General features: G+C 60.3%; 86 protein-coding genes and 3 pseudogenes (1 of these 89 only partly in view). 57 read left to right on the forward strand and 32 right to left on the reverse strand.

All coding sequences use genetic code 11. The features are described 5' to 3' along the window. The 7 genes from AC1DKH_RS22470 to AC1DKH_RS22500 all read right to left on the reverse strand — a co-directional run. On the reverse strand, nt 1-1,238 hold the 5' portion of the coding sequence (locus AC1DKH_RS22470) for a GumC family protein (protein WP_477799344.1). It extends 355 nt beyond the left edge of the window; the window shows 1,238 of its 1,593 coding nt (coding positions 1-1,238); the start codon lies at nt 1,236-1,238; the stop codon falls past the left edge of the window. Between the two features lie 15 nt (nt 1,239-1,253). Beyond that, nucleotides 1,254-2,285, reverse strand: coding sequence for a polysaccharide biosynthesis/export family protein (locus tag AC1DKH_RS22475; RefSeq protein ID WP_477799345.1), 1,032 nt, complete (start codon nt 2,283-2,285; stop codon nt 1,254-1,256). 22 nt (nt 2,286-2,307) lie between these two features. Next, the gene (locus AC1DKH_RS22480; protein ID WP_477799346.1) at nt 2,308-2,955 is read right to left on the reverse strand and encodes a CpsD/CapB family tyrosine-protein kinase; all 648 of its coding nucleotides are present in this window, start codon (nt 2,953-2,955) and stop codon (nt 2,308-2,310) included. After that, on the reverse strand, nt 2,956-3,702 hold the full coding sequence (locus AC1DKH_RS22485; RefSeq protein ID WP_477799347.1) for a sugar transferase: 747 nt from the start codon (nt 3,700-3,702) through the stop codon (nt 2,956-2,958). A gap of 131 nt (nt 3,703-3,833) precedes the next feature. Further along, nucleotides 3,834-5,186: a UDP-glucose dehydrogenase family protein gene (locus AC1DKH_RS22490; RefSeq protein WP_477799348.1), complete on the reverse strand. Its 1,353-nt coding sequence runs from the start codon at nt 5,184-5,186 to the stop codon at nt 3,834-3,836. A gap of 396 nt (nt 5,187-5,582) precedes the next feature. Then, complete coding sequence (locus AC1DKH_RS22495) at nt 5,583-6,623, reverse strand: AraC family transcriptional regulator (RefSeq protein ID WP_477799349.1); 1,041 nt, start codon at nt 6,621-6,623, stop codon at nt 5,583-5,585. Nucleotides 6,624-6,783: 160 nt separating this feature from the next. Then, entirely contained in the window at nt 6,784-7,722 is a 939-nt protein-coding gene (locus tag AC1DKH_RS22500; RefSeq protein ID WP_477799350.1) for a LysR family transcriptional regulator, read from the reverse strand. 97 nt (nt 7,723-7,819) lie between these two features. Here AC1DKH_RS22500 and AC1DKH_RS22505 point away from each other — a divergent pair, with 97 nt between their 5' ends. Further along, nucleotides 7,820-8,785, forward strand: coding sequence for an AraC family transcriptional regulator (locus AC1DKH_RS22505; RefSeq protein WP_477799351.1), 966 nt, complete (start codon nt 7,820-7,822; stop codon nt 8,783-8,785). Here the strand turns inward: AC1DKH_RS22505 and AC1DKH_RS22510 are convergent. Further along, nucleotides 8,766-9,785 carry an alpha/beta hydrolase gene (locus AC1DKH_RS22510; RefSeq protein WP_477799352.1) on the reverse strand — a complete coding sequence of 340 codons (1,020 nt, stop codon included), beginning with the start codon at nt 9,783-9,785 and terminating at the stop codon, nt 8,766-8,768. The two genes, AC1DKH_RS22505 and AC1DKH_RS22510, sit on opposite strands and share 20 nt — an antisense overlap. 142 nt (nt 9,786-9,927) lie before the next feature. Here AC1DKH_RS22510 and AC1DKH_RS22515 point away from each other — a divergent pair, with 142 nt between their 5' ends. After that, on the forward strand, nt 9,928-10,824 hold the full coding sequence (locus AC1DKH_RS22515; protein ID WP_477754192.1) for a LysR family transcriptional regulator: 897 nt from the start codon (nt 9,928-9,930) through the stop codon (nt 10,822-10,824). Nucleotides 10,825-10,987: 163 nt separating this feature from the next. Here the strand turns inward: AC1DKH_RS22515 and AC1DKH_RS22520 are convergent, their stop codons facing one another. The 3 genes from AC1DKH_RS22520 to gspG form a co-directional block, all read right to left on the reverse strand. Then, a complete protein-coding gene (locus tag AC1DKH_RS22520; protein ID WP_477799353.1) occupies nt 10,988-11,506 on the reverse strand; it encodes a hypothetical protein in 519 nt (172 codons plus the stop codon). Nucleotides 11,507-11,661: 155 nt separating this feature from the next. Then, nucleotides 11,662-12,849: a type II secretion system F family protein gene (locus AC1DKH_RS22525; RefSeq protein ID WP_477754194.1), complete on the reverse strand. Its 1,188-nt coding sequence runs from the start codon at nt 12,847-12,849 to the stop codon at nt 11,662-11,664. A 14-nt stretch (nt 12,850-12,863) separates the two neighbouring features. Next, the gene (gene gspG, locus AC1DKH_RS22530; RefSeq protein ID WP_477754195.1) at nt 12,864-13,298 is read right to left on the reverse strand and encodes a type II secretion system major pseudopilin GspG; all 435 of its coding nucleotides are present in this window, start codon (nt 13,296-13,298) and stop codon (nt 12,864-12,866) included. Between the two features lie 195 nt (nt 13,299-13,493). Here gspG and AC1DKH_RS22535 point away from each other — a divergent pair, with 195 nt between their 5' ends. From AC1DKH_RS22535 to AC1DKH_RS22605, 15 genes and pseudogenes are all read left to right on the forward strand, one after another. Beyond that, on the forward strand, nt 13,494-14,102 hold the full coding sequence (locus AC1DKH_RS22535) for a lytic transglycosylase domain-containing protein (protein WP_477754196.1): 609 nt from the start codon (nt 13,494-13,496) through the stop codon (nt 14,100-14,102). A gap of 345 nt (nt 14,103-14,447) precedes the next feature. After that, nucleotides 14,448-14,726: pseudogene (locus AC1DKH_RS22540) on the forward strand (hypothetical protein); the annotation flags it as partial. A 42-nt stretch (nt 14,727-14,768) separates the two neighbouring features. After that, nucleotides 14,769-15,425, forward strand: a complete 657-nt coding sequence (locus AC1DKH_RS22545; protein WP_477764881.1) for an SCO family protein — start codon at nt 14,769-14,771, stop codon at nt 15,423-15,425. Further along, nucleotides 15,422-15,829, forward strand: coding sequence for an SCO family protein (locus tag AC1DKH_RS22550; protein ID WP_477799354.1), 408 nt, complete (start codon nt 15,422-15,424; stop codon nt 15,827-15,829). Before AC1DKH_RS22545 ends, AC1DKH_RS22550 begins: the two co-directional genes overlap by 4 nt. A 9-nt stretch (nt 15,830-15,838) precedes the next feature. After that, nucleotides 15,839-17,125 (forward strand): ABC transporter substrate-binding protein, encoded by a 1,287-nt coding sequence (locus AC1DKH_RS22555; RefSeq protein ID WP_477788091.1) that lies wholly within the window; start codon nt 15,839-15,841, stop codon nt 17,123-17,125. Between the two features lie 391 nt (nt 17,126-17,516). Beyond that, on the forward strand, nt 17,517-18,050 hold the full coding sequence (locus AC1DKH_RS22560) for a response regulator (protein ID WP_477754201.1): 534 nt from the start codon (nt 17,517-17,519) through the stop codon (nt 18,048-18,050). 84 nt (nt 18,051-18,134) lie between these two features. Continuing rightward, nucleotides 18,135-19,841: a GspE/PulE family protein gene (locus tag AC1DKH_RS22565; RefSeq protein WP_477764876.1), complete on the forward strand. Its 1,707-nt coding sequence runs from the start codon at nt 18,135-18,137 to the stop codon at nt 19,839-19,841. Further along, the gene (locus AC1DKH_RS22570) at nt 19,822-20,625 is read left to right on the forward strand and encodes a hypothetical protein (protein WP_477799355.1); all 804 of its coding nucleotides are present in this window, start codon (nt 19,822-19,824) and stop codon (nt 20,623-20,625) included. The genes AC1DKH_RS22565 and AC1DKH_RS22570 overlap by 20 nt, the downstream gene beginning before the upstream one ends. Before the next feature lies 1 nt (nt 20,626). Then, nucleotides 20,627-21,172, forward strand: coding sequence for a PilN domain-containing protein (locus AC1DKH_RS22575; RefSeq protein WP_477760737.1), 546 nt, complete (start codon nt 20,627-20,629; stop codon nt 21,170-21,172). Next, nucleotides 21,159-21,707: a pilus assembly protein PilO gene (locus AC1DKH_RS22580; protein ID WP_477754205.1), complete on the forward strand. Its 549-nt coding sequence runs from the start codon at nt 21,159-21,161 to the stop codon at nt 21,705-21,707. Before AC1DKH_RS22575 ends, AC1DKH_RS22580 begins: the two co-directional genes overlap by 14 nt. After that, on the forward strand, nt 21,707-22,225 hold the full coding sequence (locus AC1DKH_RS22585) for a hypothetical protein (RefSeq protein ID WP_477799356.1): 519 nt from the start codon (nt 21,707-21,709) through the stop codon (nt 22,223-22,225). Before AC1DKH_RS22580 ends, AC1DKH_RS22585 begins: the two co-directional genes overlap by 1 nt. Then, nucleotides 22,222-24,048 carry a secretin N-terminal domain-containing protein gene (locus tag AC1DKH_RS22590; RefSeq protein ID WP_477754207.1) on the forward strand — a complete coding sequence of 609 codons (1,827 nt, stop codon included), beginning with the start codon at nt 22,222-22,224 and terminating at the stop codon, nt 24,046-24,048. The genes AC1DKH_RS22585 and AC1DKH_RS22590 overlap by 4 nt, the downstream gene beginning before the upstream one ends. Before the next feature lie 2 nt (nt 24,049-24,050). Continuing rightward, nucleotides 24,051-24,524: a type II secretion system protein gene (locus AC1DKH_RS22595; RefSeq protein ID WP_477754208.1), complete on the forward strand. Its 474-nt coding sequence runs from the start codon at nt 24,051-24,053 to the stop codon at nt 24,522-24,524. 4 nt (nt 24,525-24,528) lie between these two features. Continuing rightward, a complete protein-coding gene (locus tag AC1DKH_RS22600) occupies nt 24,529-24,903 on the forward strand; it encodes a type II secretion system protein (protein ID WP_477754209.1) in 375 nt (124 codons plus the stop codon). Continuing rightward, nucleotides 24,878-25,417: a type II secretion system protein gene (locus tag AC1DKH_RS22605; RefSeq protein WP_477799357.1), complete on the forward strand. Its 540-nt coding sequence runs from the start codon at nt 24,878-24,880 to the stop codon at nt 25,415-25,417. Before AC1DKH_RS22600 ends, AC1DKH_RS22605 begins: the two co-directional genes overlap by 26 nt. An 875-nt stretch (nt 25,418-26,292) precedes the next feature. Here the strand turns inward: AC1DKH_RS22605 and ppnN are convergent. Further along, entirely contained in the window at nt 26,293-27,666 is a 1,374-nt protein-coding gene (gene ppnN / locus AC1DKH_RS22610) for a nucleotide 5'-monophosphate nucleosidase PpnN (protein WP_477799358.1), read from the reverse strand. A 242-nt stretch (nt 27,667-27,908) separates the two neighbouring features. Here ppnN and AC1DKH_RS22615 point away from each other — a divergent pair, with 242 nt between their 5' ends. Both AC1DKH_RS22615 and AC1DKH_RS22620 read left to right on the forward strand, forming a co-directional pair. Beyond that, on the forward strand, nt 27,909-28,436 hold the full coding sequence (locus tag AC1DKH_RS22615) for a DUF3087 domain-containing protein (RefSeq protein WP_477764867.1): 528 nt from the start codon (nt 27,909-27,911) through the stop codon (nt 28,434-28,436). An 84-nt stretch (nt 28,437-28,520) separates the two neighbouring features. Continuing rightward, nucleotides 28,521-30,065 carry a sensor domain-containing diguanylate cyclase gene (locus AC1DKH_RS22620; protein WP_477799359.1) on the forward strand — a complete coding sequence of 515 codons (1,545 nt, stop codon included), beginning with the start codon at nt 28,521-28,523 and terminating at the stop codon, nt 30,063-30,065. A 79-nt stretch (nt 30,066-30,144) separates the two neighbouring features. Here AC1DKH_RS22620 and AC1DKH_RS22625 read toward each other — a convergent pair whose 3' ends face one another. From AC1DKH_RS22625 to AC1DKH_RS22635, 3 genes are all read right to left on the reverse strand, one after another. Continuing rightward, complete coding sequence (locus AC1DKH_RS22625; protein ID WP_477753878.1) at nt 30,145-30,507, reverse strand: DUF2784 domain-containing protein; 363 nt, start codon at nt 30,505-30,507, stop codon at nt 30,145-30,147. A gap of 60 nt (nt 30,508-30,567) precedes the next feature. Beyond that, the gene (gene dapA / locus AC1DKH_RS22630) at nt 30,568-31,443 is read right to left on the reverse strand and encodes a 4-hydroxy-tetrahydrodipicolinate synthase (RefSeq protein ID WP_477799360.1); all 876 of its coding nucleotides are present in this window, start codon (nt 31,441-31,443) and stop codon (nt 30,568-30,570) included. 285 nt (nt 31,444-31,728) lie between these two features. Continuing rightward, on the reverse strand, nt 31,729-32,664 hold the full coding sequence (locus tag AC1DKH_RS22635; protein ID WP_477799361.1) for a sensor domain-containing diguanylate cyclase: 936 nt from the start codon (nt 32,662-32,664) through the stop codon (nt 31,729-31,731). A 168-nt stretch (nt 32,665-32,832) separates the two neighbouring features. On the opposite strand from AC1DKH_RS22635, the gene AC1DKH_RS22640 reads away from it, so the two are divergent. The 3 genes from AC1DKH_RS22640 to AC1DKH_RS22650 all read left to right on the forward strand — a co-directional run bounded on the left by AC1DKH_RS22640 (nt 32,833) and on the right by AC1DKH_RS22650 (nt 34,054). Further along, a complete protein-coding gene (locus AC1DKH_RS22640; RefSeq protein ID WP_253427212.1) occupies nt 32,833-33,531 on the forward strand; it encodes an AzlC family ABC transporter permease in 699 nt (232 codons plus the stop codon). Then, complete coding sequence (locus AC1DKH_RS22645) at nt 33,531-33,842, forward strand: AzlD domain-containing protein (protein WP_015095729.1); 312 nt, start codon at nt 33,531-33,533, stop codon at nt 33,840-33,842. Before AC1DKH_RS22640 ends, AC1DKH_RS22645 begins: the two co-directional genes overlap by 1 nt. 65 nt (nt 33,843-33,907) lie before the next feature. After that, nucleotides 33,908-34,054 (forward strand): hypothetical protein, encoded by a 147-nt coding sequence (locus AC1DKH_RS22650; protein ID WP_477788083.1) that lies wholly within the window; start codon nt 33,908-33,910, stop codon nt 34,052-34,054. A gap of 167 nt (nt 34,055-34,221) precedes the next feature. Here the strand turns inward: AC1DKH_RS22650 and AC1DKH_RS22655 are convergent, their stop codons facing one another. Next, nucleotides 34,222-34,902: an SOS response-associated peptidase family protein gene (locus tag AC1DKH_RS22655; RefSeq protein WP_477799362.1), complete on the reverse strand. Its 681-nt coding sequence runs from the start codon at nt 34,900-34,902 to the stop codon at nt 34,222-34,224. A gap of 198 nt (nt 34,903-35,100) precedes the next feature. On the opposite strand from AC1DKH_RS22655, the gene AC1DKH_RS22660 reads away from it, so the two are divergent. Further along, on the forward strand, nt 35,101-36,000 hold the full coding sequence (locus AC1DKH_RS22660; protein ID WP_477799363.1) for a polysaccharide deacetylase family protein: 900 nt from the start codon (nt 35,101-35,103) through the stop codon (nt 35,998-36,000). Between the two features lie 84 nt (nt 36,001-36,084). On the opposite strand, the gene AC1DKH_RS22665 is transcribed toward AC1DKH_RS22660, so the two are convergent. Continuing rightward, nucleotides 36,085-36,972, reverse strand: a complete 888-nt coding sequence (locus AC1DKH_RS22665) for a LysR family transcriptional regulator (protein ID WP_477753873.1) — start codon at nt 36,970-36,972, stop codon at nt 36,085-36,087. A 124-nt stretch (nt 36,973-37,096) separates the two neighbouring features. Here AC1DKH_RS22665 and AC1DKH_RS22670 point away from each other — a divergent pair, with 124 nt between their 5' ends. From AC1DKH_RS22670 to AC1DKH_RS22715, 10 genes are all read left to right on the forward strand, one after another. Beyond that, entirely contained in the window at nt 37,097-38,236 is a 1,140-nt protein-coding gene (locus AC1DKH_RS22670) for a muconate cycloisomerase family protein (protein WP_477799364.1), read from the forward strand. 10 nt (nt 38,237-38,246) lie between these two features. Then, nucleotides 38,247-38,537 (forward strand): muconolactone Delta-isomerase, encoded by a 291-nt coding sequence (gene catC / locus AC1DKH_RS22675; protein WP_218432980.1) that lies wholly within the window; start codon nt 38,247-38,249, stop codon nt 38,535-38,537. 52 nt (nt 38,538-38,589) lie between these two features. Further along, the gene (gene catA / locus AC1DKH_RS22680; RefSeq protein ID WP_477799365.1) at nt 38,590-39,519 is read left to right on the forward strand and encodes a catechol 1,2-dioxygenase; all 930 of its coding nucleotides are present in this window, start codon (nt 38,590-38,592) and stop codon (nt 39,517-39,519) included. 184 nt (nt 39,520-39,703) lie between these two features. After that, entirely contained in the window at nt 39,704-40,663 is a 960-nt protein-coding gene (locus AC1DKH_RS22685; RefSeq protein ID WP_477753869.1) for an AraC family transcriptional regulator, read from the forward strand. 259 nt (nt 40,664-40,922) lie between these two features. After that, a complete protein-coding gene (gene benA / locus AC1DKH_RS22690; RefSeq protein ID WP_477799366.1) occupies nt 40,923-42,287 on the forward strand; it encodes a benzoate 1,2-dioxygenase large subunit in 1,365 nt (454 codons plus the stop codon). Beyond that, nucleotides 42,284-42,772 carry a benzoate 1,2-dioxygenase small subunit gene (gene benB / locus AC1DKH_RS22695; protein WP_477760486.1) on the forward strand — a complete coding sequence of 163 codons (489 nt, stop codon included), beginning with the start codon at nt 42,284-42,286 and terminating at the stop codon, nt 42,770-42,772. The genes benA and benB overlap by 4 nt, the downstream gene beginning before the upstream one ends. A gap of 10 nt (nt 42,773-42,782) precedes the next feature. After that, on the forward strand, nt 42,783-43,796 hold the full coding sequence (gene benC / locus AC1DKH_RS22700; RefSeq protein ID WP_477753866.1) for a benzoate 1,2-dioxygenase electron transfer component BenC: 1,014 nt from the start codon (nt 42,783-42,785) through the stop codon (nt 43,794-43,796). A gap of 187 nt (nt 43,797-43,983) precedes the next feature. Then, the gene (locus tag AC1DKH_RS22705) at nt 43,984-44,757 is read left to right on the forward strand and encodes a 1,6-dihydroxycyclohexa-2,4-diene-1-carboxylate dehydrogenase (RefSeq protein WP_477799367.1); all 774 of its coding nucleotides are present in this window, start codon (nt 43,984-43,986) and stop codon (nt 44,755-44,757) included. Nucleotides 44,758-44,802: 45 nt separating this feature from the next. Continuing rightward, nucleotides 44,803-45,501 carry an alpha/beta hydrolase gene (locus tag AC1DKH_RS22710; protein ID WP_477799368.1) on the forward strand — a complete coding sequence of 233 codons (699 nt, stop codon included), beginning with the start codon at nt 44,803-44,805 and terminating at the stop codon, nt 45,499-45,501. Nucleotides 45,502-45,618: 117 nt separating this feature from the next. After that, on the forward strand, nt 45,619-45,819 hold the full coding sequence (locus AC1DKH_RS22715) for a DUF2188 domain-containing protein (protein ID WP_477799369.1): 201 nt from the start codon (nt 45,619-45,621) through the stop codon (nt 45,817-45,819). A 151-nt stretch (nt 45,820-45,970) separates the two neighbouring features. Here AC1DKH_RS22715 and osmE read toward each other — a convergent pair whose 3' ends face one another. Beyond that, the gene (gene osmE / locus AC1DKH_RS22720) at nt 45,971-46,321 is read right to left on the reverse strand and encodes an osmotically-inducible lipoprotein OsmE (protein WP_477753862.1); all 351 of its coding nucleotides are present in this window, start codon (nt 46,319-46,321) and stop codon (nt 45,971-45,973) included. Nucleotides 46,322-46,334: 13 nt separating this feature from the next. Beyond that, entirely contained in the window at nt 46,335-46,574 is a 240-nt protein-coding gene (locus AC1DKH_RS22725; RefSeq protein ID WP_046043505.1) for a hypothetical protein, read from the reverse strand. A gap of 268 nt (nt 46,575-46,842) precedes the next feature. Here AC1DKH_RS22725 and AC1DKH_RS22730 point away from each other — a divergent pair, with 268 nt between their 5' ends. The 4 genes from AC1DKH_RS22730 (at nt 46,843) to AC1DKH_RS22745 (ending at nt 50,576) form a co-directional block, all read left to right on the forward strand. After that, nucleotides 46,843-47,178 carry a hypothetical protein gene (locus AC1DKH_RS22730; RefSeq protein ID WP_477760487.1) on the forward strand — a complete coding sequence of 112 codons (336 nt, stop codon included), beginning with the start codon at nt 46,843-46,845 and terminating at the stop codon, nt 47,176-47,178. A 161-nt stretch (nt 47,179-47,339) separates the two neighbouring features. Next, nucleotides 47,340-48,629, forward strand: a complete 1,290-nt coding sequence (locus AC1DKH_RS22735; RefSeq protein WP_477799370.1) for an NAD(P)/FAD-dependent oxidoreductase — start codon at nt 47,340-47,342, stop codon at nt 48,627-48,629. Nucleotides 48,630-48,654: 25 nt separating this feature from the next. Further along, nucleotides 48,655-49,209 (forward strand): helix-turn-helix domain-containing protein, encoded by a 555-nt coding sequence (locus tag AC1DKH_RS22740; RefSeq protein ID WP_150754571.1) that lies wholly within the window; start codon nt 48,655-48,657, stop codon nt 49,207-49,209. A gap of 20 nt (nt 49,210-49,229) precedes the next feature. Beyond that, on the forward strand, nt 49,230-50,576 hold the full coding sequence (locus AC1DKH_RS22745) for a glutamine synthetase family protein (RefSeq protein WP_477799371.1): 1,347 nt from the start codon (nt 49,230-49,232) through the stop codon (nt 50,574-50,576). 184 nt (nt 50,577-50,760) lie between these two features. Here the strand turns inward: AC1DKH_RS22745 and AC1DKH_RS22750 are convergent, their stop codons facing one another. The 5 genes from AC1DKH_RS22750 to AC1DKH_RS22770 form a co-directional block, all read right to left on the reverse strand. Further along, a complete protein-coding gene (locus AC1DKH_RS22750) occupies nt 50,761-52,125 on the reverse strand; it encodes a purine-cytosine permease family protein (protein WP_477799372.1) in 1,365 nt (454 codons plus the stop codon). A gap of 5 nt (nt 52,126-52,130) precedes the next feature. Further along, the gene (locus AC1DKH_RS22755) at nt 52,131-52,808 is read right to left on the reverse strand and encodes a cysteine hydrolase family protein (protein WP_477799373.1); all 678 of its coding nucleotides are present in this window, start codon (nt 52,806-52,808) and stop codon (nt 52,131-52,133) included. Nucleotides 52,809-52,899: 91 nt separating this feature from the next. Beyond that, nucleotides 52,900-53,049: a hypothetical protein gene (locus AC1DKH_RS22760; RefSeq protein ID WP_477799397.1), complete on the reverse strand. Its 150-nt coding sequence runs from the start codon at nt 53,047-53,049 to the stop codon at nt 52,900-52,902. A 187-nt stretch (nt 53,050-53,236) separates the two neighbouring features. Beyond that, nucleotides 53,237-54,280 carry an LLM class flavin-dependent oxidoreductase gene (locus AC1DKH_RS22765; protein ID WP_007982502.1) on the reverse strand — a complete coding sequence of 348 codons (1,044 nt, stop codon included), beginning with the start codon at nt 54,278-54,280 and terminating at the stop codon, nt 53,237-53,239. Between the two features lie 183 nt (nt 54,281-54,463). Next, nucleotides 54,464-54,949, reverse strand: a complete 486-nt coding sequence (locus AC1DKH_RS22770) for a flavin reductase family protein (RefSeq protein WP_477753854.1) — start codon at nt 54,947-54,949, stop codon at nt 54,464-54,466. Nucleotides 54,950-55,273: 324 nt separating this feature from the next. On the opposite strand from AC1DKH_RS22770, the gene AC1DKH_RS22775 reads away from it, so the two are divergent. Next, complete coding sequence (locus tag AC1DKH_RS22775; protein WP_477799374.1) at nt 55,274-56,680, forward strand: purine-cytosine permease family protein; 1,407 nt, start codon at nt 55,274-55,276, stop codon at nt 56,678-56,680. Between the two features lie 144 nt (nt 56,681-56,824). Here the strand turns inward: AC1DKH_RS22775 and AC1DKH_RS22780 are convergent, their stop codons facing one another. Continuing rightward, nucleotides 56,825-57,445, reverse strand: coding sequence for a glutathione S-transferase family protein (locus AC1DKH_RS22780; RefSeq protein WP_477799375.1), 621 nt, complete (start codon nt 57,443-57,445; stop codon nt 56,825-56,827). 258 nt (nt 57,446-57,703) lie between these two features. Between AC1DKH_RS22780 and AC1DKH_RS22785 the strand changes: the two genes are divergently transcribed. Continuing rightward, nucleotides 57,704-58,015, forward strand: a complete 312-nt coding sequence (locus AC1DKH_RS22785; protein ID WP_477799376.1) for a cache domain-containing protein — start codon at nt 57,704-57,706, stop codon at nt 58,013-58,015. A 146-nt stretch (nt 58,016-58,161) separates the two neighbouring features. Here the strand turns inward: AC1DKH_RS22785 and AC1DKH_RS22790 are convergent, their stop codons facing one another. Next, nucleotides 58,162-59,649, reverse strand: coding sequence for an aldehyde dehydrogenase family protein (locus tag AC1DKH_RS22790; protein ID WP_477799377.1), 1,488 nt, complete (start codon nt 59,647-59,649; stop codon nt 58,162-58,164). 861 nt (nt 59,650-60,510) lie between these two features. Here AC1DKH_RS22790 and AC1DKH_RS22795 point away from each other — a divergent pair. From AC1DKH_RS22795 to AC1DKH_RS22860, 14 genes and pseudogenes are all read left to right on the forward strand, one after another. Next, nucleotides 60,511-61,179, forward strand: coding sequence for a haloacid dehalogenase type II (locus tag AC1DKH_RS22795; RefSeq protein WP_150752413.1), 669 nt, complete (start codon nt 60,511-60,513; stop codon nt 61,177-61,179). 36 nt (nt 61,180-61,215) lie between these two features. Continuing rightward, nucleotides 61,216-62,490, forward strand: a complete 1,275-nt coding sequence (locus tag AC1DKH_RS22800) for an NAD(P)/FAD-dependent oxidoreductase (protein WP_477799378.1) — start codon at nt 61,216-61,218, stop codon at nt 62,488-62,490. Nucleotides 62,491-62,575: 85 nt separating this feature from the next. Next, nucleotides 62,576-64,222 carry an ABC transporter substrate-binding protein gene (locus AC1DKH_RS22805; protein WP_477755195.1) on the forward strand — a complete coding sequence of 549 codons (1,647 nt, stop codon included), beginning with the start codon at nt 62,576-62,578 and terminating at the stop codon, nt 64,220-64,222. 46 nt (nt 64,223-64,268) lie between these two features. After that, nucleotides 64,269-65,225, forward strand: a complete 957-nt coding sequence (locus AC1DKH_RS22810; RefSeq protein ID WP_477799379.1) for an ABC transporter permease — start codon at nt 64,269-64,271, stop codon at nt 65,223-65,225. Beyond that, nucleotides 65,222-66,094 (forward strand): ABC transporter permease, encoded by an 873-nt coding sequence (locus AC1DKH_RS22815; protein WP_477799380.1) that lies wholly within the window; start codon nt 65,222-65,224, stop codon nt 66,092-66,094. Before AC1DKH_RS22810 ends, AC1DKH_RS22815 begins: the two co-directional genes overlap by 4 nt. Nucleotide 66,095: 1 nt before the next feature. Continuing rightward, nucleotides 66,096-67,940, forward strand: coding sequence for an ABC transporter ATP-binding protein (locus tag AC1DKH_RS22820; protein ID WP_477799381.1), 1,845 nt, complete (start codon nt 66,096-66,098; stop codon nt 67,938-67,940). Then, the gene (locus AC1DKH_RS22825) at nt 67,937-68,245 is read left to right on the forward strand and encodes a (2Fe-2S)-binding protein (protein WP_052964739.1); all 309 of its coding nucleotides are present in this window, start codon (nt 67,937-67,939) and stop codon (nt 68,243-68,245) included. Before AC1DKH_RS22820 ends, AC1DKH_RS22825 begins: the two co-directional genes overlap by 4 nt. Beyond that, nucleotides 68,227-69,618, forward strand: a complete 1,392-nt coding sequence (locus AC1DKH_RS22830; protein ID WP_477799382.1) for an FAD/NAD(P)-dependent oxidoreductase — start codon at nt 68,227-68,229, stop codon at nt 69,616-69,618. Before AC1DKH_RS22825 ends, AC1DKH_RS22830 begins: the two co-directional genes overlap by 19 nt. Then, nucleotides 69,615-70,769, forward strand: coding sequence for an NAD(P)/FAD-dependent oxidoreductase (locus tag AC1DKH_RS22835; RefSeq protein ID WP_477799383.1), 1,155 nt, complete (start codon nt 69,615-69,617; stop codon nt 70,767-70,769). The genes AC1DKH_RS22830 and AC1DKH_RS22835 overlap by 4 nt, the downstream gene beginning before the upstream one ends. Beyond that, entirely contained in the window at nt 70,766-71,923 is a 1,158-nt protein-coding gene (gene argE, locus AC1DKH_RS22840; RefSeq protein WP_477799384.1) for an acetylornithine deacetylase, read from the forward strand. The genes AC1DKH_RS22835 and argE overlap by 4 nt, the downstream gene beginning before the upstream one ends. 208 nt (nt 71,924-72,131) lie before the next feature. Then, nucleotides 72,132-73,355: pseudogene (locus AC1DKH_RS22845) on the forward strand (nitrate- and nitrite sensing domain-containing protein); the annotation flags it as partial. Nucleotides 73,356-73,430: 75 nt separating this feature from the next. Then, nucleotides 73,431-74,213 (forward strand): annotated as a pseudogene (locus tag AC1DKH_RS22850) (methyl-accepting chemotaxis protein); the annotation flags it as partial. Nucleotides 74,214-74,417: 204 nt separating this feature from the next. Beyond that, on the forward strand, nt 74,418-75,875 hold the full coding sequence (locus AC1DKH_RS22855) for an NAD-dependent succinate-semialdehyde dehydrogenase (RefSeq protein ID WP_477799385.1): 1,458 nt from the start codon (nt 74,418-74,420) through the stop codon (nt 75,873-75,875). A 41-nt stretch (nt 75,876-75,916) separates the two neighbouring features. After that, nucleotides 75,917-76,996, forward strand: coding sequence for a tartrate dehydrogenase (locus tag AC1DKH_RS22860; RefSeq protein ID WP_477799386.1), 1,080 nt, complete (start codon nt 75,917-75,919; stop codon nt 76,994-76,996). Nucleotides 76,997-77,497: 501 nt separating this feature from the next. On the opposite strand, the gene AC1DKH_RS22865 is transcribed toward AC1DKH_RS22860, so the two are convergent. The 6 genes from AC1DKH_RS22865 to AC1DKH_RS22890 form a co-directional block, all read right to left on the reverse strand. Continuing rightward, the gene (locus AC1DKH_RS22865; protein ID WP_477799387.1) at nt 77,498-78,682 is read right to left on the reverse strand and encodes an aminotransferase class V-fold PLP-dependent enzyme; all 1,185 of its coding nucleotides are present in this window, start codon (nt 78,680-78,682) and stop codon (nt 77,498-77,500) included. A 136-nt stretch (nt 78,683-78,818) separates the two neighbouring features. Next, nucleotides 78,819-79,049 (reverse strand): twin-arginine translocase TatA/TatE family subunit, encoded by a 231-nt coding sequence (gene tatA / locus AC1DKH_RS22870; protein WP_477799388.1) that lies wholly within the window; start codon nt 79,047-79,049, stop codon nt 78,819-78,821. A gap of 84 nt (nt 79,050-79,133) precedes the next feature. Further along, nucleotides 79,134-79,841, reverse strand: a complete 708-nt coding sequence (locus AC1DKH_RS22875; RefSeq protein WP_477799389.1) for a cupin domain-containing protein — start codon at nt 79,839-79,841, stop codon at nt 79,134-79,136. Between the two features lie 45 nt (nt 79,842-79,886). Continuing rightward, on the reverse strand, nt 79,887-80,744 hold the full coding sequence (locus tag AC1DKH_RS22880) for a GNAT family N-acetyltransferase (RefSeq protein ID WP_477799390.1): 858 nt from the start codon (nt 80,742-80,744) through the stop codon (nt 79,887-79,889). A gap of 347 nt (nt 80,745-81,091) precedes the next feature. Further along, the gene (locus tag AC1DKH_RS22885; protein ID WP_477799391.1) at nt 81,092-82,432 is read right to left on the reverse strand and encodes an OprD family porin; all 1,341 of its coding nucleotides are present in this window, start codon (nt 82,430-82,432) and stop codon (nt 81,092-81,094) included. A gap of 424 nt (nt 82,433-82,856) precedes the next feature. Then, complete coding sequence (locus AC1DKH_RS22890; RefSeq protein ID WP_477799392.1) at nt 82,857-83,783, reverse strand: 2-hydroxyacid dehydrogenase; 927 nt, start codon at nt 83,781-83,783, stop codon at nt 82,857-82,859. A gap of 287 nt (nt 83,784-84,070) precedes the next feature. Here AC1DKH_RS22890 and gabT point away from each other — a divergent pair, with 287 nt between their 5' ends. The 4 genes from gabT to AC1DKH_RS22910 all read left to right on the forward strand — a co-directional run. Further along, nucleotides 84,071-85,363 carry a 4-aminobutyrate--2-oxoglutarate transaminase gene (gene gabT, locus AC1DKH_RS22895; protein WP_477799393.1) on the forward strand — a complete coding sequence of 431 codons (1,293 nt, stop codon included), beginning with the start codon at nt 84,071-84,073 and terminating at the stop codon, nt 85,361-85,363. Nucleotides 85,364-85,456: 93 nt separating this feature from the next. Beyond that, complete coding sequence (locus tag AC1DKH_RS22900; protein ID WP_477799394.1) at nt 85,457-86,113, forward strand: HAD family hydrolase; 657 nt, start codon at nt 85,457-85,459, stop codon at nt 86,111-86,113. A gap of 47 nt (nt 86,114-86,160) precedes the next feature. Further along, on the forward strand, nt 86,161-86,649 hold the full coding sequence (locus tag AC1DKH_RS22905; protein ID WP_008017091.1) for an Lrp/AsnC family transcriptional regulator: 489 nt from the start codon (nt 86,161-86,163) through the stop codon (nt 86,647-86,649). A gap of 211 nt (nt 86,650-86,860) precedes the next feature. Further along, nucleotides 86,861-87,423, forward strand: a 563-nt coding sequence (locus AC1DKH_RS22910; RefSeq protein ID WP_477799395.1) for an AMP-binding protein, incomplete at its 3' end; no start/stop codon positions are given.

The raw sequence follows: 87,423 nt of genomic DNA on the forward strand, positions 1-87,423 counted from the left end.
GCGTTGATCTCGGTGTCCATCTGCCGCAGCTTGCTGCGGGTTTCCTGCAACTGATGGATGCGATTCTTGAACTCGGTAATGCGCGCGGTTTTCTGGTCGATGACCGAGCTGATCGTCGCCAGGTCGCTGGTGCGCTCCTGAATCCGGTTGCTGACAATCTTCAGGAATTGCCCACGGGCCCGGATGATTTGCTCGCGGGCCATTTGCATCGGATCACTGCCGGGCTGCAAGACCGCCAGGTCGTCCATGTAGTGGCTGACCAGGGTCGTCAGTCGCTCACCCAGTTGCTTGATCTCGCGGTCTTCGAAAGCGACGCTGTCGACGGTGGTGGTGAAGGTGTAGGGGAAGGTGTAGTCGTTGAATCTGGCATTGTTGGCGGTCGCCAGGCTGGTTTTCAGGTAATCGAGCCAGCGCTGGCTTTGCAGCAGTCGGTCCTGATACAGGTTGAGCGCCTGTTCCTCGGTGTTGATCGCGTTGAGACGGAACGTGATTTCTTCCTTGGGGTCGGACGAACCGATGCTTTCGAGCAAGGCCAGGCGATTGGCTTCCAGGCCATCGAGACGCACCTGGTACTGCAATTTCTTGGTCTCGTAGAAGCTCTGCGGCAGGTCGATCGATTGCATTTCCTGGCGGGTAACCAGGTAGTTTTGCAGCAGGGCGGTGACGAATCGGGTGCCCTGGGCCGGGTCAGGGAAGTGGTAGACGATCGAGATCACGTTGGAGCCCGGCAAGGTTTCAACTTTGAGAGCACTGGACGCTTGCTGCGTGAGGGCATCGAGCAGGGTGTCGCGTACCGGATCGGTCTGCAGCCCGAGCAGACTGCGAACCGGGTTGATCACGTGTTCGCGAACGGGATTGATCACAAACCGTTTGAGCGGCTGCACCAGCAGTTTGTTGAAGGCGCTCACGGGCAGCGTGTATTCACCCTTTTCACGCAACTGGCCGATGGTCTGGCGGATCAAGGCCGGCGAACGCAGGATATTGCTCTCGGTCTCCATGTCGGCCAGCGACGGCGGGATGAAGGAAGCGTTTTCCTGAGTGAGGGTGCTGGTGGCATCCCCCTGGGAGATTTTCTTGGACTGCACGATCACCTGGGCGGTGATATCGAAACTCTGCTTGAGCAACAGCGGCAAGACCACGGCGATCACGGCAAAGATCAGGAAGACTCGCTTCACCAACTGCTTGTTGGCGAAGAAGATCCTGAAGAACTCATGCAGGTAGTTTTCCTTTGGATTCATGTGGGTACCTGAGAGTTAGTTGCTGCTGTCGTCTTTGTTGTCGACGCGGTAGCTGAAGCTGAGGCCCATGCCCTGGAACAACACGACGTCCGCCAGTTGCCGCGCGAGCTCACCGGCGCTGGCCAGTTTGGTCTTGGGCACGTACAGCATGTCGTCCGCTTGCAGGTAGGCGATCTGGGTGGCGTCGCCGGACAAGGCTTTTTCCACGTCGTAACGATGCGCGACCACCTGGTTGCCGTTGCGCCGCATGATCATCACCGAGTCCAGGCGTGCCTTGGCGTTGGAACCGCGGGCCATGGTCAGGGCTTCGAGCACCGACACCGGGCGGCGGATCGGATAGGAGCCCGGCTGGCCGACTTCACCCAGTACATAGATTTCGTTGCCGGCGGTGGACTTGAGCAGCACGTCCACGGTCATGCGCCCCGGCAGGGTGGCATAGCGATTATTCAGGTAGGCCTCGAGTTGGCTGATGGTCATGCCTTGCAGCGGCACGGCACCGATTTCCGGGAAGCTGGCGTAGCCGTCGCTGCCCACGGTGATTTCCCGGCTCATGCCGGTGGCAGGGTGGTTGAGCACGGACTTGAGGTTCCATTCACTGGCCAGCGGGTTCACCACCATCACTGACAGCTGATTGCGGTTGGGCTGGAACAGCTGTTTACGATCGTAGGCGCGCTGAATCGCGTCCCGTGCTTCATCGCGGGTCAGGCCCTCGATTTTCACCGTGGTGTGGGCCCCCGGCAGTTCGATGGTGCCATCGGGCAGCACCAACTGGTTGCCGTTGAACTGGCTGGCGGCGGTGAAGTTCAGCGCAATCGTGTCCCCGGACTGCACGCGATAGGCGGCCGAGCCACTGGTGCTGATGTGGAAGATCACGTCCAGCACATCCTGTGGGCGCAGGGTCTGCTCGACCTTGGGCACGTCGGTTGCCTGGGCGTTGGCCGGTGGGGCCGTGAGGATTTGCACAGGCATGCTTTGTGATTCGTCGGAGGAAGTGCTGGAGCAACCTGCAAGGGGCAGCAACAGCAGGACAAGCATCTTGGCGTTCATGGCGTCATCCTTGTCTGACTGCTCACAGGTTTTTGTACAGCCATTCGGGCATGTAGTACTTGCGTCGGTTGAACACGCTGCCGACCAGCTTCGCTCCCGCCTGGCTCAAGCGCTTGGCCGCGGCCTGCGCCACTTCCCAGCGGGTGTCTTCCGCGGGCACGACCAGGACCACGCCGTCCACCTGGGTGCTGATGACCAGGGTGTCGGAGGCCGAATACACCGCGTCGCCGTCGATCACCACGAAGCGGTAGCGGATGCCGAGTTGATCGAGCAGCGGGCTCAGGCGCTCGGGTGTCAGGTGCTCGTTGCCACGGAAGTAGCGGCCAAATGGCAGAACGTGAAAGGGCAGGCTGGAGACGTCCACCACGCAGTCCTGCAACAAGGGCGGGCTCTGGGTGTTGAACATCAAGTCGCGAAACCCCCGTTCCTTGCTCAGCCCCAACTGTTGCGTGAGGTTGGTCGCCGACTGGCTGGTATCCACCAGCAGCACCAGGCCGCTGCTCATCTTCGCCAGTTGACTGGCCAGCGCCAGGGCACTGGTGGTGGTGCCCGCGCCGGGGTTGGCGGCGGTCAGGAACAGGGTCCGCAGGTTCTGGTCGAGTACGGTCGATGTCAGGTTGGACTCGCTCGGGCTGGCAATGCTGAGGCTTTTAGCCGTTGAACCGTCCATTTAACTTGCTCCGTGACCGCTGAACACTTTGAAAGGGGTTTTCAGCAGAATCTTCAAATCAAGCAGCAGGCTCTGCTGGGCGATGTAGGTGAGGTCCAATTCAACGCGCTGGTCGAAGTCGATATTACTGCGCCCGGAGATTTGCCACAGGCCGGTCATGCCGGGGTAGATGCTCAGGCGCGCGAGGTGCTTGTCCTCGTAGCGGTAGGCGTTGAACGAAGTCGGCCTGGGGCCTACCAGGCGCATGTCGCCGGTCACCACGTTGAACAGGTTCGGCAGCTCGTCGAGACTGGTGCGTCGCAGAAAACTGCCGATACCGGTGATGCGCGGGTCCTTGTCGATCTTGAAGTCGATGGCGTCGGCGCCGTGCTTGTTCAGGTGCCGCAGGGAGTCCTTGAGCTCCTCGGCGTTGACGACCATGGTGCGAAATTTGTACATGCCGAACAGGCGGCCGCGGTAGCCGGTGCGTTTCTGCACGAACATCACCGGCCCCGGGCTGGTCAGTTTGATGGCCAGCGCCAACCCCAGCAGCACCGGGGAAATCAGCACCAGGACCAGCAGTGCGCCGAAGCCGGCCAGGACGCGGTTGGTGCGCGACAGGGTCCACGGCCGGCCACCTTCGCGACCGGTTATCCAGCCACAACCCTGCATGTGGATCGCGGCATCCATGCGCTTGCGTTGCTCGGGGTCCAGGCGCTTCTCCCTGCGCATATTGCTGAGTGGCACACTTTTTTCGTGTTCAGACATAGATTCTCCGCAGAGTTCAGCCGTGTGCGGCATGGGCGACGCAGTCAGTAGTAAGTGCGCAACCAGGCAACGAAGCGCCCCAGTCTCTCATCGGGCACCCATAAAACCGGCCACTCCGGTGACGAGAGTCTTCATGGATGGACGGCCTCGGGCACGATGTGGCGCAAGCCAATGCCGCTGTAGTGCAGGCCGGCGGCCGCCACCTGTTCCGGGCTGTACAGGTTGCGCCCGTCCACGATCACCCGTTCACGCAGTTTGCTCGCCAGCATGTCGAAGTCGACCACGCGGAAGTTTTTCCACTCGGTGCAGATCACCAGGGCATCGGCGTCTTCGAGTGTGTCATCGCGGGTGGCGCACAGATGCAGGTCGTTGCGGTAGCCGTAAAGGCGCCGGCATTCGGACATGGCTTCCGGGTCGTAGGCCTGCACGCTCGCGCCTTCGGCCCAGAGTGCTTCCATCAGGTAGCGGCTGGGTGCTTCGCGCATGTCATCGGTGTTGGGTTTGAACGCCAGGCCCCACACGGCGATGGATTTGCCGGCCAAGCCACCGGGAAATTGCGCCTTGAGTTTGCTGAACAGAATATGCCGCTGGTGGTCGTTGACGTCGGTCACGCTACGCAGCAACTTGAGGGGCATTCCGGCGTGTTCGGCGGTGTGCAGCAGGGCGCGCAGGTCCTTGGGAAAGCATGAACCGCCGAAGCCGCAACCGGGGTATATGAAGTGGTAACCGATGCGCGGGTCCGAGCCGATGCCTTTGCGCACGGCTTCGATATCTGCTCCCAGCAACTCGGTGAGGTTGGCCAGTTCGTTCATGAAGCTGATGCGCGTGGCCAGCATCGCGTTCGCCGCGTACTTGGTCAGCTCGGCGCTGCGGTTGTCCATGAACATCAATTTGTCGTGGTTGCGGCAGAACGGCGCGTAGAGCTCGCTCATCTGGCCGCGGGCTTCATCGTCTGCGGTGCCGACGATGATCCGGTCCGGGCGCATGCAATCGGCCAGGGCACTGCCTTCCTTGAGGAACTCCGGGTTGGACACCACCCGTACCTTCAGCGAACCTTTGCCGCGACGCTGCAACTCTTCGACGGCAGTGGCGCTGACCTGATCCGCCGTGCCGACCGGCACCGTGGACTTGATGATCAGGGTGCGGTCGGTCTCCATGAAACTGGCGATCTGCCGGGCCACGTTCAGCACATGGCTGAGGTCGGCTGAACCGTCTTCGTCGGCGGGCGTACCGACGGCGATGAAAATCAGCTCGGCGTGCTCCACCGCATCGCTGGCCTGGGTGGTGAAGAACAGACGACCGGCCTTGATGTTTTCTTCAAGGGTGCCGGACAGCCCCGGCTCACTGATCGGTGGCACGGCCTGTTGCAGTTGCCGGATCTTGTTCGGATCGATGTCGACACACAGAACGCGGTGTCCGACATCGGCCAGTGCCGCTGCTTGTATCAGGCCAACATAGCCCGTACCAAATACGCTCACGTCCATATTAGCGTGCCTCGTAAGACGGTGGAGAGTTGCAAAACAAGACGGTCAAAAGGGGTATAGACCAGCCTCGGCAAACCGTGTCAGCAAACCGGTATGTAAAAGGGGCAAGACACCCCCAAATGTGGGGGCGATTGCCATCAAAGTCGCACCACTGTTGGGTTTCCCGCCGATTTTGGCTGTTTGGTGAAAATCTCGAGAAAGCGACAGGCGGTCGTAGGCCTTGAAATACAAGGGTTGTAGCTGCTAAGTGTGTCAGGTTTGAGTCGCGGGCTTGATGACAATTTTTAACAGAGTCCGGCAGTTATCACGCACGGCTGGCTCAATGCCAGCGTTAAAAAAATGTCCAACAATCTATTGCTCAAGTGCCTGTCGAGTCATAGCAAATTGCGTGGTTTTTCATTGACCTTGCCGGCTTCGCCAGGCACCCGGCGCGCACCCCAGCCAGCGCAGGCATGCACGGTTGAAACTTTGCACATCGCTGTAGCCCAGACGGTCGGAAATCTCCACCAGTTCCAGGTCGGTCCCCTGCAGAAAGTCTTCGGTGCGGTAGCGGCGGTATTCGTCGAGCAACTCTGAAAAACTCCAGCCCAACGCCTTCAAGCGTCGGGCGGCGGTGCGCTCGAGCAAATGCTGGGTGGTGCAGAATTGCTGCCAGCTGGCCTCGGCGAGGTCGACGATCAAATGGTCGCAGACTTGCTCCAGCAAGGTCGGTTCGCTGTTGCGTCGGGTCTGCTCCAGCAGCTCGACCAGCGTGTGTTCCAGTTCATGATTGCCCGGCGTCAACGGGATCACGAACAGCTGTGGATCGAGGCGGATCGAGTGCTGCGCCTGCCCCCATTGCACCGGTGCGCGAAAAGCTTGTTCATGTTCCTGCGGGTTGGCCGTGCAGGCACCGGCCAGCCCGACGCCCAGAACCGGATCACGCTCTAGGCCGCTGGCGAGGAATTTGCGCCGCAACATGCTGCACAGGCTGATGAGGATGTAATCGGCGGTTGACGCGCTGGTTTTCACGCTGCCGCGGTCGAGCAGGTGCAATTCGACGCTGTCGTCGCCGCGCACGATCCGGGCCTGGAAGTGCCCGTTGAAAAACGGAAAGAAACGCACGAAATACTGGCAGGCGCTGTCCAGTGAGTCGGCCACGTCGAACAGGTACGTCAGGCCGTTGGTGGCGGTGGAAACGAATCGCCGACCGGCCGCCAGGCCGATCCGCGGGTCGCCGGTCTGTTCCAGGGCAAACGCCCAGAAGCGCCGAGACATGAACAGAGGAATGCGCATGAATGGCGTGCGCAACTCGAACAGGCTGCGTCGCAACAGGCCTTCGATGCGTTCCCGGTCCACACCGCGGGCCAGCAACTCTTCGATGGCCGGCAACAGGGTCGGCGCGTAGAACGCATTGGGTATTGATTGGTCGTGCAGTGGCTGATCGCTTTTTGTCATGTAGGGCTCACAGCTTGTTGCGGAACACTGGTCAGGCTGGCCGACGTTAAGCGATTTGCCGGAGCAAGACCATGCTTGATTTACGCCAGCTCGATTTGAACGTGTTGCTCGCCTTCGATGCGATTTACCAGCAGCGCAGGGTCACTCGTGCCGCCGGGATTTATGCAACTTCTTGAGGGGCCTGGTTCGACGCCAGCAAGCGCCGGTCGACCGTCAACACCGCATCGACCATCGCCAGCGCGGCCGGTGTCAGGGAGTGGCCGGCGCGGCTGACGATGCCGTAGTGCAATTGCAGGCCGGGATCCTCCTTGGGTACATCGGCAAACTCCAGCAGGCGGACCAGGTCCTGGTCGACCAGTTCGGCCAAGGCCTCCACGGTGGCGATGCCCACCGCGTCGGAGCGCATCACCACGCGGCGGATGGCGTCGAACTGCGCGCATTCCACGCTCGGATTGAAGTCCGCCTCGCCCTGCACGTCGGCGAGGATCTTGCGGATCGTCGGCGGTATTCGCGTGCCGACCACCGCGTAGTCGAGCAGGGCGCGCAGGGACAGATTCTGCTGCTGCGCCAGGGGATGACCGACACGGCAAAAGAACCACCCGCGCCGGGGGCGCAACAGCTGTACCTGGTATTGCGGGTCGCCGGTGAAGTACCGCGCGTCGGCTACGAGGAATTCGATCTGCTGTTCACGAAGCCAGACCGCCAGTTGTTCCCAGTCGCCCTGGTGGAAACTGATGCGGATCGCCGGATGGGCCTGAATGAACTCCGCCAGCGCTTCGGGCACCAGCACCTGGGCCGGATACGGGCCGCAGCCGAAGCGCAGCTCGCCACCAGTCAGGCCGTTGTATTGCGTCAGTTCGTTGTGCAGGGCCTGGCTGCCAGCGAGCAGGCGCCGGGCATGTTGCAGCACCAGTTCGCCTTGACCGGTCAGGCGGAATTCGCGGCTGCTGCGTTCCACCAGCGCGCAGTCGAGGTCGCGCTCCAGGGTCTGGATGCTGCGACTGAAGGCCGGTTGGCTGAGATTGATCGCCTCGGCGGCACGCCCGAAGTTGCGGTAATCGGCCAGGGCCGCAAGGTGGCGGAGCTGTCGTAGGTCCATCATGCGTCTCCTGCATTCAGTGGATACTTTTAATGCATTGGATCGATAGCACAGAGGCTGGCATAAGTACACGCCTGTCCTTTCGCCGTAACCTGCCATGACCAGCCAACCGTTCATTTCCAGCGCCTTCACCCGCACCATTCTCAGCCATGCCCGGCAGTCCGGCCTGTGCCAGGACCAACTGCTGCAACGGGCCGGCATCTGCCTGTCGTTGCTCGAAGGTCAGGACCTGCATGTGCCTGCGCACCTGGTCGAACGCCTGTGGAGTGAATGCGAGCGTGCGGGCGCGGGCGCATCGTTTGGCTGCGAACTGGTCAACGGCATGGCGACCACCGCACTGCGAGGTCTGAACATTCTGCTGGACTCCGCAGCGACCCTGCGTGCGAGCCTGACATGCTTCACCGATTTCCTGCCACGGGTGACCAACTACGTAGTGGCGGAACTGGAGGAGGGTGACGGGCAGGCCCGCCTGCACTTGCGCGGTGCCGGTCAACAGCCGCATTTTTTCGGCCTCGATGCGGCGACCCTGACGTTGGTGCGCAACATCGCCCGACGCCTGGGACGAGCGCCGGCGCAGGTGTTTGTGGCCGTTCGCCTGACGCCGCAACAGGCTGCCGGGCAGTGGTTGCGTAGCGCTGGTATCGAGGTACTGGAGGGGTCACATCCGTGTTTGAGCCTGCCAGCGGCCAGTCTCGATGAGCCGTTGCTGGGGGCCAATGGGTTTTTGCATCAGAGCATGTTGCGGCACTGGCAGACTGCTGCTGCGCAACATACCCGCAGTGACAGTCTGGAGTTGGCGCGGCACTGGTTGACGGCAGGTGATCAGCCGATTGAGCGGATTGCCGAGCGGTTGGGGTATCGGCAGCCGAGTAATTTCATTCGGGCGTTTCGTAAGCAGTTCGGGATTACGCCCAAGCAGTTTCGCCTCTGTGATGTATCGGGTCGGCCGGTAGGTCGCCTTCGTCGGAACGCCGCCCGGAGCAGGCTCGCTCCTACAGAAAAGCCCCTCACCACACCGCAAGTGTGTGGCAATGGGCAATGTCTCAGTTCAAGTGAACCTTGAGCTCCAGCGCAGCCTGGCGCACCGCTGCTTTCACTTCGGGAATCTGGCTCAGCGGATTGAGCAGGCCGAAGTCGTGGATCATGCCGTTGTAGCGGACCGAGGTCACCGGCACACCGGCCGCATCGAGGTGGCGGGCATAACCTTCGCCTTCGTCACGCAGTACGTCGAATTCGGCGGTCTGCACCAGTGCGGCCGGCAGGCCTTTGAGCTGTTCGGTGCTGGCGTTGAGCGGTGAGGCATGAATCTGCGCACGTTCGCCAGCGTCGGTGGTGTAGTTGTCCCAGAACCACTTCATCATGTTTTGGGTGAGGAAATGGCCTTCGGCAAATTGCTGGTACGACGCGGTATCGAACTGTGCGTTGGTCACCGGCCACATCAGCAGTTGAAAACGCAGGGCCGGGGCTTTTTGCTCCTTGGCCATCAAGGCCACGACCGCCGCCATGTTGCCGCCGACGCTGTTGCCGGCCACTGCCAGGCGCTGACCATCGACGCCGATCTGTTTGCCATGCTCGGCCACCCAGCGCGTCGCGGCGTAGGCCTGGTTGATCGCGGTCGGGTAATGCGCTTGCGGCGACGGTGTGTAGTCGACGTACACCGCGACCGCGCCGGAACCCACCACCAGGTCACGAATCAGGCGCTGGTGAGTCGGGAAATCCCCCAGTACCCAACCGCCACCGTGGAAGAACATGAACACCGGCAATTCACCTTTGACCTTGGCTGGGCGCACCACTTTGAGGTGGAGTGTCTGCCCGTCGACCTTGATCGCTTTGTCGCTGATTTCGACACCGGACAGGTCAACCTTCACCGACGCCTGGGCACCGGTCAGCACCGCACGGGCGTCTTTCGGGCTCAGTTGTTCAAGCGGTTTGCCACCACCGGCGGCGAGGGCTGCGAGGAAGGCCTGGGTGTTGTGTTCGACACCCGGGCTGCCCGCAGCAAACGCGTTGCCGACGGCAAGGGCGAGCAGGGAGGCAGTCAGGGTTTTCTGGGCGAGGTTCATGGTCAATTCCTTTTTGATCGTGGGTGTACGCGGTTAGGTAGGAGCTGCAAGGGTGAATTCAACACCGTGAACACAGACTAATAGGGTGCCTGGAAGGGAAAAAGCGGCTATAAAGTGTTTGACTGTCAACCGGGAAGTGACAATGAACCCCTTCGAAGATATGCGTATTTTTTGCCAGGTGATGGACTCCGGCAGTTTCACGGCTGCCGCCGATCAACTGGGCCTGTCCAAGCAGTTTGTCAGCCGCCGCTTGATGCAACTCGAAGAGCGCCTGGGCGTGCGCTTGCTCAATCGCTCGACCCGGCGGCTGGACGTCACGCCGCTGGGGCAAAGCTATTACGAGTCAGCCTTGCGCCTGCTCAGCGAAGTCGAACAAGTGGAGCAGGGCATCGCCGGCCAGACCACCGAGCCACGGGGGACCATTCGTGCGAGTGCGCCGCTGTCGTTCGCACTGGCGCATCTGGGGTGCCTGTTGCCGGTGTTTTTGCAGCGCTATCGCGACGTGACGGTGGAGATGGATTTGAGTGATCGCCCTGTGGATTTGCTCGGTGAAGGTTACGACCTGGCATTGCGCATTGGCACACTGGAAGACTCGACGCTGATCGCCCGACGCATTGCCTCCATTGAACGGGTGTACTGCGCAAGCCCCGCGTACCTGGTCGAACGCGGCACGCCGCTCAAGCCTGAAGATTTGCACGGACACGACTGCCTGCCGTACGGCCATGGTCGTCAGGTGCAATGGCGTTTTGCGGGGCAGGGCAAGCCATTGAGCGTCAATGTCAGCGGGCGGATGCGGGTCAACAACGGTGAACTGCTCAAGGACGCAGCGATCGCCGGGCTGGGGATCACCTATTTGCCGACGTTCATTGTCGGTTCGGCGCTGAAGGATGGAAGGCTGGTGGAAGTGCTGGAGGATTTCAGGCCGCAGCCGCTGACGTTGTCGGCGGTCTATCCGCAACACCGGCAGAGTTCGCGGCCGGTGCAGGCGCTGGTCGAGTTCTTGCGCGAACGGCTGGATCGGCTTGAGGGTGGGTTGTAGAGCGGCTGGTTGTCTGAGCCACATTGGCCACTGTGGGGAACTTGTTCGCGATGACATTCGATCATTCAACATTTCTGTTGCCTGACACTCCGCTATCGTCGGAACGCCGCCCGGAGCAAGCTCACTCCCACAGGGTTTTGTGTTGTATGGATTTCAGGGGGAATCAGGTCCTTTTGTCATCGCCGGGCTCGGCATGGGCACCACGATCATCTCCAGGTTCGCCATTGGCATGGACGCCACGGTCATCGCCGGGTTCGCCATTGGCATGGACGCCACGGTCATCGCCGGGTTCGCCATTGGCATGGACGCCACGGTCATCCCCAGGTTCATCATGGGTGCCGCTGCGTCCTGAGGACGAGGCCGTTCCGGAGTGGCTCGAACCGCTGTTGGCACTGCCATGACCGCTGTTGCTGCCATGGTCGCCGCTATGGCCGCTGCCGCTGTTGCCACCACTGCCGCTTCCACCGTGACTGCCACCGCCGCCACTTCCTCCGCCGCCGCCACTACCACTACCGCCGCCGCCACTTCCTCCGCCGCCACCACTACCGCCGCCACCACCACCACTACCCCCATCCTTGGCCTGAGCACTGGATACCCCGGACAGGCTGTCCGGAATCAATACGGTAGACGCCGACAGAACCGCGCCAATAGCTACTGCCAGTAAAAGCTTATTGATGAGCATGTCGTTCTCCGTCTTCTTGTTCAGATTGGAACGTTGATGAACATTGCAACGTGCTGCATTTTTCCCATGGGAACTTGTTAAACACCTCGACGGACTGATTTATTCAATGGAAGGTTGAAAAGATGCAACGGGCAGCGCGGCCCTGTTCCATAAGGTCAGTGAATGCTCGAGGCCAATTCGAAAATCGGGATGTACATCAGGATCACGATCACCCCGATCAACAGACCGATGAAGGTCATGAGCAGAGGTTCGAACAGCCGTACGAACCATTCGATCCAGCGGCTGATTTCTTCGTCGTAGAAGTCGGCGCTGCGCTCCATCATCTGCCCGAGGTTGCCCGACTGTTCGCCGGCGCGCAGCAGGCGCAGGGATACCGGAGTCACCAGGTGATTGAGTTCCAGCGCGGTAGAAAGCGATTGCCCCTCGCGTACCCGGTCGCAGGCCTGGTCCAGGCGCGCGCGGGAGGCGACGCTGAGCAAGCCACGGACCATGCCCATGGCGGTGACCAAGGGAATGCCGCCTTGCAGCAGTATGCCTAGCGAACGGTAGAAACGCGCCAGCTCATACATGAAGATGCGCTGGTGCACCGCGGGGAGTTTTTCGATCAGGCGGTCCAGCCCCCGACGAAAGGCCGGTTGGCGCTGGAGCAGGGTGAGGGCGACGATGATGGCCAGCAAGCCACCGAAGAATTCGCCCTGGTGGGTGTGCAGGAACATGCCGCTGCTCATCAGGACCTGCGACATCCACGGCAGGTTCGACCCCAGCCCTTCGAATACCAGGCTGAAGCGCGGTACGACGTAGCCCATCAAAAACAACACCACGCCACCTCCCACCACCAGCAACAACATGGGGTAGATCGATGCGCTGACGATCTTCTGGCGAACCTCGTCCATGCGCTGGCGATAGCTGACATACCGGCCCAGGGCATCGCCCACGGCGCCGGTCTTCTCACTGGACTGCACCAGCGCCACATACAAAGGCGGGAAAACCGCCGATAGCTGCCCCAAGGCCTGGGAAAACGATTTGCCCTCGTACAGCAAGCGCACCAGCTCGCTCAGGGTCTTGCGGGCTTGTGGCGCGTTTTCTTTTTCCGCCAGGCTTTCCAGCGCATCGATCAACGGCAGGCCGGCGTTGAGCAATGTGGTCAGTTCCTGGCTGAACAATACCAGGTGGAAGGTCTCGCGCTTGTGCAGGCGCAAGGCTCGCCAATGTCGCTCGGCGTGCAGGCTGACGACTCGCAGGCCCTGGTCTTCGGCGATGCGCCTGGCTTCGCTGTGTCCCGGCGCCTCGACGGTCATTGAGACGACACCGGCCTTGCCGACGGCTTTGAGATGAAAGCGCATGGTCGCTTTTCCCGTCAGTTCCAGTTGGTGACTTCGGCGTTCTCGCCTTCGCCGCCGGGTTGCCCGTCCTTGCCCAGGGACAACAGGTCGTACTCGCTGTTTTCACCGGGATAGCGATAGTTGTAGTTGTGGCCCCAGGGGTCTTGCGGGAGTTTTTTCTGCAGGTACGGGCCGGTCCAGCGCGGTTCATCGGCGGGGGCAGTGACCAGCGCCTGCAAGCCCTGTTCGGTCGACGGGTAGTGGCCGACCTCCAGGCGGTAAAGGTCCAGGGCTTTGCTCAAGCCTTCTATTTGCGCCTTGGCCACTTTCACTTCGGAACGGCCCAGTTGGGCGAAGTACTTCGGCGCCACGATGCCGGCCAACAGCCCCAGTACCACCAGCACCACCAACAGTTCGAGCAGGGTGAACCCGCTTTGGGGGCGCCGGGCAAAACACGGTCGCTGATTCATGATGACCTCCCTCAGTTGACAGCAGAGTCGCTATACAGGCGCATGCAATTGCCATGCTCATGACTGGACATCCTTCTGCACCCCCTGTGCTACGGGCCTTTTCACTTACGGCACAGTGTTTGCGTATGGCTGTTTTACTACCGGCCACTGGGGCAATACCCCCATTTTTCGGGGCCGGGCAGGGGAGGCATGCCAATGAAAGCCATCACCGCAGGATTGCTCGGATTACTCGCGCTCGCTGGCGCCGCACAGGCCGATGTGTTCGTTTCCCTGGACGCCAAGGGCAACTATGTCCTGTCCAATGTCCACCGCCCCGGACGCCACTATGAACGGGTGATCCATGAGCCCGAAGCGACGGTCGTCAGCCTCGACCAGCAACCGCAGATGATCGCCGCGCAACCCTACGCCGAGCTGGTGTCGGCGGCGGCCACGGCCAATGAACTACCGGCGGCGCTGCTGCACGCAGTGATCAAGACCGAATCCAGCTACAACGCCCGCGCTACCTCACCCAAGGGCGCTCGCGGACTGATGCAGTTGATGCCCGCCATCGCCCGCGAAATGGGTGTGACCAACGCCTACGACCCCAAGGCCAACATCCAGGGTGGCGCCCGCTATCTCAAGCGCCTGATGACGATGTTCGACAACGATATCCGCCTCGCCGTGGCCGCCTACAACGCCGGCCCGCAAGCGGTGCTCAGCCGGGGCAACGTGGTCCCGCCGTTCGCCGAAACCCAGCGTTATGTGCCCAACGTGCTGAACCAGTATCGGCGTTTACAGGGGTTGTCCGCGGATGCGCCGCTGTGATCGAGACCCAGGGGGTGGTTTCCCCAATAGTGGGGAATGGCGGCCCCGGCGAGAAAATGGGGGGTCGGGTGGGGAATATCCCCCCGTTTATCCATTCGTGAATATATCCAGCTGATTAATAAGGTGATTTTTTATGGCATGCGGATTGCTGTGGACAACTTGTCGAGAGGTGTTCACTGATAACCCGCAATGAGGCCCGAGTTCATGATCGGCATATCTCACGCTCCGTCCCTGATTATTTGGCTGTTGTTGGTGACATCGATGCTCGGCATCGCGATTGCCAGCTAGCCCCCCCGTGGGAGCGAAGCTGCACGGGGCACGCAGATTCTGAAGGGGAGTTTTGATATGGACAGGACCACCACAATCGCTGGCAGCGCGGTGATTCTCGGGATGGCCTTGATCGGGTTCGGGGTATGGCGGACCGCGCCCCCGACTGCGCTCGACGAAATCACCTTGCCCGATACCTGGAGCGACCGGACGCTGGAACGTGACGGGATTGCGGTGGCCCTCGATGTAAAGCCCCTGGCCAAGGACGGCGTACTGCGTGAGGGCGGCATTGCCGACGTGCAATTTCGAGTGACGGACAAAACCTCCGGTCAACCCTTGTCTGGCGTCGCGCCGGGTGTTCGGGCCATTCCCGGCGATACCCACTGAGAGGAAGCTGACATGAACCGATTCGCGCATCGCGGCCTGCTGACGTTCGGTCTGTTGGCCTTCGGTATCGGCCAGGCGCTGGCTCACTCGGCGGACGAGCCCACCGGGCACGACATGGCGGCCAGAGAGGCCAGCCCGGAGACCGCCCGGATCAAGTTTGCCGACGTGACCCTGCTGGACCAGAACGGCAAGGTCGTCAGCCTGGAAAAAGACCTGGTGAGCAACAAGATCGTGGTCATGGGCTTCATCTACACCAGCTGCACTACGGTCTGCCCGGTGGTGTCCTCGATCATGGGCAAGGTGCAGAAACAGTTGGGCGCGCGGGTCGGCACCGAGGTACAGCTGGTGTCGATCAGCATCGACCCGCAGCGTGATGATCCCCAACGCCTGAACGACTACGCCCGCACCTTCCAGCAGGGGCCGGGCTGGAGCTGGCTGACCGGCTCGCCGCAGTCGGTCACTGCCACCCTCATGGGCCTGGGCGCTTACAGCGGTGACGTCGAGAACCACTCGCCGCTGATTCTGGTGGGGGACGGCAACAACCGTTTCTGGACCCGCTACTACGGTTTCACCGACCCGACGGAGCTGGCCCGGGCCGTCGAGAAACTCAGGGGTGAACGCAACGCCCACGCCAAGCACACCGCCATCGCCATGGAGCATCAGCCATGAGAGTCATCGACTGGTTCGCTCCGGGCGTCTGTTACGGCATTTTCAGTTCAATGGCATTTGCCCACGAAGGGCATGAACAGGCCGCGCCGACGGTGGCCGACGGCATCACCTTTATCTCCCTTACCAGTGATCCGCTGCGGGACACCCCGGCGGTACTCGAGGCTTACACCTTGAAACAGGGCGTCGATGACCCCCACTGGTTTTTTCTTACCGGCGACAAGGCGCAAATGGACCTTGTCTTGGGTCGCATCGGCCAGATCGTGCCGACCCCCGAGCAACACTCCACCCAGTCGATCGTCGGTGACGTGGCGAACAAGCTCTGGAGCAAAATCCGTCCCGATGCTCCGGCAGCCGCCATTGCCCAGCGCTTGCAGGTGCTGACAATGCCTGTGGCCGATAGCTGAGCCACGGCCATGAATACTGCCCTCGTCCTTGGCCTGCTACTCCTGAGCGGCATCACGCTCAGCGTCCAGGCGCTGCCGCTGAGCCTCAGCGAAAGTGCCGGCAAGCGCTTGTACGGCGAAGGTCTGTCTGCCAGCGGCGAACCGGTCATGGCCCGGGTCGGTGCATCGAACATGGTGCTGCCGGCCAAGCGCCTGGCCGAAGACCGCGATTCGGGCCTGACCCCCGACAGCCTGTACCTGGGCACGTTGTTGCCGGCCACCGGACCATTGAGCGAAGAGGGCGCCACGGTGGCATCGGTGCTCAACGGCTGCGTGGCGCGTATCAACGAGGCGGGCGGAATTCATGGCCGGCAGTTGCGCCTGACCATCCTCGACCCCGGCGCCGACCGCGCCAGTGCCGAAAAGGCGCTGGACCGGTTGATCGAAGAAGAGCAGGTGTTTGCCCTGATTGCACCGCTGGCGCCGGCATTGGACATGGACCTCGCCGTGCGTCTGGAAGAGGCCGGCATTCCCCTGATCGGGCCGCTGTCCTTGCAGGGCACGCCCCACCACACCAGCCGGCAGATATTCGAACCGCTGCCGGGGCTTCGCGAGCAATTGATCGCCCTGGCCGATTACGCCGGTGCCAGCCTGCGGGTGCTGCAGGGGCCGACGCTGATCGCCTATCCGGACGAATCCGGCCAACAGCTGGCGGCGCAGGAACTCAACCAGTACTTGCAGGGCCACGCCTGGCAAAAGGTGCGTCTGCAAGCCTACGACCCGACCAGGGATGATTTGCCCTTGGGCTCGCGCTCGGTGTTTTACCTGGGCAGCAGCAGCGGCTTCAGTCGACTGGCCGAGCGCTTGCAAACGGCGGGGCAGGTGCCTTACCTGTTCGCCACCTCGAACCAGGTGGCGGGCAATCTGATGCAGGTGCCCAGCGGATTTTCCCGGCGGGTGTTCCTGGCCTATCCGTTCGTGCCCAGCGACTGGACCCTGGCCGGGCGCCAGGCCTTGACCCAGTTGCGCGAACACCAGGGCCTCGGTGACCAACACGCGGTGCTGCAAGTGGGCGCGTTCAGTTCGATGATGCTGCTCAGCGAAGGCATGAAGCAGGCCGGGCGGGATGCCAGTCGCGAGAAGCTGATCAGTGCGCTGGAAGGCCTGCATGACTTCGATACCGGGCTGACACCACTGATGAGCTTTGGTCCTGGCCGGCGCCTGGGCTTGAGCGGTGCCCATATCGTAACGGTGGATCTGCCGAACCAGCGTTTCTATCTGGTCGCCCCCTATAAACCCGCTGCTGCCACGCCCTGACCGGAGGCCGATCATGAAACCCAACACTTTGCTGGTCCTGCTGCCGCTATGGGTGCCCGGTGCAGACGCTTCCACTGTCGTAGCCGCGCGGCTACGCTTAACCGTAATGAGGGCGTCGGCGCAATTGAGCCCGCGCAATCGAATCGAGCGGATTGACGATGAATAGGGGAGGGTCCCCAATAGTGGGGGAAAAAACGTCAATGCCAATCCGGTCGCTTTCCCCGTTTTTGGGGGATGGAATGGCTGTACGAGTAGGCATTGTTTTTAAATTCAAGGACATGAAGACCTGAAAATACCGGTACCCAGCCTGGCGTGAAGTGTGCATAAGCCCTGTCAAGGCGTGCACTCAGCCAGGTTCAAAACCCGGACCTGAGGTTTCAAGGAGTCCACCTTGTTAAACAAAGTACTGGTTGTTGATGACGAACAGTTGCTGGCGGAAAATCTCCAGGGTTACCTGCAGGCGCAAGCACTGGAAGTCCGGATTGCCCACGACGGTGCACGAGGAATCGCTGTAGCTGACGATTTCGCACCGGATGTGATGGTGTTCGATTACCGCTTGCCCGATATGGAAGGCTTTCAGGTGCTCGATGCCGTCCGCCAGAACAGGATGTGTCATTTTGTGCTGATCACAGGGCACCCCACCGCAGAAGTCTGCGAGCGGGCCCGGCAAATGGGAGTCAGCCATATCCTGTTCAAACCCTTTCCATTGGCGGAATTGGCCCGTGCAGTGTTTGATCTTCTAGGCAGGCGGCGCGAGCCCAAACCGGGTGTGAGCACTTCCGAAGGATTCGTCGAACGACGCCAGAGCAGGACCGAGAGTTTCCCGCTGCAGTTGTACGACGGTAGTTGGGTGCTTGCAGATCGCCGAAAAAGTACATCGGCCTCCATGGCACCAGACGACGAACAATTGCTCACCGGGGAGTAGTGGCGCGACAGGACGTTCCGGCCCCCGCCGAAATGGCTCGCCGCGCCGACAGGGCTCAAAGCCCGGGGCGTTGGAGAGCAAGCCATGGACCGTCTATCCCTTGCCGTAGAACCGGCGCAACCGGAATGTGTACCGACTCGCTTCACCAGTGAACAATTGGCCCAGGCCCGAGCCCTGGCCACCAGTTCCGGCGAGCGGATGCTGGACGCCCTCGCAGCGTTGAGTGAACTGGCTCCCATGCCCTTCATCCGGTGCCTGGGCGTCACTTTGCATTATCCGGTGCTCGACACCGACAGCCTGTTCAGTTCCACCCCGGTGTTCGACCGGGTGACCCTGGCCCAGTGCCTCAAGCGTGAATTCATCCTGCTGCGTCACGATGAGGCGGTCATCGGTGTGTTCGCCGACCCCTTCGACAGTGCGCGCCTGGCCTGGATCGATGAATGCCTGCACGGCGCGCCGCTGTACCTGGTGCATGCCGATGACCTGAAGGCCTACCTGGCGCGCCACGAAGAAAGCTTCCATGCGGTGGAGTCGCTCAACGCCCAGAGCGACGCCGGCGCCGAGATCGATAACCTGCAAAGCCTGTCCCTGACCAGCATCAGCGAAGATTCCAGCGTGGTGGTCAAACTGGTCAACTCGACCCTGTACGACGCGCTGAAAATGCACGCCAGCGACATCCACCTCGGCACCACCGGCAGCGGTCTGGTCATCAAGTACCGGATCGACGGCGTGCTCAACAACATCAGCAAGATCCAGGGCAGCGAGTTCGCCGAGCAGGTGATTTCCCGGGTCAAGGTCATGGCCGAACTGGACATCGGCGAAAAACGCGTGCCTCAGGATGGTCGCTTCAAGATCGGCATCAGTGGCCGGCAGATCGACTTCCGGGTGTCGATCATGCCGAGCATTTTCGGCGAAGACGCAGTGCTGCGGGTGCTCGACAAACAGGACCTCGCCGACAAGGTCTGTGGCGTGCAATTGCAAGCCCTGGGCTTTGAAGAAGAAACCCTGCGCCAGCTGCGCCGGCTGGCCGCCGAACCCTATGGCATGGTGCTGGTGACCGGGCCTACCGGTAGCGGCAAGACCACCACCCTGTACGCGATGATCACCGAGATCAACCACGGCGTGGACAAGATCATCACCATCGAAGACCCGGTGGAGTATCAACTGCCGGGCGTGCTGCAAATCCCCGTCAACGAGAAGAAAGGCCTGACGTTCGCCCGGGGCCTGCGCTCGATCCTGCGCCATGACCCGGACAAGATCATGGTCGGTGAAATCCGCGACCCGGACACCGCACAGATCGCTGTGCAATCGGCGCTCACCGGTCACCTGGTGTTCACCACCATTCACGCCAACAACGTGTTCGACGTGATCGGCCGTTTCACCCAGATGGAAATCGATCCCTACAGCCTCGTCTCGGCACTCAACGCCGTGCTGGCCCAGCGGTTGATCCGCCTGGTCTGCACCAGTTGCAGCAGCCCTTACAGCCCGACAGAAGAAGAGCTGGAGGTCTCGGGGCTTGATCCGCAAAAGGTCGCTCACTACCAGTTCGTCCACGGCAAGGGCTGCGGGCATTGCCGGGGCACCGGTTATCGCGGGCGTAGCGCGATTGCCGAGCTGCTGCACCTGGACGACGAACTGCGGCAAATGATCGTCGAGCGCCAACCCATTTCGAAAATCAAGGCGCATGCCTGCAAACGTGGCTTGCGCCTGTTGCGCGAGTCGGCGCTGGAGATGGTGGAACAAGGCCGGACCACTCTCGAGGAGATCAATCGTGTCACTTTTGTCTCGTGAGCAATTCGTTGCCGTGCTCGGCGCCAGCGGTGTTGGCCTGGGGCAACGGCAAGGCAGTGCTACCCGTTGGCTGGGCAGCGTCGGCTACATCGACGAAGGCTTCCAGGCCTGGACGGTGGCTCTCGACACTCTCGACCATTTGCTGGCCGATCACACCGTTGCCAGGGCGGAACTGACCGTGGTGATCTCCGGGCACTTCAGCCGCTATTGCCTGGTGCCCTGGAGCGAGCAGATCAGCAGCCCGGCTGAATTGCTCGGCTTCGCCCAACTGTGTTTCGAAGACCTCTACGGTGCCCCGACGCAACCCTGGAGCCTGGTGCTCTCGCCTGAGCCCGCCGGTTACGACCGCATCGCCACCGCGCTGCCCCAGGACTTGCTCGAACGCCTGCGCACCCTGGTCAGCGCGCGCGGATTGCGCCTGCGTTCGGTGCAGCCGTACCTGATGGCGGCGTTCAACCATTTCGATCAAAGCTTTGATGCCGGGGACTTCCTGTTCGTGGTCGCCGAACCGGTACGCAGCGTGTTGCTGCTGGCCCGGGAAGGGCGCTGGACCTCGGTGCGTTCGGTGGGCAGCAGCGACAGCGATGCCGCGCTGACTGCGCTGATCGGCCGTGAAAACCAGTTGCAGGCTTCCTCGAGCGAACGACCGTTGAATGTCTACCTGCATGCACCGGCGCGCATCGATTCGCCTCCCGACGTGCCCGGTGTGCATCTGCGCAACCTCGAAGAAGACCGGACAGCCGTACGCGATTGCCTGTACGTCATGTCTCGGGCGGTGGCCTGACATGCGCCCCCTGATGCTCGACTTTCAGCCGCGGCGCCGTGCAGGTCCCCTGGGCTGGAGCCTGCTGGCCGGTGGCGTGGTGCTGACCCTGACTTGCGCTCTGGTGCAACAGCATCTGAGCAACGAGGCCGAACAACAGCAAGGCCACCTGCAAACCACACAGCGGGTGCTCACCGGCGATACCGGCAGCAAGCTCAGCCTGACTCCGGCGCAAATCCGCGAGCAGGCGCAGAACCTGGCCGAAATGCGCAAGGTCTCCCAGCAGTTGCGCCGTCCCTGGGAACGTTTGTTCGCCACCCTCGAAGCCATGCCGCGGGACAACATTGCCCTGCTGACCCTGACCCCGGACGCCCGCAAAGGCCAGGTGCGGATCAGCGCCGAGGCGCTGGACCTGGACGCCATGCTCGATTTCCACCGCCGCCTCGAAGCCAGCGACGAGCTGTCCGACGTGTCGCTGCTGAGCCACGAAATTGTCGCCGACGTGCCGGAACACCCGGTGCAATTCAACCTGTCGGCTACCTGGGAGATCGGCGATGCAAATCCATAAATTGATCGTCCACGAATACCTGCAAGGCCTGGGCGTTCCAGGGCTGGCAGGGTTGGCCATGCTGGTGCTGGCGCTGAGCTATGGCCTGGTCGGGTTGCTGCCGGACTGGGAGTCGCTGCAAAGCCTCAGCCAGCAGACTCGCGAGGCTACCGAGTATCTGGCCAAGGTCGAAGACGGCACCGTAGCTGCGCCGGTGGTGCCGCAGCGCCAGCTCGACGATTTCCGCAGCAAGTTGCCGTCCCAGCCTCAGGCCACCGTGGCCATCGACAAGATCTACGCCCTGGCCGCCCAGGAACACATCACCTTGTCCCGGGGTGAATACTCCCTGGGCGTGGACCCCAAGACGCACCTGGCCCGTTATCAGATTCTGCTGCCGGTACGCGGCAGCTATCCGCAACTGCGGCGTTTCCTGCACGCCTTGCTCGGCCAACTGCCGGCGGTGGTGCTGGAGGATGTGGAGTTTCAGCGCAAGAAGATCGCCGATACCGACCTGACCGGGCGGATCCGCATGACCCTTTACCTGTCGAGGTCATGATGAATACCAGGCGAATGGTGGGGTGGGTGGCGTTCTTCGCTGCAGCGGCAGCGCTCGCCTGGTTCCCCGAATACTTCAAACAGGCTGACGACAGCGCCCCTGTGGTGGCCGCCGTGACCACGCCAGCCAAGGTCAAGGCCCCGGGCACATCGGCGGCAGCATCGAGCGCCGCGGCGGTAGCGCCGATCAAGGACCTGAGCCCGGCAGGCGACCTGTTCGCCGCCCGCAGCTGGAAAGCGGCGCCGGCCCCCGGCACCGTCACTGAACAATCGGTTGTCGCGACTCCGGTGGTGCAAGTCCCCACTGCACCGCCATTGCCCTTCCAGTTTGTCGGCAGGCTGGATGACCGTTCCGATTTGCAGGTGTTTTTGCAGAGCGGCGAAAAAATCTACGTCGTGCGCAAAGGGGATGTCATCGACGAAACCTGGCGGATCGAGCGGATTTCCAAAGAGGAACTGAGCCTGGTCTACCTGCCTCTGCATTTATCGCAGACCTTGTCTGTGGGGAGTACGGAATGAACAAATCCCGTTTGCTGATGAGCCTGTGTCTCTGTGCAGGGCTGGCCGCGTGCAGTTCGGCGCAGATTGCCAAGGATGAAGCTTCCGCCCTGATGGAATCCGGCCAATACGAAGCCGGTCTGGCTCGCATCGAACAGGGATTGCGTGAAAACCCTCGCGATACCGATCTGCACATGGCCCTCAACAACGGTCGGGCCCGCGCCGTGACGGCGCTGCTCACCCAGGCCGACATGGACCGGGCCCAGCGCAATTTCGCCGGGGCCCGCATGACTTACAGCCGGGTCTTGAACATCGAACCGAACAACCGTCGTGCCCAGGATTCCCTGCGCCAGCTGGACTACCTGCGCAGCATGGACGAGAAACTCGAACTGGCCCGTGGCGACCTGCGTCGCGGTGACATCTACGGTGCCGACCGCCAGGTCAAACAGATTCTCGAACTGGACCCGAAGAACGACGGCGCCCTGGAACTGCAAGACAGCATCCGCCTGGTGCAGAGCCGCAACGTAGTGCAGTACCCGCAGCTGCGTACGCGCCTGGACCGGCCGGTGACCCTGGAATTTCGCGATGCCAACCTGAAAACCATTTTCGAAGTGCTGTCCCAGGTCGCCGGCCTGAACTTCATCTTCGACAAGGACCTGCGCCCGGACATGAAAGCCACGATCTTCGTGCGTGACGTGCGTATCGAAGACGCCGTGGAACTGCTGCTGCAACAGAACCAGCTGCATCAGAAAGTGGTGAACGAAAACACCTTGCTGATCTACCCGGACTCGCCGCAGAAGATCAAGGATTACCAGGAGCTGGTGATGCGCACCTTCTACCTGACCAGCATCGATGCCAACACGGCGCTGAACATGATCAAGACCATGCTCAAGACCCGCGACGTGTTCGTCGATGAGCGCCTCAACACCTTGACCATGCGCGATACCGGTGATGCGGTACGCATGGCGGAAAAACTCCTGCAATCCCAGGACCAGTCCAACCCGGAAGTGGTGCTGGAAGTGGAAGTGATGGAAGTCGCCCGCCAACGCATTCTCGACCTTGGCCTGCAATGGCCCAATACCTTCGGTGTGGTCAACAGCGACGGGTCGGCGGTGACCATTCTCGATCAGCTCAAGGGCATCGACTCCAGCCGCATCACTATCTCGCCATCGCCGCAGGCCAAGATCAATGCCCAGGACAAGGACATCAACACCCTCGCCAGCCCGGTGATTCGGGTGAGTAACCGCGAACAGGCGCGCATCCACATCGGCCAGCGCGTGCCGATCATCAGTGCCACCTCGGTGCCTTCGACCCAGGGCCCGGTGATCACCGAAAGCGTGACCTACCTCGACGTCGGTCTCAAGCTCGAAGTGCAACCCATCGTGCACCTGAACAACGAAGTGGCGATCAAGATCGCGCTGGAAGTCAGTAACGCCACGCCGCTGACGCCGACCGCTCAGGGCACCATTCCGGTCCAGGTCGATACCCGCAACGCCCAGACCACCCTGCGTCTGCATGACGGCGAAACCCAGATCCTCGCAGGGCTCGTGCGCAACGACCACGGCGCCACCGGCAACAAGATTCCCGGCCTTGGCGACATTCCCGGCCTGGGTCGCCTGTTCGGCAGCAACAAGGACGACGTCAGCAAATCCGAACTGGTGCTGTCGATCACCCCGCGGATCGTGCGCAACCTGCCGTACCAGAGCCCGTCTGACATGGAGTTCCCGACCGGTACCGAAACCAGCATGCACATCCAGGCACCGGACCGTTCGATGAGTACGACGGTTCAGACCGGCCCCATGAGCGCACCGATCGCCACCACCGTTACCGTTGGGAAGCCTTGATCATGAACGCCTCGCAACGCGGTTTCAGCCTGGTCGAAGTCGTGGTGACGCTCGCTCTGGTCGGCCTGCTGGCCGGCATGGCCGCACCGCTGACCGAGACGGTGGTGCGCCGGGGCAAAGAGCAGGAACTGCGGACTGCGCTGTACGAGATCCGCGATGGCATCGACGCCTACAAACGCGCCTTCGACGCCGGCTACATCGAGAAGACGCTCGACAGCAACGGCTACCCGCCGAACCTGAAAGTGCTGGTCGATGGTGTGCGTGACGTGCGTAGCGCCAAGGGTGCCAAGTTCTACTTCCTGCGGCGCATCCCCCGTGACCCGCTGGCAACCGTCAAGCGTGACGACGGGGGCGGCTGGGGCCTGCGTTCCTATGACAGTTCGGCTGAAGACCCGCGGGAGGGCCAGGACGTCTTTGACGTTTACTCCAAGGTCCGGGGCAAGGGTCTCAATGGTATTGCCTACCGAGAGTGGTGAGCCTATGCGTCGGCAAAAGGGTTTTACCCTGATTGAACTGATGGTGGTTTTGGCAATCATCGCGACCCTGATGACGATCGCCTTGCCACGCTACTTCACCAGCCTGGAGGCCTCGAAAGAGACCACCCTGCACCAGAGTCTGTCGTCCATGCGCGAGGCGCTGGATCACTACTACGGGGACACCGGGCGTTATCCCGATTCCATCGAACAGCTGGTCGAACTGCGGTACCTGCGTAACCAGCCGCTGGACCCGATTTCCGAGCGCAAGGACACCTGGGTCATGGTCGCGCCACCGGATGGCGTGGCGGGCGGGGTGGCCGATATCAAGAGTGGAGCCAGTGGGAGGGCGCGTGATGGCAGCCTGTATTCCGAGTGGTAAGCCATCGGGCCAGGAGGGTTTCACCTATCTGGGTGTGCTGTTTCTGATTGTCGTGATAGGCATGGGCCTGGCCAGTGCCGGCGAGTTGTGGGCCACCGCTTCGCGCCGGGATCGCGAAAACCAGTTGCTCTGGGTCGGTACGCAGTATGCCCAGGCACTGCGCAGCTATTACCGCAGTTCGCCTGGTGTCGCCCTGTACCCGAAAGAACTCGCGGACCTGTTGCAGGACGAGCGTTTCCCGTCGGCCAGGCACCATATCCGGCAGTTGTACCCGGAGCCGATGACCGGTGGCGAATGGGAGCTGATACGCGGTATCGACGGACGGATCAGCGGTGTGTACTGCCCGTCCACCGAGAAGCCGCTCAAGCAGGTGAACTTTCCCAGCGAGTGGTCGGACTTCAACGGCATGGCCAGCTACAAGGACTGGCAGTTCGTGGCCGAGAAAGCCTCCCTCGAAGATACCGGCGGGCCGCCGAAAGCACTGTCCACCGAGCCTCAGGCGTTTCAGCCTTGAACCGCAGGAGCGGGTTTGACAGCCAACACATTTCCGTCAGATGTACTTGGTCTAATTGTGGGAGCGGGCTTGCTCGCGAAGGCGGCCTGCCAGCCGACACATTTCTTTCAGATGTGCCCAGCCCAACTGTAGGAGCGAGCCTGCTCGCGATGGCGGCCTGACAGCCGACCTGTCTTTTGTTGATTGAGTACATATCCGTTGCTGCGGTAACGGCCGCTTATGGTTCCGCTCTTACAGCGGGTCACTTTTGGCAAACGAACGCCCCAAAAGTAACCAAAAGGTCTCGCCCCTTACGTACGGCCCCTCGCTGAGGCTCGGGGTTCCTTCGCTCCGGCATTCATCCGGGGGCATTGCCCTCCGGTCGGCTTCGCTTCGACCTACATGCAATGAGTTCGACTGCGTCGAACGGCGCTGCGCGCCCATCCCCGGATAAACACCTCCACTCAGCCTCCCGAGGGGGCGGGTGGATCAAGATCAAGAGCTGCAGGCGAGCTAACGCTCAGCCTGATGAGTGGTGAGGAGCGTGGGTGTACGCCGAACTGCCTTTGCTTTTCTGTGGGAGCTGGCTTGCCCGCGAAGGCGGCCTGACAGCCGACCAAGCTCTTTCACATGTACCCGGCCCAACTGTGGGAGCGAGACTGCTCGCGATGGCGGCCTGATAGCCGACCAGAGTTTTACGGATGTCCCCGGTCCCTGTGGGAGCGAGCTTGCTCGCGATGACGGTCCGACAGCCGACGAATAGTCCTCTGGCTCACACCACCAATGTGGCGAGGGAGCTTGCTCCCTCGCCACAGGAATTTGTGTTTGTCAGGATGTGGTGATCCATTGTGGTGAGAGGGCAAGCTCCCCTCACCACAGCGTGTGGACCAGATTGGCTACGCCACCACGCGATAACACGGCACATACGCCGCCCCACCCGGCAGTTTCATGCGGTGCTGGGCGACGAAGGCTTTGAGCAGCAGGTCCAGCGGCTGCATGATCGCCGCGTCGCCACGGATCTGGTACGGCCCGTGCTCTTCGATCAGGCGGATGCCCTTGTCCTTGACGTTGCCGGCGACGATGCCGGAGAACGCGCGGCGCAGGTTGGCCGCCAGTTCGTGGGACGGCAGGTCGAGGCTCAGTTTCAGGTTGGCCATGTTTTCGTGGGTCGGGTCGAACGGGCGCTGGAAGCCTTCGTCGATTTTCAACAGCCAGTTGAAGTGAAACGCATCGTTGCGCTCGCGACGGAACTGCTTGACCGCCTTGAGGCCCTGGGTCATCTGGCGGGCCACTTCGGCCGGGTCATCGATGATGATCTGGTAGAGCCGCTTGGCGGCGTCGCCCAGGGTCGCACCGACGAAGGCGTCCAGTTGTTCCAGGTACGGCGCGGCATGTTTCGGCCCGGTGAGGATCACCGGGAGGGGCAGGCCTTCATTGCCCGGGTGCATCAGGATGCCGAGCAGGTACAGGAACTCCTCGGCCGTCCCGGCGCCGCCCGGGAAGATGATGATGCCGTGGCCGACGCGGACGAAGGCTTCCAGGCGTTTTTCGATGTCCGGCAGGATCACCAGTTCGTTGACGATCGGGTTCGGCGCTTCGGCGGCGATGATTCCGGGTTCGGTCAGGCCCAGGTAGCGGCCGCCGTGGATGCGTTGCTTGGCGTGGGCGATGGTCGCGCCTTTCATCGGGCCTTTCATCACGCCGGGGCCGCAACCGGTGCAGATGTCCAGGCTGCGCAGGCCCAGTTCATGGCCGACTTTCTTGGTGTATTTGTATTCTTCGGTGTTGATCGAGTGCCCGCCCCAGCACACCACGATCTTCGGCTCGACGCCGGGACGCAGGGTGCGGGCGTTGCGCAGCAGGTGGAAGACGTAGTCGCTGATGCCCTGGGAGCTGCTCAGGTCGATGCGTTGGCTGTCGAGTTCGTTTTCGGTGTAGACGATGTCACGCAGGGCGCTGAACAGCATTTCGCGGGTGCTGGCGATCATTTCGCCGTCAACGAAGGCGTCGGCCGGAGCGTTCAGCAGTTCCAAGCGTACGCCGCGGTCCTGCTGGTGAATGCGGATCTCAAAATCTTTATAGGCTTCAAGAATGGTCTTGGCGTTGTCGACATGGGCGCCAGTGTTGAGGATGGCCAGGGCGCACTGGCGGAAGAGGGTGTAGGTGCTGCCGGAACCGGCTTCGCTCAATTGCTGGACTTCCCGTTGCGAGAGCGTTTCCAGGCTGCCTTTGGGGCTGACGGAGGCGTTGATAACTTGGCGTTGGGTCATTCAATGATCCTTAAAACGATGTCATTCACACAGCAACCACGAATGACATCCGAATAATGTGTATTCATGAAAGAAGATGGCACGAACTGCGTGGTCTCGCCACGTCCCTCGCTTGACGATGAAAAGATGAAAAGATGAAAAGGACCCCCAGCATAGCTAAATCCCTCGCAGAGGTGATAATGGCCCGCTGTCTTTTTGTCCCGGACCCCTTTTTACCATTGAAGCTCAGGAAACCCGACGCAATGTTCGAAATCCAGCCGATGAACGCCGACACCTACCGGCAACAGACGCGGCGCAGCACGGTCATCATTGCCCTGATCTTTCTGGCGCTGGCGATGATTCTGTCCACGGCGGCGGTGGCTCTGTTCGGCGAGGCTGGGGGCGATAATCTGCGCTTCAATGTCGGTGGCGTGTTTGTTGCGGTGCTGGCGATGGCGGCGCTGATGCGCAAAGTGTTCTGGCGCCAGGAATGGATGGCGCCGGCGGTCTATAGTTGGCAACTCAAGCGCAGCCTGATGAGCATCACCAATGTCATGCATCATGTAACGGCGGCCGTGGAACAGGGTGATCCGGTTGCCATGAAGCTGTTGCGTTTCTACCATTTGGGGTTGAACCAGATGCATCAGCTCGATGGCAACTCCAGCGACCACGGCCAGTTGATCCGCGAAATGGATCAGCACAAGGAACGGATGCAAGCGCTGGGCATCGATACCGGGCAGACGCGCCTGGATCCGGCGTGGCTGGAGGCGGTAAAGCAGGCGGCGCGCTAACATCATTGCGAGCCTGTAGCAGGCATAGTGAGCAAAAGCGGCGATCAGGAAGACTCGCCCTGTCACAGACAATCAGGGAGCACCATGCGACATCCGTCGATCAACGATCATATTGAAATGCTCCGGCCAGCCGTGCCCCGACTCAAAGTCCGTTCGGCGGTGATCCTGCTGGCGGCGGTGTGCCTGTCGATGATGGCTATCGTGATCTGGGAGGTCTGGAGTTCACGCCAGTACCTGCTGCATGACAAGGAAGTGGCGATGTCCAACCTTGCGCAGACCCTGGCCTCGCAAGCGCAGGCAACGATCAAGCAGGCCGACACGCTGCTGTTCACCCTGGTCGATCGTCTGGAGCACGAAGGTGTGGATCAATCCCGGCTGCCACAACTGCTCAACGTCCAGCGCCGTGAGTTGAGCCAGCTCCACGGCCTGTTCGTTTACGACGAAAAAGGGCAGTGGATCGCCAACTCCAATGGCGCCGGCCAGACCGGCGTCAACAATTCCGACCGCGAATACTTCATCTTCCATCGCGATAATCCCAGCCGTGGGCCGCACATCGGGCCGTCGATCAAGAGCCGTTCGAGCGGTGAATGGATCATGACGGTTTCGCGCCGGGTCAATCATCCCGATGGCAGCTTTGCCGGGGTGGCGCTGGCGACGATTTACCTCAGTCATTTCCTGCAGCTCTACGACAGCATCGACATGGGCAGTAACGGGGTGATCAACCTGATCGCCGACAATGCCAGCATTGTCATCCGCAGACCCTTCAAGGAGACGGATATCGGCACCAGCCTCGCCAAGAGCCCATTGTTCACCCAGTTGTTGCCCAAGGGCGACGGGGGCATGGCCACGATCAGGTCGATTGTCGACGGTGTCGAGCGGGTGACGGGGTACCGCCGGGTCGAGGGTTATCCGCTGATCGTTTTTACCGCGCTGAACAAGGATGAAGTGCTGGCCAGTTGGCGCCGGGAAACCCTGCTCAGCGTCTGCATCGTCACGCTGTTGCTGAGTTTTCTCGGGGTGCTGGGGTTGCGGCTTATCAAGCTGATGAAGCAGCAGAATCTGGTGCAGGTCGAGTTGCTGGACACCCAGGACAAGCTCCTGGAGGTCAATCGCAACCTCGAGGGCCTGGCCCTCAAGGACGCGCTGACGGGGCTGGCCAACCGGCGTCAGCTCGACGCTTTCATCGATGCCGAAATGGGGCGCGCCCGACGCAGCCAGGCCGAGTTGGCGCTGCTGATGATCGATGTCGATCATTTCAAACCGTTCAACGACCGCTACGGCCACCTGGCCGGTGATGAGTGTTTGCGCAAGGTCAGCGCGATCATCACGGACAACATCAAGCGCCCCGGTGACCTGGCCGCCCGCTATGGTGGCGAAGAGTTCGCCGTGGTGCTGCCTGGCTCCGATTACGTGGGGGCATTTCTGGTGGCGGAGAAAATCCGCCGCGCGGTGCTACAGGCCGACATCGCCCACAGCGACAGCCCGGAAGGCACCGTGACCGTCAGCGTCGGCGTGTGTGCCAGCAATGCCGATTCCCAGGTCCGCCCCGAAGACCTGATCGGTGCGGCAGACAAGGCGCTGTACGTGGCCAAGGCCAGTGGGCGGAACATGAGCGTGATTGCCAATTGAGCGTCGGGCGTCAGGCAACCCGATCCGTTCCTTGAACCAGTCGGATGGCCAGGGCGCGACCGGCAGGCAGGTTGAAGATTCAGGCTGCCCATCGCTTGATCAACCGAAGATAGATCAGCACGTTGATCAGCAACACCACGGCGCCCAATCCCAACTGAATGCCGGGTGTCAGCCCGGCCGGGTAAATCACCGGCCAAATGTAATGCTCGATGAATCCACCGCCATAGCCGGTTTGCCCGGCCCCATGACGCATGCGGTTTTCCCAGTCGGTCAGCGGGCAGGGCAGGTGGAAGAATTCCACCGCCATACCCCACAGCGCAGCGGGCGGATGCCACCAGATCAGGTGGCGCCATTTGAGCACCAGCAACCCGCCGAACAACACAAACACAATGAACAACAGGTGAAACAGCATCAGTCCATCGGCGGCGATTCGGTACAGCATGTCGGTGCCCCTGAAGGCTGAACGAATCGCTCCATGGTACTCGGGCCGGTGGCGGGCGCTCTATCGATTGTCGCGATCCAACGCCCTTAGCACGCCCTTCAAACGCTCAGTCATCGATTCACTACTGCGTTGCATCGGTGCGCGCAGTTCGTCGCCGATCAAGCCTTGCAGGGCCAGCGCGGTTTTCACCGGGGCCGGGTTGGGCTCCAGGAACAGGCTGTTGATCAGCGGCAGCAAACGGAAAAACGTGGCGCGGCCTTCAGCCAATTGGTTGCCGCGGATCTGCCGGTGCAACTGCACGAACAGTTCGGGATGGACATGCGCCGATGCGGCAATCGCACCTTTGGCGCCCAGGCACAGGGCATTGAAGATCTGGTTGTCTTCGCCGCACAGCACGTCGACATGGCCGCTGTTGAGCAAGGCGAGGGTGTTCGAAAAATTACCGCCGCAATCCTTGATGGCGACGATCCGCTCGTGGGCGACGATGTTGAGCAGGGTCGCCTGTTCGAAGGTCACGCCGGTACGGTAAGGGATGTCGTAAAGGATCAGCGGAACGCTGGAGGCATCGGCGACCGTGCGGAAAAACGCTTCGAGGCCGGCCTGGGAGGGGCGGATGTAATACGGCGCCGGCACCAGCAGGCCAGCCACCGGGCGCTTGAGGATCTCGCTCTGGAACTGCAACAACTCGATCAGGTTGTTACCGGCCAGGCCCATGACCACCCGCTGCGCCGGCACCAGCTCCAGCACCGCATCGAGCACCGCCAGTTGCTCATGTTTGCCCATCGCCGCCGGTTCGCCGGTGGTGCCGCAAACGATGAGGCCGTCGACACCTTTTTCCAGCAGATGGTTGACCAGCCGGCGCAAACCGACGAAATCGATGGCGCCGTTGTGGAACGGTGTGACCAGTGGAACCCAGATACCTTGAAACGCTGACATGCACTTTCTCCTGATGGTTGACCGATTTCGTCACCGTCAGGAGCGTGGAAGGAGAGTAAGCAAGGGGAGGGTGGTCCGTCGCGCTCAATGTCCTGTCAGCTCATCTGACGGGACAGCGCGCCCCGGTCACATGAGCGACTGTTTCTTCGATTTGAGGGCGTGCGCAACGCAACCTTGCGCCTTGGCAATCAAGCCAAAGACGGAAGTATTGAGGTTGAAGGTTGCGGACATACTTGCTTACACCCTGAGTGAGGCGCCCAGTTTTAAAAGCCGGCGCGCCGTTTGTCAATCACGAAAATCAGCGAACTCGGCGCGCATCCGGCCATTGTGCTTGGCCTTGTAGAGCAACTGATCGACCTGTTCGACGAATTCCAGGGCCGTGGCATGCGGTGAAACGGCGGTGGTGCCGACACCGAGGCTGACGCTCAGCAGGTTCGACACCCCGGAGAATTCATGGGCAATCTGCTGCTGGCGAATCAGGTGCAGGCATTTGTGCGCCACCAGCCGCGCGGATTCGGCATCGGTTTCCGGCAGCAGCCAGACAAACTCTTCACCGCCGATCCGCGCAATGAAATCCCGTGGCCGGTTCGCCGCCAGGGACAAGGTTTGCGCGACGCGGCGCAGGCATTCGTCGCCCTTGATGTGGCCGTAATGGTCGTTGTACTGCTTGAAGTAGTCGATATCCAGCACCAGCACCGACAATGGCAAACCGGTGCGGTGGGCGTGGTTCCACTCGCGTTCCAGCACGGTGTCGAACATGCGCCGGTTGGCGATACCGGTCAGGCCGTCCTGAAAGGAATACTCTTCGAGCTGTTTTTGCAGGCGGATCAGGTGTTCTTCGGTTTTCTTGCGCTCGCTGATGTCGAACATGAAACCCACCAGCGCCTCGACTTCGCCGTCCTTGCGCACCACGTGCACCACATCGCGGATCCACACGTACTCGCCGCTTTCGGTGAGTGCGCGATAGTCGGCTTCGTGATCGATACCGGCGCGCGATTGCGAGACGCAGAAGTCCATCACGTAGTCACGATCATCCGGGTGCATGCGCTCGACCCAGTCATTGACCGAGGCCCAGCTATTCTGCGTCCAGCCCAGCAGTTCTTCGATCTGCGGCCCGATGTAGCTGAAGGTCTTGGTTTTCCAGTCGATGCGCCAGGGAATCGCCCGGGTCGACTCAAGCAGGGTTTTATAAACATCGCTGTCGGTTTCGACTGAACTCATGAAGGGCCTGCCTCGATGAAAATGCAGCGCCATCATGTTGCTACCACTTTGGCGAATCAAGCGGGTAGCCGATGAATGGCATGCAGTCGTATCAGTGAGCAAGATTGTTCAAGCCATTGAACGCCACAGCTGGCAAAGTCTGGGGTCTTTCCCTGTCTGTAGAGCGTCATGTCCAACTCACTCATGCCCCGCAGTGCCTTTCTGCGCGGCGCCGCAGCGATCATGCCGCTGTCCCTGGCCACCGCGCCCTGGGGACTGCTGGCCGGTTCCATGGCCATCGAGGCCAACCTCACGCCCCTGCAAGGCCAGGGTCTGTCGAGCATTGTGTTTGCCGGTGCCGCGCAACTGGTGGCCATTGGCATGCTCAAGGGTGGTGCCGGGATTTTTTCGATCTTGCTGACTACGCTGCTGCTGACCTCCCAGCATTTGCTCTACGGGATGAGCATGCGCTCGGTGATTTCGCCATTGCCGGGGCGCTGGCGTGCAGGGCTGGGGTTCTTGCTCACCGATGAGCTGTTCGCCCTGACCAGCCAGCACGACAAACAGCAGTTCAACCGCTGGTACGCCCTGGGCGTGGGCCTGACGTTCTACATCGCCTGGAACCTGTTCACCCTGGCGGGGATTGTGCTCGGCAGCAGCATTCCGGGCCTGGAACACCTGGGCCTGGACTTCTCCATCGCGGCCACTTTCATTGCCCTGATCACCCCGGTGGTACGCAACGTGCCGACCGTGGTGTGCGTGGCGGTGTCGCTGTTCTGCTCGGTGTTGTTCAGTTACTGGCAATGGGGCTCGGCGCTGGTGCTGTCAGGGCTGGCGGGCATGACCGCCGGGTTTGTCTGCAATAAATTCTACGGTGGACGCACATGATGGTCTGGGCAGTGATTGTCGGAATGGGTGTGTTGGTGTTCCTCAACCGCTATGTTTTTCTGGAACCGCGACTGCCGGTGCGCCTGAGCAGCAATGCCCGGCAGTTCCTCGGGTTTGCCGTGCCGGGCATGTTGACCGCGATCTGTGGGCCGATTGTGTTCATGCCGGAAAAACAGCTGAACCTGCACTGGGATAATCCCTATCTGATCAGCTCACTGGTGGCGGTCGGGCTGGTGCTTTACACGCGCAATACGTTGCTCAGCATGCTGTTGAGCATGGGCTTCTTCTTTTTGTTGCGCTGGTGGCTTTGAGCGGGGCAGGGGAACTGATCTAAACTTGAAATTGATGACCGATCCCTTCAGGAAGCGAGGTGAACATGGCCAATGAACCCAAACAACCGGACCCGGAAGAAGACGAGGACGAACCCACGGAAGAAGAGCTTGAACAGCAGAAGCGTTCGGTACCGGACTGGAAGCATCCTGACGACGGTAAGGAACTGTCAGAGCCTGACCGCAAGTTCTGACCGGCACGCCAATACATCTGTAGGAGCGAGCTTGCTCGCGATGGATTCAAGGGCGCTGCGTTTAGCCAGTAAACACGCGTTATCGTTAACGACCATCGCGAGCAAGCTCGCTCCTACAGTGAACAGCATTGCGCCTTCTGAGTGGGGCTTTGTCGTCATTGACAGGTTCATGGAATTTCTTTAATCAGCGCGGCGCCCTGGTTCCTGACATTGCCAACGGCCTTGTCGACCTTGTACCACTCAAATACCTCACTGACCTCGCCCTGGGATAACGCCATTTCCTCGGCTCGTTCCTTGGGCGTGGCCGGGTCCAGCCATTCCCGCGCCAGCTCGGGGGAGAACACCACCGGCCGCCGGTCATGCACATCGAGCAGGCCACCGGCGCTGTCGGCCGTCAGGATGACGAAACCGTCGTGCTCCCTGTGAGGGGCTCCGCCGATGGGGTACTGACCGATCGCCGCGCAGAAAACCGGCGCCCGGTTGCGTCGCCGAATCAACCACGGTTGTTTGTTGCCGTCACCGGCGTCGACCCATTCGAACCAGTTATCAATCGGGCAAATCGCGCGATGGGGCCAGATCGCCCGGAAGTACGGGCCGTGGGCGACTTTCTCGACCCGGGCATTGACCGGCTCCGTGCGATCCGTCGCCCAGTGCGGTCGCCAACCCCAGCGCACGGCATCGGCGTGCAGCCGATCATTCTCCAGGTGCAACAGGGCGAGTTGCGTGGTGGGCGCGGCGTTATAGTGCGCCAGGGGTTCGTTGCCGACGTGGTTGATCAGCGCGTCGGGGATGCTCAGCACCGCCACGAAGTCGTGAATCCCGCGGTATTGCGACAGTCGTCCGCACATGACCTGACACTCTGGTTGAGCATTTTTTTCAGTTTAGTTGGTGGCGACGAAACGGGCTTGGCAAGCACTGGAACCAAACTCTGTGTACCTTATCCAACCTCGGCCCGCCGTCTCGATGCGGGCTGACGACGGATGAACGGGCGAAGGATTCCTGCCAATTGAAGTATCGACTTGATGGTCTGAGACCCAAGGCAAAAGATGAAACAGTTGTTCAAGTGTTTAACGGTGTGCGCCTTGGCAGTGGGTCTGCTGGGGTGCATCGCAGCACCGATCGAAATGACTGCGCAGACCGAGCAGCGTTTGCACGAGCAACCCCCCATCCGCTTTCTGCTGACCTTCGATGACGGTCCCAGTGCATCGAGCTGGTGGAACCCGACCGTGACGGTGCTCGAGAGCCTGGCGCAAAACCCGCTGCAACCGGGCATCAAAGCCGTGTTCTTCGTGCAAACCCGCGCACCGCGGGCTGGCGGCAGCGAGCTGGGCCGGGACATCATGCGCCGCGAACACGCCGAAGGTCATATCCTGGGCTTCCACACCGCCACGCCCTGGCACACCAATCATCGCTCGCTGGAGCCCCAGGAGCTGGAGCAGTCCCTGACCGATGGCAGCGCCGACATCGCGGCGATCACCGGCGCACCCCCAACCTTGCTGCGCCCGCCATTCTGGAACTACGACAAACGCACCTTCGCCGCTTATCAGCGGCATGGCCTGCATGTGCTGTTGACGGACTTGAGCGCCAATGACGGCAAAATCTGGGGCTTCAACGCCAGCCCCCGGCGCCGGTCGCACATGCTGCGTTCGATGTCCGAAGTCCGCGAACGCATTGCCCGCGGCGAACTGCCGGTGGTCGATGGGGTGATTCCGGTGGTGGTGACCTTCCACGACCTCAACCGTTATACCGCCCGGCATACCCGCGAATACCTGCAGATTCTGCTCGACAGCGCCCGGGAGACCGGGGTGAAAACCGCGGACAAGCCGTTTTACGAGGATCAGGCCGCATTGCTGCGGGCTGCCATGGCGCGAACCGTGCGCGACGTTTCGCAGCCGGTCGAGTTGCCGGGGTTCTGGAATTGGATCTGGGGCGGGAACGCCCATTAGAAAACGTGCAGATAGGGCCGCTACGCAGCCCAGCGGGGCGGTGCGGGGTTCCGACAAGCTCCCTCGACACAGGTATTTACTGCCTTAAATTGCCGGTGGCAGCAGCTCATCTATCATCCGCAAACAATGGTTCAAACCCGGCGACACATCGCCCACCCGTCGGCTGAGAATGATCGGCGAGGTGGCGTTGTCTTCCAGCAATGGTGTGAAACCGATGTCGTCGCGGTGCAGCAACTGCACCGAGGCGGGCACCAGCGTGACCCCGATGCCTGCCCCCACCAGGCCGATCGCCGTTTGCAGCTCGTTGGTCCATTGCGCGACGTGGATGCGCACGCCATAGGACTCAAACAGGGCAATCACATGGTCGGCGTAACTCGGCCGTGGGTTGCCGGGGTACAGCACAAAGGGTTCCTTTGCCAGCTCCCGCAGGCTGATGGGACCGGCGAGCAGCGGATGCCCGGCGGGCAGGGCGGCGACCAGGCGGTCTTCGGTGAGCACGGTCTGGACGATGGCCGGATCGTCGATGCGGATCCGGCCGAAACCGATGTCGATGCGCCCGGCCTTGAGCGCCTGCACCTGTTGCAACGTGGTCATTTCCGACAGCCCCAGTTCCAGCTCCAGCGGCTCGCCGCTGCGCAAGCGGCGGATCAGTTCCGGCAGCACGCCATACAGTGTCGACGGCGCAAAGCCGATACCCAGCCAGGTCTTTTCTCCCAACCCGATACGCCGGGTGTTGTCGCAGACCTTGTTCAGTTGTTCGAGCAGGGCTGTGGAGTGCTCATGGAAAAACCGCCCGGCGTCGGTCAGCTTCAGCGGCCGGCCGCGCTCGAGCAGCATCACCCCCAGTTCGTCCTCCAGTTGCTGGATCTGCCGGCTCAAGGGTGGCTGGGCGATGTGCAGCAGCTCGGCGGCGCGGGTGAAGTTGAGGGTTTGCGCCAAGACCTGGAAGTAACGCAGGTGCCGCAGTTCCATGGAGCCTCCAGTCAATCAGTTGCATACCTTTAAGGTATCAAGTCAGACCAATTCTATATTGGCATCGCGAAAAAAGCCGTACGAGAATCGATTCCAGAACTCCAAGAACCTGACGGGTATCGAAATGCTTGCAACAGCCATTGAATCGATCGAGACGATCATCGTCGATCTGCCGACCATCCGCCCGCACAAGCTGGCGATGCACACCATGCAGAACCAGACCCTGGTGATCATTCGCGTGCGTTGCGCCGACGGCATCGAAGGCATCGGCGAATCCACCACCATCGGTGGCCTGGCCTACGGCAATGAAAGCCCGGACAGCATCAAGACCAACATCGACACGCACTTCGCACCGCTGTTGATCGGCCAGGACAGCAACAACGTCAACGCTGCCATGTTGCGCCTGGAGCGCAGCATCCGCGGCAACACCTTCGCCAAATCCGGTATTGAAACCGCACTGCTCGATGCCCTGGGTAAACGCCTCGGCCTGCCGGTCAGCGAATTGCTCGGCGGCCGTGTTCGCGACGCGCTGCCCGTGGCCTGGACCCTGGCCAGCGGCGACACCGAGAAAGACATCGCCGAAGCGGAAAAAATGCTCGACCTGCGTCGCCACCGCATTTTCAAACTGAAGATCGGTGCCGGCGAGGTCAATCGCGACCTGGCCCACGTCATCGCCATCAAGAAGGCCCTGGGTGACCGCGCCAGTGTGCGGGTCGACGTCAACCAGGCGTGGGACGAAGCCGTCGCGATTCGCGCCTGCCGGATCCTCGGTACCAACGGCATCGACCTGATCGAACAGCCGATCTCGCGCAACAACCGCGCCGGCATGGCCCGCCTCAACGCCATGAGCCCGGCGCCGATCATGGCCGACGAATCCATCGAATGCGTGGAAGATGCGTTCAACCTGGCCCGCGAAGGCGCGGCCTCGGTGTTCGCCCTGAAAATCGCCAAGAACGGTGGCCCACGCGCTGTATTGCGTACCGCCTCCATCGCCGAAGCAGCCGGCATCGCCCTGTACGGCGGCACCATGCTTGAAGGTGGCTTGGGCACCATGGCCTCGGCCCATGCCTTCGTCACGCTGAACAAACTGGCGTGGGACACCGAGCTGTTCGGCCCGTTACTGCTGACCGAAGACATTCTCAGCGAACCGCTGGTGTACCGCGATTTTGAACTGCACGTGCCGAATACACCGGGTCTGGGCCTGAGCCTGGATGAAGAGCGCCTGGCGTTCTTCCGCCGCGACAAGACCATTCATCAAGCCTGAGGAGAGCATTATGCTGTTCCACGTAAAAATGACCGTGAACCTGCCGGTCGACATGAATCCGCAAGCGGCAGCCAAACTCAAGGCTGACGAAAAAGCCCTGGCCCAGCGCCTGCAGGAGCAGGGCAAGTGGCGCCACCTGTGGCGCATCGCCGGGCACTACGCCAACTACAGCGTGTTCGATGTCGACAGCGTTCAGGAACTGCATGACCTGCTGATGCAATTGCCACTGTTTCCGTACATGGCCATCGAGATCGACGCGATGTGCCGGCATCCTTCTTCCATCCGTGACGATGACCGCTGAGCCCAGCCTGTTCAGCGCGCTACGCTAATAATTACAAGATGAGGAACCCAGAATGAACGTCAAGATCTCCCACACTGCCGAAGTCCAGAAATTTCTCGAAGAAGCCAGCGGCCTGCTCAACGACGCCGGCAATCCACGGACCAAGGCGCTGGTGTACCGCATCCTGCGTGATTCGGTGAACATCATCGAAGACCTGGCCGTGACCCCGGAAGAATTCTGGAAAGCCGTCAACTACCTCAACGTGCTGGGTGCGCGCCAGGAAGCCGGGCTGCTGGTGGCCGGTGTCGGTCTGGAGCATTACCTCGACCTGTTGATGGACGCCGAAGACGAACAGGCCGGCAAGTCCGGCGGCACGCCGCGCACCATCGAAGGCCCGCTGTACGTGGCGGGTGCGCCGCTGTCGGTGGGCGACGCGCGCCTCGACGATGGCGTCGATCCGGGCGTGACCCTGTTCATGCAAGGCCGCGTGTTCAACACCGCTGGCGAACCCCTGGCTGGTGCCGTGGTAGACGTCTGGCACGCCAATACCGGTGGCACCTACTCGTACTTCGATACCACGCAGTCGGAATTCAACCTGCGTCGCCGCATCGTGACCGATGCCGAAGGCCGCTACCGTTTCCGTAGCATCGTGCCGTCGGGCTACGGCTGCCCGCCGGACGGTCCGACCCAGCAACTGCTCGATCAACTGGGCCGTCATGGCCAGCGTCCGGCGCACGTGCACTTCTTCATTTCCGCGCCGGATCATCGCCACCTGACCACCCAGATCAACCTCGACGGCGATCAGTACCTGCACGACGATTTTGCCTACGCCACCCGTGACGAATTGATCGCCAGGATCACCTTCAGTGACGATCAGCAGCGCGCGGCGGCCCATGGTGTGAGCGGTCGCTTTGCCGAAATCGAGTTCGACTTCACCTTGCAGTCGACCGCCCAGCCTGAAGAGCAACAGCGCCACGAGCGGGTCCGCGCACTCGAGGACTGATAGCACGACCCTGTGGGATCACCACACTGTAGGAGCGAGCTTGCTCGCGATGGACTTGAAAACGCCGCGTTTAGCCAGAAAGCACGCGTTATCATTAACGACCATCGCGAGCAAGCTCGCTCCTACAGGGGGTTCGGTTCTAGAATGGGCTGACGCATCCTATAACAACAATGAGAGTGACCCGATGATGCAAGCTCAACTGTTGAGTCAGCGCAGCAGAGTATTCGACCATGCCGACCCTTATGCGGTGTCGGGCTACGTCAATCAGCACGTCGGCAATCACTGCATTCTCATGCCCCGCGCCGGCAGTCCGCTGGCCAGCCTTGATCATCGCAAGTTCGCCAGCCTCGACTTGTGCCGCATCAGCTACGGTGCCAGCGTGCGCGTGACGTCCGGTGCGCTGGACAGCATTTATCACCTGCAAGTGCTGCTGCGCGGCAATTGCCTGTGGCGTGGCCACGGCCAGGAACATTACTTCGCTCCCGGCGAATTGCTGCTGATCAATCCCGATGATCCGGTGGACCTGACGTACTCCGCCGATTGCGAAAAATTCATCCTCAAAGTCCCGACCCGCTTGTTCGAATCGGTCTGCGATGAGCAGCGCTGGCGCTATCCGCGGCAGGGCGTGCGGTTTCTGGAAAACCGTTATCAGCTCAATGAACTGGAAGGTTTCGTCAACCTGTTGGCGATGATCTGCCAGGAGGCTGAATCCACCGAGCAGATCCCCAGGGTGCAGGAGCATTACACGCAGATCATCGTCAGCAAGATGCTCAGCCTGATGAAAACCAATGTCTGCCGCCTCGAACCGGGCTCGCAGACGGCCACGTTCGAGGCGATTGCCGATTACATCGCCAATAACCTCAAGCAGGACATCGACAGCGAAGCACTGGCGCGCCAGGCGCACATGAGCCTGCGCTCGTTGTACGGACTGTTCGAGCGCAATGCCGGCCTTACGCCGAAAAACTACCAGCGCCAGAAACGCCTGGAACGCATCAACGCCTGCCTCAGCGACCCGACCTGCAACGTGCGCAACGTCACCGAAGTGGCGATGGATTACGGCTTCCTGCACCTGGGCCGGTTCTCCGACAGCTATCGCAAGCAGTTCGGCGAATTGCCGTCCGATACCCTCAAACGCCGGCACTGAGACCTTCAAGTTTGATGTTGTCTGGTCTGGCGCCATCGCGAGCAAGCTCGCTCCCACAGGGATTTCTTCGCTCCTGTGGGAGCGAGCTTGCTCCGGGCGGCGTTCCGACGATGGGGCCGGCACATTCACCATTGATGGCGCCTGACACACCGCCAGTGACTGCACAAAACGGATAAAGGTCTGCACCCCGCGGATACTCCAGCCTGACCCCCCGTCCTAGCATGGCCCTGCCTGAACAATAACAATGGAGGCGGCGGCCATGTCCCTGCGACCCGAATATTTGCATTCCCTGCTTGAAGACGATCCCGAGCAGGGCCTCTATCGCTGCAAACGCGAGATGTTCACCGACCCCCGGTTGTTCGACCTGGAGATGCAGCACATCTTCGAGGGCAACTGGCTGTACCTGGCACACGAAAGCCAGATCCCCAACATCAACGATTTCTACACCACCACCATGGGGCGCCAGTCGATCTTCATTGCGCGCAACAAGGACGGTGTACTCAACGCCTTCATCAATGCCTGCAGCCATCGCGGCGCGACCCTGTGCCGACACAAGTCCGGCAACAAGAGCTCCTACACCTGTCCGTTCCACGGCTGGACCTTCAGCAACTCCGGCAAGCTGCTCAAGGTCAAGGATCCGGCCAACGCCGGCTACCCGGCGAGCTTCAACTGCGAAGGCTCCCACGACCTGACCAAGGTTGCGCGTTTCGAGTCCTATCGCGGCTTCCTGTTTGGCAGCCTGAAAGCCGATGTGCTGCCACTGGTCGAGCACCTGGGCGAGTCGGCAAAGATCATCGACATGATCGTCGACCAGTCTGCCGATGGCCTGGAAGTGCTGCGCGGGTCCTCCAGCTACATCTACGAAGGCAACTGGAAACTCACCGCCGAAAACGGTGCCGACGGTTACCACGTCAGCTCCGTGCACTGGAACTACGCCGCCACCCAGAACCAGCGCAAACAGCGCGAAGCCGGTGACAGCAATCCGACCATGAGCGCCGGCAGCTGGGCCAAGCAGGGCGGTGGTTTCTATTCCTTCGACAAGGGCCACATGCTGCTCTGGACCCGCTGGGCCAACCCCGAGGACCGTCCGCTGTACGAGCGTCGCGATGAGCTGGCGCAAGACTTCGGCAGGGCCCGCGCCGACTGGATGATCGAGAATTCGCGCAACCTGTGCCTGTACCCCAACGTGTACCTGATGGACCAGTTCAGCTCGCAGATCCGTATCGCCCGGCCGATCTCGGTCAACCGCACGGAAATCACCATCTACTGCATCGCCCCCAAGGGCGAGAGCGATCACGCCCGTTCCAGCCGGATTCGTCAGTACGAAGACTTCTTCAACGTCAGCGGTATGGCTACGCCCGACGATCTTGAAGAGTTCCGCTCCTGCCAGACCAGCTACCAGGGCAGCGTCACCACCTGGAACGACATGTCCCGTGGCGCCGAGCACTGGATCGAAGGCGCTGACGAGGCCGCCAAAGAGATTGACCTGCACCCGCTGCTCAGTGGCGTACGCACCGAAGACGAAGGCCTGTTCGTGCTGCAACACAAGTATTGGCAGCAGACCATGCTCAAGGCTCTGGCTGATGAACAGTCGAAACTGATCGCCGTGGAGGACGTGCAATGACCATCACCTACGACAGCGTGCGCGATTTCCTCTACCGCGAAGCGCGCTACCTCGACGACCGGCAGTGGGACGAATGGCTGGAAATGTACGCCCCCGACGCGACGTACTGGATGCCGTCCTGGGACGACAACGACGAATTGACCGAGGACCCGCAGCGGGAAATCTCGCTGATCTGGTACGGCAACCGCACGGGCCTTGAAGACCGCATCTTTCGCATCAAGACCGAGCGCTCCAGCGCCAGCGTGCCGGACACCCGCACCTCCCACAACATCAGCAACATCGAGCTGCTCGAACAGGCCGACGGACTGTGCAAGGTGCGCTTCAACTGGCACACCCTGAGTTTTCGCTACAAGACCGTCGACAGCTATTTCGGCAGCAGTTTCTACACCCTCGACGTACGCGGTGAAAACCCGTTGATCAAGGCCAAGAAAGTGATCCTGAAGAACGACTACGTTCGTCAGGTCATCGATGTTTACCACCTGTGAGGCGGCCGTCATGACCCATTCCATTGCATTCAACTTTGAAGACGGCGTCACCCGATTCATCGACGCCAATGCCGGCGAAACGGTGGCCGATGCCGCGTACCGCCAAGGCATCAATATTCCGCTGGACTGCCGCGACGGCGCTTGCGGCACCTGCAAGTGTTTTGCCGAAGCCGGCACCTACGACTTGGGTGAGGAGTACATCGAAGACGCCCTCAGCCCTGAAGAGGCCGAGCAGGGTTTTGTCCTGACCTGCCAGATGCGCGCCCAAAGCGATTGCGTGGTGCGCGTACCGACCTCCTCGCAGGTTTGCCGCACCCGTCAGGCCTGCTACGACGCGACCATCAGCGCCGTGCGCCAGTTGTCCGACAGCACCATCGCGCTGTCGATCAAGGGCGAGGCCTTGAGCAAACTGGCGTTCCTGCCGGGGCAATATGTGAACCTGGGGATCCCCGGCAGCGAGCAGACCCGTGCCTATTCGTTCAGCTCGTTGCAGCGCGACGGCGAGGTCAGTTTCCTGATCCGCAACGTGCCCGGTGGCTTGATGAGCAGTTTCCTGACCGGCATGGCCAAGGCCGGTGACAGCATGAGCCTGGCAGGTCCCTTGGGCAGCTTTTACCTGCGCGACATCCGTCGGCCGCTGTTGCTGTTGGCCGGTGGCACCGGGCTGGCCCCGTTCACCGCGATGCTGGAGAAGATCGCCGAGCAGGGCAGCGATCATCCGCTGCATCTGATCTACGGCGTGACCCACGATTTCGACCTGGTGGAAGTCGACCGCCTCGAAGCCTTCGCCGCGCGCATCCCCAACTTCACCTTCAGCGCTTGCGTCGCCAGCCCCGAGAGTCAGCACCCGCTCAAGGGCTACGTGACCCAGCACATCGAGCCAAAGCATTTGAACGATGGCGACGTCGACGTTTACCTGTGCGGCCCGCCGCCGATGGTCGAGGCCGTCAGCCAGTTCATCCGCGAACAAGGCATCGCGCCTGCGAATTTCTACTACGAAAAATTTGCTGCCAGCGCGGCGTAAATCGCGAAGTGATAGCGAGGGTGTACTCGAATACCGCCCTCGGCAAAAAATTCCCTGTAGGAGCGAGCTTGCTCGCGAAGTTCTTCTGAGCGCCGCGTCTATTCAGAAAACACGCGTTATCGTTAACGACCATCGCGAGCAAGCTCGCTCCTACAGGTTTATGGGCATCCGTCGTCATGAGGTACACATGAACAGATTTCACGAAAAAGTCGCACTGATCACCGGCGCTGCCCAAGGCATCGGCCGGCGGGTGGCCGAGCGTATGGCCGCCGAAGGAGCGAAGCTGATCCTGGTGGACCGCTCCGACCTGGTGTTCGAAGTCCAGCAACATCTGGCCTCGACCACCCAGGTGCTGGCCCTGACCGCCGATCTTGAACAATACGACGAATGCTGTCGGGTGATGCAAACCGCCGTCGAGCGCTTCGATCGCCTCGACGTGCTGGTCAATAACGTCGGCGGGACGATCTGGGCCAAGCCGTTCGAGCACTATGAAGCCTCGCAGATCGAGGCCGAGGTTCGCCGTTCGCTGTTCCCGACCTTGTGGTGTTGCCATGCGGCGCTGCCGTTCATGCTGGCGCAGGGCAGCGGGGCGATCGTCAACGTATCCTCCATCGCCACCCGTAGCCTCAACCGCGTGCCCTACGGTGCGGCAAAGGGTGGGGTCAATGCATTGACCGCTTGTCTGGCATTCGAAACCGCCGGTCGTGGCGTGCGGGTCAACGCCACTGCACCTGGCGGCACCGAAGCACCTCCGCGACGCATACCCCGCAACGGTGCCGACCAGAGCGAGCAGGAAAAGCTCTGGTACCAGCAGATCGTCGACCAGACCCTCGACAGCAGTTTGATGAAACGCTACGGCACCCTGGATGAGCAGGCGGGGGCTATTCTGTTTCTGGCCAGCGACGAAGCGTCCTATATCACCGGCATGGTCATGCCCGTGGGCGGCGGCGATCAGGGCTGAGGCGAGCGACAGACAACCCCATCGGCAAACAACGGAGTCATGGTGATGAGTGACAAACCCACGATCGTGCTGGTCCATGGTTTTTGGGGCGGCGCTGCCCACTGGAACAAGGTCATCGTCAAATTGCTCAGCCGGGGCGACACGAACATTCGTGCCGTCGAGTTACCGCTGACGTCCTTGGCCGATGATGCCGAGCGTACGCGCAAGATGGTCGCCCAGGTGCCGGGGCCGGTGCTGCTGGTGGGGCATTCCTATGGCGGTGCGGTGATCACTGAAGCGGGTGATTTGCCGAATGTGGTGGGCCTGGTGTATATCGCCGCATTTGCGCCGGACGCTGGTGAAAGCCCCGGTGGCATTACCCAACGGCATCTGCCATCGGCGGCGGCCAACCTGGCGCCCGATAGCGACGGTTACCTGTGGGTCAAGCCAGAGCTCTATCACGAAAGCTTCTGTCAGGACCTGCCGGCGACCGAAGGGTTGGTCATGGGCCTCACCCAGAAAGCGCCGCTGGCGAGTACCTTCGGTGACACTATCGGCACGGTGGCCTGGAAGAAAAAACCATCGTGGTATCAGATTTCGACCGGGGACCGGATGATCGCTCCACAAAACCAGCAATGGATGGCTGAGCGGCTGAACGCCCGGGAGATTCTGACCTTGACTGCCAGCCATGCGTCCCTGGCGTCGATGCCCGCCGAAGTGGCGGCCTTGATCGACAGGGCAGCGACGGCGTTGGCCAAGGGTTAGGGTCCAAGTGCAACCGGATTCGGGAATCTTCATGGCGATGTCTGGTCGGTATTTTGGAGAAGGGTGGGTGTAAGGTAAGCAAGTCAACCTGATATCACTGCCCAGGAGGAGGTGACTATGAGCGTTCCGATGCTGAACAAAATGCACATGAATGGCTATGACGTACTCAGAGTGAGCAACGGCCCCTGGCGGGTATGTACCCAGGGTGACCGACTGGCTTCATTTGACAGTCGGGAAGAAGCACTGGCGTTTGCCGCGTCGCTGCCCGGCTACAGGGCTCGTGCTGGCAGGCCTGCGCGTAGCCATCAAGCAAAGTGAAGTCCAGCCCGAGGCCCCGGCTCTCCGGTAATCTCCTGTAGGAGCGAGCTTGCTCGCGATGAACCTGAGTGCATCGCGGGGTGTCAGGCTTACATCGTCTTCGTTGACGACCCTCGCGAGCAAGCTCGCTCCTACAAAGTCCTTAAGGGCGCTAGTAGCCGCCGCCTCCGCTGGGGCGGGAGGGTTCTCGGGCCTTTTGTTGCATGTGGCTCCATTCCGCGCACGTCATAAAGCTTTTGTGGTCGACCATGCCCCGGCCGTCAAAGCTGACATTGTAAGTTTGTTGATGGCCGGACTGAGTCAGTTTGTAGTCAAAGCACGTACCGGGTTCGACGGTACGATCAGTGACCGCCAAGGGCTGGCCGCCGATTTGCCGGACTTGCTCCTGGCTCATGCCGGTGTCGACTTTCGCAACCAGCGGCTGCTCCTGGTAGATCGAGTTGGTGCTGCAGCCTGCCAACGCGGTCAGTGCGACGACCAGCGTGAATAGAGGCCTGTTCATGGCAGCGCTCCCGCTATTGAGCCTTGTTGCGGCTAATGACCTTGGCTTTCACTTCCTCGGCATAGCCGGACAGTTTTGCTTCATCACCCTGAAACAAAGCACACAGTTTCTGAACGGCTTGTGCGTCGATGTCGTTCCCGAGCAGGCGCAATTGCTGCTCGATGCGCAACAGCTCCACAGCCGACCAGCGCAAATCTGACGCAAGCCCTTGCAGATCACGCCGAAGTTCCTGTTCCGATTCGTTAAGCCACATGACGACCTCCTGAACTCTTCACTCCGGAATTTTAGACCTGTTTACCGGGCCGGATGTTGTGTTCGTCTGAATCAGCGGGGTTTCCTTTGGTCGGGAATTGAAAGTGAACGAGAAAATACGCTGTCCTGCCCAAGAAAGATGGATGGCTTATCCGAACGCAAGGAACTAAACGAGGGAAGCGATATCAATGACTGTCGCTGAATCGTTGGGGGTGGATGTAAGGACGACGGCAAGCTACATTTTCTTTTTTCGAATTTGAGGAAGCAGCATGCGGATGTTGATGGGGGGAGTCGCTCTGGCATTGCTGGCCGGGTGTTCGTTGCCGGCGTCGCTGGTACCGGGCGAGCCGAATGTCAGCAAGCACAGCACGAAGGCGCCAAAAGAGTATGCAGCGTGCGTTTTGCCGGCCTGGCAAAAGGAAGTAGCGAATACCACCCAGGTTTCGATATCCAACGGATACCGCATCACCGCGCCCAGCGTGATCACGGCTGACGAAGTGCTGGATATCGTGAAGTACAAGGACGGCAGCCGGATATCGCTGTATCAGGGGCCACCTTGGGCCAAGTCCGGCGACCTGCGCAAAATCGTGCGTGATTGCTTGTAAGCGCGAGAGAGTGAAAATCGGTCGCCGACCGTTTTTCGCCGAATCGAGAAAAAACCGGATGTCTGGTGTGCATCCGGTTTTTTTTGCGCGCCATTTGCCTGCGTGAAATTTACGGTGTATTTTTTCATGAAATTATAAATAGAAAATTTCATGAGGCTTGCATGTTTCAGCAGTCCGACCAACACGTTGCCAGCTATTACGCCCACACCTGCGCCGATCGTCTGGTCGATCGAGCCGCACTGGAAGGTGAGCAAGACACCGAAGTGCTGATCATCGGGGCCGGTTTCAGTGGATTGCACACGGCTTTGCGCCTGGCGCTGGCCGGCAAGCGCGTGACCTTGCTCGAAGCCAGCCGGGTGGCCTGGGCCGCTTCGGGGCGCAATGGCGGGCAGGCGATTCTCGGTTGGTCGTGCGACATGCCACCGTTGGAAGCGGCGCTGGGTTACGAACGGGCGCGGCGACTGTGGGACGGCATGCGCTGGGCCGCACGCGAGTTGCGTGATTTGCCCGGCCGCCATGGGTTCGATTGCGACTACCGCGCCGGCCATCTCTGGACTTCGGTGATGCCGCGTCGGGTCGGACTGCTGACGGAGTGGCAACACGAGGCCAGCCACAAGTGGGGCCACGACAAACTGCAATTTATCGAGCGCAGCGATTTGCCGCAGTGGGTGGCCAGCGAGCGTTATCAGGCCGGCCTGTTCGATCCCGAAGGCGGGCATTTGAACCCGCTGAAACTGGCCCTGGGCCTGGCCGATGCGATCGAGCGGGCCGGTGGCCGCATCCACGAGCAAAGCAAGGCGCTGAGTTATGGCGAGGAGGGCGACGGGTTTGTGGTGACCACCGAGCGCGGTCGTGTTCGCGCCGATGTGCTGGTGCTGGCGTGCAACGCTTACCTCGATCGACTCGACCCGCATCTGGCGAGTTGCGTGTTGCCGGTCGGGACCTATCAGGTCGCGACCGCGCCGCTCACCGAGGAGCAAGCCACCGCGCTGCTGCCGAGCAACGTGTGCGTGACCGACAACCAGTTCGTGCTCGATTATTTCCGCCGCACCCCGGACAACCGCCTGCTGTTCGGCGGTGGTTGCACTTACCTGGGCGGGATGCCGAAGGACATCGCCGCGGCGACCCGGCCGTTCCTGGAGCGCGTGTTCCCGCAACTCACCGGCGTCGATCTGGAGTTTGCCTGGGGCGGACACATTGATCTGACCCTCAAACGCACGCCGGATATCGGACGGCGCGGCGATCTTTACTGGATGCAGGGGTATTCCGGGCATGGCGTGTTGCCGACACTGGCCGCGGCGCGGGCGGTGTCCGACGCGATCCTCGGTCAGCCCGACGAGTTGTCCCTGTACCAGGGCCTGAACAACGGCAGTTTTCCCGGCGGCAAATACCTGGCCGCGCCGCTGGAAGCCATCGGCAAGGCCTGGTATCGACTGCGCGACAGCATTTGAAGCGACACTTTCTGGAAGCCTCAAGATGGACATGCAAGAAGAAATCTCGGCGCTGGCGATCCTGATCCAGGACCTGCGCAAACACAAAAAGTACACCCTGAAGGAACTGGCGGACAAAATCGGTCGCTCCGTGGGTTTTCTGTCCCAGGTCGAGCGCGGCCTGTCGCGCCCGACGGTAGCGGACTTGACCGCCATCAGCGAAACCCTCGGCGTGCCGACCACCTATTTCTACAGCCTGCCCAAACCCATGGCCTTGTCCTGGGTCACCCGCCCGGACGAGCGCCGCACGCTGTACTACGCCGACGGCATCACCGACATCCTCGTTTCGCCAAAAATGCGCGCGTCCTTTTCGATGCTCGAAAGCCAGCTCGAACCCGGCGCCAGTAGCGGTGACCGACACATGAAGGACAGCTCGGAGCAGGGCGGTTACGTCCTGGAAGGGCAGTTGACCCTATGGCTCGACGACAACGAACCGGTGACCCTGCATCCCGGCGACAGCTTTCAACTGGCCAGCCATGCGCACTGCCGCTACGGCAACCGGTCCGACCAACTGACCCGCGTGCTTTGGGTTTACACCTGATAACGACAAGGAACAAATCGATGGATGCTGTGTGCTCTGATCTGCTGGCCGAGGTTCGCAACTTCCGCCACTGCAACCCCGAAGTGCGTTACGTCGACCTGATCTCCCTGGATATTCCAGGGCATTTCTACGGCAAGCGCTACCCGATCGAGATGCTGGAAAAAGTCGCTGCCGGCAGTGCACTGAAGCTGCCGCAAAACTGCGTGCTGCTCGGCACCCAGGGCGGGCTGTTCAAGATCGGTGATTACTGCTTCAACGATGGTGACCCGGACGCGCTGCGCCGTTTGGTGCCCGGCACGCTGAAGCTGGTGAGCTGGGAAAAACAGCCCTTGGGCCAGATGCTGATCACCTCCGACGGCACCGAAAAACCCATCGAATTCGAACCTCGCGAAGTGTTGGCCCAGGTGTTGAACCGACTTCACCGTAAAGGCATTTTCCCGGTGGTGGCCTTCGAGCTGGAGTTCTACCTGTTCGACAGCCGCTTGAAGGACGGCTTGCCGCAGTTCCCCCGTGATGAGCTGACCGGCGATGCCGACGATCAGCCGAACATGCACATCGAACGCTTGTCGCGCTTCGCCCCGGTGCTCGATGAAATGGTCGAGACCGCGCGAGCCCAAGGCGTCGATGCCACGGTGATCACCGCCGAACTCGGCCCGGGCCAGTTCGAGATCAACTTCGGCCATTGCGATGACGGCCTGCGCGCCGCCGACTGGGCCGCCCTGTTCTGCCGCAGCACCCGTGGCGTGGCGCTCAAGCACAACTACCGCGCCAGCTTCATGGCCAAACCTTACTTGCAACACCCCGGCAGCGGCATGCACGTGCATGTCAGCCTGTATGACCAGGCCGGCAACAACCTGCTGGCGGCGAACGGCCAGCGGGCGCTGCGCCATGCGGTGGCCGGATGCCTGGAGGTGTTGCCGCACTGCATGCCGATCTTTGCTCCGAACCACAACGCCATGCGCCGCTTGAGCGCCACCGTGAACGTCGCGTCCCGCGCCAGTTGGGGCTTCGAGGATCGCGATGCCTGCTTGCGTATTCCGGAGTCAGACATCAAGAACCTGCGCATCGAACATCGCCTGGCGGGCGCCGATGCCAACCCGTATCTGGCATTGGCGGCGATTCTGGTGGGCCTGGAGCAAGGCCTGGAAGGGGAGCGCGAGCCGATTGCACCGCTCAACGAAGACCGCAGCAGTGGCATCGATTTTCCGTTGGAAATGCTTGAAGCGGTGCAGGCCATGCAAAGTCATTCATCGCTGCGCGAAGGCTTGGGGGCGGAGTTCGTGGACGTTTATTGCGAAAACAAGCGGCAGGATCATCTGGCATTTCTGCATGACATCAGCGCGCGGGAGTATCGCTGGTTCCTCTAGTCGCCCTTAGAAAATATGTGGATATTGAAGGGGTTAGAACGTTTAGTAACTGGATGGTGAATAAAAATATCTTGTTACAGGCCGAAATATTCCGTAATATCCGCGCCGCGTTCACCACCACGGTTTATGCATTTTTAAATCCCAGGCGTCCATCAGCTGCCTGGGATTTTTTTTTGCCTGAAAATCAGTCGGCTGCTGACTCCATCATCGGCGCTCGCTTGCCGAGCTTCATCAGCCAGTAGTAACTCAACGCCGGCACCAGCAACCCGACGATCCACGCCAGATCCACTCCGTCCAGCGCCGTGGCCACCGGGCCGACGTACAGCGTGGTGTTCATGAACGGAATTTCCAGGGCAATCGCCAGCAGGAAACTGCCGCAGGCGATCCAGTTGACCCGCCCGTAGATCCCGTTCAGGTCAAAGATGTCGTCAATCCGGTACTGGCCTTTGCGCAGGCAGTAGTAGTCCACCAGATTGATCGCCGTCCACGGGATCAGAAAGTAGCTCATGAAGAAGATGAAGTTGAGGAAGAAGTTGATGAAGTCGTCCTGACTGATGGTGCACAGGGCCGTGGCCACCAGGCTGATCAGCAGCATGAACACGCCGCGTACTCGCGGGGTCACCTTGAGTCGGGCGAAAGGCTCGATCACGGTGATGGTCGACATGAACGCGCCGTACAGGTTGAACACGTTGATCGACACCTGGCCGTAGACGATGAAGGCGAACAACAGCACCGCGCCAGTGTCGAACAGACCGGCGACATGCCCGCCGACGTTGCTGGAGAAGTCGCCGATGCCGACGCTCAGGATTGCCCCGAGAATCATCATCCACGCACCACCGCTGACCGTGCCGGCGTAGCTGTACCAGAACACCTGGGCGGTCGGGGTGCTGCTCGGCAGGTAGCGCGAGTAGTCGGCGACGTAAGGCGCGTAGGACAGTTGCCAGGTCACGGCGATGCTCACCGCCACCAGGAACTTCGACAGCGAGAAGCCTGTCGGCAGCCATTGTTCGGCCGGGATCGGCAACTGCAAGGCGAGCACCGTGGCGGCGACGAACACCACCAGCGACAGAATCGACAGCAGCTTCTGCAGGCGGTGAATCAACCGATAGCCATAGAGCGCGACGACGAAGCACAACGCGCCGATCAGGTAGATATTGCCGGACATCGGCAGCGGGCTGACGGACTCCAGCGCCTGGGCCGCGAGCAAAGTGTTGCTGACGAAGAAGCCCAGGTAGATCAGCATCACGAACAGCAGCGGCAACACCGCCCCCAACACGCCGAATTGCGCCCGGCTCTGGATCATTTGCGGAATGCCCAGCTTCGGTCCCTGTGCCGAGTGCGAGGCCATGAAAATCGCCCCCAGCAACGAGCCGATGATGATCGCCAGCGCACTCCAGAACAGGTTGAGCCCCATCACCACCGGCAACACGCCGGAGGCGATGGTGGTGATGTTCATGTTGGCGCCGAACCAGATATAGAACAGCGAACCCGGCTTGCCGTGGCGTTCGGTCTCGGGGATGAAATCGATGCTTCTTTTTTCAACTTGCATGGCGATCACTCCTGAGTCCGGACGAGACGGGATTGCAGACGGGCGATGGTGCTTTCCAGCTCATGGGGCTGGTGGGCAAACAGGTCCGGACGCTCGGGGATCAGGCTGATGTAATCGAGTTGTTGCAGGGCACGCAGGCACTGTTCACTCGTGAGGATTTCCAGCGAGTAGACCCAGTTGGCCATGATCAGCAGGGCCGAGTAATGCCCGGCCTCGGTGGTCGTGGTGCAGGCATCGCTGACCAGACGCACGCGATAACCGAGGGCGAAGGCATCGAACACGCTGGTCAGCACGCAGACGTCGGTCAGCACGCCGCAGATGATCAGTGTGTTGACTTCCAGTGTCTTGAGTCGTGCATCGAGATCGGTGCGGTGAAAGGCACTGTAACGGCCCTTGTCGAAGATCCATTCACCCGGCAGCGGTGCCAGATCTTCGATGATTTCCACTTGCCGGGTGCCGGCGCGGTAACTGCCGGGGCCACCGTCGGCGGCCAGAGGTTCGCCTCGGGGCAGGTCACTGCCGTCGGCCTGATTGACGTGGCGGGTATAGATGACAGGCATCCGCTGACGGCGGACGGTATCGAGCAGGGCGGCGGTATGGGCGACCACCCTGTCGAAGTTTTCCAGGACGAAGCCGTCCTCCTGCTGCATGTCGATGATCAACAGCGCGTTGTTATTGTTCATTGGGCAAACCTGATCAAAGGCGAAACACGATGCACCGCACGCGCCATGCAATGGCGAGACGCGGGGTGCGTGATTGGCTGTTCGGGTGGGCTCAGTGAACTATTTGCCAGAAGCCGTTCTGCTTGGCCGAAACGCTGGCGCGCAGGCGCTTGAAATGCAGGTGCGAAGCGGTCCATTCACCGCGCAGGTAAGCCCGCGCGGCGCCGCAGGGAAGGGCGAGTGGTGGGAGACGACCAGTCATCATTGGAATCGACCCTTGTGGGAACGCCTGCTCCCACAGGACAAATGCATACCTGTAGGAGCGAGCTTGCTCGCGAAAAACTCTGGACAACGCGGTCATTCAGATGGCGCGCGTTATCGTTGGCGTCCATCGCGAGCGAGCTCGCTCCTACACCCTGGCTTCGCGTCCGGGGCGCAGGACGGCGCAATCAGCGGAACGCTGGCACCACATGCTTGATGAACAGCTCCAGGGATTTTTTCTTCTCCGCGTGGGGCAGGCTGTTATCGCACCAGAAGCTGAATTCGTCGACCCCCAGTTCCTGGTAGTACTTGATGCGCGGAATGATTTCTTCCGGGGTGCCGATCATGGCGGTCTTGTGCAGGCTTTCCAGCTCGAACTCAGGGCGACCGGCGAATTTCTCTTCCGGGCTCGGCGCGAGGAAGCCGTTGACCGGGGTGGTCTTGTTGCCGAACCAGGCATCGAAGGTGCGGTAGAACTTCGAGATCGCCTTGGCCCCGACTTCCCAGCCCTGTGGATCGTCAGCGGTGTGCACGTGGGTGTGACGCAGCACCATCAGTTGCGGGCGCGGCACGCCAGGATTGTTGTCCAGCGCGGCCTGGAATTTGTTCTTCAGGTCGAGGACTTCTTCGTCGCCTTTCATCAGCGGCGTGACCATGACGTTGCAGCCGTTGGCCACGGCGAAGTTGTGCGAGTCCGGGTCGCGGGCGGCGATCCACATCGGCGGGTTCGGCTGCTGGATCGGCTTGGGCACGCTGGTGGAGGTCGGGAACTTCCAGATGTCGCCGTCGTGGGCGTAGTCGCCGTTCCACAGTGCGCGCACCACCGGAACCATTTCCCGCAGCGCCTGGCCACCGGAGGATGCCGGCATGCCGCCGGCCATGCGGTCGAACTCGATCTGGTAGGCACCACGGGCCAGACCGACTTCCATGCGCCCGTTGCTGATCACGTCGAGCAACGCGCATTCACCGGCCACCCGCAGCGGATGCCAGAACGGCGCGATGATGGTGCCGGCACCGAGGTGAATGGTGGTGGTCTTGCCCGCCAGATAAGCCAGCAACGGCATCGGGCTTGGCGAGATGGTGTATTCCATGGAGTGGTGTTCGCCGATCCATACGGTACTGAAACCACCGGCCTCGGCCATCAGCGTCAGCTCGGTCAGGTCTTCGAACAACTGGCGGTGGCTGACGCTTTCGTCCCAACGTTCCATGTGTACGAACAGGGAAAACTTCATGACGCTTACCTCGGATCTTTTGTTGTTGGCCTGTCGACTGCGGGCCTGTTGATTATTGGTATACCATAATACGTATTGAAGGGCAAAAGATCGTCCGAACGCGGCCCGAGCCTTCGGCAGCTCCTACGGGCGAGATGCGTTTGCCCCTGTAGGAGCTGCCGAAGGCTGCGATCTTTTCAATGGTCAGGCCAGAACGGGCAGGGCGCCCATCTTGCCGTGGCAATACACAAGTGGCCCGCTGCTCTGTTGGGGCACGATCAGGTTCTTCACCGCGCCGACCATGATCGCGTGATCACCGCCTTCATATTCGCGCCACAACTCACATTCGATGACCGCCGTGGCGTTGGCCAGAATCGGGTTGCCCAGTTCGCTCAACGTCCACTCGATCCCCTGGGCCTTGTCCTTGCCTTTGCGCGCGAAAGCATAGGCTTCGTTTTGCTGGCCGCCGGACAGCACGTGGATCGCAAAACGTTTGTTCTTGATCAGTACCGGGTAGGAATCGGAGCTGTAGTTGGGGCAGAACAGCACCAGGGCCGGGTCCATCGACAGCGAGCTGAAGGCGCTGGCGGTCAGGCCGACGATTTGCCCGTCGTCATCCAGGGTGGTGATCACGGTCACTCCGGACGGGAACGAGCCCATGACTTGTTTGTAGATGGCGGCATCGATCATTGGACGGTCCTCGGGTGGTGTGACGCGTTTTTTATGTGTTTGTAGGTCTGATGGTATACCGTAATACATCGATTGCAAGATCTTTTTAGGTGAACCGATAAACGTACGGCTTTCGTCTGAAAGTCAATGTTTACGGGGCTTTCAGCTAGCCAGTGCTGGCAGGGTTCGGGCAGGATAGCGGCTCAGATGCTTGTTCAAAGACCGGATCAGTCTTGTTTAAAGTTTGGAATACCATAATATGGTCGTCATCTGAGGGGCGGCCAGAGAGTCCCCCCGGTTTGGCTTCATACAAAGATAAGAACAGACAAACTCGAGTTCATGCACATGTCCCAGATGTCCCGGCAAGATCCGTTGATCGAGAACCACACGGTCGACTACGTTCCACTCGCAGAGCGCCACGGGAAGGCCCGCGATCTTTTCACCTTGTGGTTCAGCACCAACATCGCGCCACTGCCCATCGTCACCGGCGCCATGGTGGTCCAGGTGTTCCACCTCAACCTGTTCTGGGGCCTGCTGGCGATTGCGCTCGGGCACATGGTCGGTGGTGTGGTGATTGCCCTTGCGTCGGCCCAGGGGCCGTGCATGGGCATTCCGCAGATGGTGCAGAGTCGTGGTCAGTTCGGCCGCTACGGCGCGCTGCTGATCGTGTTCTTCGCAGCGCTGATCTACATTGGTTTCTTCATTTCCAACATCGTGCTGGCGGGTAAATCGATTGTCGGCATTGCGCCGTCGGTCCCGGTGCCGGCCAGCATTCTCATCGGTGCCCTCAGCGCCACCGCCATCGGCGTGATTGGCTACCGCTTCATCCATACCCTGAACCGCATCGGCACCTGGGTGATGGGTAGCGCGTTGCTCGCTGGCTTTCTCTATATCTTCGCCCATGATCTGCCGGCGGACTTCTTCACCCGCGGCGGATTCAACCTGTCCGGCTGGCTGGCCACGGTGTCGCTGGGCATCATCTGGCAGATCAGCTTCTCACCCTACGTGTCGGACTACTCGCGCTACCTGCCGGCGGATATCGGTATCACCCGGCCGTTCTTCGCCACTTACCTGGGGGCGACCCTGGGCACGATCCTGTCGTTCACTTTCGGCGCCGTGGCGGTACTGGCAACCCCGGAAGGCACCGAGGCGATGGCGGCGGTCAAGCAGTCCACCGGTTGGCTGGGGCCGATCCTGATGGTGCTGTTCCTGCTCAACATCATCAGCCACAACGCCTTGAATCTGTATGGCGCGGTGCTGTCGATCATCACCTCGATCCAGACCTTCGCCAGCCAGTGGACGCCCAGCATCAAGGTGCGCGTGGTGTTGTCGGGCATCGTGCTGGCGGGTTGCTGCGTGGTGGCGCTGGGCGCTTCGGCCAACTTCATTTCGCAGTTCATCGGTTTGATCCTGGCGCTGTTGCTGGTGCTGGTGCCGTGGGCGTCGATCAACCTGATCGACTTCTACCTGATCAAGCGTCGCCGCTATGACATCGCCTCGATCTTCAGCGCTGACGGCGGCATCTACGGGCGCTTCAATCTGCACGCGATCATTGCCTACTTCATCGGCATCATCGTGCAGCTGCCATTCGCCAATACGTCGCTGTATGTCGGACCGTACGCCAATCTGGTGGACGGCGCGGACCTGTCATGGCTGGTGGGGCTGGTGGTGACGTGTCCGTTGTATTACTGCCTCGCTACGCGAAGCCAGGTGCAGGAAAGCCGTTCGGTGAAGTTCGGTTACACCGACTGATCTATTGGAATGCCGCACTTTGTAGGAGCGAGCCCTGCTCGCGAAAGACTCAAGTGCGGCGCGTTTAACCGGTAAGCACGCGTTATCGTTGACGTCCATCGCGAGCAGGGCTGGCTCCTACATAAGTGTCAGCACATCGACCACTCAGGCATCCTTGAACGCATTCAGACCGCGTTGTACCGCCGGCCTGGCTTCGACGGTGTCGAACCAGCGCGAGAGCTGTGGAAGCAGCTTCCACTCCAGCCGGTCGCGGAACGCCTTCGCGATGGTGAACGCCGAAATGTCGGCCATGGAGAACCGCGCTCCGGCCATGAATTCGTCCGCCAAAAAACTTTCCGCGTAGGTCAGTTGCTCGATCACCCGCAGATCGATGATCGCCGCCGCCTTGTCCTGCCCCGCCTGGTGCAGAAAAAACGCGGCATGGCTGGGGGCGATGACATCGGTCACGAAAAAGAAATAGCGGTCAATCACCCGGATACGCTCAGGTCCGGGCTGCGCCGGCGCCAGTCGTCCCGGCGCCTTGGCATCGGCGTACTGGATGATGGCGTTGGACTGATTGATGACCAGCGCCGGCGTGGTCCCGTGGTCGATCAGGGTCGGGACTTTTCCGGCCGGGTTCAGCGCCAGGAAGGCCGGGCCACGGTGTTCCTGCGCATACAGGTCGAGCCTGCGTGCCGTGTAGGCGATGCCGGATTCTTCCAGGGCAATCGCGGCCCGCAGACTGTTGCCGGTGTTCGCGCCGTACAGTTCGATTTGATCGTTCATGGGTCATTGCTCTTGTCGGGACACAGGCAGCCACCGAACACTGCCAATCATGTCAGTATGATGAAAATCCGCCGCACTGATATGCAAAAACAGTGTTCGTCCATACCCCTGTGCGACAAGGCTTATCCCTGTACGAAAACTACTTTCATCGCGTTTGATAATAGCCTCTCGAAATGTTTTAGGCGTTTCACAAGCTCTTCAGTCAACCCTCACCTCGAACTTCCGATGCGCATGTCACTCATCGGGTCCTGACTGGCGGTGAAACCTTCAAATAACGATAAGCGGTTCACCCAGGAGGATCTTTATGCCTTCGTGGTGGACTTGAAAACCCAACGGTTTGTCGCTCACGGCTTTTCGTCCCGGTTGATCGGCACCGACTTCAAGTCACTGCGTTCAGTCGACGGCAAGCCTATTGGCGAGGACATCCACAAGCAAATGAGCGCCCATGAAAAAGGGGAAATTGCTTACCTGTGGCGCAACCCCATCACTGGGCAGAACGAATACAAGAGGACTTTTCTGCAGCGGGTGAGCGGTTACGTCGTGGCGGTAGGCTGCCATGCGATCAAGTAATCCGACAGGGACCAACAGCAACCACCGCAAGGAGTGTGAGATCGGTGTTTTCTGCTGGCGCAACAAGCGTTCGCGACCGGTCTACGCGATGGGCGTCCGCATCGGCGGCTAGCCGAATTGGACGGCACCGAACATTTGAATGAGTTCTACGTGCGGGAAGTACTATCAAGTGATCCGCCAAACCCAATGATTGCCTTGGTTTCCAGGTATTCCTCCAAGCCGTAGACACCATACTCACGACCATTACCAGAACGTTTGTAACCACCGAATGGAGCCATTGGATTCCAGGCGGGGTAATTCAGATGCACTTGCCCCGCGCGGATACGAGAGGCAACTGCACGTGCAAGATCAAGGTTCTGAGACTGAACATGGGCGCCCAGGCCGTATACCGTATCGTTCGCGATAAGGATCGCTTCATCGATCGTCTCATACGGAATGATGCACAGCACCGGCCCGAAAATTTCTTCTTGGGCGATCCGCATTGCGGTATCTACGTCGGAGAATACTGTCGGTCGAGTGTAGAAGCCCTTCTCATAACCCGGCACACGTCCTGGTCCGCCGCAAACGAGTTTTGCGCCCTCACTCAGACCAGCTTCGATCATGGCTTGCACACGATTGAACTGGGCCTCGTTGGCAATGGGACCGAGCACCGTAGCTTCCGATTGCGGATCACCCACGATGATCGCATTGGCGGTTTCGGCTGCCAGCGATTCAACCTCCGCCAGCCGGTCCTTAGGTACGATCATTCGTGTCGGGGCGCTGCACGATTGTCCGACGTTGCGCAACGCTGACATCACGCCCAGTGGGACGGCTTTGGCGAAGTCGGCGTCGGGAAGCAGAATGTTCGGGGATTTTCCTCCAAGTTCTTGTGTAACCCGCTTCACCGTATGGGCGGCCGCCTGTGCGACCAGCGCGCCCGCGCGGTTTGAGCCGGTAATCGAAATCATATCGATATCAGGGTGCGCAGCCATCGCTGCGCCGACCTCGGATCCACTTCCGTTCACGAGGTTGAAGACGCCTGGTGGAAGGCCTGCGTCATGGACCAGTTGTGCAAAAAGAAGGGCGCTCAGAGGCGACAGTTCGCTTGGTTTGAGGACCACAGTGCATCCGGCAGCAATAGCCGGGGCGACTTTCGCGGTGATTTGATAAAGCGGCCAGTTCCACGGAGTGATGAGACCGCAGACGCCTATGGGTTCGCGTTCAATCGCGGTTCCACCTTCAACCGTCTGGAAACGATAAGTGGACAGCAGATCGCGGGCGACCCGAACGTGTTCGGCCGCGAGAGGCACTTGCATTGCCCGGGCGGAACCGATGGCAGCGCCCATTTCGAGAGAGAGGGCCTGCGCGAGCACTTCTTTTCGCTCAAGGATGAGCTCATGGATCTTTCCAAGGACAAGCGCGCGTGACTCTGCGCAGGTAGCAGACCAACCAGCAAACGCTGCGCGCGCCGCCGCTACTGCCCGATCAACATCCGCGGCGGAGCCTTGCGCGACCTGCGCAACGACCTCTTCAGTTGCCGGATTGACCACCGGCAAACTTGCCGGGATTGCCGGGGAAGACCAACAGCCATTGATATAAAATTTCTGAGCCGTTTGCGGATCAATGCTGTAGCTATTCGAAGATTGTATTGTCATCCAACTGGCTCCCTAGAGCGGTAACAGGCACTGCAAGCAGCAGAGGGCGGTCTGGCTCGCGACCTTGCAAGGTCGCTGAAACAAAGATCAAGCCGAACGTGGAAATCACCAGAACATCGCCGTGGCGACCAGGACATCGCTATGCCGGGTCTTCTCAATAAGCTAGCAAAGCGTGCCAGATAAAATGTGCTGTTCTTCAGGTTTGCAAGGGAGAATCTGCCGTATCTGTCAGGCTGACTTTGTATGAGAACAAGTTGAACCGATTTCGTTAGTAAACCTTCTGATAGACCGCTCAGTGAGACCATTCCTGGTCAGTGCGTTCGTAGGCACATCGGTGGCGGTGATGGGTCATATAGATAGGCAGGTGGGGGCGTGGTGATGCATCGTGCGATGCGCCGCCTTTGTAGAGCTGTCGCGATGCGTACAGATGTTGTTTTGACCGGTATGTCACGGCTATCGCTAATAGAAGCAAGGTTGTCCCAGCGCGCATTGACGCTTGATTGGCCCCGCCTCACCTCGCAGCACAATCAGCGGGCGCGCCTCAGAGAATGCCCTCGTTCTCCTTCCGCCAGCCATAAATACTGCCGCACATTGCATTGTGCGTGGCTTGCCAGCGCACCATAAAAGCCCGCAAAGGCGTAGAAACCGGGGGTGGAGCGCCCGAGTCTGGAGCGTCCCGCAAAGTCTGCTGAGCAAGCCCTGCAAAACGGTGGTTTGTACCAAGCAGCCTATACTTTTAACAGTTTATGCATGGTCTCTTGGTGTTGTAATAAATCCGTGATGCAGCGTTGCACCGATGCTTCCAGAGCGGAGTAACTGCTTGCCCCGTCATGACCTCAACAATCATTAAGGACCGCACTCATGAGCTTTCTTCGACCCAAGTTTATTACCTTTGACTGCTATGGCACGTTGACCAACTTTCAAATGGGAAACATGACGCGCGAACTGTTCGCCGATCGTGTCCCTTTTGAGCAAATGGATCAGTTCGTCAAGGACTTCTCCGCCTATCGTCTGGATCAGGTGATGGGTGACTGGCGGCCGTATGATGAGATCATCAAGACCGCCCTGGCGCGCGTCTGCAAGCGTTGGGGTGTCGAGTACCGGGGTGAAGGCCAACTCTACTACGACGCCGTACCGACTTGGGGGCCACATGCCGACGTACCGGCCGGCCTGGCAAAAATCGCCGACAAGATTCCCTTGGTGATTTTCTCCAACGCGATGGACGAGCAGATCATGTCCAACGTCGACAAGCTCGGCGCTCCCTTCCATAAAGTCTTCACCGCCCAACAAGCCCAGGCCTACAAGCCGCGCCTGGCCGCCTTCGAGTTCATGCTCGATAACCTCGGCTGCGGGCCTGAGGACGTTCTGCATGTGTCCTCGAGCTTCCGTTACGACCTGATGCCGGCCAACGACATGAAGATCAAGAACAAAGCCTTCGTTGCTCGTGGTCATGAACAGCCGGCGAATGCCGTTTATGGCTACCACCAGATCCCGGATATCGGCGCATTGCCCGGGTTGGTCGGTCTCTAAGTCTCAAGGCACTCTTCAAGGCAAAAGGGGTTAGACATGGGCAGTGAGTCCTATTGGCTCGATACCGCACCGCAATTCACCGGTGCTCAGCTCGGCGCATTGCCCGGGCAGGTCGATGTGGCCATCGTCGGTGGTGGTCTCACTGGCCTGGCCGCGGCCCGAGCCCTGGCCTTGAAGGGGGCCAGTGTGGTGGTGCTGGAAGGAGGGCGGGTGATTGGCGAGGCTTCGGGGCGCAATGGTGGCCACTGCAGCACCGGCGTTGCCCAAGACTACGCGGCACTCAGCGCCAGCCTCGGCGCTGATAAGGCGCGTGCTTATTACCAAGCCTATGAAAGCGCCGTACAGAGCGTCGTTTCATTGGTGGAGCAGGAGCAGATTGCCTGCGACCTCAAGCGCAATGGCAAGCTGAAGCTGGCCGCCAAACCGATGCATTACGAAGGTTTGGCGCGCACCTGCGAATTGATTCGGCGGGAGGTCGACGCCGAGGTCGAGTTGCTCTCTCCAGAAGAAGCCCGTGCTGAAGCCAACTCGGCCCAGTTCCATGGAGGCATGCTGCAGCGCAATGGCGTGCAGATGCACGTTGGGCGCTTCGGTGTCGGGTTGGCCGAGGCGGCAGCACGTCACGGCGCATCGATCTTTCAGGGCGTGTCAGTGACGGATTGGAAGGCCAGTGCCGGCGGCTATCAGGTCAATACCACCAAGGGCTCGCTACACGCCACGCAGATTCTGCTGGCCACAGGCACGTGCCAGCAGGGCGGATTGGGCTGGTATCGGCGGCGGATCGTGCCGGTGGGCAGTTTCGTGATCGCCACCGAGGTGCTACCGCAGGCCCTGATCGACAGCTTGCTACCGGCACGGCGTTCCTATGTCACCAGCCGCATGATCGGTAACTACTTCCGCCTGACACCGGACAACCGCTTGCTGTTTGGCGGTCGTGCCCGGTTTGCCATGTCCGACAGCATTTCCGACGCCAAGAGCGGCAAGGTATTGCAGGCGGCGATGGTCCAGATGTTTCCGCAACTGGCTAGCGTGAAGATCGATTACTGCTGGGGTGGCCTGGTGGATATGACCTCCGATCGGTTACCCCGCGCCGGGCAGCATGGAGGGGTTTATTACTCCATGGGTTACAGCGGTCATGGGGTGCAAATGTCGGTGCACATGGGGCAGGCCATGGCTGAGGTAATGGCCGGCAAGGTCGAGGCCAATCCGTGGCGCGAACTCGATTGGCCAGCCATTCCCGGGCATTTCGGAAAACCCTGGTTCCTGCCTCTGGTGGGGGCGTATTACCGCCTGCAGGACTACCTGCACTGAGTTCATGGTGTTGCTTTACGTTTCAACCACGCTGCGCTTAATCAGCAGCACTTGAGCCTGATCATTGACGAAAGGTAGGACTGACATGACTGACAAAAAAAATAATATCGACTCCCAGCTGATCACCGGTGAAGAAAGTCTGCGCGTTTTCGAAGGGCTCAATCGCGGCATGTCACGCCGCAATGCATTGCAGATGCTGGGGTTGGCCGGGGTGGCTGTCGCGGGCGCCAGTAGTCTGTTCGGCGCCGCTGGCAAGCTGTTTGCCGATGATGAGGCTGCAAGCCCTGGCAAAGGCAAGCCCGGCGGTCGTATCCGCGTCTCAGGCTCGTCCAGTTCCACCGCCGACACCCTGGATCCGGCCAAAGGTTCAGGCTCCACCGACTACGTGCGCCATTACATGTTCTACAACGGTCTGACGCGTTTCGACAGCCATATGGTGCCGCAACTGGAGTTGGCCGAGCGTATCGAAACCACTGACGCCACGCTCTGGGTGATCAGCCTGCGCAAGGAAGTGACCTTCCACAACGGCAAGGCGCTGACCGCCGCCGACGTGGTGTTTTCGCTGTTGCGGCACAAGGATCCACTCACCGGTTCCAAGGTCCTGCCGCTGGCGTCGCAGTTCGCCGAGGTCAAGGCCGTCGGTACCCACGAAGTGCAGATACAATTGAGCGGCCCGAATGCTGAATTGCCGTCGGTTCTTGCCGTCTCTCACATGTTGATCGTTCCCGAGGGTACGAGCGATTTCAGCCAGGGCATCGGTACCGGTCCGTTCAAGGCCAAGGAGTTCCAGCCCGGGGTGCGTTCGATTGCTGTGCGCAATACCAATTACTGGAAACCCGGCTTGCCCTATCTGGACGAGATCGAATTTATCTCCATTGCCGATGAGTCGTCACGGATCAACGCCCTGTTGTCGGGCGACGTGCACATCGTCAACGAGGTTAACCCGCGCTCAACGGTTCGCATCAAGGCCAGCCCCAAGCATCGGGTCGTGGACTCGCCGTCGGGTAACTACACTGACCTGATCATCCGTCAAGACCAGATGCCGGGCCAAAGCCCGGAGTTCACCCAGGCCATGAAATACTTGATGGACCGCGAGCAAATCAAGTCGGCGATATTCCGTGGCTACGCCCGGGTTGGCAACGATCACCCGATCGCACCGGGTGCGCGCTTCTTTAACGCCGACCTGCCACAACGTGCCTACGATCCGGAAAAAGCCAAGTTCCTGCTCAAAAAAGCCGGCATGGAAAGCATCACGATGCCGCTGATGTGCTCGCCGGCCGCGACCGGTTCGGTGGACATCGCCGTGCTGTTGCAGCAGTCAGCCAAAGAGGCTGGACTCAAGCTCGACGTCAACCGTCTGCCGAGCGATGGCTACTGGTCCAATCACTGGGCGAAGCACCCGCTGAGCTTCGGCAACATCAACCCGCGCCCCAATGCCGACATGCTTTTCTCGCAGTTCTTCCAGTCGACAGCACCCTGGAATGAATCCGGCTGGAAAAACGAACAGTTCGACCAGCTGTTGGTACAGGCCCGAGGTGAAACCGACGAGGCCAAGCGCGGCAAGATGTACGCAGATATGCAAACCCTGGTGCATGAGCACAGCGGTATCGGCGTGCCAGTGTTCATCAGCAACATCGATGCCGCCGATCAGCGAGTCAAGGGCTACGGCACCAACCCCCTGGGCGGTTTCATGGGGTACATGTTTGCCGAGCAGGTCTGGCTGGACGCTTGATGAATGTCGGGTTTTTGCTGCAGCTACATTGCATGAGGATAGGGTGATGAATAGCAACACACTGTGGTTGATCGGCCGGCGCTTGGGCACGGCGATCGTGACCTTGTTGATTGTGTCCATGGTGGTGTTCGCCATCACGGCGGTGCTGCCGGGAGACGCGGCACAACAGTCTCTGGGGCAATTCGCCACGCCCGAGCAGGTGGCAGCCTTGCGCCTGAAAATGGGGCTGGATCAGCCCGGTGTGTTGCGTTACCTGCACTGGTTGATGAGCCTGCTTGGCGGTGACATGGGGCAGTCGGTATCCAACGCCATGCCGGTCCGCGACTTGATGGCCGGGCGTCTGCCCAACACCCTGATGCTGGCGGCCGCCACGGCGCTGGTATCAGTGCCGGTGGCGTTGATTCTGGGCATCGGTTCGGCCATGGGCCGGGGCGGGCGCATCGACAGTGTCCTCAGCTTTTTTACCTTGACCATGGTGGCGGTGCCAGAGTTTCTGGTTGCGACCCTGGCGGTGCTGATTTTCGCGGTGAACCTGGGTTGGTTGTCGGCGTTGTCCTATGCCAGTGACATCACGTCACCCTGGCAATTCATGCGCACTTACGCCTTACCGGTGATGACGCTGTGCTGCGTGATTGTCGCGCAAATGGCACGGATGACCCGGGCGGCGGTGATCGATCAGCTCGACAGCCCTTACGTGGAAATGGCCCGGCTCAAAGGTGTGAGCAAGATGCGGATCGTTCTACGCCATGCCTTGCCCAACGCCATCGGGCCCATCGCCAATGCCATCGCCTTGAGCCTGTCTTACCTGTTGGGCGGGGTGGTGATCGTTGAAACGATCTTCAACTACCCCGGCATCGCCAGCCTGATGGTCGATGCCGTGACCAACCGCGACATGGCCCTGGTTCAAGCCTGCACCATGTTGTTTTGTACGGCGTATTTGACGTTGGTGCTGATTGCCGACCTGTGCGCGATTCTTTCCAATCCGAGGCTGAGAAATCAATGAACAATCTCATTGTGAAATCGCCGGCTACTACCAAATTGGCGCAGGGCAAGGTTTCCCACAGATCGTCCTGGCTCGGCCTGATCGGCGCTGCGATGTGTGTGATCTGGTTGCTGGTAGCCATCTTCGGCCCATGGCTGGCACCGCATCCGGTGGGGGAAGTGGTCTCCGACAATGTCTTCGACAACCTGAGCGCTGCTTACCCGTTCGGCACCGATTACCTGGGCCGCGACATGCTCAGCCGGATCCTCGTCGGCGCACGATTCACCGTCGGCCTGGCCTTGGTGGCGGCGGTGTTGGCCAGCGGTCTGGGGACCAGCTTCGCGTTGCTGTCGGTGGTGTCGCCGAAGTGGCTGGATGAGTTGATCAGTCGCTTGATGGATGCCTTCATTTCGATCCCCAGCAAGATGCTGGCGTTGATCATGGTCTCGGCCTTCGGCTCCTCGGTCACCTTGCTGATCTGCACGGCGGTATTGAGCTTCACCCCGGGTGCATTCCGCATCGCCCGCAGCATGGCGGTGAACATCGAAGCGCTGGAATATGTGCAAGTGGCCCGTACTCGCGGCGAGCGTCGGCTGTACATCGCCTGCGTGGAAATCCTGCCGAACATGCTCAACCCGGTGCTGACGGACCTGGGCTTGCGCTTTGGCTTCATCGTGCTGCTGCTCAGTGGCATGAGTTTCCTGGGGCTGGGTGTGCAACCGCCGGATGCCGATCTCGGGTCGCTGGTGCGCGAAAACATCGGTGGTCTCAACCAGGGGGCACCGGCCATCGTGATTCCGGCGTTGGCCATCGGCACCCTGACCATCGGTGTGAATCTGTTTATCGACCGACTGTCGTCGCGACGTAGTCGACGTTCGGGAGGTCATTGAAATGAGTGAGTTAATCAGGGTTCAGGACCTGCGAGTGGTCGCCTGTGGCGAGCTTGGTGAGGTGGAAATCGTCAAGGGCGTAAGCTTCTCCCTGCAGAAAGGCGAAGTGCTGGCGCTGATCGGTGAGTCCGGCTCCGGCAAGACCACTATCGCCCTGGCGTTACTCGGTTATGCCCGACGCGGTTGTCGGTTGGCGGGCGGGGTGGTGCAGATCGGCGAACACGACATGCTGGCGTTGAGCGAAGGCGAGCTGCAAGGCTTGCGCGGCAACCGTGTGTCGTACATCGCCCAGAGCGCCGCCGCGGCGTTCAATCCGGCGAAAAGACTCATCGACCAAGTGGTGGAGGGCGCGTTGATTCATGGTCTGGGCAGCAGGACTGTGCTTGAGGCCAAGGCCATCGAGTTGTTCCGCGACCTGGCCCTGCCAGACCCCGATCACATTGGCCAGCGTTACCCTCATCAGGTTTCCGGCGGGCAACTGCAACGGGTGATGGCGGCCATGGCGCTGATCAGCGATCCATTGCTGGTGGTACTCGACGAACCGACGACGGCACTTGATGTGACCACCCAGATCGATGTGCTGCGCGCCTTCAAACGGGTGGTCCGTGAGCGTGGCGCGACGGCAGTCTACGTGTCCCACGACCTGGCGGTAGTGGCGCAGATGGCCGATCAGATCGTGGTGCTCAATGGCGGCGAGATCTTCGAACAGAGCGCCACGGCACCCTTGCTCAAAGGCCCGGCCCACGAATACACCCGCAGCTTGTTGGCGGCAGCACGGCCGGACACCACAATTCGTCCACCCTGCGGTGTTGCTGAAGACACACTTTTGCTGACCATCCAGGGTCTGACCGCCGGTTACGGCAACAAGAACGCGCATGGCATGCCATCGATCCTCGTATTGGAGGATATTGATCTGACCGTGCGTAGGGGCCAGGCGATTGGCGTCATTGGTGAGTCAGGTTCTGGCAAGTCGACTTTGGCACGGGTGGTGGCCGGGTTGTTGGAGCCGGCGCTCGGGGGACTGACCTTCGATGGCCAGCCCTTGGGTGGCAGCCTGTCGTCGCGCACCGATGAGCAGTTCCGACGCATTCAAATGGTCTTTCAGAATGCCGACACCGCACTCAACCCGATGCACAGCGTCAGCACTATTCTGAGCCGCCCGCTGAAGATGTATTTCGGCCTCAAGGGTGCGGCATTGCGCGAGCGTATCGGTGAGTTGCTGGATCTCGTTCGTTTGCCGCGCACGATGGCTGAACGTCGTCCGAACGAACTGTCCGGCGGGCAAAAACAACGGGTCAATCTGGCCCGGGCCCTGGCCGCCAAGCCGGATCTGATTCTCTGCGACGAGGTGACCTCGGCACTGGATACCGTGGTCGGTGCAGCGATTCTCGAACTGTTGCGCGACCTGCGTCAGCAACTGGGCGTGTCCTATCTGTTCATCAGCCATGACATCTCCACCGTGCGAGCGCTGTGCGACGACATCGTGGTGATGTACAGCGGCCACAAGATCCAGGCCGGCAGTCGCCAGTCGTACGCCCAGGCACCGTTCCACCCCTACACCGACTTGTTGATCCATTCGGTGCCGGAGTTGCGTCAGGGCTGGCTGGAAAGCTGTGGAACAACGACCTGCGGCACGCTGCCGCCCATTGGTGCAAAAGCCAATGTGCCGGGGCTGTGCACGTTCCTCAATCGCTGCCCGGTGCGGGTCGACGGCCTGTGCAATTGTGTCCCGCCGGACCGTCGGATGATCGTTGGCGGCAGTGAAGTCCTTTGCCATCACGACAGTGCCGAGCTGCTGAAAACTCAGCAGGATTCCAACAGCATGACCGTGGGAGCCTATGCATGAACGGGCGTTTCGTAAGGCTGGCCGAACAGGGCCGGCCCATCATCAAACTTCAGGTAGACGGCAAACCTATCGAGGCGCTGCAGGGCGATACGCTGATGGTCGCGTTGCTGACTCAGGGTTCGGCCTTGCGCCAATCGGAGTTCGATTCTGGCCGCCGCGCCGGTTTCTGCTTGATGGGCGCGTGTCAGGACTGCTGGGTCTGGACCCGCAGCGGCGAACGTCTACGCGCCTGTTCCAATGAGGTCCGTGAAGGGCTGGATATTGTCACCACACAACCGGAGGCGATATGGCCACTGCGCGGCTGAACCCTCATCGAGTCGTAATCGTCGGCGCCGGGCCGGCCGGTACACGTTGCGCCGAAACCCTGGTCGCCGCTGGATTCAAGCCCATCCTGATCGATGAAAATCGCCGGGATGGCGGGCAGATCTACCGGCGCCAACCCGAAGGGTTTACCCGGGATTACGCCACGCTGTATGGCACCGAAGCCGCCAAGGCCAACGACCTGCACCAGAGCTTCGACCGTTTGCGCGGGCAGATTGATTATCGTCCGGACACACTGGTGTGGAACCTGACGCCGGGGCAACTGTGCTGTGTCAGCCAGGGCAAGCACTCGACGGTGGATTACGACGCGCTGATCCTCTGCACCGGCGCCACCGACCGTTTGATGCCGATTGAAGGCTGGCAGTTAGCGGGCACGTATAGCCTGGGCGGTGCGCAGATCGCCCTGAAATCTCAGGCTGTGTCCATCGGCCACAGCGTGGTGTTCATGGGCAGCGGGCCGTTGCTGTATCTGGTTGCCAGTCAGTATGTGAAGGCGGGAGCCAAGGTCGCGGCAGTGCTCGACACTTCGCCGCTGAGCAAGCGGATTCTTGCCATGCCGAAACTGTTGGCGCGCCCTGGATTGCTGTTCACCGGGATGAAGTTATTGGCGCAGTTGTACCGGGCGAAGATCCCGGTGCATTTGGGTGTTTCACCGCTTCAAGTGCAGGGCGATGCGGCCAGCGGTGTCAGTGGCGTACGCGTGCGCACGGCACGCGGTGAGACCTTGACGGTGGATTGCGATGCCGTTGCGCTGGGTTACCACCTGCGCCCGGAAACGCAATTGGCCGACCTGGCCGGTTGCCGTATGCGCTTCGATGAAGCGTCGAGCCAATGGTGGCTGGCCACGGATGAAGACGGCCGGACCTCGGTCAGCAGTGTATATGCCGCCGGCGACGGTTCGAAGATTCGCGGCGCCGATGCCGCCGAGCACGCCGGGCGCCTGGTGGCCATGGCGTTGCTGGAGGATCTGCAGCAACCAGTGAATGTGGCGTTGCGCGACGAACAACGGCACGCGCTGGCGGTGATGGATGAATTTCGTCTCGGCCTCGCGCAGGCCTTTCCCTGGCCTTCCGCCCAGGCCAAAGCGCTGCCGGACGAGGCGATCGTCTGCCGCTGCGAGATGATCAGCGCCGGCGAATTGCGCCGGACCGTCAGTGAAAAGGGGGCCTGTGAAGTCAATCGGGCCAAGGCCTTCAGTCGGGTCGGCATGGGCCGCTGCCAGGGGCGTTATTGCTCTCAGGCTGGGGCTGAGGTGATTGCCGCCGCTGCAGGCGTCAGTGTGCAACAGGTCGGCCGACAACGGGGTCAGGCGCCGGTCAAACCCCTATCGATGCTCACCGAGGAGGTGTCGCCATGACGGTACAGAAAGCCGATGTCGTGATTGTTGGTGGCGGCTTGATGGGCTCGGCGGCAGCGTTTTTCCTGCGCCAGCGCGGGCAGTCGGTGATTTTGCTGGAACGCGACCAGATCGGTCAGTACGCCAGCGGCGTGAATTTCGGCAACGTGCGACGTCAAGGGCGTTACCTCGGGCAGTTGGAATTGGCCAATCGTTCCTGGGCGTTATGGAAGCGTCTGCCAGAGCTGATCGACGATGACCTGGAATTCATCGCCAGCGGGCATATGCGGGTGTGTTACCGCGAAGACGAGATCGCCGAACTGCAAGCCTATGCCGATGCGCCCGAAGCGGAGCAGTTGGAACTGAAGATCTTTCGTGGCGACGAGTTACACAAGCGCTTCCCATTTCTCGGCCCGGATGTGAAGGGCGGCTCCTACGCGCCCCACGACGGGCACGCCAACCCGCGTCTGGCGGCCCCGGCATTTGCCCGCGCGGCACGACGCCTCGGTGCGCGGATCGAAGAGCGCACTGAAGTGGCCGAGGTGCAAAAGGTCGGCGGCGAGTTCAGCATCAGTACCACCGACGGTCGTCAGTTCAGCGCCGCTCAACTGTTGATCACCGCTGGCGCCTGGGGCCAAAAACTCTCGGCGCAGTTCGGCGAACCGGTGCCGCTGGACACCCACGGCCCGCAAATGGCCGTGACCGAGCCAGTGCCTTACGCCTTGCCGACAGTCATCGGTGTCTATACCAGGATTCCCGAGGAAGTGATTTATTTCCGCCAAATACCCCGTGGAAACATCATCATCGGTGGCGGCTATCGCAGCGAACCGGACATGCTCAACCGCCGGGCCTATGTTGAGCCGCGCAGCATTCTCAATCAGTTCGAGCAGATGCGTCGCCTGCTGCCGGGTGTCGGCAACCTGAACATTATTCGGGTCTGGAGTGGTATCGAAGGTTACCTGCCTGATTCCCTGCCCGTGATGGGGCCAAGCGGCACCGTTGATGGTTTGTTCTATGCCTTCGGTTTCTGCGGTCATGGCTTTCAGCTTGGACCGGGGGTCGGTGACGTGATGGCCGAACTGATCAGCACCGGCAGCACCAGCACTTCGATTTTGCCGTTCTCCATCAACCGGTTCGCTTCTTCAGTCGAGCAACGGAGCAAAGTCTCATGAAACCCCGTGTACTGGAGATTCTCAAACGGCTGATGGCCTTCGACACTGTCTCTGCAGAGCCGAACATGGCCTTGATCGAGTACGTGCGCGAGCTGCTGCTGAGCAAGGGCATCGAGTCGTTGATCGTCAAGGATGAAAGCGGCAAAAAAGCCAATCTGTTTGCCAGCACCGGTCCACGGGAGGTGCCGGGGATTTTGCTGTCCGGGCACACCGATGTGGTGCCGGCAGCGGGGCAGGCCTGGACCTTCCCGGCGTTTCAGGCGACGGTGCAGGACGGTCGGATCTATGGCCGTGGCAGTTGCGATATGAAAGGTTTTGTCGCGCTGGCCATCGACGCAATGCTTGATGCTGCCGACCATTCATTGAGCCGGCCGTTGCAACTGGCGCTGTCCCATGACGAAGAAATCGGCTGCGTGGGTGTTCGACGTTTACTGGATGTGTTGCATCTGGCACCGGTGCGGCCGTTTCTGTGCGTGATCGGTGAGCCGACCAACATGCAGTTTGTGCTTGGGCACAAGGGCAAGGGTTCTTACCGTTCTTACTGTCGCGGCCTGGAAGCCCATTCCTCCCTGGCACCGCGCTCGGTCAATGCGATTCACGTGGCTTGCGATTTCATCGCCGCGCTGCGTCAGGGCCAGCAGCAATTGCAAGAGCAGGGCGCTCAGGATGGCGAATATGACGTGCCCTACAGCACCGTGCATGTCGGGCAGATTGTCGGCGGCAAGGCGCTGAACATCGTGCCGAACTTGTGCACCCTGGATTTCGAAGTGCGTAACCTGCCGGCGGATGACCTGGATCAGTTTCTGGAGCAGATGCGCGAACGTGCCGAAGTGATCGTGCGCGAAGCCAAAAAGCTGTCTAGCGTGGCGGATATCGAAATTGAGACCGTGAATGTCTATCCGGGCCTCGATACCCACCCGAGCGTCGAAGCGGTACGTTTTCTGAAAAACTTCGCCGCACCGGACACCGGCACTGCCAAAGTCTCATTCGGCACCGAGGGCGGGTTGTTCAAACAACGCCTGGATGTGCCGGTAGTGGTCTGTGGCCCGGGCTCGATTGAACAGGCACACAAGCCTGACGAGTTCATCGAAATCAGCCAGGTGGAAGCCGGCGAGCACTTTCTGCAAGGGTTATTGGGCTCGATGCGGCTCTAGTGTTCCGTTTGCCTACTCCGGACACTCGCTCACCGCGCTTATGGCCCTGTTATGGCATGGCGTCCAGGAACGCTTCACGTCCCGAGTTTGAGTTCACCCGCTCATCGTACTGACAGTGTGGGAAGTGCTTAGAAAGGCTTCCCAGGCTTGCTTGACTGTGCCTGTTCAGAAAAACCGCCAGCCACTCGCAACCCTTCCGGAGTCCTCTATGAAAGTGCTTGAGCACCTGTCATTCGCTGGCAAGTTCGTCTTGCTCGGCTTGCTAGCCGTGACCCTGATTGTCATTCCTACCAGCCTCTACGTACTGGGTGCATACCAGAATAGCCACCAGACAAATCTGGAACTGCGGGGCATACGACCGGTGCAGGCGTTGCTCCAGTTAATCCACTTGACGCAGCAGCATCGCGATTTGGCATCCGTTGTACTAACTGGCAATCGGGACTTCAACAAAGCCCGTCAGGACAAGCAGGCCGAAGTGGATCGCGCCGTCGAGGCAACCGAGCAGGTTTTACAGGAAGCCCGAATCGCCCCCACCATTCTGGCTGCCTGGCGACAGGCGCAACAACAATGGCAAGAACTGGCCGGCCAGGTTGGTCAGGCCACAGTCAAGGGCCCGCAAAGTCTGGCCCGGCATAGCCAGTTGATCGCAGCCTACCTGCTGATCGAGGATGCAATGCTCGATCACTTCAAATTGTCCCTGGACCCGGTTTTAGGGACTTACTCGCTGATGGCGGGTGCCCTGATCGAGTTGCCACAAGCCAGCGAGTTGTTGGGTCAGTTGCGTGGTGCCGGCAGCCTGTATCTGGCGCAGGGCCGGATCCTGCCCGAGCAACAAGGTGCACTGCGTGGCTTGGCCACCCAGGCGTTGAGCAGCGTTGACAAGACGGCACGTGCCTTGGCCAAGGCGAGTGCCGCCGAACCTGAACTCAAGGCTCTGCTGGAAACGCCGCTAACGGCGTTAGGTCCGCACATCCAGCAGGCGCTTGAACTCAGCAATGCGCGATTGGTATCGGCCGTCGAAATGGACCTGGATTTCGCGCCCAGTGCAAACACCGCCGGGAATAACGAGTCTACCGATGCCCTGTACGCGCTTAAGCTGAATTACCCGGTCGGCGACTATCTCACGGCTTACAACAAACCTGTTGACGCCTTGTATGCCGTTGGCCGCTCAGCGCTGACGGCACTCGATGAGGCGCTGGTGAAACGCCGCGACAGTGCCCGGCAGAGCCTCATCCTGATGTCCACAGGTTTGCTGGCGCTGCTGTTAACTGGCGGCACCTTGGCCACCTTGATCGTGTTGCGTCTGCTTAAACAGTTGGCGATTGCCATGGCGGCAGCCGAGCGTATCGCCGAGGGAGACCTGACCCGACCACTGGATAGCGTTGGTAGGGATGAAGCGGCGCGCCTGTTGCAGGCGCTTGGGCGCATGCAAATGAACCTGCGCAGTACGGTCAGGCAGATTTTGAGTTCTTCCGAACGGCTGGCCACGACGTCCGCTCAGTTAAGTGCAGTGACCGATGACGCCACCCGTGGTGTGCAACGCCAGAGCGCTGAACTCGACCACGCGGCCACTGCGGTCACAGAGATGACAGGTGCGATCGAAGACGTGGCGCGGAATGCCGCCTGGGCCTCAGAGGTTTCCCAGGCAGCAGACCAGCGTTCGCGTCAGGGGCAGGAGAGCGTCAGCCGTACAGTCGCTGCCATCGAATCGTTGACCGGGGATATCGAGGATACCGCAAGCGCCCTGCAAACCCTGGCAGGCCAGATAGGTGATATCGGCTCGGTGTTGGATGTGATTCGCGGCATTGCCGAGCAAACGAATCTGCTCGCCTTGAATGCGGCGATCGAGGCGGCTCGCGCGGGCGAAAGCGGACGGGGTTTCGCCGTGGTGGCCGATGAGGTTCGGGCCTTGGCGCAACGAACCCAGGAGTCGACCAAACAGATTGAGACCATCATCGGCTCGGTGCAAAAAAGCAGTCACGGCACCCTGCGAGCCATGCAAAGCAGTAATGGTAAAACCCGGGAGACCCTGGAGGTCGCCCGCGCGGCAGGCGCGGCACTGAATGCCATCGTAGACGACATCGCCCAGATCAACGAACGCAATCTGTGTATTGCAAGTGCCACCGAAGAGCAATCCCAGGTTGCCCGAGAGGTGGATCGCAACCTGCTCAATATCCGTGATGTTTCCCAACAGGCCTCGGTCGGGGCCAATCAGAGCCAGGCCTCTAGCCGGGAACTCGCGGGCTTGGCCAGCGAGCTGAATGGCATGGTCAAGCATTTTATCGTCTGAGCGAGACTCGTTGCGCCTCATTCATGCTTGGTGACCGGCTGCATCTCGGCATCGGAGAGCGTGACGATAGCCCTCACAAACCAACAGTAGAGCCTGCTGTCGAATGCTGATTTTCAGCATTCGAGGCTGCCTGGGCGGCGCTTTCAGCATCCTCGTCTGTGGCGACACAATAGACTGGAGGCTGTCTCGGAACAGGACTCGACCATGCTCAACAATCGCCTGAAAGACCCCAGCCTGCTGGTAGAACTCGCTTACATCGACGGTCAGTGGATCAGCGCCGACAACGCCGCCACCCTGGACGTTATCGACCCGGCCAGCGGCCAGTTGCTCGCCCGCGTACCCGCGATGCAAGGCAGCGAAACCCGACGCGCCATCGACGCTGCCGAACGCGCCTGGCCGGCCTGGCGCGCACGCCCGGCGGCAGAACGGGCGGCGCTGCTGGAACGCTGGTATCAGGCGATGATCGACAACCTGGACGATCTCGCGTTGATCATGACCTGCGAGCAAGGCAAGCCGCTGAATGAAGCCAAGGGCGAGGTCCGCTATGGCGCCAGTTTCGTCAAATGGTTCGCCGAAGAAGCCCGTCGGGTTTACGGCGAAACCATCCCGGCACCCAGCGGCGACCGCCGCTTGCTCACGCTTAAACAGCCGGTTGGCGTCTGCGCCGCGATCACCCCGTGGAACTTCCCCAACGCGATGATCACCCGCAAATGCGCACCCGCTTTGGCGGCCGGCTGCCCGGTCATCGTCAAACCCTCGGATCTGACTCCGCTGTCCGCCCTGGCTCTGGCGGTGCTCGCCGAGCGCGTCGGCATTCCGGCCGGGGTGTTCAACGTAGTGACCGGTATGCCTGTCGGCATCGGCGAAGAACTGACCGGCAACCCGACGGTGCGCAAGATCTCCTTCACCGGTTCCACTGCTGTCGGTCGGCTGCTGATGCGCCAGAGCGCCGAACACATCAAGCGCTTGAGCCTGGAACTGGGCGGTAACGCGCCGTTCATTGTGTTCGATGACGCTGATCTGGAACAGGCAGTGGCCGGCATCATGCTCAGCAAGTTCCGCAACGCCGGCCAGACCTGCGTTTGCGCCAACCGGATTCTGGTGCAGGACGGGATCTACGAGCGCTTCGCCCAGCGTCTGGTGGAGGAGGTGGGCAAGCTCAAGGTCGGCAATGGCCTGGACTTTGAGGTGACCATCGGCCCACTGATCAATGCGGCGGCGGTGAGCAAGGTCGCTCGACATATCGACGATGCTTTGAGTCAGGGAGCCCGTCTGCTCTGTGGCGGCATCCCCGAAGGCGACAGCCAGTTCGTCCAGCCGACGGTGCTCGGTGAGGCCCATGCCGGGATGTTGCTGGCCAACGAAGAAACTTTCGGCCCAGTCGCACCGCTGATGCGCTTCACCAGTGAAGAAGAAGCGCTGGCCCTGGCCAATGCCACGCCTTATGGCTTGGGCGCCTATTTCTTCACCCAGGATTTTCGCCGTTCATGGCGCTTCGGTGAGGCGCTGGAGTTTGGCATGATCGGTCTCAACACCGGGCTCATCTCCATGGAAGTCGCCCCATTCGGCGGTATCAAACAATCGGGTCTGGGCCGTGAGGGCAGCAAGTACGGGCTGGATGAATACCTTGAAGTCAAAGCCTTCCACATCGGTGGGCTGTGATCCGGTCAGCGTTTGAACAGGACATTGAGGAGCCACGATTGATGAGCAAACCATTCAGAATCGCCGCGATTGCCGGCGATGGTATCGGCAAGGAAGTCTTGCCTGAAGGGCTGCGGGTACTGGAGCAGGCCGCGAAGAAATGGCAGCTGGACTTGAGCATCGAAGTGCTCGATTGGGCCCACTGCGATTACTACCTGGAACACGGGCAGATGATGCCTGCCGACTGGTTCGAACAACTCAAGGGCTTCGATGCGATTTACTTTGGCGCCGTGGGCTGGCCGGACAAAGTGCCGGATCACATTTCCCTGTGGGGTTCGCTGCTGAAGTTTCGCCGTGACTTTGACCAATACGTGAATATCCGTCCGGTGCGGCTGTTTCCTGGTGTGCCGTGTCCGCTGGCCGGGCGCGAAGCCGGGGACATCGATTTCGTGGTGATCCGCGAGAACACTGAGGGCGAGTATTCGTCGGTCGGCGGCAAGATGTTCGAAGGCACCGAGCATGAGTTCGTGCTGCAGGAGTCGGTGTTCACCCGGCGTGGCGTGGACCGGATTCTCAAGTTCGCCTTCGATCTGGCCCAGACCCGGCCGCGCAAACGTCTGACCGCGGCCACCAAGTCCAACGGCATTTCCATCAGCATGCCGTACTGGGACGAGCGCACCGCATTGATGGCTGCGAAGTACCCGGATGTCACCTGGGACAAGCAACACATCGATATTTTGTGCGCACGTTTCGTGCTGCAACCGGATCGTTTCGATGTGGTGGTGGCGTCGAATCTGTTCGGCGACATTCTGTCCGACCTGGGACCTGCCTGCGCCGGTACCATCGGCATCGCCCCTTCGGCCAACCTCGACCCGGAGCGACGCTTCCCCTCGCTGTTCGAACCGGTGCATGGCTCAGCGCCAGATATCTATGGGCAGAACATCGCGAACCCGATTGCGATGATCTGGTCCGGTGCCTTGATGCTGGATTTCCTGGGCAATGGCGATGAGCGCTACCGTGCGGCTCATGACGGTATTCTCAAGGCCATCGAGCAGGTTATCTCCCATGGACCGATCACCCCTGATCTGGGCGGGCAGGGCTCGACCCAGGATGTCGGTATGGCAATCGCCGCGGCGCTTTGAGCTGAGGAAACACGCTCTACTCAGTTGATCGTTCCCACGCTCTGAGTGGGAATGCAGCCCAGACGCTCTGCGTCCCAACAGCGGACGCGGAACATCCAGCCGGCTTCACCGCTCTACTCATTCTTGTGTGTCACCCTTTTAGCCCGCTCACACTGCGGGCTTTTTTTGCGCGCAAAAAAACCTGAACAGTCACTTCTCAAGGTGGCCAGCGGGCGCGCCGTTGCTCTCTATCCACGCTACTATCGACCTGGCGCACGGTCCCAGATGGACTATTGGCGGACTATATTGAGGGGGAGAGTAGTCGTCTTTGCGCGCGCAGAATTGGCGCAAATACGACCGGTCGAAGATATCCCGTTTGGCTAAAGCGGTCTGCGTACTGGCGCGAACAGAGGGTTCGTGAGGGTTGACGACAAGGACTACCAAAGCATGCTTGCGGCCGGGGAGCACACCCAAGCCATTTTCGGGGGCCACTACCTCCGTGGGTCCCCCCAGCCCGCCGGCCTATCTGCTTGCAACCACCTGCTTTAGCGCCTCGACAAAGCGCCACAGATCGCTCTTCTGCGTGTAGATGCCCGGCGACACCCGAAGTCCGCTGATGTGCCTGATCTGGCGGAATTTGACATGCACCTGGTGGGTTTTTCGAAGCTCCTGCTCAACCCATCGAGCATCACATTGATCGATAGAGAACAGGCTTACTGCGCCCAGCTCGACGGTATCAAGTGGCGTGTGGAGCCTGAAACCGGGAATGTCTTTGGCGAGGTCAACCCAGTAACGGGTCAGCTCCTGTAGGCGCGCGTGAATGACTCGCGTGCTGATTTGTGCATGGAAACGGATAGCCGGGGCAATGCCCGCCTGTATCGCCGAGTTATAGGTGCCGAGATTCCAGTGGTCGAATTTGTCGATCTGTAGCGGCGGCGGATCGAAAGGCCCCAGCAATGGCCAGGTGCTGTCGATTCGGTCACGCCTCACAATTAGCATGCCATTGCCGACCGGCGCCCCCAGCCATTTGTGGAGGCTGGTGATGAAGTAGTCGCAATCCAGGTCGCGGAAGCTGAGCGGCATCTGCGCAAACGTCTGGGCACCGTCCACCACAGTGACAATCGCCCGCGCTCGGGCTAGCGTACAGATGCGCTTGACCGGCAGGACTCGCCCGGTCCAATGCAGCATGTGGGTCAGCTGGATCACCCGGGTACGCGGGGTAATGGCCTGTGCATACGCTTGCACGATGACATTCTCATCGTCCATCAGGTCGAAGTTGACGGTCACCACTTCGATGCCTTCGCGTTGCTGACGCTGCAACCATCCGGCTATTACGCTCGGATAGTCCCACTGTGAGACCAGCACCTGGTCGCCGGCCTTCAATGGAATGCCGAAGATGGCTGTCGACAAGCCTTCGGATGAGTTGCGGTTCAGGGCGATCTCATCGGGATCGCAATCGGCCATGTCAGCCAGCTGTTGCTTGATCGCAGGGAGCTCGGCGTCGAGCTTGCTCCACATATTGACGTCCGGGTTGTGGCTGATCAGCCGATAGGCATCGATCATGGCCTGCTCTACCACCAGCGGCGGCGGGCTCACGGCCGCGTTGTTCAGGTTCAATAGGGGGCGCTGCTCAGGATAGGCTGCGCACACGCGCTCCCAGAATGCTTCCTCAGCGACAGACTTGTCTGACATCAGCTGCACTTCCATTTTCGCTTCTCACCTCTGTTTGAATTGTTTACTGGGGCTTGGGCACTCGCCACGTCGACGAGCTTCAATGGCACGATCAGTGATCTCTTCAGAGCTGTCTGGACCACCAATAGCCGTTCGCTAAAGCCGATATAGATTAGGGGTTGGTATTTTTTACCGAGTCTTCGAGCATGCGCGCCTGAGCGTCAATGGGCGGGTCCCTGGGCTGCTCAGTGACTGGCTTATCGTCGCCCATGGATTTGCGGAACCCCCTGATCGTGTCGCCGAGATCCGACCCCAAGCCTTTCAGACGCCTGGTTCCGAACAGCATGACCACGATCAACAGGATGATCAGGAGTTTTCCGGTACTGAAGCCACCCAATCCCATTGTCTGTACTCCGCAAATGATTGATCGGTTTGGTGGTGGGGCCGGAGGAGGAAAATCCGTCTGCCGGCGCTAACTCGGTTCGAGTTATTTGACGACGTAGAACTTGCGTACATAGGCGCTGCTATGCCAGGCGCATGGTGCGCCTCGGGGCACGAATACCGTATCGCCAGTGTTGACTGTCAGATCGATCCCGTCCGCCAGCTGGAGGGTGACGCTACCTTCGATCAGGTGCATCAGTTCATGCAGAAGGTGCGGCCTCGCCCCGCGGGTATAGGGTGTCGAGTCCCAGACGCCGATGCGCAGGTTGGTCGGTTCTTCGACAAACAAATTGTGTGAGCGACATTGCGGTGGCGGGCTTAGCAGAATTTCTGGCCCCGGTGCCGCCGAGGGAGAGAGCAGGGTTAGCGGGGAGAGCGCGGTGAGCCCGGGATGGCGCTCTTCGACGAGCTGGGTATCCGCGCAGAATGCCCAGAGAGAGTCGGGTTGCGCCTCGATCTGGAGCGACGTACCGCGGGCGATCACGGCGCTGTCGCCGGGATTTAGTTGGAGCCTGTGATCCTGGCTCTGCAGGGTGACGCGTCCCGCGTGAACCACGATCGTTTCGCTATAGGGATAGTCATCGACGTTGAACTGTCCGCTCGCCTGGACCACGCCGGCAGCGATGTCATCCGGCCCGAGATAAGCAATGTGCCGGTCGAAAGGATCGGTGGCCCCCAACGAACCGGGGGTGAATTTTGTTGAAGCGGGACTGCCGTCGGCGTGTGCCAACAGCACTGCAGTGGGTTCGAGCATGAAGGTGTTTCTCCAGGAAAATGCATTGGATGTAACGCTGGTTTGTCAGCCGATGGCCTGAGTCACCAGCGCAAACTGGCGCACTGCGCCGATAGCCTGCGGTGGGGTGCCACGAGCCATTTGCGCAACGGTGTCGACCTGCTTCAGCCCGGCTTCTTCCAGCCAAGGGGCCAGTCCGCTATCGGACGGTATATCCATGCGCACGAATGCGTCCGGCACTTGGGCCAACAACACCGCGATCAAGTGCTTGGCCTGCTCTGGACTTTCCGCGATGACCGGGCCGATGCAGCGACCACGGCCGAATGGGCGCAGCATGGCGAAGGCACGTAGCTGACCCTCGCGCTCGATACCGACCGAGTGTTCGACACTATCGAACAGATCATTGAGCACGGCCTGTCTGTTCAGGCCGCTGCCGGCGTTAGCCAGTTCGATTTGATCGTTTCCATCGGCTTCGGTCAGCGGGCGACAGCGCTCATCGGCTGGAAGATCATTGGGTACTGGAGACAGCGCATACCCCTGATGTTGTTGAATATGTCCAAAGTCAATGAATCCCTGACTGGCATAAAGTGGGGCACCGGCCAGCGTCGCATTGAGCATGGCGGTACGTGAACCGCAAGCCTCAAGTGCCAGTTCCATCAGCTTGCGACCTATACCCTGGCCCTGGTACTCATCACTGACGATCACCAGGCCGATAGTGGCGTAATCTCCCTGCGCACAGGTGAACGCGGTACCGATCAGGCGACCTCCATCTTCTACGACAAAACCCTGCGCGATGCGCTGCAACATGGCCCATTCCTCCAGGCGGTGGGGCCATTTCAGCTGTACGGACAAGGCGTGGGCCAACGGCACATCGGCCGGGGTCATGGGGCGATAGCTATACGTAGGGCGTTGCGAGTTGGACATGACAGATCTCCGTATACAGGGAGCGTGACCGGTCGGATTTCTCCGCTGAAAGTGTTGGTATCTCACCTGCTGTGAGGCCTGACAAGAGGCAGCCATTGATTCGGCAGATTCTGTAGGCGACAACGCTGCAGGCCACAGTTGCTGCTCAAATGAGAGGCAAGATCGGCAGCAAATACCGGGTCGGTTTTCAGGAGGCAGGGCAAAGCCAAAGGCGCTGCTGATGGGTACATTGCTTAAAAAAGCGTGGGCACGCTCCCTTGTAGGAGCTGCGGTGCGGCGATCCGACTCCTACAGTTTTCCGGGATTGCGTGAAGAACCAAAAAAAGGCGCCCGGCCAGGACCAAACGTTACAGAATGCTCAGCGGATACTCGATGATCAGGCGGACCTCGTCGATATCGCTCTCGAACGAGGTCGCGCGGTGTGTAGCCTGGCGCAGGCGGAAGGACAGGTCCTTGGCGGCCCCTCCCTGGACCACGTATTTTGCTTCCAGGTCACGCTCCCACTCCTTCTGGTCGTCACCCACCTTGTTGGCATAGGCACCTTTCGGATCGGCTTTGGTGCCATCGATTTGATCACCTTTGACATAGCGGGCCATGAAGCTCAGCCCCGGTATGCCGAATGGAGCCATGTTCAGGTCATAACGAGCCTGGATGGAGCGCTCGTTGGGAGCGTTGAAGTCGGAATACTGAATCGAGTTGGCCAACCAGATCGAGTCCACACCGATGTAGTCGAAATACTCGTCGCCATCGATCTTCTGATAAGCCAGGGTGAGCTTGTGGGCACCGAAGGAATAGGCTGCCTTCGCCGACCAGCTCGTGGTGTCCAGTTTGCCGGCACGCGCTTCGCCTTGGTCCTGGGTCTTATAGGCTATCAAGCCAAAATTCAGCGATTGCTGGTCAGCCAGAGGAATCGTATAGGAGGCACTGCCGAAGTGCTGACGCCAGACATTCTCGGCCTCACTGGTGTACGCCTTCAGGCTAAGGTTTTCGTTGATTTTATAGGTGCCGCCGATGAAGTCGACGCTGTCAGCTTCGGTCCCTCCGTATGTAGTGAGCAGCTTGTCATTGGAGTTGGTCGAATTGCGATTGTTGAATGCGGTGAAGTGGCCACCCTCGAAGGATAAGGCATCGAATTCGTTGCTCGACAGTTGGAAGCCGGTAGCTGTTTCCGGCAGCAAGCGGTTGTCACCGGGGGCGAATACCGGTGCGGTCGGGCGTTGTTCGCCGTACTTCAGCACGGTGGAGGAAATGCGCATCTTCACTGCACCGCCGATCTCGCCATAGCTATCTGGCACGTCGGCTTCGGCGGTGCGATTGTTGCTGATGGGCAGCAGGCCGTTGCCGACCCGGCCACGGCCAGTGTCCAGCTTGACCCCACCGTACGCGTAGGCATCGGTGCCGAAACCGATGGTGCCCTGGGTGAAACCGGAGGCGAAGTTGAGCATGGCCCCTTGTGCCCACTCCTCGCGATAGCCATTGCGCTCGCTGGCCGGCTTGGAGCCGTTAGTACCTTGGCTATTGCTGCCGCCATTACGGAAGTCGCGATTCATATAGAAATTACGATTGAGCAACCCGAGGCTGCTGTCTTCAATGAAGCCATTGGCTTGCTGTTGCTGACCCGCTATTGCCAGTTGCGTGGTGGCAGCAATGACAGCCAAGGAGAGAGAGCTTGGTTTTGCGATGTTCATCGCTTACCCCATTTGATCTTATTAGTGTTGGTTATCTGCGCGGCAGGCGATGCTCTTGCGGCAGCTCAGGTAAACCACTGCGAAGTAAACCCGGGAGAGTCTTGTCGATCAGCGCCTTGCAGTGGACTTGACCTGCAGCCGGGCTCCGCACAGCGGTGGCTGTATCGCAGTTACGGCGAGGCCTGACAATGGGCTGCAGTCAATTCGGTAGATTGCAAAAGTTATGGCTTGACGGGCCGCAATTACTACTCAATCGGGGGAGGAGATCAGCAGCAAATGTCGGCTGATTTTTTGGGGCGGGTATGCGCAAAAAACAGCAAAGTGGGATGAACAACAGGTTTGTTTTGTATAGCGCCAGATTTGCCTCAGAGAAGTAAAAAATCTGGCGCCGGTCGGTTGTTACCGGTGGGTTGGCGGTCGTTGGTCAGTAACTTCGCTCGCGGTCAACCTGACCAAGCATTGACTCACCGCGTTGATGCCGGCGGATATTCTCCAGCAACACGCTAAACGCACTTTCCGGTTGGGTCATCGCAGCGATATGCGGTGTCAGCAATATCTGCGGATGGTGCCAGAAGGGATGGTCCGGCGCCGCCGGCTCCTGTTCCAGTACGTCGAGCACCGCCGCGCTGAGCTGGCCGCTGGCCAAAGCCTCAAGCAGATCCTCTTCTATCAGGTGCCCACCCCGGCCCATGTTGACCAAGGCAGCACCTTTGGGAAGGTGCTGGAACAACTGTCGGTTGAGAATCCCTTTAGTCTCCTCAGTCAATGGCAAGACACAAACCACGATGTCGCAACGGCCGAGGAAGGTGGGAAGTTGCTCGGCACCGGCAAAGCAGTCCACCCCGGCAATGCGATGCTCACTGCGTGCCCAGCCTGACAAGTCGAATCCAAAGGTCTGCAAGGTGGCCAGAATCTGTTGCGCCTGCGTGCCGAGCCCCATCACACCTACCCGACGCTTGGCTGCCGGTTGCAGCAGGTGAGCCTGCCAGCACCGCGCCATTTGTTGCTGGCGATAACGGAGCATATCCCGGTGCAGGCTGAGCACCGCAAAACTGGCGTACTCGCACATGCCCCGAGTGATGCTCGGGTCGAGTAAACGTACCACCGGCAGGGTCGTTGGCAGGCGGTCAAGGTCAAGTTGGTCGACCCCGGCCGACAAGGCGAACAGTACCTGCAGGTTTGGCAACAATGTTTCGAGATCGTCCGGCGCCTGCCAGGCTGCCAGGTAGCGAATATCCTTCGGATCGCCGATGTCCGGCCAGGCACGCCATTCGATATCCGGAGCGTGCTCAGCGAATAGGCGCTGCCATTGTTCGCCGCGCACCGGGTCAGCTTTATAGAGCAGGGCCATGGGTCACTTCTCGCTTCAGATTGGGAGTATCCAGCATGCCCGAGTGGCAGAGCAGGATATGTCGAAAGAGTCTGCGTAAACGCATAACGTTGCGTTGTATGGGGTGCGCGTCGGCAGATTCCATGGGAGCTGGCTACAGCTGAAGGATTCTGCTGTTTACCGGGGTGAAAACAGTCGATCCGAATTTCTCAGAGGCCAAGTTCGGCTTAGACAATTGCGTCGAAAGCTTAACCTTTGGAACACATCGCAGCCGTTTCCCGGTTGCCAGGTTCACTATGGGAGATGCCATGAACAGTAAAGTCGAAGAAACCCCGAGTTTGCTCCGTCAGCGCGATCAATTCGTGCCACGGGGTTTGGTCACGGCACACCCCCTGGTCATCGACCGGGCCCAGGGTTCTGAAGTGTGGGACGTGGACGGGACGCGCTACCTGGACTTCGTCGGCGGCATTGGCGTTTTGAACATCGGTCACAATCACCCGAAGGTGGTCGCGGCAGTGCAGACCCAATTGCAAAAGATCAGCCATGCTTGCTTCCAGGTGGTGGCCTACAAACCCTATATCGACCTGGTACAGCGCTTGTGCGAGTTGGTGGGGGGCCAAGAAGCCTACAAGGCGGCGCTGTTTACGTCTGGTGCAGAGGCTGTGGAGAACGCGGTGAAGATCGCCCGCGCACATACCAATCGCCCAGCCGTTATCGCCTTTCGTGGCGGTTTCCATGGGCGTACTTTACTGGGTACGACCCTGACGGGCATGAGCCAACCCTACAAGCAAAATTTCGGGCCCTTCGCTCCAGAAGTCTTCCATACCCCATACCCTAACGCCTATCGCGGTTTCAGCAGCGAGATGGCTTTGCAAGCTCTTAACGAATTGCTGGCGACCCAAGTCGCTCCGGATCGAGTAGCTGCGATCATCATCGAGCCAGTGCAGGGCGATGGAGGCTTCCTTAGCGCGCCGCCGGAGTTTCTCCAGGCGCTGCGGGCTCTGACCGAACAACATGGCATCGTGCTCATTCTGGATGAAATTCAGACCGGTTTCGGCCGTACCGGCAAATGGTTCGGTTTTCAGCACGCCGGGATTCAGCCGGATCTGGTCACTGTCGCCAAGAGCCTCGCCGGTGGTTTGCCCATATCGGGCGTGGTGGGGCGTGCGCACATCATGGACGCGCCATTACCCGGTGGTCTCGGCGGTACCTACGGCGGTAACGCCCTGGCTTGCGCAGCGGCGTTGGCGGTGATCGAAACTTACGAACAGGATCAGTTGCTCGAGCGTGGTGAGGTATTGGGCGAGCGGCTGCGTCAGGGCCTGCTGCGCTTGCAGGCACGTTACCCTCGTATTGGTGACGTGCGCGGCACCGGCTTCATGCTGGCAATCGAATTGATCAAAGACGATGAGGCCCGCAGCCCCGATGCAGAGCTCACCCAACAACTGATCGATCAGGCCAGGGTTGGTGGGCTGTTGGTGATCAAATGCGGGGTGTACCGAAATGTGCTGCGCTTCCTTGCTCCTCTGGTAACCGAAGAAAGTCAGATCGACGAAGCGCTGACAATTCTTGAAGCGGCATTGTTGCGAGTGTTGGATTAATCTCAGGTCTCGGTTGGCGCAATGTAGCAATGCGCCGACCGAGGGCATTTAGCGCACATGGATTGATGAATGCATCATGGGAGGCTACACACCATGTACCTGACTGATTATCGTGCACTGCTGATCGATTGCGACGAAGTCCTGGTCGATCGGGATTCCGGTATCTGGACGGCCCTGCAACCTTTGCTCGAAAACCATCCGGGCATGCCAGGCAGGGAAGAGGTATTGGCTGAGTTTGACGAGGCGGTGCGCACGCTCTATCCACGTTTTTCCGAGCTGGGCTTCAGTGGCTTATTGTGCTTTGCCCATCGTCAGCTGGCAGAGCGTTTTGGGCTCAAGGCCAGTTGGGAAGAGGGCATGAGTTTCGCCCGTTCGGCGTGCAACTGGTCGTTGTTCGAGGACGCGCCCGGTGCCATGTTGTATCTGCGCAAATTCTATCGGCTGCTGGTGTACTGCGATCGAGATGCCGAGGATCGCGAACAGCTCTGCGAGCGTTTGGGGATTGTGCCCGAAGACCTGCATTCCCGAGCCAGTAATCCATTGGAGGACAGCGAGTGGTTGCTGGCCAACAACCTGGAGCCCAAAAATATTCTGCAGATTTCCAGACCTCCTGCGCAGCCGCCAAAATTGGCTGGTTTGTGCCTGATCCGCCGTGGCCATGAGAATTATACTCAGGAATATTCCGCAGATTTTTACATCACTAGCATGGCTGATCTGGTCGCTCAGCATCAGCTATCTTTGCGACGTTGAGTTTGCTAAAACCTCTGTCTATCTGAACGGCAATCAAGAGGTACCCGATGGAAGGTTTAATTAAACTAGACCGAATTGATATCAGTATCCTGGTTGAGCTTCAAAAAGACGGTCGAATGACCAACGTCAGTCTGGCCGATGCGGTGGGCTTGTCATCCAGTCCATGCTTGCAGCGGGTCAAACGGCTTGAGTCGGCCGGCTATATTTCCGGGTATAGAGCTCATCTCAACCTTGCCAAAATCACCGACTCGGTCACGGTATTTACTGAAATCACGCTCAGCGACCATAAACGGGAGGACTTCGCCAAGTTCGAGTCCAATATTCGTTTGGTCGATGAGGTACTGGAGTGCCATTTAGTCAGCGGCGGTTACGATTACCTGGTGCGCTTCATGACCTGCAGTATTCAGCATTATCAGGAAGTGATCGAAGGGCTGCTGGACAAGAATATCGGTATATCCAAGTACTTCAGTTACATCGTCATTAAATCCCCAGTACTTAAAGATGGGGTCCCGCTACGTAGGCTATTGCGTCACTGATGCCACCCAGAGCAATGGGATCAGACGAAGTAAGAAACAGAACGAAGTCCAAATCCATATTGCTCAGCCGTTTCCGGATATGACTTGTCGTTAAAAGAGCACAACACCATCACGGGCTGGCTTGAGATGTCGGCTGTAGCGCTTGCGAGCCGAGCACGATTAATCAGTGCCAAACATTTAACAAAAACAACTATTCACCGAGGTAAGAAAGATGAGTGCGGCTTCCCTGTATCCCGTTCGTCCCGAGGTTCTGGCTAACACGCTGACCGACGAGGCGACCTACAAGGGCATGTACCAGCAGTCGGTCGTCAACCCGGACGGCTTCTGGCGCGAGCAAGCCAAGCGCCTCGACTGGATCAAGCCTTTCACCACGGTGAAGCAGACTTCCTTCGACGATCACCATGTCGACATCAAATGGTTCGCCGACGGCACCCTGAACGTTTCCTACAACTGTCTCGACCGTCATCTGGCCGAGCGCGGCGATCAGGTTGCAATCATTTGGGAAGGCGATGACCCTGTCGAAAGCCGCCACATCACTTACCGCGAACTGCACGAGCAAGTCTGCAAGTTCGCCAACGCCCTGCGTGGCCAGGACGTGCACCGCGGCGACGTGGTGACCATCTATATGCCGATGATCCCTGAAGCCGTGGTCGCCATGCTGGCCTGCACCCGGATCGGCGCGATTCACTCGGTGGTGTTCGGCGGTTTCTCGCCGGAAGCCCTGGCCGGTCGCATCATCGACTGCAAATCCAAAGTGGTGATCACCGCCGACGA

This window comes from Pseudomonas sp. 05L36, assembly GCF_056398125.1.

Coding starts and splice junctions, on each gene's coding strand:
- AC1DKH_RS22805 (WP_477755195.1), top strand. CDS start 62,576: ATGACTGACAAAAAAAATAATATCGACTCCCAGCTGATCACCGGTGAA.
- AC1DKH_RS22650 (WP_477788083.1), top strand. CDS start 33,908: ATGGCCAATGAACCCAAACAACCGGACCCGGAAGAAGACGAGGACGAA.
- AC1DKH_RS22495 (WP_477799349.1), bottom strand. CDS start 6,623: ATGACAAAAAGCGATCAGCCACTGCACGACCAATCAATACCCAATGCG.
- AC1DKH_RS22590 (WP_477754207.1), top strand. CDS start 22,222: ATGAACAAATCCCGTTTGCTGATGAGCCTGTGTCTCTGTGCAGGGCTG.
- gabT (WP_477799393.1), top strand. CDS start 84,071: ATGAACAGTAAAGTCGAAGAAACCCCGAGTTTGCTCCGTCAGCGCGAT.
- AC1DKH_RS22725 (WP_046043505.1), bottom strand. CDS start 46,574: ATGTGGCTTAACGAATCGGAACAGGAACTTCGGCGTGATCTGCAAGGG.
- AC1DKH_RS22490 (WP_477799348.1), bottom strand. CDS start 5,186: ATGGACGTGAGCGTATTTGGTACGGGCTATGTTGGCCTGATACAAGCA.
- AC1DKH_RS22475 (WP_477799345.1), bottom strand. CDS start 2,285: ATGAACGCCAAGATGCTTGTCCTGCTGTTGCTGCCCCTTGCAGGTTGC.
- AC1DKH_RS22585 (WP_477799356.1), top strand. CDS start 21,707: ATGAATACCAGGCGAATGGTGGGGTGGGTGGCGTTCTTCGCTGCAGCG.
- AC1DKH_RS22620 (WP_477799359.1), top strand. CDS start 28,521: ATGCGACATCCGTCGATCAACGATCATATTGAAATGCTCCGGCCAGCC.
- dapA (WP_477799360.1), bottom strand. CDS start 31,443: ATGTCAGCGTTTCAAGGTATCTGGGTTCCACTGGTCACACCGTTCCAC.
- AC1DKH_RS22775 (WP_477799374.1), top strand. CDS start 55,274: ATGTCCCAGATGTCCCGGCAAGATCCGTTGATCGAGAACCACACGGTC.
- AC1DKH_RS22830 (WP_477799382.1), top strand. CDS start 68,227: ATGGCCACTGCGCGGCTGAACCCTCATCGAGTCGTAATCGTCGGCGCC.
- AC1DKH_RS22660 (WP_477799363.1), top strand. CDS start 35,101: ATGAAACAGTTGTTCAAGTGTTTAACGGTGTGCGCCTTGGCAGTGGGT.
- AC1DKH_RS22815 (WP_477799380.1), top strand. CDS start 65,222: ATGAACAATCTCATTGTGAAATCGCCGGCTACTACCAAATTGGCGCAG.
- AC1DKH_RS22865 (WP_477799387.1), bottom strand. CDS start 78,682: ATGGAAGTGCAGCTGATGTCAGACAAGTCTGTCGCTGAGGAAGCATTC.
- AC1DKH_RS22670 (WP_477799364.1), top strand. CDS start 37,097: ATGCTTGCAACAGCCATTGAATCGATCGAGACGATCATCGTCGATCTG.
- AC1DKH_RS22735 (WP_477799370.1), top strand. CDS start 47,340: ATGTTTCAGCAGTCCGACCAACACGTTGCCAGCTATTACGCCCACACC.
- AC1DKH_RS22485 (WP_477799347.1), bottom strand. CDS start 3,702: ATGTCTGAACACGAAAAAAGTGTGCCACTCAGCAATATGCGCAGGGAG.
- AC1DKH_RS22745 (WP_477799371.1), top strand. CDS start 49,230: ATGGATGCTGTGTGCTCTGATCTGCTGGCCGAGGTTCGCAACTTCCGC.
- catA (WP_477799365.1), top strand. CDS start 38,590: ATGAACGTCAAGATCTCCCACACTGCCGAAGTCCAGAAATTTCTCGAA.
- catC (WP_218432980.1), top strand. CDS start 38,247: ATGCTGTTCCACGTAAAAATGACCGTGAACCTGCCGGTCGACATGAAT.
- AC1DKH_RS22545 (WP_477764881.1), top strand. CDS start 14,769: ATGAACCGATTCGCGCATCGCGGCCTGCTGACGTTCGGTCTGTTGGCC.
- AC1DKH_RS22555 (WP_477788091.1), top strand. CDS start 15,839: ATGAATACTGCCCTCGTCCTTGGCCTGCTACTCCTGAGCGGCATCACG.
- AC1DKH_RS22645 (WP_015095729.1), top strand. CDS start 33,531: ATGGTCTGGGCAGTGATTGTCGGAATGGGTGTGTTGGTGTTCCTCAAC.
- AC1DKH_RS22800 (WP_477799378.1), top strand. CDS start 61,216: ATGGGCAGTGAGTCCTATTGGCTCGATACCGCACCGCAATTCACCGGT.
- argE (WP_477799384.1), top strand. CDS start 70,766: ATGAAACCCCGTGTACTGGAGATTCTCAAACGGCTGATGGCCTTCGAC.
- AC1DKH_RS22795 (WP_150752413.1), top strand. CDS start 60,511: ATGAGCTTTCTTCGACCCAAGTTTATTACCTTTGACTGCTATGGCACG.
- AC1DKH_RS22535 (WP_477754196.1), top strand. CDS start 13,494: ATGAAAGCCATCACCGCAGGATTGCTCGGATTACTCGCGCTCGCTGGC.
- gspG (WP_477754195.1), bottom strand. CDS start 13,298: ATGAATCAGCGACCGTGTTTTGCCCGGCGCCCCCAAAGCGGGTTCACC.
- AC1DKH_RS22880 (WP_477799390.1), bottom strand. CDS start 80,744: ATGTCCAACTCGCAACGCCCTACGTATAGCTATCGCCCCATGACCCCG.
- AC1DKH_RS22755 (WP_477799373.1), bottom strand. CDS start 52,808: ATGAACAATAACAACGCGCTGTTGATCATCGACATGCAGCAGGAGGAC.
- AC1DKH_RS22855 (WP_477799385.1), top strand. CDS start 74,418: ATGCTCAACAATCGCCTGAAAGACCCCAGCCTGCTGGTAGAACTCGCT.
- AC1DKH_RS22510 (WP_477799352.1), bottom strand. CDS start 9,785: ATGAACCTCGCCCAGAAAACCCTGACTGCCTCCCTGCTCGCCCTTGCC.
- AC1DKH_RS22550 (WP_477799354.1), top strand. CDS start 15,422: ATGAGAGTCATCGACTGGTTCGCTCCGGGCGTCTGTTACGGCATTTTC.
- AC1DKH_RS22860 (WP_477799386.1), top strand. CDS start 75,917: ATGAGCAAACCATTCAGAATCGCCGCGATTGCCGGCGATGGTATCGGC.
- AC1DKH_RS22900 (WP_477799394.1), top strand. CDS start 85,457: ATGTACCTGACTGATTATCGTGCACTGCTGATCGATTGCGACGAAGTC.
- ppnN (WP_477799358.1), bottom strand. CDS start 27,666: ATGACCCAACGCCAAGTTATCAACGCCTCCGTCAGCCCCAAAGGCAGC.
- AC1DKH_RS22825 (WP_052964739.1), top strand. CDS start 67,937: ATGAACGGGCGTTTCGTAAGGCTGGCCGAACAGGGCCGGCCCATCATC.
- AC1DKH_RS22760 (WP_477799397.1), bottom strand. CDS start 53,049: ATGACTGGTCGTCTCCCACCACTCGCCCTTCCCTGCGGCGCCGCGCGG.
- AC1DKH_RS22580 (WP_477754205.1), top strand. CDS start 21,159: ATGCAAATCCATAAATTGATCGTCCACGAATACCTGCAAGGCCTGGGC.
- benB (WP_477760486.1), top strand. CDS start 42,284: ATGACCATCACCTACGACAGCGTGCGCGATTTCCTCTACCGCGAAGCG.
- AC1DKH_RS22710 (WP_477799368.1), top strand. CDS start 44,803: ATGAGTGACAAACCCACGATCGTGCTGGTCCATGGTTTTTGGGGCGGC.
- AC1DKH_RS22640 (WP_253427212.1), top strand. CDS start 32,833: ATGTCCAACTCACTCATGCCCCGCAGTGCCTTTCTGCGCGGCGCCGCA.
- AC1DKH_RS22770 (WP_477753854.1), bottom strand. CDS start 54,949: ATGATCGATGCCGCCATCTACAAACAAGTCATGGGCTCGTTCCCGTCC.
- benA (WP_477799366.1), top strand. CDS start 40,923: ATGTCCCTGCGACCCGAATATTTGCATTCCCTGCTTGAAGACGATCCC.
- AC1DKH_RS22685 (WP_477753869.1), top strand. CDS start 39,704: ATGATGCAAGCTCAACTGTTGAGTCAGCGCAGCAGAGTATTCGACCAT.
- AC1DKH_RS22605 (WP_477799357.1), top strand. CDS start 24,878: ATGGCAGCCTGTATTCCGAGTGGTAAGCCATCGGGCCAGGAGGGTTTC.
- AC1DKH_RS22625 (WP_477753878.1), bottom strand. CDS start 30,507: ATGCTGTACCGAATCGCCGCCGATGGACTGATGCTGTTTCACCTGTTG.
- AC1DKH_RS22750 (WP_477799372.1), bottom strand. CDS start 52,125: ATGCAAGTTGAAAAAAGAAGCATCGATTTCATCCCCGAGACCGAACGC.
- AC1DKH_RS22565 (WP_477764876.1), top strand. CDS start 18,135: ATGGACCGTCTATCCCTTGCCGTAGAACCGGCGCAACCGGAATGTGTA.
- AC1DKH_RS22730 (WP_477760487.1), top strand. CDS start 46,843: ATGCGGATGTTGATGGGGGGAGTCGCTCTGGCATTGCTGGCCGGGTGT.
- tatA (WP_477799388.1), bottom strand. CDS start 79,049: ATGGGATTGGGTGGCTTCAGTACCGGAAAACTCCTGATCATCCTGTTG.
- AC1DKH_RS22715 (WP_477799369.1), top strand. CDS start 45,619: ATGAGCGTTCCGATGCTGAACAAAATGCACATGAATGGCTATGACGTA.
- AC1DKH_RS22600 (WP_477754209.1), top strand. CDS start 24,529: ATGCGTCGGCAAAAGGGTTTTACCCTGATTGAACTGATGGTGGTTTTG.
- AC1DKH_RS22740 (WP_150754571.1), top strand. CDS start 48,655: ATGGACATGCAAGAAGAAATCTCGGCGCTGGCGATCCTGATCCAGGAC.
- AC1DKH_RS22480 (WP_477799346.1), bottom strand. CDS start 2,955: ATGGACGGTTCAACGGCTAAAAGCCTCAGCATTGCCAGCCCGAGCGAG.
- AC1DKH_RS22780 (WP_477799375.1), bottom strand. CDS start 57,445: ATGAACGATCAAATCGAACTGTACGGCGCGAACACCGGCAACAGTCTG.
- AC1DKH_RS22820 (WP_477799381.1), top strand. CDS start 66,096: ATGAGTGAGTTAATCAGGGTTCAGGACCTGCGAGTGGTCGCCTGTGGC.
- osmE (WP_477753862.1), bottom strand. CDS start 46,321: ATGAACAGGCCTCTATTCACGCTGGTCGTCGCACTGACCGCGTTGGCA.
- AC1DKH_RS22655 (WP_477799362.1), bottom strand. CDS start 34,902: ATGTGCGGACGACTGTCGCAATACCGCGGGATTCACGACTTCGTGGCG.
- AC1DKH_RS22575 (WP_477760737.1), top strand. CDS start 20,627: ATGCGCCCCCTGATGCTCGACTTTCAGCCGCGGCGCCGTGCAGGTCCC.
- AC1DKH_RS22905 (WP_008017091.1), top strand. CDS start 86,161: ATGGAAGGTTTAATTAAACTAGACCGAATTGATATCAGTATCCTGGTT.
- AC1DKH_RS22835 (WP_477799383.1), top strand. CDS start 69,615: ATGACGGTACAGAAAGCCGATGTCGTGATTGTTGGTGGCGGCTTGATG.
- AC1DKH_RS22520 (WP_477799353.1), bottom strand. CDS start 11,506: ATGCTCATCAATAAGCTTTTACTGGCAGTAGCTATTGGCGCGGTTCTG.
- AC1DKH_RS22890 (WP_477799392.1), bottom strand. CDS start 83,783: ATGGCCCTGCTCTATAAAGCTGACCCGGTGCGCGGCGAACAATGGCAG.
- AC1DKH_RS22790 (WP_477799377.1), bottom strand. CDS start 59,649: ATGACAATACAATCTTCGAATAGCTACAGCATTGATCCGCAAACGGCT.
- AC1DKH_RS22505 (WP_477799351.1), top strand. CDS start 7,820: ATGACCAGCCAACCGTTCATTTCCAGCGCCTTCACCCGCACCATTCTC.
- AC1DKH_RS22515 (WP_477754192.1), top strand. CDS start 9,928: ATGAACCCCTTCGAAGATATGCGTATTTTTTGCCAGGTGATGGACTCC.
- AC1DKH_RS22885 (WP_477799391.1), bottom strand. CDS start 82,432: ATGAACATCGCAAAACCAAGCTCTCTCTCCTTGGCTGTCATTGCTGCC.
- AC1DKH_RS22765 (WP_007982502.1), bottom strand. CDS start 54,280: ATGAAGTTTTCCCTGTTCGTACACATGGAACGTTGGGACGAAAGCGTC.
- AC1DKH_RS22810 (WP_477799379.1), top strand. CDS start 64,269: ATGAATAGCAACACACTGTGGTTGATCGGCCGGCGCTTGGGCACGGCG.
- AC1DKH_RS22705 (WP_477799367.1), top strand. CDS start 43,984: ATGAACAGATTTCACGAAAAAGTCGCACTGATCACCGGCGCTGCCCAA.
- AC1DKH_RS22875 (WP_477799389.1), bottom strand. CDS start 79,841: ATGCTCGAACCCACTGCAGTGCTGTTGGCACACGCCGACGGCAGTCCC.
- benC (WP_477753866.1), top strand. CDS start 42,783: ATGACCCATTCCATTGCATTCAACTTTGAAGACGGCGTCACCCGATTC.
- AC1DKH_RS22500 (WP_477799350.1), bottom strand. CDS start 7,722: ATGGACCTACGACAGCTCCGCCACCTTGCGGCCCTGGCCGATTACCGC.
- AC1DKH_RS22595 (WP_477754208.1), top strand. CDS start 24,051: ATGAACGCCTCGCAACGCGGTTTCAGCCTGGTCGAAGTCGTGGTGACG.
- AC1DKH_RS22665 (WP_477753873.1), bottom strand. CDS start 36,972: ATGGAACTGCGGCACCTGCGTTACTTCCAGGTCTTGGCGCAAACCCTC.
- AC1DKH_RS22635 (WP_477799361.1), bottom strand. CDS start 32,664: ATGAGTTCAGTCGAAACCGACAGCGATGTTTATAAAACCCTGCTTGAG.
- AC1DKH_RS22615 (WP_477764867.1), top strand. CDS start 27,909: ATGTTCGAAATCCAGCCGATGAACGCCGACACCTACCGGCAACAGACG.
- AC1DKH_RS22525 (WP_477754194.1), bottom strand. CDS start 12,849: ATGCGCTTTCATCTCAAAGCCGTCGGCAAGGCCGGTGTCGTCTCAATG.